Annotated in this window: 105 protein-coding genes, 1 tRNA gene, 15 pseudogenes and 1 riboswitch (2 of these 122 only partly in view); of the genes and pseudogenes, 73 read left to right on the plus strand and 48 right to left on the minus strand. The window is 66.3% G+C overall.

Annotated features, from left to right (window positions below; genetic code table 11):
• Window positions 1–1,151 carry the 3' portion of a dihydrolipoamide acetyltransferase family protein gene (locus OL239_RS01780; protein ID WP_268910478.1) on the plus strand. The gene continues 319 nt to the left of window position 1, outside the view, so the window shows 1,151 of its 1,470 coding nt (coding positions 320–1,470); its start codon lies beyond the left edge, outside the window; it ends in the stop codon at window positions 1,149–1,151.
• A gap of 114 nt (window positions 1,152–1,265) precedes the next feature.
• Entirely contained in the window at window positions 1,266–1,481 is a 216-nt protein-coding gene (locus OL239_RS01785) for a hypothetical protein (RefSeq protein ID WP_268910479.1), read from the plus strand.
• Between the two features lie 9 nt (window positions 1,482–1,490).
• On the opposite strand, the gene OL239_RS01790 is transcribed toward OL239_RS01785, so the two are convergent.
• The 10 genes from OL239_RS01790 to OL239_RS01835 all read right to left on the minus strand — a co-directional run bounded on the left by OL239_RS01790 (window position 1,491) and on the right by OL239_RS01835 (window position 11,581).
• A complete protein-coding gene (locus OL239_RS01790) occupies window positions 1,491–2,783 on the minus strand; it encodes an aminotransferase-like domain-containing protein (RefSeq protein WP_268910480.1) in 1,293 nt (430 codons plus the stop codon).
• A gap of 46 nt (window positions 2,784–2,829) precedes the next feature.
• Window positions 2,830–3,795 carry a helix-turn-helix transcriptional regulator gene (locus OL239_RS01795; RefSeq protein WP_268910481.1) on the minus strand — a complete coding sequence of 322 codons (966 nt, stop codon included), beginning with the start codon at window positions 3,793–3,795 and terminating at the stop codon, window positions 2,830–2,832.
• A 138-nt stretch (window positions 3,796–3,933) separates the two neighbouring features.
• Complete coding sequence (locus tag OL239_RS01800; protein WP_268910482.1) at window positions 3,934–4,401, minus strand: ribose-5-phosphate isomerase; 468 nt, start codon at window positions 4,399–4,401, stop codon at window positions 3,934–3,936.
• An 18-nt stretch (window positions 4,402–4,419) separates the two neighbouring features.
• Window positions 4,420–5,214 carry a triose-phosphate isomerase gene (locus tag OL239_RS01805; protein WP_268910483.1) on the minus strand — a complete coding sequence of 265 codons (795 nt, stop codon included), beginning with the start codon at window positions 5,212–5,214 and terminating at the stop codon, window positions 4,420–4,422.
• Window positions 5,211–6,959 carry a dihydroxyacetone kinase family protein gene (locus tag OL239_RS01810; protein ID WP_268910484.1) on the minus strand — a complete coding sequence of 583 codons (1,749 nt, stop codon included), beginning with the start codon at window positions 6,957–6,959 and terminating at the stop codon, window positions 5,211–5,213. The genes OL239_RS01805 and OL239_RS01810 overlap by 4 nt, the downstream gene beginning before the upstream one ends.
• 91 nt (window positions 6,960–7,050) lie before the next feature.
• On the minus strand, window positions 7,051–8,046 hold the full coding sequence (locus tag OL239_RS01815; protein WP_268910485.1) for a 3-hydroxyacyl-CoA dehydrogenase family protein: 996 nt from the start codon (window positions 8,044–8,046) through the stop codon (window positions 7,051–7,053).
• 389 nt (window positions 8,047–8,435) lie between these two features.
• Window positions 8,436–8,951 (minus strand): hypothetical protein, encoded by a 516-nt coding sequence (locus OL239_RS01820; RefSeq protein WP_268910486.1) that lies wholly within the window; start codon window positions 8,949–8,951, stop codon window positions 8,436–8,438.
• A gap of 52 nt (window positions 8,952–9,003) precedes the next feature.
• A complete protein-coding gene (locus tag OL239_RS01825; protein WP_268910487.1) occupies window positions 9,004–9,693 on the minus strand; it encodes a sortase domain-containing protein in 690 nt (229 codons plus the stop codon).
• A 24-nt stretch (window positions 9,694–9,717) separates the two neighbouring features.
• The gene (locus OL239_RS01830) at window positions 9,718–10,494 is read right to left on the minus strand and encodes a hypothetical protein (protein ID WP_268910488.1); all 777 of its coding nucleotides are present in this window, start codon (window positions 10,492–10,494) and stop codon (window positions 9,718–9,720) included.
• Between the two features lie 376 nt (window positions 10,495–10,870).
• Entirely contained in the window at window positions 10,871–11,581 is a 711-nt protein-coding gene (locus OL239_RS01835) for a GntR family transcriptional regulator (RefSeq protein ID WP_268910489.1), read from the minus strand.
• Between the two features lie 207 nt (window positions 11,582–11,788).
• Between OL239_RS01835 and OL239_RS01840 the strand changes: the two genes are divergently transcribed.
• The 6 genes from OL239_RS01840 (at window position 11,789) to OL239_RS01865 (ending at window position 16,641) form a co-directional block, all read left to right on the plus strand.
• Window positions 11,789–13,213, plus strand: a complete 1,425-nt coding sequence (locus tag OL239_RS01840; RefSeq protein WP_268910490.1) for a GntP family permease — start codon at window positions 11,789–11,791, stop codon at window positions 13,211–13,213.
• Between the two features lie 57 nt (window positions 13,214–13,270).
• Complete coding sequence (locus OL239_RS01845; RefSeq protein WP_268910491.1) at window positions 13,271–14,044, plus strand: SDR family NAD(P)-dependent oxidoreductase; 774 nt, start codon at window positions 13,271–13,273, stop codon at window positions 14,042–14,044.
• Between the two features lie 45 nt (window positions 14,045–14,089).
• Window positions 14,090–15,040, plus strand: a complete 951-nt coding sequence (locus tag OL239_RS01850; protein ID WP_268910492.1) for a sugar phosphate isomerase/epimerase family protein — start codon at window positions 14,090–14,092, stop codon at window positions 15,038–15,040.
• A 413-nt stretch (window positions 15,041–15,453) separates the two neighbouring features.
• The gene (locus tag OL239_RS01855) at window positions 15,454–15,795 is read left to right on the plus strand and encodes a lantibiotic dehydratase C-terminal domain-containing protein (RefSeq protein WP_268910493.1); all 342 of its coding nucleotides are present in this window, start codon (window positions 15,454–15,456) and stop codon (window positions 15,793–15,795) included.
• 32 nt (window positions 15,796–15,827) lie between these two features.
• On the plus strand, window positions 15,828–16,412 hold the full coding sequence (locus tag OL239_RS01860; protein WP_268910494.1) for a lantibiotic dehydratase C-terminal domain-containing protein: 585 nt from the start codon (window positions 15,828–15,830) through the stop codon (window positions 16,410–16,412).
• Between the two features lie 37 nt (window positions 16,413–16,449).
• On the plus strand, window positions 16,450–16,641 hold the full coding sequence (locus OL239_RS01865; RefSeq protein WP_268910495.1) for a hypothetical protein: 192 nt from the start codon (window positions 16,450–16,452) through the stop codon (window positions 16,639–16,641).
• An 81-nt stretch (window positions 16,642–16,722) separates the two neighbouring features.
• Here the strand turns inward: OL239_RS01865 and OL239_RS01870 are convergent, their stop codons facing one another.
• Window positions 16,723–17,283, minus strand: coding sequence for an NADPH-dependent FMN reductase (locus OL239_RS01870; RefSeq protein WP_268910496.1), 561 nt, complete (start codon window positions 17,281–17,283; stop codon window positions 16,723–16,725).
• 102 nt (window positions 17,284–17,385) lie between these two features.
• On the opposite strand from OL239_RS01870, the gene OL239_RS01875 reads away from it, so the two are divergent.
• From OL239_RS01875 to OL239_RS01885, 3 genes and pseudogenes are all read left to right on the plus strand, one after another.
• Window positions 17,386–17,724, plus strand: coding sequence for a TetR/AcrR family transcriptional regulator (locus OL239_RS01875; protein ID WP_268910497.1), 339 nt, complete (start codon window positions 17,386–17,388; stop codon window positions 17,722–17,724).
• Between the two features lie 124 nt (window positions 17,725–17,848).
• The gene (locus OL239_RS01880) at window positions 17,849–17,989 is read left to right on the plus strand and encodes a hypothetical protein (protein ID WP_268910498.1); all 141 of its coding nucleotides are present in this window, start codon (window positions 17,849–17,851) and stop codon (window positions 17,987–17,989) included.
• A 96-nt stretch (window positions 17,990–18,085) separates the two neighbouring features.
• A pseudogene (locus OL239_RS01885) lies at window positions 18,086–20,304 on the plus strand (catalase).
• 80 nt (window positions 20,305–20,384) lie between these two features.
• On the opposite strand, the gene OL239_RS01890 reads toward OL239_RS01885, so the two are convergent.
• The 3 genes and pseudogenes from OL239_RS01890 to OL239_RS01900 all read right to left on the minus strand — a co-directional run bounded on the left by OL239_RS01890 (window position 20,385) and on the right by OL239_RS01900 (window position 22,775).
• Window positions 20,385–20,801 (minus strand): hypothetical protein, encoded by a 417-nt coding sequence (locus tag OL239_RS01890; RefSeq protein WP_268910499.1) that lies wholly within the window; start codon window positions 20,799–20,801, stop codon window positions 20,385–20,387.
• Window positions 20,802–21,087: 286 nt separating this feature from the next.
• Window positions 21,088–22,204 (minus strand): annotated as a pseudogene (gene ald, locus OL239_RS01895) (alanine dehydrogenase).
• 91 nt (window positions 22,205–22,295) lie between these two features.
• Complete coding sequence (locus tag OL239_RS01900) at window positions 22,296–22,775, minus strand: helix-turn-helix domain-containing protein (protein ID WP_268910500.1); 480 nt, start codon at window positions 22,773–22,775, stop codon at window positions 22,296–22,298.
• Between the two features lie 155 nt (window positions 22,776–22,930).
• On the opposite strand from OL239_RS01900, the gene OL239_RS01905 reads away from it, so the two are divergent.
• Window positions 22,931–24,028, plus strand: a complete 1,098-nt coding sequence (locus OL239_RS01905; protein ID WP_268910501.1) for an alpha/beta hydrolase — start codon at window positions 22,931–22,933, stop codon at window positions 24,026–24,028.
• On the opposite strand, the gene aceB is transcribed toward OL239_RS01905, so the two are convergent.
• The 4 genes from aceB to OL239_RS01925 form a co-directional block, all read right to left on the minus strand.
• The gene (gene aceB / locus OL239_RS01910; protein ID WP_268910502.1) at window positions 24,018–25,616 is read right to left on the minus strand and encodes a malate synthase A; all 1,599 of its coding nucleotides are present in this window, start codon (window positions 25,614–25,616) and stop codon (window positions 24,018–24,020) included. The genes OL239_RS01905 and aceB overlap by 11 nt on opposite strands.
• A gap of 95 nt (window positions 25,617–25,711) precedes the next feature.
• Complete coding sequence (locus OL239_RS01915) at window positions 25,712–26,356, minus strand: hypothetical protein (RefSeq protein WP_268910503.1); 645 nt, start codon at window positions 26,354–26,356, stop codon at window positions 25,712–25,714.
• A 40-nt stretch (window positions 26,357–26,396) separates the two neighbouring features.
• Window positions 26,397–26,957: a hypothetical protein gene (locus tag OL239_RS01920; protein WP_268910504.1), complete on the minus strand. Its 561-nt coding sequence runs from the start codon at window positions 26,955–26,957 to the stop codon at window positions 26,397–26,399.
• Complete coding sequence (locus OL239_RS01925; protein WP_268910505.1) at window positions 26,948–27,583, minus strand: RNA polymerase sigma factor; 636 nt, start codon at window positions 27,581–27,583, stop codon at window positions 26,948–26,950. Before OL239_RS01925 ends, OL239_RS01920 begins: the two co-directional genes overlap by 10 nt.
• Window positions 27,584–27,979: 396 nt before the next feature.
• On the opposite strand from OL239_RS01925, the gene OL239_RS01930 reads away from it, so the two are divergent.
• The 5 genes from OL239_RS01930 to OL239_RS01950 all read left to right on the plus strand — a co-directional run bounded on the left by OL239_RS01930 (window position 27,980) and on the right by OL239_RS01950 (window position 30,198).
• On the plus strand, window positions 27,980–28,348 hold the full coding sequence (locus tag OL239_RS01930; protein ID WP_268910506.1) for an Asp23/Gls24 family envelope stress response protein: 369 nt from the start codon (window positions 27,980–27,982) through the stop codon (window positions 28,346–28,348).
• A 63-nt stretch (window positions 28,349–28,411) separates the two neighbouring features.
• On the plus strand, window positions 28,412–28,591 hold the full coding sequence (locus OL239_RS01935) for a hypothetical protein (protein WP_268910507.1): 180 nt from the start codon (window positions 28,412–28,414) through the stop codon (window positions 28,589–28,591).
• On the plus strand, window positions 28,588–29,007 hold the full coding sequence (locus OL239_RS01940) for an Asp23/Gls24 family envelope stress response protein (protein WP_268910508.1): 420 nt from the start codon (window positions 28,588–28,590) through the stop codon (window positions 29,005–29,007). The genes OL239_RS01935 and OL239_RS01940 overlap by 4 nt, the downstream gene beginning before the upstream one ends.
• Window positions 29,004–29,570 carry a DUF6286 domain-containing protein gene (locus tag OL239_RS01945; protein ID WP_268910509.1) on the plus strand — a complete coding sequence of 189 codons (567 nt, stop codon included), beginning with the start codon at window positions 29,004–29,006 and terminating at the stop codon, window positions 29,568–29,570. The genes OL239_RS01940 and OL239_RS01945 overlap by 4 nt, the downstream gene beginning before the upstream one ends.
• Window positions 29,571–29,598: 28 nt before the next feature.
• Window positions 29,599–30,198, plus strand: a complete 600-nt coding sequence (locus OL239_RS01950; protein WP_268910510.1) for a hypothetical protein — start codon at window positions 29,599–29,601, stop codon at window positions 30,196–30,198.
• 38 nt (window positions 30,199–30,236) lie between these two features.
• Here OL239_RS01950 and cycA read toward each other — a convergent pair whose 3' ends face one another.
• Window positions 30,237–31,751: a D-serine/D-alanine/glycine transporter gene (gene cycA / locus OL239_RS01955; protein ID WP_268910511.1), complete on the minus strand. Its 1,515-nt coding sequence runs from the start codon at window positions 31,749–31,751 to the stop codon at window positions 30,237–30,239.
• Between the two features lie 326 nt (window positions 31,752–32,077).
• Window positions 32,078–32,211: riboswitch (glycine riboswitch) on the plus strand.
• Window positions 32,212–32,360: 149 nt separating this feature from the next.
• On the opposite strand from cycA, the pseudogene gcvP reads away from it, so the two are divergent.
• From gcvP to OL239_RS01985, 6 genes and pseudogenes are all read left to right on the plus strand, one after another.
• Window positions 32,361–35,266: pseudogene (gene gcvP / locus OL239_RS01960) on the plus strand (aminomethyl-transferring glycine dehydrogenase).
• 18 nt (window positions 35,267–35,284) lie between these two features.
• A complete protein-coding gene (gcvT, locus tag OL239_RS01965; RefSeq protein WP_268910512.1) occupies window positions 35,285–36,406 on the plus strand; it encodes a glycine cleavage system aminomethyltransferase GcvT in 1,122 nt (373 codons plus the stop codon).
• A 96-nt stretch (window positions 36,407–36,502) separates the two neighbouring features.
• Window positions 36,503–36,880: a glycine cleavage system protein GcvH gene (gene gcvH, locus OL239_RS01970; RefSeq protein ID WP_268910513.1), complete on the plus strand. Its 378-nt coding sequence runs from the start codon at window positions 36,503–36,505 to the stop codon at window positions 36,878–36,880.
• Window positions 36,877–38,178 (plus strand): serine hydroxymethyltransferase, encoded by a 1,302-nt coding sequence (glyA, locus tag OL239_RS01975; protein WP_329609324.1) that lies wholly within the window; start codon window positions 36,877–36,879, stop codon window positions 38,176–38,178. Before gcvH ends, glyA begins: the two co-directional genes overlap by 4 nt.
• A gap of 9 nt (window positions 38,179–38,187) precedes the next feature.
• Entirely contained in the window at window positions 38,188–39,603 is a 1,416-nt protein-coding gene (locus OL239_RS01980) for an L-serine ammonia-lyase (protein WP_268910514.1), read from the plus strand.
• A gap of 106 nt (window positions 39,604–39,709) precedes the next feature.
• Window positions 39,710–40,132 carry a ChaB family protein gene (locus tag OL239_RS01985; RefSeq protein ID WP_268910515.1) on the plus strand — a complete coding sequence of 141 codons (423 nt, stop codon included), beginning with the start codon at window positions 39,710–39,712 and terminating at the stop codon, window positions 40,130–40,132.
• 22 nt (window positions 40,133–40,154) lie between these two features.
• On the opposite strand, the pseudogene OL239_RS01990 reads toward OL239_RS01985, so the two are convergent.
• The 4 genes and pseudogenes from OL239_RS01990 to OL239_RS02005 form a co-directional block, all read right to left on the minus strand.
• Window positions 40,155–41,031: pseudogene (locus tag OL239_RS01990) on the minus strand (carbohydrate ABC transporter permease).
• Between the two features lie 14 nt (window positions 41,032–41,045).
• The gene (locus OL239_RS01995) at window positions 41,046–41,990 is read right to left on the minus strand and encodes a carbohydrate ABC transporter permease (protein ID WP_268910516.1); all 945 of its coding nucleotides are present in this window, start codon (window positions 41,988–41,990) and stop codon (window positions 41,046–41,048) included.
• Window positions 41,987–43,345 carry an ABC transporter substrate-binding protein gene (locus OL239_RS02000; RefSeq protein ID WP_268910517.1) on the minus strand — a complete coding sequence of 453 codons (1,359 nt, stop codon included), beginning with the start codon at window positions 43,343–43,345 and terminating at the stop codon, window positions 41,987–41,989. The genes OL239_RS01995 and OL239_RS02000 overlap by 4 nt, the downstream gene beginning before the upstream one ends.
• Before the next feature lie 89 nt (window positions 43,346–43,434).
• Window positions 43,435–44,936: pseudogene (locus tag OL239_RS02005) on the minus strand (mannitol dehydrogenase family protein).
• A 178-nt stretch (window positions 44,937–45,114) separates the two neighbouring features.
• Here OL239_RS02005 and OL239_RS02010 point away from each other — a divergent pair.
• From OL239_RS02010 to OL239_RS02030, 5 genes are all read left to right on the plus strand, one after another.
• The gene (locus OL239_RS02010; RefSeq protein ID WP_268910518.1) at window positions 45,115–46,689 is read left to right on the plus strand and encodes an alanine/glycine:cation symporter family protein; all 1,575 of its coding nucleotides are present in this window, start codon (window positions 45,115–45,117) and stop codon (window positions 46,687–46,689) included.
• A gap of 264 nt (window positions 46,690–46,953) precedes the next feature.
• Window positions 46,954–48,801 carry an L-lactate permease gene (locus OL239_RS02015; protein WP_268911639.1) on the plus strand — a complete coding sequence of 616 codons (1,848 nt, stop codon included), beginning with the start codon at window positions 46,954–46,956 and terminating at the stop codon, window positions 48,799–48,801.
• Between the two features lie 2 nt (window positions 48,802–48,803).
• Window positions 48,804–50,201: an FAD-binding oxidoreductase gene (locus OL239_RS02020; RefSeq protein ID WP_268910519.1), complete on the plus strand. Its 1,398-nt coding sequence runs from the start codon at window positions 48,804–48,806 to the stop codon at window positions 50,199–50,201.
• A gap of 22 nt (window positions 50,202–50,223) precedes the next feature.
• The gene (locus OL239_RS02025; protein ID WP_268910520.1) at window positions 50,224–50,424 is read left to right on the plus strand and encodes a hypothetical protein; all 201 of its coding nucleotides are present in this window, start codon (window positions 50,224–50,226) and stop codon (window positions 50,422–50,424) included.
• 113 nt (window positions 50,425–50,537) lie between these two features.
• Window positions 50,538–51,383, plus strand: a complete 846-nt coding sequence (locus OL239_RS02030) for an HpcH/HpaI aldolase/citrate lyase family protein (RefSeq protein WP_268910521.1) — start codon at window positions 50,538–50,540, stop codon at window positions 51,381–51,383.
• Here the strand turns inward: OL239_RS02030 and OL239_RS02035 are convergent.
• From OL239_RS02035 to OL239_RS02045, 3 genes are all read right to left on the minus strand, one after another.
• Window positions 51,380–51,871 carry a dienelactone hydrolase family protein gene (locus OL239_RS02035; protein ID WP_268910522.1) on the minus strand — a complete coding sequence of 164 codons (492 nt, stop codon included), beginning with the start codon at window positions 51,869–51,871 and terminating at the stop codon, window positions 51,380–51,382. The two genes, OL239_RS02030 and OL239_RS02035, sit on opposite strands and share 4 nt — an antisense overlap.
• A gap of 99 nt (window positions 51,872–51,970) precedes the next feature.
• Window positions 51,971–52,438, minus strand: coding sequence for a ribonuclease E activity regulator RraA (gene rraA / locus OL239_RS02040; protein WP_268910523.1), 468 nt, complete (start codon window positions 52,436–52,438; stop codon window positions 51,971–51,973).
• A 59-nt stretch (window positions 52,439–52,497) separates the two neighbouring features.
• Window positions 52,498–53,070: a TetR/AcrR family transcriptional regulator gene (locus OL239_RS02045; protein WP_268910524.1), complete on the minus strand. Its 573-nt coding sequence runs from the start codon at window positions 53,068–53,070 to the stop codon at window positions 52,498–52,500.
• Window positions 53,071–53,217: 147 nt separating this feature from the next.
• On the opposite strand from OL239_RS02045, the pseudogene OL239_RS02050 reads away from it, so the two are divergent.
• Window positions 53,218–54,716 (plus strand): annotated as a pseudogene (locus OL239_RS02050) (MFS transporter).
• A gap of 111 nt (window positions 54,717–54,827) precedes the next feature.
• Here OL239_RS02050 and OL239_RS02055 read toward each other — a convergent pair.
• On the minus strand, window positions 54,828–55,283 hold the full coding sequence (locus OL239_RS02055; protein WP_268910525.1) for a universal stress protein: 456 nt from the start codon (window positions 55,281–55,283) through the stop codon (window positions 54,828–54,830).
• A 394-nt stretch (window positions 55,284–55,677) separates the two neighbouring features.
• Between OL239_RS02055 and OL239_RS02060 the strand changes: the two genes are divergently transcribed.
• Complete coding sequence (locus tag OL239_RS02060) at window positions 55,678–56,586, plus strand: SDR family oxidoreductase (RefSeq protein ID WP_268910526.1); 909 nt, start codon at window positions 55,678–55,680, stop codon at window positions 56,584–56,586.
• 109 nt (window positions 56,587–56,695) lie between these two features.
• On the opposite strand, the gene OL239_RS02065 is transcribed toward OL239_RS02060, so the two are convergent.
• Complete coding sequence (locus OL239_RS02065; RefSeq protein WP_268910527.1) at window positions 56,696–57,763, minus strand: hypothetical protein; 1,068 nt, start codon at window positions 57,761–57,763, stop codon at window positions 56,696–56,698.
• 173 nt (window positions 57,764–57,936) lie between these two features.
• Between OL239_RS02065 and OL239_RS19250 the strand changes: the two genes are divergently transcribed.
• Both OL239_RS19250 and OL239_RS02070 read left to right on the plus strand, forming a co-directional pair.
• Window positions 57,937–58,146, plus strand: a complete 210-nt coding sequence (locus OL239_RS19250) for a hypothetical protein (RefSeq protein WP_329609325.1) — start codon at window positions 57,937–57,939, stop codon at window positions 58,144–58,146.
• Window positions 58,053–58,436 (plus strand): DUF456 domain-containing protein, encoded by a 384-nt coding sequence (locus tag OL239_RS02070; protein ID WP_329609327.1) that lies wholly within the window; start codon window positions 58,053–58,055, stop codon window positions 58,434–58,436. The genes OL239_RS19250 and OL239_RS02070 overlap by 94 nt, the downstream gene beginning before the upstream one ends.
• A 6-nt stretch (window positions 58,437–58,442) precedes the next feature.
• Here OL239_RS02070 and OL239_RS02075 read toward each other — a convergent pair whose 3' ends face one another.
• Window positions 58,443–59,957 (minus strand): S10 family peptidase, encoded by a 1,515-nt coding sequence (locus OL239_RS02075; protein ID WP_268910528.1) that lies wholly within the window; start codon window positions 59,955–59,957, stop codon window positions 58,443–58,445.
• A 139-nt stretch (window positions 59,958–60,096) separates the two neighbouring features.
• On the opposite strand from OL239_RS02075, the gene OL239_RS02080 reads away from it, so the two are divergent.
• The 21 genes and pseudogenes from OL239_RS02080 (at window position 60,097) to OL239_RS02175 (ending at window position 80,083) form a co-directional block, all read left to right on the plus strand.
• Window positions 60,097–60,684 carry a TetR/AcrR family transcriptional regulator gene (locus OL239_RS02080; RefSeq protein WP_268910529.1) on the plus strand — a complete coding sequence of 196 codons (588 nt, stop codon included), beginning with the start codon at window positions 60,097–60,099 and terminating at the stop codon, window positions 60,682–60,684.
• Between the two features lie 240 nt (window positions 60,685–60,924).
• Complete coding sequence (locus OL239_RS02085) at window positions 60,925–62,235, plus strand: ABC transporter substrate-binding protein (protein ID WP_268910530.1); 1,311 nt, start codon at window positions 60,925–60,927, stop codon at window positions 62,233–62,235.
• A gap of 61 nt (window positions 62,236–62,296) precedes the next feature.
• Window positions 62,297–63,241, plus strand: coding sequence for a carbohydrate ABC transporter permease (locus tag OL239_RS02090; RefSeq protein ID WP_268910531.1), 945 nt, complete (start codon window positions 62,297–62,299; stop codon window positions 63,239–63,241).
• Window positions 63,238–64,071 carry a carbohydrate ABC transporter permease gene (locus OL239_RS02095; RefSeq protein ID WP_268910532.1) on the plus strand — a complete coding sequence of 278 codons (834 nt, stop codon included), beginning with the start codon at window positions 63,238–63,240 and terminating at the stop codon, window positions 64,069–64,071. The genes OL239_RS02090 and OL239_RS02095 overlap by 4 nt, the downstream gene beginning before the upstream one ends.
• Before the next feature lie 44 nt (window positions 64,072–64,115).
• Complete coding sequence (locus OL239_RS02100) at window positions 64,116–65,246, plus strand: alpha-L-rhamnosidase N-terminal domain-containing protein (protein WP_268910533.1); 1,131 nt, start codon at window positions 64,116–64,118, stop codon at window positions 65,244–65,246.
• 4 nt (window positions 65,247–65,250) lie between these two features.
• Window positions 65,251–66,777 carry a family 78 glycoside hydrolase catalytic domain gene (locus OL239_RS02105; RefSeq protein ID WP_268910534.1) on the plus strand — a complete coding sequence of 509 codons (1,527 nt, stop codon included), beginning with the start codon at window positions 65,251–65,253 and terminating at the stop codon, window positions 66,775–66,777.
• Window positions 66,778–66,839: 62 nt separating this feature from the next.
• Window positions 66,840–67,856 carry an aldo/keto reductase family protein gene (locus OL239_RS02110; RefSeq protein ID WP_268910535.1) on the plus strand — a complete coding sequence of 339 codons (1,017 nt, stop codon included), beginning with the start codon at window positions 66,840–66,842 and terminating at the stop codon, window positions 67,854–67,856.
• 135 nt (window positions 67,857–67,991) lie between these two features.
• Window positions 67,992–68,186 (plus strand): annotated as a pseudogene (locus OL239_RS02115) (GntR family transcriptional regulator); the annotation flags it as partial.
• Window positions 68,187–68,358: 172 nt separating this feature from the next.
• Window positions 68,359–68,688, plus strand: a complete 330-nt coding sequence (locus OL239_RS02120; RefSeq protein WP_268910536.1) for an FCD domain-containing protein — start codon at window positions 68,359–68,361, stop codon at window positions 68,686–68,688.
• 501 nt (window positions 68,689–69,189) lie between these two features.
• Complete coding sequence (locus OL239_RS02125) at window positions 69,190–70,140, plus strand: TAXI family TRAP transporter solute-binding subunit (RefSeq protein ID WP_268910537.1); 951 nt, start codon at window positions 69,190–69,192, stop codon at window positions 70,138–70,140.
• A 5-nt stretch (window positions 70,141–70,145) separates the two neighbouring features.
• Entirely contained in the window at window positions 70,146–70,664 is a 519-nt protein-coding gene (locus OL239_RS02130; RefSeq protein ID WP_268910538.1) for a hypothetical protein, read from the plus strand.
• A complete protein-coding gene (locus tag OL239_RS02135; protein ID WP_268910539.1) occupies window positions 70,661–72,883 on the plus strand; it encodes a TRAP transporter permease in 2,223 nt (740 codons plus the stop codon). The genes OL239_RS02130 and OL239_RS02135 overlap by 4 nt, the downstream gene beginning before the upstream one ends.
• 31 nt (window positions 72,884–72,914) lie before the next feature.
• Window positions 72,915–73,784 carry a dihydrodipicolinate synthase family protein gene (locus OL239_RS02140; RefSeq protein WP_268910540.1) on the plus strand — a complete coding sequence of 290 codons (870 nt, stop codon included), beginning with the start codon at window positions 72,915–72,917 and terminating at the stop codon, window positions 73,782–73,784.
• Window positions 73,784–74,557 (plus strand): SDR family oxidoreductase, encoded by a 774-nt coding sequence (locus OL239_RS02145; RefSeq protein ID WP_268910541.1) that lies wholly within the window; start codon window positions 73,784–73,786, stop codon window positions 74,555–74,557. Before OL239_RS02140 ends, OL239_RS02145 begins: the two co-directional genes overlap by 1 nt.
• 45 nt (window positions 74,558–74,602) lie before the next feature.
• On the plus strand, window positions 74,603–75,310 hold the full coding sequence (locus OL239_RS02150) for a fumarylacetoacetate hydrolase family protein (protein ID WP_268910542.1): 708 nt from the start codon (window positions 74,603–74,605) through the stop codon (window positions 75,308–75,310).
• Entirely contained in the window at window positions 75,280–75,486 is a 207-nt protein-coding gene (locus OL239_RS02155) for a fumarylacetoacetate hydrolase family protein (protein WP_268910543.1), read from the plus strand. Before OL239_RS02150 ends, OL239_RS02155 begins: the two co-directional genes overlap by 31 nt.
• A 126-nt stretch (window positions 75,487–75,612) precedes the next feature.
• Window positions 75,613–76,419, plus strand: a pseudogene (locus tag OL239_RS02160) (CaiB/BaiF CoA transferase family protein); the annotation flags it as partial.
• 20 nt (window positions 76,420–76,439) lie between these two features.
• Window positions 76,440–76,706, plus strand: a complete 267-nt coding sequence (locus OL239_RS19930) for a CoA transferase (protein WP_442864193.1) — start codon at window positions 76,440–76,442, stop codon at window positions 76,704–76,706.
• Window positions 76,707–76,711: 5 nt separating this feature from the next.
• Window positions 76,712–77,871: pseudogene (locus OL239_RS02165) on the plus strand (acyl-CoA dehydrogenase family protein).
• 4 nt (window positions 77,872–77,875) lie between these two features.
• Window positions 77,876–79,084: an L-2-hydroxyglutarate oxidase gene (lhgO, locus tag OL239_RS02170; RefSeq protein WP_268911640.1), complete on the plus strand. Its 1,209-nt coding sequence runs from the start codon at window positions 77,876–77,878 to the stop codon at window positions 79,082–79,084.
• Window positions 79,085–79,201: 117 nt separating this feature from the next.
• Window positions 79,202–80,083 carry a manganese catalase family protein gene (locus OL239_RS02175; RefSeq protein ID WP_268910544.1) on the plus strand — a complete coding sequence of 294 codons (882 nt, stop codon included), beginning with the start codon at window positions 79,202–79,204 and terminating at the stop codon, window positions 80,081–80,083.
• A 13-nt stretch (window positions 80,084–80,096) separates the two neighbouring features.
• On the opposite strand, the gene OL239_RS02180 is transcribed toward OL239_RS02175, so the two are convergent.
• Complete coding sequence (locus OL239_RS02180; protein WP_268910545.1) at window positions 80,097–80,345, minus strand: hypothetical protein; 249 nt, start codon at window positions 80,343–80,345, stop codon at window positions 80,097–80,099.
• Between the two features lie 332 nt (window positions 80,346–80,677).
• Here OL239_RS02180 and OL239_RS02185 point away from each other — a divergent pair, with 332 nt between their 5' ends.
• Together OL239_RS02185 and OL239_RS19935 are read left to right on the plus strand one after the other, a co-directional pair.
• On the plus strand, window positions 80,678–81,559 hold the full coding sequence (locus OL239_RS02185) for a manganese catalase family protein (RefSeq protein ID WP_268910546.1): 882 nt from the start codon (window positions 80,678–80,680) through the stop codon (window positions 81,557–81,559).
• A 229-nt stretch (window positions 81,560–81,788) separates the two neighbouring features.
• Window positions 81,789–82,061: pseudogene (locus OL239_RS19935) on the plus strand (glycosyltransferase); the annotation flags it as partial.
• 573 nt (window positions 82,062–82,634) lie between these two features.
• On the opposite strand, the pseudogene OL239_RS02195 reads toward OL239_RS19935, so the two are convergent.
• Window positions 82,635–84,129, minus strand: a pseudogene (locus OL239_RS02195) (DHA2 family efflux MFS transporter permease subunit).
• Between the two features lie 252 nt (window positions 84,130–84,381).
• On the opposite strand from OL239_RS02195, the gene OL239_RS02200 reads away from it, so the two are divergent.
• Together OL239_RS02200 and OL239_RS02205 are read left to right on the plus strand one after the other, a co-directional pair.
• Window positions 84,382–85,734 (plus strand): MFS transporter, encoded by a 1,353-nt coding sequence (locus tag OL239_RS02200; RefSeq protein WP_268910547.1) that lies wholly within the window; start codon window positions 84,382–84,384, stop codon window positions 85,732–85,734.
• A gap of 95 nt (window positions 85,735–85,829) precedes the next feature.
• A complete protein-coding gene (locus OL239_RS02205; RefSeq protein WP_268910548.1) occupies window positions 85,830–86,936 on the plus strand; it encodes an alcohol dehydrogenase catalytic domain-containing protein in 1,107 nt (368 codons plus the stop codon).
• Window positions 86,937–86,983: 47 nt separating this feature from the next.
• Here OL239_RS02205 and OL239_RS02210 read toward each other — a convergent pair whose 3' ends face one another.
• On the minus strand, window positions 86,984–87,385 hold the full coding sequence (locus tag OL239_RS02210; protein ID WP_268910549.1) for an META domain-containing protein: 402 nt from the start codon (window positions 87,383–87,385) through the stop codon (window positions 86,984–86,986).
• A gap of 98 nt (window positions 87,386–87,483) precedes the next feature.
• A complete protein-coding gene (gene corA, locus OL239_RS02215; RefSeq protein ID WP_268910550.1) occupies window positions 87,484–88,479 on the minus strand; it encodes a magnesium/cobalt transporter CorA in 996 nt (331 codons plus the stop codon).
• A gap of 177 nt (window positions 88,480–88,656) precedes the next feature.
• Here corA and OL239_RS02220 point away from each other — a divergent pair, with 177 nt between their 5' ends.
• The 6 genes from OL239_RS02220 to OL239_RS02245 all read left to right on the plus strand — a co-directional run bounded on the left by OL239_RS02220 (window position 88,657) and on the right by OL239_RS02245 (window position 92,401).
• Window positions 88,657–89,124: an acetamidase/formamidase family protein gene (locus tag OL239_RS02220; RefSeq protein ID WP_268910551.1), complete on the plus strand. Its 468-nt coding sequence runs from the start codon at window positions 88,657–88,659 to the stop codon at window positions 89,122–89,124.
• 56 nt (window positions 89,125–89,180) lie between these two features.
• On the plus strand, window positions 89,181–89,510 hold the full coding sequence (locus tag OL239_RS02225) for an acetamidase/formamidase family protein (RefSeq protein WP_268911641.1): 330 nt from the start codon (window positions 89,181–89,183) through the stop codon (window positions 89,508–89,510).
• Window positions 89,393–89,656: a hypothetical protein gene (locus OL239_RS02230; RefSeq protein ID WP_268911830.1), complete on the plus strand. Its 264-nt coding sequence runs from the start codon at window positions 89,393–89,395 to the stop codon at window positions 89,654–89,656. Before OL239_RS02225 ends, OL239_RS02230 begins: the two co-directional genes overlap by 118 nt.
• 41 nt (window positions 89,657–89,697) lie before the next feature.
• Complete coding sequence (locus OL239_RS02235) at window positions 89,698–90,459, plus strand: SDR family NAD(P)-dependent oxidoreductase (RefSeq protein WP_268910552.1); 762 nt, start codon at window positions 89,698–89,700, stop codon at window positions 90,457–90,459.
• A 563-nt stretch (window positions 90,460–91,022) separates the two neighbouring features.
• On the plus strand, window positions 91,023–91,568 hold the full coding sequence (locus tag OL239_RS02240; protein WP_268910553.1) for a hypothetical protein: 546 nt from the start codon (window positions 91,023–91,025) through the stop codon (window positions 91,566–91,568).
• Window positions 91,556–92,401 (plus strand): hypothetical protein, encoded by an 846-nt coding sequence (locus tag OL239_RS02245; protein WP_268910554.1) that lies wholly within the window; start codon window positions 91,556–91,558, stop codon window positions 92,399–92,401. Before OL239_RS02240 ends, OL239_RS02245 begins: the two co-directional genes overlap by 13 nt.
• 71 nt (window positions 92,402–92,472) lie before the next feature.
• On the opposite strand, the pseudogene OL239_RS02250 reads toward OL239_RS02245, so the two are convergent.
• The 3 genes and pseudogenes from OL239_RS02250 to OL239_RS02260 all read right to left on the minus strand — a co-directional run.
• Window positions 92,473–92,811, minus strand: a pseudogene (locus OL239_RS02250) (IS3 family transposase); the annotation flags it as partial.
• A gap of 145 nt (window positions 92,812–92,956) precedes the next feature.
• Window positions 92,957–94,841 (minus strand): annotated as a pseudogene (locus OL239_RS02255) (heavy metal translocating P-type ATPase).
• An 83-nt stretch (window positions 94,842–94,924) separates the two neighbouring features.
• On the minus strand, window positions 94,925–95,149 hold the full coding sequence (locus OL239_RS02260; protein ID WP_268910555.1) for a hypothetical protein: 225 nt from the start codon (window positions 95,147–95,149) through the stop codon (window positions 94,925–94,927).
• Between the two features lie 166 nt (window positions 95,150–95,315).
• On the opposite strand from OL239_RS02260, the gene OL239_RS02265 reads away from it, so the two are divergent.
• Complete coding sequence (locus tag OL239_RS02265) at window positions 95,316–95,831, plus strand: mycothiol transferase (protein WP_268910556.1); 516 nt, start codon at window positions 95,316–95,318, stop codon at window positions 95,829–95,831.
• An 82-nt stretch (window positions 95,832–95,913) separates the two neighbouring features.
• Here the strand turns inward: OL239_RS02265 and OL239_RS02270 are convergent, their stop codons facing one another.
• Window positions 95,914–96,333, minus strand: coding sequence for a four-helix bundle copper-binding protein (locus OL239_RS02270; RefSeq protein ID WP_268910557.1), 420 nt, complete (start codon window positions 96,331–96,333; stop codon window positions 95,914–95,916).
• Window positions 96,334–96,544: 211 nt separating this feature from the next.
• Here OL239_RS02270 and OL239_RS02275 point away from each other — a divergent pair.
• A tRNA-Ala gene (locus tag OL239_RS02275) sits at window positions 96,545–96,617 on the plus strand.
• Window positions 96,618–96,693: 76 nt separating this feature from the next.
• Here OL239_RS02275 and OL239_RS02280 read toward each other — a convergent pair.
• The 5 genes from OL239_RS02280 to OL239_RS02300 all read right to left on the minus strand — a co-directional run bounded on the left by OL239_RS02280 (window position 96,694) and on the right by OL239_RS02300 (window position 100,682).
• Window positions 96,694–97,839, minus strand: coding sequence for an amidase (locus OL239_RS02280; RefSeq protein ID WP_268910558.1), 1,146 nt, complete (start codon window positions 97,837–97,839; stop codon window positions 96,694–96,696).
• On the minus strand, window positions 97,773–98,129 hold the full coding sequence (locus OL239_RS02285; protein WP_268910559.1) for an amidase family protein: 357 nt from the start codon (window positions 98,127–98,129) through the stop codon (window positions 97,773–97,775). Before OL239_RS02285 ends, OL239_RS02280 begins: the two co-directional genes overlap by 67 nt.
• Before the next feature lie 361 nt (window positions 98,130–98,490).
• A complete protein-coding gene (gene arfB / locus OL239_RS02290) occupies window positions 98,491–98,913 on the minus strand; it encodes an alternative ribosome rescue aminoacyl-tRNA hydrolase ArfB (RefSeq protein WP_268910560.1) in 423 nt (140 codons plus the stop codon).
• A gap of 50 nt (window positions 98,914–98,963) precedes the next feature.
• On the minus strand, window positions 98,964–100,250 hold the full coding sequence (locus tag OL239_RS02295; RefSeq protein WP_268910561.1) for a Y-family DNA polymerase: 1,287 nt from the start codon (window positions 100,248–100,250) through the stop codon (window positions 98,964–98,966).
• A gap of 75 nt (window positions 100,251–100,325) precedes the next feature.
• The gene (locus OL239_RS02300; RefSeq protein WP_268911642.1) at window positions 100,326–100,682 is read right to left on the minus strand and encodes a LexA family protein; all 357 of its coding nucleotides are present in this window, start codon (window positions 100,680–100,682) and stop codon (window positions 100,326–100,328) included.
• Window positions 100,683–100,909: 227 nt separating this feature from the next.
• On the opposite strand from OL239_RS02300, the pseudogene OL239_RS02305 reads away from it, so the two are divergent.
• From OL239_RS02305 to OL239_RS02315, 3 genes and pseudogenes are all read left to right on the plus strand, one after another.
• Window positions 100,910–101,850, plus strand: a pseudogene (locus OL239_RS02305) (ATP-binding cassette domain-containing protein).
• Window positions 101,847–102,911 carry a hypothetical protein gene (locus OL239_RS02310; protein WP_268910562.1) on the plus strand — a complete coding sequence of 355 codons (1,065 nt, stop codon included), beginning with the start codon at window positions 101,847–101,849 and terminating at the stop codon, window positions 102,909–102,911. Before OL239_RS02305 ends, OL239_RS02310 begins: the two are co-directional and overlap by 4 nt.
• Complete coding sequence (locus tag OL239_RS02315; RefSeq protein ID WP_268910563.1) at window positions 102,893–103,489, plus strand: hypothetical protein; 597 nt, start codon at window positions 102,893–102,895, stop codon at window positions 103,487–103,489. Before OL239_RS02310 ends, OL239_RS02315 begins: the two co-directional genes overlap by 19 nt.
• Here the strand turns inward: OL239_RS02315 and OL239_RS02320 are convergent.
• The 3 genes and pseudogenes from OL239_RS02320 to OL239_RS02330 all read right to left on the minus strand — a co-directional run bounded on the left by OL239_RS02320 (window position 103,486) and on the right by OL239_RS02330 (window position 104,782).
• Window positions 103,486–103,755: a hypothetical protein gene (locus OL239_RS02320; RefSeq protein ID WP_268910564.1), complete on the minus strand. Its 270-nt coding sequence runs from the start codon at window positions 103,753–103,755 to the stop codon at window positions 103,486–103,488. The genes OL239_RS02315 and OL239_RS02320 overlap by 4 nt on opposite strands.
• 13 nt (window positions 103,756–103,768) lie before the next feature.
• A pseudogene (locus tag OL239_RS02325) lies at window positions 103,769–104,029 on the minus strand (PadR family transcriptional regulator); the annotation flags it as partial.
• Between the two features lie 72 nt (window positions 104,030–104,101).
• Entirely contained in the window at window positions 104,102–104,782 is a 681-nt protein-coding gene (locus OL239_RS02330; protein ID WP_268910565.1) for a DUF6308 family protein, read from the minus strand.
• Between the two features lie 79 nt (window positions 104,783–104,861).
• On the opposite strand from OL239_RS02330, the gene OL239_RS02335 reads away from it, so the two are divergent.
• The 3 genes from OL239_RS02335 to OL239_RS02345 all read left to right on the plus strand — a co-directional run bounded on the left by OL239_RS02335 (window position 104,862) and on the right by OL239_RS02345 (window position 107,283).
• Window positions 104,862–105,407, plus strand: coding sequence for a GNAT family N-acetyltransferase (locus tag OL239_RS02335; RefSeq protein ID WP_268910566.1), 546 nt, complete (start codon window positions 104,862–104,864; stop codon window positions 105,405–105,407).
• Between the two features lie 65 nt (window positions 105,408–105,472).
• The gene (locus tag OL239_RS02340; protein WP_268910567.1) at window positions 105,473–106,408 is read left to right on the plus strand and encodes an ABC transporter ATP-binding protein; all 936 of its coding nucleotides are present in this window, start codon (window positions 105,473–105,475) and stop codon (window positions 106,406–106,408) included.
• Window positions 106,405–107,283, plus strand: a complete 879-nt coding sequence (locus OL239_RS02345) for an ABC transporter permease (RefSeq protein ID WP_268910568.1) — start codon at window positions 106,405–106,407, stop codon at window positions 107,281–107,283. The genes OL239_RS02340 and OL239_RS02345 overlap by 4 nt, the downstream gene beginning before the upstream one ends.
• A 1-nt stretch (window position 107,284) precedes the next feature.
• On the opposite strand, the gene OL239_RS02350 is transcribed toward OL239_RS02345, so the two are convergent.
• Complete coding sequence (locus OL239_RS02350; protein WP_268910569.1) at window positions 107,285–107,869, minus strand: GNAT family N-acetyltransferase; 585 nt, start codon at window positions 107,867–107,869, stop codon at window positions 107,285–107,287.
• A gap of 18 nt (window positions 107,870–107,887) precedes the next feature.
• Window positions 107,888–108,376, minus strand: a complete 489-nt coding sequence (locus OL239_RS02355; RefSeq protein ID WP_268910570.1) for a GNAT family N-acetyltransferase — start codon at window positions 108,374–108,376, stop codon at window positions 107,888–107,890.
• Window positions 108,377–108,566: 190 nt separating this feature from the next.
• Between OL239_RS02355 and trxB the strand changes: the two genes are divergently transcribed.
• Window positions 108,567–109,544, plus strand: coding sequence for a thioredoxin-disulfide reductase (gene trxB, locus OL239_RS02360; RefSeq protein WP_268910571.1), 978 nt, complete (start codon window positions 108,567–108,569; stop codon window positions 109,542–109,544).
• A 33-nt stretch (window positions 109,545–109,577) separates the two neighbouring features.
• Here the strand turns inward: trxB and OL239_RS02365 are convergent, their stop codons facing one another.
• Entirely contained in the window at window positions 109,578–110,801 is a 1,224-nt protein-coding gene (locus tag OL239_RS02365) for an Nramp family divalent metal transporter (RefSeq protein WP_268910572.1), read from the minus strand.
• Between the two features lie 347 nt (window positions 110,802–111,148).
• On the opposite strand from OL239_RS02365, the gene OL239_RS02370 reads away from it, so the two are divergent.
• Window positions 111,149–111,349, plus strand: the 5' end (the start) of a protein-coding gene (locus OL239_RS02370; protein ID WP_268910573.1) for an HNH endonuclease signature motif containing protein. The gene runs 1,536 nt beyond the window's last position; the window shows 201 of its 1,737 coding nt (coding positions 1–201); its start codon is at window positions 111,149–111,151; its stop codon lies off the right edge, out of view.

A 111,349-nucleotide genomic window follows, 5' to 3' on the forward strand; every position in this document is an offset into this window, starting at 1 on the left:
AACAACCCAGTGCCTCGCTCACCGGCACCGGGCCCAAGGCTGATGCCGTAAAGCGGCGGCCGCGGGTGAACCGGCCGCCGGCCGCGCCGGTCCAGCCGCCGGCCGCGCCGGTCCAGCCGCCGACCGCGGCTCCTGCCCCGGTTGTTCCCGCCGCTCCGGCTATTCCGCCCGTGCCGCCCGCTCCGGCAGCCACCCCTGCCCCCGGCGATTCCCGCACCCAGGGCATGGCGGCCGCCGGCGCGGCGGTGCAGGACTCCCTCAACCGGCTGATCCAGCGGGTGCTGGCGAAGCCGCCCGTCCGCAAGGCCGCCAAGGACCTGGGCATCAATCTTGCCGATGTGCCGGCAACCGGCGCCAGCGGGGAAGTCACCAAGCAGGACCTGATCAGCTACCAGGCGCAGCGCGAATCCGAGCAGGACTCCGCCGACACCTTCTGGGCCGGCGCGAAGCAGCCCGGGGATGACCGGATCGAGCGGATCCCCGTCAAGGGCGTGCGCCGGGCCACCGCCAAAGCCATGGTGGACAGCGCGTTTACTGCTCCGCACGTCAGCATTTTCGTTGACGTGGACGCATCCCGCACCATGGAGTTCGTGAAGCGGCTCAAGGCCTCCCGCGACTTTGAGGGCATTAAGGTTTCTCCGCTGCTGATCCTGGCCAAGGCGGTCATATGGGCGGCGGCCCGCAACCCCTCGGTCAATGCGACGTGGGCCGGCGACGAGATCCTGGTCAAGCACTTCATGAACCTTGGCATTGCGGCGGCCACCCCGCGGGGGCTGATGGTGCCCAACATCAAGGATGCGCAGGACCTGTCCCTGAAGGAACTGGCCCTGGCGCTCAATAACCTGGCGGCCACGGCGCGTGCCGGCAAGACGCCGCCCGCCGACATGCGCGGCGGCACCCTGACGATCACCAACATCGGCGCCCTGGGCATCGACACCGGAACGCCGATCATTAATCCCGGGGAAGTCGCAATAGTGGCTTTCGGAACGATCAAGCAGAAGCCCTGGGTACTTGACGGGGAAGTTCTTCCGCGCTGGGTCACCACACTGGGCGGTTCGTTCGACCACCGGGTGGTGGACGGAGATCTCTCGGCCCGGTTCATGGCCGACGTTGCTGCCATCCTTGAGGAACCCGCACTGCTGCTGGACTGACCGGACGGCGGTGCCGGGACCTGAGCTTCGGGCGGCGCTAATTTACCGCGCCGGGGCTTCCGAGCGGCACCGGTACTGCGGTACACCGTACCGGGCAGATACGATCAGGTGACTATGACAAATCCTCAAGGTCCCCGCGGCCAGGGCGGCGGCGCCCCGCAGATCGACTGGAAACGCACCGTTATGCTGCTGGCGGTGGCGTTCATCGTATCCAGCCTGCTGATCATCCTCTTTCCGGGGCTGGGCACCATTTGGCGGCTGCTCATCATCATCGCCCTGTTCGCGGTCGTCTTTCCCTTCCTGGAGCGGCGCAGGCGCAACCGCCCCTAGCCCCAACCCCTAGCCCGCGGCAGCTGCCAGCGCCCGGCGCAGTACGGGGGCCAGCCGACGGACACCTTCGCGGATGTCATCCTCCGGTACGGCGCTGAACGCCAGGCGCAGTTTGTTGGAGGGCTCATCCGACGGGCTGAAGGCCGCCCCGGGTATGAACACCACGCCTGCCTCGATGGCTTCGTACAGCAGGGGATAGGTGTCCACTCCTTCAGGCAGGGTCAGCCACAGGAAGAACCCGCCGTCGGGTATCGTCCAGCTCACGCCGTCGGGCAGGTGCTCCGCCAGCGCCGACAACAGCGCGGCGCAGCGTGCCGCATACAGCACCCGGGAGTTCCGGATGTGCTGCATCCAGTCGTAATCCCGGAGATAAGCGGAGACCAGCATCTGCGTCAGCGGTGACGGGCAGAGGACCACGGCCTCGCAGGCCAGATAGAAGCGGCGGTGCAGGTGCCTGGGAACCAGTGCCCATCCCACGCGCACGCCTGGCGCAAAAATCTTGGAGAACGAACCCAGATACAGGACATCATGCGGGTTTCCGGCGCGCAGCGGAGCCAGCGGACGGCCGTCGAAACGCAGCATTCCGTACGGGTTGTCCTCCAGGACGAGGATGTTCGCGGCGGCGCAAATGTCAACGATCCGCTGCCGGCGCCCGGCTGCCAGTGTGACGCCGCTGGGATTGTTAAAGCTGGGGATCGTATAGAGCAGCTTCACGGCCCGGCCCTGCTTCCGCAGCGCCGCGATTTTCGCTTCCAGCGCCTCGGGAATCAGCCCGCCGGAGTCGGTGGGCACCGGCGCCAGATTCACTTCATAGGCCTCAAAGGCGTTCAGTGCCCCAACATAGGTGGGGTCCTCGCACAGCACCGTATCCCCGGGGTTGCAGAAAACCTTGGCGGCAACGTCCTGTGCGGACTGGGAACCGGTGGTAATTACGACGTCGGCGGGATCAGCTCCGAAGATCCCTTCGGCTGCCATGACCTCACAGGCCTGGCGCCGCAGCTCCGCCATGCCCTGCCCGGCGCCGTACTGCAGTGCTTCAAGGCCGTGGTCGGCGACGATGCTGCGGGCGGTTTCGCCCAGCTCCCGCAGGGGCAGCGACCGCAGGGAAGGGCTTCCGCCCGCCAGCGACACCAACCCCGGGCGGGTGGAGATGTCAAAAACGTCCCGCACTGCCGACTGCTTGATGTGGAACGCCCGATCGGAGAGCAGCCCCTCGTGCCGGTGTCCTGATGCAACGGCCCGCTCCAGTGCCGTCCGCGTCTCCGCGGACAGGCCCGGCGCAGCGGTCTCCTCGAACGTCATGCCACATCCTAGACCCGGCGGTGCACAGCGGAGCAACAATTGTTGCCTAAATCCACCCCGCCCGGTGCGCTTTGACGCCGGCCTGGAACCGGCTTTCCGCGCCGAGGTCTTCCAGCATTCTGGCAATATGGCGGCGGCAGGTCCGGACGCTGATTCCCAGCCGCCGGGCGACAACTTCGTCCGACTGGCCCGCGGCCAGGGCGCGGAGAATGGAACGCTGAATGCTGCTGAGCTGTCCCGGCTGCGGTTCCTCCGCCAGGAACGGGTCGCCAAGTTCCCAGGCGAACTCAAACATGCGCACGAGAATGTGGATCAGGTCCCGGTCACGGATGACCAGGCCCGCCCTGTCATCAGCGCAGCGCCCGCGCGGCACGACCGCCATTTTGCTGTCGAAGATCACGGCCCGCAGCGGCATGTGGGGCAGGGTGCGGAATTCACCGCCGGCTGCCGTCACCACTTCCACGGCACGGCGGGTCGGCATGTGGTCACGAATGCTGGAATGGTACAGGGTCCGGCGCCGTACGCCCTGCCGCAGCATGTCAACGTCTTTCTGGACGCTGTCCTCCTGAATGTCCGCCGTCGCACCCGGTCCGGGGCGTGCCATCAGGACGCACTCGGAGGCGGCTCGGGCATACTCGATCAGGACGCTCATGACCTGGCCCGGATCCTCCAGGACTTCGACGCCGGCGTCAGTTGACACCCGGCGGCTGGCCTCGGCAAAGACGGGCACCAGGCCGGCCAGCTCGCGGCGCTTAAGCCCGATCCTCGCCCGCAGGTCCAGGAGCGCACGCTCATCGGGGTCCACGAGTTCGGCCAGGGCAACGTCGGGGGACACCGCCGCGTAGCTGGGCTGCTCCGAGCTGACCTGGACCAGCAGACGATGCTCCCTCAGCTGCGCGATGGCCGACTCAATGGAACGCGTGGTGAATCCGAGTGCCTCGGAAGCCTGGTCAACGCTCCATCCCGGGCTGCTGACGGCATACCGGTACACGGCCAGGGATGTCTGGTCCACGGCGCCTGCTCCTCTCGACCCGTTGAGGCTACCTTATGCGTGGGCCGTCCGGGCAGCCGGGCCCCGGGCCGGATGCGTGCGCGGTGAACGGTACCGCGGACGGGACGGGACGAGCCGGCGGGCCGTCAGGAGGGGCGCCTAGCCGTTCTCATACCCGGTGATGGCGTCAACTTTCCCGGCCGATGCGCTGGACGGATCGAAAACATAACCCAGCCATTCCTTCGCAAGGCGGCGGGCCAGCTCCACACCGACCACCCGCTGGCCCATGCACAGCACCTGCGCATTGTTGCTGAGCACGGAACGCTCCACGGAGTAGGAATCATGGGCGGTCACGGCACGGATGCCGGACACTTTGTTTGCGGAAATGGCCACGCCCAGCCCGGTGCCGCAGATCAGCAGGGCGCGGTCCGCCTCGCCCGAGGCCACCTTGCGGGCCGCGTCCACGGCGACGTGGGGGTAAGCGGTGTTTTCCGTGTGGGACACTCCCACGTCGACGACGCTCTCGACCCGGTCGTCCGCTTCGAGGTCCCGCCGCAGGACCTCCTTGTAATCGAATCCGGCGTCATCTCCGCCGATGACAATTCGCAGTTTCCGGAGCTCACTCATTTTTCCCTCAATTCGTAGCTAACTGGTGGTGGTTGGGGCCGAACCGGCCCGGTGCCGGAGGGCCGCTGTGCGTGCCGCAGTTTCCAGCAGGCGAAGATAACCGTCCGCCTGCCATGCGGCCCGGCCAATGAACAGACCGTCGACGTGCGGAATCCCGAGCAGCGCAGCAGCGTTTTCCTCGTTAACGGAACCGCCGTACAGCAGTCCGGCCACCTGCTGCCCGTAGGCGCTTGCAAGGGCGGCGAACGGTCCGTGCAGCTCCTCCGGTGCGGCGGGACGGCCGGCAGCGCCGATAGCCCACACTGGCTCATAGGCAATCAGCACCCGGGACAGCTGGCCGGGGGTAAGTCCATGAAGTGCCCGGGCAGCCTGGTCCAAGATGAAGCCGGCGGATCCGCCCGCATCCCGAACGGCGGCCGGTTCTCCGATGCACAGCAGCGGAGTGAGCCCGTGCCGCAGGGCGGCGGCCACCTTCAGGCGCACTGTTTCGTCGGTTTCGCCGAAGTGTTCGCGGCGCTCGGAGTGGCCGAGTTCCACCAGCTGCGCCCCGGCGTCGGCCACCTGGGGAACCGAGACTTCCCCGGTCCAGGCGCCGTGGTCCTCCCAGTGGGCGTTCTGTGCGCCAAGCAGCACGCCGCTGCCGCTGCCCAGCACTTCGGCGACAGTGGAGAGTGCGGTGGCTGGGGGAATGATGAAGGGCCTGACCGCGCCGAGCTCCATTCCGCCGAGGCCCCGCAGCAGATCTTCGGCGTACCGTTCCGCCTCAGCGAGGCTCTTGTTCATTTTCCAGCTGGTGCCGACCCACACCGTCACAGCGTCTCCGGGGAGGACGCCTCAGGGGAGGAGGCCAGGAAATCGCCCAGGGCATCCATCAGGACGGAGAAGGAATGGGCGCCGGGATCCGGGGTGCCCAGGCTCTTCTCGCCGAGAATGCGCGAACGTCCGCGGCGGGAGGTGATGTCGGCCGTGGCGGCGGCGGCTTCCCGTGCGGCGGCGGCGGCTTTTTTCACCGATCCGGCCAGATCGGCGGTGGCAGCGAATTCCGCGACCAGGGAATCCCGGAAGGGCAGCGCGGCGTCGACCATGGTCTTGTCGCCCGGCTGCGCCCCGCCGAGACGTACGACGGCGTTAATTCCGGCTGCCAGTGCGTCGACAACGACGGCGGCGCCGACGGAGCGGGCATCATCAAAAACACCGCCGGCCGCGGTCAGGCCCGCACCCCACAAGGCTCCCGACGTACCGCCGGCTTCTTCGGCCCAGGCGTCTCCGGCATGTAGCAGGACGGTCCGTGCTCCGGCTCCTTTCGCTGCTGCTTCGCTGCCGGCCGCTGCCGCACCCCGGGTGCCGTAGGCCATGCCCTGTCCGTGGTCGCCGTCGCCGGCCACGGCGTCCAGCCGGCCGAAGTGCTCTTCATGCTCGGCGGCAGTGTCGCGGAGCATTTCCAGTGCCTGGACGATGCGGGCGGCAGAGTTCCGCGACTCTGCTGCCGCCTCCGGAATGGGATCCTCGCCGGGAGTGTGCACTCCCGTTCGGGGCGGGCCGGCCGGCAGGCCGGCGGAGGAGCGCCGGAATGCCGGGGCATCGGCAGGCGCCAGCCAGTACTCTTCAAGTTCATCGTCCAGGAACAGGATGCTCAGGGACAGTCCGGCCATGTTCAGGCTCGTGACGTGCTCCCCAACCTCGGGGGCGACGACGGTGAGGCCCTTTTCGGAAAGCCGTTCCGCCACCCGGGCGTAGACGACAAAGAGTTCTTCATACTTGACGGTGCCGAGGCCGTTGAGGACCACGGCCACCCTGCCGCTGTACTGGCCGCTCCGCTCCGGCTCTTCCTCAAGGACGCCGTCGAGCAGGAGGTCGGCAACCTCGGCTGCCGTGCCCATGGGAACCTCGCGGATACCGGGTTCACCGTGGATCCCCAGCCCGATTGCCATTTCTCCGTCGGGGACGTGGAAGAGGGCGTCATCCGCTCCGGGCAGGGTGCAGCCCTCAAAGGCGACGCCGAAGGAGCGGGTCGCGTCGTTGGCCTTCCACGCCACCCGCTCGGCCTCGTCCAAATCCGCCCCGGCGGCGATCGCAGCGCCGGCGATCTTGAAGACAATCAGGTCTCCGGCAATGCCGCGGCGGTCCCGGTGGGCCTCCGCGGGACCGGAGGCAATGTCATCCGAAACCCGGACAATCCGCACGTCCACGCCCTCGGCCCGCAGTTTTTCGGCTGCCTGGCCAAAGTGCAGGACGTCGCCCGCGTAGTTTCCGAACCCCAGCAGCACTCCGCCGCCGTTTTCGGCGGAACGGGCCACCGAATAGACCTGGGATGCGGACGGGGACGAGAAGATGTTGCCGCACGGCGCGCCGTGGGCCATGCCCGGGCCGATCCAGCCGGCGAAGGCCGGATAGTGTCCGGACCCGCCGCCGATCACCAGGGCGGGCTGGTTCACCGGTGTGTCGGTGGAGCGCACCACCCCGCCGTGGGCGAGCATCACGTGCCCGGGGTGGGCAGCGGCGTATCCGCGCAGGGCATCGACGGCGAAGTCTGCGGGATTGTTCAGGAGATAAGTCATGGATTCCAGCCTTGGTTGTCTGCGGTAACCGCCGGCAGCGTTATCCGGCGCCGCCCGCCCGGCGGTACGGGCCGTTCAGCAGGGGATCAGATCAGCGGATTTCCGGGGAAGCGGCGCCGTTGCCGCGGCCCGCATCCTCGGCCGGGCTGGGCCCGAGCTCCTTAAGCAGCCCGGACATGGCAACGTACGCCTTGTTCCGGTAGGCCACAAGGTCTCCGGTCTTGTCGGCGGGAATCTGCAGGAAGCCGGCGCCGGACTTGGTGCCGAGCTTTCCGGCGTCGACGAGGTCCTTCAGGATGCCGGGGGTCGCAAACCGTTCGGGGAAGGACGTCTGCAGCGATGCGTAGCAGAAGGAGTACACGTCCAGGCCCGCCATGTCGGCAATGGCGAACGGTCCGAAGAACGGCAACCGGAATCCGAAGGTGGTCCGAACCAGGGTGTCGACGTCCTCGGCCGACGCAATACCCTCCTCGACCACCTGCGCGGCCTCGTGGAACAGCGCGTACTGGAGCCGGTTGAGGACAAATCCGGTGACGTCCTTGACGACGGCTGCCTGCTTGCCCGCCATGGCGACGATTTCCCGGGCCGTTTCCACGGTTTCGGCGGTGGTGTCCGCGTGCGGGATGACCTCGACGCCGGGAATGAAGGGCGCGGGGTTGGAGAAGTGCACGCCGAGGAAGCGGCCGGGGTTCGAGACTGCTTCCGCCAGGGTGGCGATCAGGATCGTGGACGTGTTGGAGCCGATCACCGCGTCCTGCGGTGCAGCGTCGCTGATCCGGCGCAGCGTGGCGTGCTTGATATCGAGGATTTCGGGGACGGCCTCCTCGATGTAGGAGGCGTCCGCAACGGCTTCCTCGATGCTCGCCGCGGCCCACAGGTTCTCCTGCAGCCGCTGGACCGCATCCTTCGGGAACAGTCCGTCGGCGACGAACAGTTCAGCCTCGGCCAGCAGGCGCTCGAGGTTCTTTTCGGCCACTTCCTGTGAGACGTCGGACAGGGCAACCCGCGCTCCTCCGAGTGCGAGGACCTGGGCGATGCCTCCGCCCATGTATCCGGAACCGACTACGGCTACTGTTCGCTGGGTCACTGGCGAGTCCTCCGATGGGCTTGATCATTGAGCGTTCCGATGTCTCCGCCGGAACCATTTCATCTTTCCTATAGGATTACTGTGAATGTGTGTGATGTCAACCACAGCGAATTCACCATGATGCGGCGGTCCAAGTATGTCCCTCAGGGGATCCCTCTGCAGGCGCGTCTCCGTACGGGGCAACGGAGGGCGGTTGCGGGTCAGGGAGGATGCCCGTTCCATCATGCGGGCTCCGGGGTCGGTAGCTGCAGTCAGTGGGCGCCGTGCAGGAGTGTTTCAGTGGTGTTCAACCCAGCAGGCCAGGATGGTCGTGGAGAGCTGATAAGCCAGGGCATTCCTGGTGATGCCATCGGCCCCCAAAGTGTCGGGCAGTCCTGAGGCATCAACCTCTAGAACGAAGCTGTCTTTTGGAAAACTGCTGATCCGTCGGCAGTCTCATAGGCCGGGAAGCCGAGGTTGGCGAGGCCCTCGATGGGCTTGGCGTCGCGGGCAAGGGCCTGCATCGCTTCAAAATATGTCAACGCCATCTTCTGGTCGGGGGCTTCCTGGACGGAGATTTCCAGGGCCCCTTCCTGCAGATGGTAGGTGCAGGTGAAAGTGTCATCTACCCAGTCGTTGATGGTGTGCGGGTTCTGCTCCAGATCCAGTATGGAGGTGAGTCTTTCCATTGGCTGATCTCCGCAGACCATCAGCGCGGCGTCACTGGGGCCGTTGACTTTGGGGGCTTTCGGCGAGGGGGAGCCATGGTCGTGGCCGTTCCCGTGTTCCGGCTCGGCCGCAGCCGAGACGGTTTCCGAACCTGCGGCGGGGGCGTTTTGAACGTCAGGCCCGCCAGTCGCCGCACAGCCGAAGAGTAGCAGCGATGCAAAGGCCAGGGATGGCAGCGCTAGGGTCCGGTTGTTCATTTTCCTGTCCGTTCCTGCCTGCTTTGAGCGCTCCAACAGAGGCGTTCAATGGTCAGACTTTTAATTTGGCGTAGATGACGTAGTTATCGTCGAAGAGTCCGGTGGCGGGGTCATAGCCGTCACAGGTGACAAGCCGCAGCTCGGCTCCCGGAGTATTGCCGTAGACCTCGACGGTTGGGAATTCATTCTTGCTGTAGAGGGCACCGCGCTCCACGGTAAATACTGCGACGCTGCCGTCGTCTCGATAAACATTGATTTCTGCACCGGGCGTGAGCTTTCTGAGATCAGCAAAGACTCCCGTATTACCGCCGAGGGCATTCACATGACCCAGCATCACGGACGGGCCGCGCTCTCCAGGGGTTGGGGATCCGTTGTACCAGCTGGCAGGTGTGCCGCTGCCGGTGTCCTCCGGGACCTCCAGGGAACCGTTACCGCGGAGCCCAAGGTGGAGAAGCTCGGTCCTTACCCCGATCGAAGGAATGCTCAGAGTTACCGGATCGGATTCGTCCAGCACCGGAAGTTGTTCGTCCGCAGGAATGTTTGGAGCAGTAGGCGGCGGAGCGGAGGACGCCTGCGGTGGAGCAGTGATGCTGGCTTCCGCCGAAGCTGACGCGGAAGCGGAAGGTGAGGGGCCGACGTCGGCAATTTCGGAGGCGCATCCGGCCAGAGACAGCAGGAACAGAATTCCGGACGCCGCGGCTGCCGGAAGGCCTCCGCGGCGTCCGGGCTTCTGGGTGGTCATTGTATGGACCCAGCCAGTCCGGACCTAGGCTGCTGTTCCGGCGCTGCGCCGGCGGATGACATACGCTCCGCCTGCGAGGGCAACGAGGGCCAGTCCGCCGCCGAGCGCGAAGGCTCCGGCGTCGGCGCCCGTTTCCTGGGTGACGCCGGTGTCAGCGCCGCCTGAGGGCATCTCCATCTGTCCCGCTGCCAGCGTCCCGCACAGGGCCGGGGAAGTGGCGGCCAGCGGAAGCTCAGGAGCCAGATCGCTCATAGCTGCCTGCCCCGCTGGACTCAGAGTTGCCGGATCAAGCCCGTGGACCACCACAACAGCGGTGCCTGCCTCCAGGGAGGCCTTGGTTGCGTCGTCTATTTCGAACGTGCGGTCAACCGTGTAGGCACCGCCCTGCCCGCCGACCTTGAGGTCAAGTCCGGCAGCAGGACTGGTGTCACCGCTGGTGGACAAGGTGGTGAGGATGTCGCCGTAGAAGGGAGCACCCTCAGTGGTTGAGATGACGTCGTCACCGTCCTGGTCTGCCGAAGGTGCAGGGCACACGCCCTGTGACCCACCATGGATGTGCTGGACGTGGGGGTACGGGGCGTCCATAAAGGTCTCGGGCATCCCCGAAACATTCAAGACAACGTGGGCCTGGTTGCCCGTAACGTCAACAGTGATGTCGCCGGAGCCTGCGCTGCCATTGAGCTGACCCAAAGTGGACTGGTAATGGTCGGAACCGTCATGAGCCATGGCGGGGGAACCCGAAAGGGCGAGGGCAGCCAAAGCCAGGGTGGGAACCGCCATAAGCCGAAGTGACTTATTCATGGGAATCTCCTTATTCAGGGGCGTGTGATGCTTTGTGCCCCCGGAAAGGGGACATCCATACTTCGGAACCAACCTGGAAAAGGATGGGTGCAAATATGGCGCAGGACACAAAGCGCCTGAATGTGGTGCTCATTTTGGCAGCCCAAAGGGGCATAGGGACGCTATTCAAGCCTGATCAAGGACTGCCGCCATGTTTGGGCCTGGTCGTCGGAGCGTCCAATGAAGCATGCCGTTGGCCGGGCATGCTTCGTGCGGCCATGCTCCGGGACAGCCTCCGGCATAAAAGGCAGTCGGCGGCAATTGCGATGGCCACTGGAAAATTGCTGGAATCCGCGGCACGGCAGTTGATGGTTTGGTTGCCCGGGGTCAGACCGGGTCAGTCAGCCTCTCGGGCGGTCCGGCGGTCCGACTCATACTCACGGGCGGAACGGTCCCGCACTCCGCAAAGGTGGGCGGTCATGGCTGCCTCCGCCTCCGCCGCATTTCCCCGGCGCATGGCAGCCACCACCAGGCCGTGCTCCTCGATGGCGCTGCGGGCGTCGCGCACTCCGGTCCCGCCAAACAGGCGGAACCGGTGGACGTGTCCACCCAGGGAGTTGTAGGCCCCGAGCAGGAACCTGTTTCCGGTTTGTTCTGCGATCAGCCGGTGAAAACGCTCGTCAGCTTCCCAGTAGGAACGGTAGTCGGAGAAATGCGGCCCGTTGGGTGCCTGTCGGAGGTCTTCAATGGAGTACTCCAGTTCCGAGAGGAAGGCCTCATTTGCATGCAGGCAGGCCAGCTCGGCGTTGCGCGGTTCAATCAGCAGCCGGGCCTCCATCAGGTCCAGCAGCTCGGCGTGGCTGAGCATGGGCGCCACGCGGTACCCCCGCAGTGCGGCGCGCACCACCATACCGGTGGCCTCCAGACGGGCGAGCGCTTCGCGGACGGGCGTTGGCGACACTCCAAGGTCCCTCGCCGTGCCGTCAATGCTGAGCGGATCGCCTGATTCCAGCTTGCCATCCATGAGGCGCGCAAGAATTTCCGTGTAAACCTGGTCGGCGAGGACACTGCGACGTACCCATGTTCCGTTTGCTGTGTCCGCACCCATGCTGCTCCTCTTGCTTGCTTTGGTTCGCACTAGATTCTCCCACAGGCCCGTTGGCACGCCCATGAAAGCCGTGGGCTGAACCGGTCTCGATGGTTACCCCGCTGCTGGACAGCACGCCAATATCCTATAGGGTATAGCCGAAGCCCGGATTTGTGACCGGTGTCACCACGACTGAAGGTATTCCTCGCGACCAAAGGTGTTCCTGCTATGCACATTCTCCCTGCCGCCGTCCCGGCGGAAACGCTGGTCCTGGCCGAGCGGCCGTCCTGGGCCCTCATTGCCATCGCCGCGGCGGCCATCGCCGTCCTGCTGTTCATGATCATCAAGCTTCGGGTGCACGCGTTCTTCGCCCTGATCATCATTAGTGTGCTCACGGCGCTAGCGGCCGGCATCGGCATCGGGGATGTCGTCACCGTCGTCGTTGCCGGCTTCAGCACCACAGTGGGGACGGTGGCCCTGCTCGTGGGGTTCGGCGCGGTCCTCGGCCGCTTGGTTGAGGTCTCCGGAGGGGCCCAGGTCCTCGCGGACGCCATGCTCCGCCGCTTCGGCGAGAAGCGGGCCCCGCTGGCCCTCGCCGTGGCCTCGCTGTTCTACGCCTTCCCGATCTTCCTTGACGCCGGCTTCATCGTGATGCTTCCGATCATTTACACGGTTGCCCGCCGCCTTGGCGGTTCCTTCATGCTTTATGTGCTTCCTTCCATTGGCTCCTTCCTGATGATGCACGCGCTGACGCCGCCCCATCCCGGCCCCACAGCCGCGGCAACAGTCATGGGCGCCGACGTCGGCACCGTCATCCTGGTCGCGCTGTTGGTTGGCCTGCCCGCCTGGTACCTCGGCGGGTACCGGCTGGCCCTCATTATCGCCAAGCGCTACCCCAACATGCCCGTGCCGAACCTGCTGGGCGAGGCTGACCTGGACGAAGACACTCCGCGGCCCGGCTTCTGGACCATCATCTTCGTGCTGCTGCTGCCGCTGTTCCTGATTTTCTTCAACACGCTCTTCAGTACCCTCGAGGCCAGTGGTGCCGTAGGTGAGGGAAACGTCCTCTTCCAGCTCTCCCGGCTGATCGGCAGCACCCCAATCGCCCTGCTCATCGCCACGCTGGCCGCCATGTACCTGCTCTACATGCGCCCGCGCCGCGGCCGGGGCACCATCGGCAGCGCCCTCGAAGACCTCGTGGACAACGCCCTGGCGCCGGTTTGTTCCATCATTCTCATCACCGGCGCCGGCGGCGCCTTCGGCCGCGTCCTGACTGAGACCGGGATTGGCGGCACCATCGCCTCTGGCCTGGATGCCATGGGCCTGCCGGTCATCCTCGCCGGATTCCTGGTGGCCATTGCCTTCCGCGTGGCACAGGGGTCCGCCACAGTTGCGGCGACCACCGCCGGGTCCATCATGGCCCCGGCGGTCATGGAACTCGGTGTTTCCGGAGTGGGCCTCGCCGCCGTCGTCGTAGCCATCGCTGCCGGTTCCATCACCTTCTCCCACGTCAACGACTCCGGCTTCTGGCTGATCGGCAAGTTCTGCGGTTTCGACACGCTGACCACCCTGAAGACCTGGACGGTTGTGGGCACGGCCATCGGGTTCCTGGCCTTCGGGCTGGCCTGGGTGGTCTATGCCATCGCCGGCTAGCCCGCGGCATCCCGGTCCACCGGCCAGCAAAATTTCCAATATCAGGCAGGAGCAGCAATGACCACCACGTTTCCGGAACAGCGAACGGCAGTCATCACCGGCACAGGCAGCGAACGGGGGATCGGCCGGCACGTCGCCCGCCGCCTTGCCCGGGAGGGCTGGGCGCTGGCCGTGCTGGACCTGAAGGCGGACGCCGTGCTCGCCTTTGCCGATGAACTCCGTACCGAGACCGGGCAGCCGGTCCTGGGTATCGCGGCCGACGTCGCGGATCCCGCCTCGGTGGAGGCAGCCTTCGCCCGTATGGATGCCGAACTGCCGCCGGTCACGGCGCTGGTAAACCTTGCCGGGATCGCCAGCCCGCACACCCTCTTCGACCTCACGAAGGAGATCTGGACCGGCGTCATGGACGTCAGCGCCACGGGCACGCTGCTGATGATGCAGGCAGCAGCCCGGCGGATGATCGACGGCGGACATGGCGGACGCATCGTGAACACCTCGTCCATCACCGCCTACGACGGCGGGGGAACCTTTTCCAAAACCGGGTACGCCGGTGCAAAGGCCGCCGTTCTGGGCCTTACCCGCGGTGCGGCACGGGAGCTGGGTCCGCACGGCATTACCTGCAACGCGGTCGTTCCCGGTCCGATCGATACGGACATCATGGGCGGGCCGCTCAGCGACGGGCGCAAGGCCTCCCTGTCCGGCGGCATCCCGGTGCAGCGGGTCGGGCAGCCGTCCGAAGTCGCCGCCCTGGTCAGCTTTCTCGTCGGAGAAGAAGCGGGTTTCATCAACGGCGGTTCCTATTTCATCGACGGCGGCAAGCACATGGTCTGATCCCGCCGGACCACCAGTATTTTCGTAAAACGCAAGGAGAAAAATATGTCCTACACACCAGAGGCATGGCCGATTGGTGCTGCCCTGCTTAACTTCACCGGCACGACCCCGGACGGCCGGGACCGGACTGCCGCCGGACCGCAGGCCTGGAAGCAGACCTTGCGCGAGGTGAGCCTCGCCGGTTTCGACCACGTGGACCTGACGGACTCATGGGTCCGCGCGGCGGACCTCGATGCCGCGGGCCGCCGGCAGCTGCTGGAAACGGCCCGGTCCTACGGACTGTCCTTCAGTGATCTCGCGGTCACCCGCAAGAGCGTGATCACCCCGGATGAGGAGCAGGCGCAGCGGAACATCGCCTATACCAAGCGTACGATTGACGCCGCCGCCGACCTCGAAGCGCCGATGGTATGCCTGGGCCTGCACGATCCCTTCACCCCGGAGCAGAAAGACGCCACATGGTTCTGGCTCGCCCCCGGGGCGGAAGACGAGGAGAGCCCTGAGAACCGGGAAAAAGCTGCAGTCCGCTTCCGGGAGCTGGGCGAGTACGCCGCGGAGCGCGGGGTGAGCCTGTCCCTGGAAATGTATGAAGGCACCTTCCTGGGGACGGCGGACAGCTCCGTCCAGCTCGTGGAAGCGGTGGACCTGCCCAACGTGGGACTATGCCCCGACATTGGCAACATCGTCCGGCTTCACCGTCCGGTTGAGGACTGGCGCGAGATGCTGGTGAAGATGCTTCCGCACACCAACTACTGGCAGCTGAAGAACTACTTCCGGGACTATGACCCCGCCACCGGGGCCTACGCCTCCGCGCCCGCACCGCTGGCCCTGGGGTTCATCAACTACCGGGAGGCTCTTGGCATGGCCCTGGAAGCCGGCTTCGACGGCCCGATGTGCGTCGAGCACTACGGGGGAGACGGCCTGACCGTGGCCGCAATGAACCGGGACTACATCAGGGACATCCTGCGCGCCAAGCTGCCGGAGGAGCAGGCGGACTGAGCCGGCTGTGACCCGCCGCGGAAGAAAGACTGACATGACCGCTTAATGCCATAAGCGGCCATCCTGTTAACGACCGCCCGCTGAACCCGCTTACCTCCGCCAGTTCGCGGGTTTTCGGCCCGGGCGGCGGGCGCAGCGGAGTCCGGCCAGGGTGAATCGGGCCATGACAGGAACCGGGCACCGGAAGGGGTAGACGGAGCCTTGCGGGCCGGGGGAAGCTTTCGGAGTCAATCAACCGCACAGGCTGGGACCAGCCGCAGCACAGGAGGGGAATGAAGATGACCAGCAAGGTTTGGGACTGGATCTAACAACCGCCCCTCACGGGGGAAGACACCAAGCAATTGGAATCAGAGATACAGCAAGTCCCGCCCAGCGGCGGTAACCACGGAACACCCCCGGAAGGGATGTACGCCATGAGTCAGCTGACAGCGGTTCGAAACGCCTCGCGAACCCGCTCGACCGCGAAGTGGTGGACGCTATCCTTTTACACCGGCGGCTTCGATGTAGCGGACGGCATCATTGGAGAACTGGTTACCCCGCTGGCGGCCCAGGCACAGGCCCAGGGCGGCCGGCGCTGGTACTACACCCGGTGCCTGGAACCGGCCAATGCGCATGTCCGGCTGCGGGTGCTGGCTGAACCGGAGCTCCTGGACAAGCTGCAGTGCCTGCTTGGAGCGCTGCGGGACCAGGCCCCGGGGTTATTGGACACCTGGACGTGGTCCAGCAGTTTTCCGAACCGCTGGCCGACCGCATGAGCCCGGGCGGAACAGAGCCGCAGAATTTGCGGATGGAAGCCGACTTGGCGAAATACGGCGGTGTGGAAGGACTCGCACTTGCCGAAGAGGTTTTTGAGCTGTCCTCCGAACTGGGGGCGTGGGCCGCGGTGCGATTTCCCAAGGTCCAGAACCGGTGGGCCCTTGGCTCGCTGCTGCTTTTTGATTCGGCCCGCAGCATGATGAAGGGGCCGCGCTCCGCCAGCTGGCAGGACCGCCGGCGGATCTCCTGGGACTACTACTGGGACAGCCACCTGCGCAGCTGTACGGCTGCCTTTGGCCCGCGTGCGGCAAGCGTGCGGCAGGCAATGACAGTGCAGGTCGCCGCGAAGATCATGCCCACTCAGCACCTTATGGCCGCAACCGCGGCGGAATCCGCCGTCGAGAACTGGCGCCGGCGCTGGTTCCGCGCCGTCGATACATATTTGTACCGCGCCGACAAGGTGCGGCTGAGCCGCAGCGCCCAGCACCTGACGGTCTACCAGGCGCACATGCTCCTCAACCGGCTCGGGTTGTCGCTCCGGGAAGAAGCGGTTTTGGGATTGTACGCCCGGAACTGGAGCACTGAACGCGAAGCAGCACTCTCGGACCGGCGCTAGGCCGGCCCGTGGGGCCGCTCAAGGAAGGGAATCTGCAGTGACACATCGTGACGAGCTGGTAGTGGCGGCGGATTCCAGGGATCTGTCGGAAGTCCTGGGGTGCTCGGAGGATGTCGTGGACGTCCTCCGGGACCAGGGTATGGTCGAGTCCCACGGGGAAGTGTGGAACGTCGGCCCCGCCAGGGACTACCTGCGGGACGCGGCATGGGCCGGCGGCTTCTGGGATTAGGCGCCCGCCCCGGGGGGTCCACAGGCAAGGGAACGGCTTCACCGGGTGAAGCCGTTCCCTTCTGATTGCCCCGTGCGGAAATCAGGCTGCAGAGGGCGCAGCTTCCGCCGTGAGGGTCGAAATGACGCCGCGGAGCTGCTCCACAACTTCAGCATCATCTTTCGGATGGATTTCGGCGAAGCGCGTCACGGAGCCGCCGATGGAAAGTCGGACATCCTCGACGACGCGGGCGCCGGCAACGCCCAGGGACTTCCGGGCGTCGTCGTGCGCCCATACTCCGCCGTACTGGCCAAAGGCAGAACCGATGACTGCGGCAGGGGTGCCCGAAATGGCGCTGACGCCGAAGGGGCGGGAGAGCCAGTCGATCGCGTTCTTCAATACGGCAGGCATGGTGCCGTTGTATTCCGGGCAGACCAGCAGTACGGCGTCGGCCGCAGCTGCCGCGCTCCGGAGCGCAGCGGCGGCCTCTGGGACGGAACCCTCGACGTCGATGTCCTCGTTGTAGAACGGAATCTGGCCGATGCGGTCAAAGATCACAATCTCGGCGACGTCGCCCGCGGCCGCGGCGGCGGTTTCGGCGAGCTGCCGGTTTACCGAGCCGGTGCGGAGGCTGCCGACCAGCGTAAGTACTGTAGTGCTCAAGAAAACTCCTCTATGGGACGCGCCCGGTACGGACACGGATTGTCTTACCTGCAGTAAACGGACCACGGTCCGGATAAATTCCCCGGCGGGTTAGACTGGCGCATGCACGTGAGCCCACTGGACGGCCGGGACGGCGGCGAGGAGCGCCTCGACGCTGCCCGCAACCGCCGTCTGCTGCTGGGCACAGCACTCGGAATCGTGGCCGAACACGGCGCGGACGCCCTGACCATGGATGACCTGGCGCGGCGTGCGGGAGTGGGGAAGGGCACAATCTTCCGGCGCTTTGGCAGCCGGTCCGGACTGATGCAGGCACTCCTTGACCATGCCCAGCGCGATTTCCAGGAAAGTTACCTGAGGGGGCCCGCCCCGCTGGGGCCGGTGCGCCGCCGCTGGAGCGGCTGCGGGCCTTCGGCGAAGCCCGGATCCGGGCGCTGGAGGTGACCGGTGAGCTGCGGCGTGCCGCAGACGTGGGGGATTCACGCATCACCGCCACCCCGCACGGCGCCTCGAACTCGCACACCTCACGATGCTCCTGTCCGCCGTTCCGGCGGTGGAAGACCCTGAGGTGACGGCCTACCAGTTGGAAGCGTTCCTCGACGCCGGACTGCTGCTGCATCTGCACCGGACGGCGGGAATGTCCCTGGAGAGAATCATCAGGGGATGGGAAGGTTTGGTGACTGCCGTGACGGGCCCGGGTGAGAGATAAGCGCCCGAAGTGTCAGTAGGCTTACTAATTTAGTAGGGTAGGGGAATGGCCGCTGCAGTCCGGCGGCCCCCTGGTCCCGAAAACGTTGGAGGCTACATGTCTGAGAAGAACGCATCCGTACCCGCCCTGTCCATCCCGGGAGTGCCGGCCCCGGCAACGCCGGAGCTCGCCGAGCCCACTGAGCCGCGCGAACCGTTGCCACCCAAACCGGACCAGGACGGACCCGAAACAGTCTCCCCGACAGGTGTTCCCACCGGAGCGCCGAAGTCGTCCAACGCCCAGAGCGGGCGGTACCTGACCACTGCGCAGGGCGTCCGGCTGCAGGACACGGATCATTCCCTTAAAGCGGGCCCCGGGGACCGGTACTGCTGCAGGATCACCACCTTCGGGAAAAGATCACCCATTTCGATCACGAGCGCATTCCGGAGCGCGTCGTCCACGCCCGCGGCGCGGCGGCCCACGGCGTGTTTGTCGCCAACGGCGCCGCGGAGGGCGTCACCCGTGCCGGGTTCCTGGCCAAGGGCACCGAAACCCCGGTGTTTGTCCGGTTCTCCACTGTCCTGGGCTCCCGCGGTTCCGCCGACACCGTCCGTGACACCCGCGGTTTCAGCACGAAGTTCTACACGGACGAGGGCAACTACGACCTGGTCGCCAACAACATTCCGGTCTTCTTCATCCAGGATGCGATCAAATTCCCCGACGTGATCCACGCCGGCAAGCCGCACCCGGACCGGGAAATCCCGCAGGCCCAGAGCGCCCACGACACCTTTTGGGACTTCGTTTCGCTGCACACCGAAGCGCAGCACCACACCATGTGGAACATGTCCGACCGCGGCATCCCGCGCTCCTACCGCACCATGGAAGGCTTTGGCGTCCATACCTTCCGCCTGGTCAATGCCAAGGGTGAGACCACACTGGTGAAGTTCCACTGGAAGCCGCGGCAGGGCGTGCACTCCCTGGTCTGGGAAGAAGCGCAGATCATCAACGGCATGGACCCGGATTTCCACCGCCGCGATCTCGCCGATGCCATCGAGGCCGGTGCGTTCCCGCAGTGGGACCTGGGCATTCAGGTCTTCCCGGACACCGAGGACGAGATGTTCGAGGGCATCGACCTGCTCGATCCCACCAAGCTGGTGCCGGAAGAGCTGGCCCCGGTGCAGATCATCGGCACCATGACGCTGAACGCCAACCCCACCAACTACTTCGCCGAGACCGAGCAGGTGGCCTTCCATCCCGGCCACCTCGTGCCCGGCATCGACGTCACCAACGATCCGCTGCTGCAGGGCCGGCTGTTCTCCTACATCGATACCCAGCTGACCCGTCTGGGCGGACCGAACTTCAGCCAGATTCCGATCAACCGGCCGCACGCTCCGGTGAACGACATGCTTCGCGACGGGTTCCACCAGGACGCCGACCACTCCGGTGCTGCTCCCTACCAGCCCAACTCGCTCGACGGCGGCTGCCCGTTCATGGCGGGTGCGGACATGGGGGCGTTTATCGATGTGCCCGCCGAGGTTCCCGCGGCCCGCAAGGTGCGCGAGAACCCGGCCACCTTTGATGACCATTTCAGTCAGGTCCGGATGTTCTTCCGCTCCCTGACGCCGGTTGAGCAGGATCATGTGGTGCAGGCCTACACGTTCGAACTGGGCAAGTGCTATGAGGAGAACATCCGGCTGCGCCAGCTGCAGTCCCTGGCCAATATCGACGAGCGGCTTGCCGCAGAGGTGGCAACGGGCCTGGGCCTGGAAGCACCGGCCCCCACTGTCGCCGTCGAAGACACCGAACCGAGCCCGGCGCTGAGCCAGCTCGGCGGTGCCTGGCCGGTAGCTGGCCGTATCGTCGGCGTGGTGGCCGACGAAGCCACCGACCTGGCGGCGCTCACCGGGGTCCTGTCCGCGATCGACGCCGAGGGCATGGTGCCGCTGGTTGTGGCACCGCACGGAGGCAAGCTGGGCGGCCAGGTAACCATCCAGCGGACCTATCTCACGGCCCGCTCCACCGAGTTCGACGCGGTGGTCGTGGCCGCCTCCGGCGCTGCGGCTACGGATGCCGTCGACAGCCTCGACGCCAAGGCAGGCAACCCCGAGGGGCACCCCTCGCTCGACCCGCGCGTCACGCTCCTGCTCGCCGAGGCCTTCCGCCACGCCAAGGCGATCGGCGCCTGGGGCGACGGCGCCGCTGTCCTGCAGGCAGCCGGCCTGCCGGCCGACGCGCCGGGCGTAGTCGTGGGAAGTGCCGCGGACGTGACGGCCGGCGTCACCGGCCTGCTGGCCGCACACCGTGTCTGGGAACGTTTCCCGACGGCTGCCGCCTAATACGCAGGCGGTGACGAAGCAGGGGAGGCCCGGTGGTAAATTCCACCGGGCCTCCCCTGATTGCACCCGGCTGGAAACGCCTAGGCGGCCCCGGCTTCACCGGGCGTCAGCGCCCGGATCAGGGCGGAAAGCTCCCGGCGCAGGCCGTCGTCGGTTGCGCCGGCCAGCAGGCGGGCTTCTGCCTGTTCGACCTGTCCGCGGATCCGGGTGCCGGCGGCGGTGATGGCCCACCGGCCTTTGGGCCCGCGGGCGGCGTACCCGCAGCATTGCAGGGCCTGCACGCACTCGTGGACGCAGCCGGGCGCCAGCCCGGACATTTCTGCCAGCGCCGCTTCATCAGCAGACCCGGAAGCGAGGACACCCAGTACCGTGCTGCGCTCCTGGGTGAGCCGGAGCTCGGTCAGGGATTCCTCGGTGGCCCGTTGGGTGACGAAAGCTGCGGCGGCCAACAGCCGCGGAGCGTAGCCGGGGCTGTCGGGTTCCTGCTCAGGACTCATGGTGCCAGCCCGGCGGGGTCCAGCCGGAGGGAACCTCGTGGCCGGCGAAGGAATCACACGCGGAACAGGTGTAGCTTACGGTGCCGGGCGCGCCGTTCAGCGCCGGGGTAAAAAACTCGAAAATAAGATAATCGTCAACGCCGCATTGATGGCAGACGGGGCGGTGTACTGCGGGATCCATGGTTGTCCTCTGCTTGTGCTTCGCAGTGCCATGGCCGCGTCTTGACCGTGAGTTCCTATCCTATGATCGAACGGCTGTCCGGACAATTTGGCGCCGGCGCGGATCCTATGCGGGCACCAGCTCCGTCCAGTCCCCGGTCAGTTCCAGCCCGTGGGCCTGGGACACGGAGGGGTGCGCAACTTTGCCGCCGGCGATGTTCAGGCCGCGCGCCAGCGCTGCCGACGACGAAAGGGCGGCGTGGACCCCCGGTCCGCCAGTGCGGCGGCGTACGGAAGGGTAACGTTCGTCAGCGCATACGTGGAGGTGTTCGGGACCGCGCCGGGCATGTTGGCCACGCAGTAGAACAGAGACCCGTGGACCCGGAAGGTTGGGTCCTGGTGCGTGGTGGGGCGGGTGTCTTCGAAGCATCCGCCCTGGTCGACGGCGATATCCACCAGGACGCTGCCGTGCTTCATCCGGGACACCATTTCGTTGCTGACCAGTTTGGGTGCGCGGGCGCCGGGGACCAGCACCGAGCCGATCACCAGATCCGCATCGAGCAGGGCTCGCTCGATCTCGAAAGCATTCGAGGCCACCGTACGAATGCGGCCGGCGTATTGGGCATCCAGTTGGCGCAGCCGGTCGATGTTGATGTCGAGGACGGCAACATCTGCATGCGATCCGACTGCCCCCGCCACCGCATTGGTGCCGGCCACTCCTGCCCCGAGTACCACGACCTTTGCCGGGCGAACACCGGGGACACCGCCAAGCAGCAGCCCGGGGCCTCCGGCAGGGAGGTCATGCACTGGGCACCCACCTGCACGGACAGCCTGCCGGCGACCTCCGACATGGGCGCCAACAGCGGCAGCGTGCGCCCCTCCTGCACTGTTTCGTAGGCGATGGCCGTCATGCCGGAGTCCATTAGGGCCCTGGTAAGCTCCGGCGCTGCAGCCAGATGCAGGTAGGTGAAGAGCACCAGGTCCGGCCGGAAGAAACGGTATTCGGAAGGGACGGGTTCCTTGACCTTCAGGATGAGCGTGGCCTCGGTCCAGACGTCTTCGGCGGACCCGAGGATACGGGCACCCGCGGCAGCATATTCGGCATCGCTGATACCGGATCCGATGCCGGCGCCGGACTCAATGAGCACGGTGTGCCCGCGGGTCGTGAACTCATGGACTCCGGAAGCGGTGATGGCAACGCGAAATTCGTTGTTCTTGATTTCCTTGGGGATACCGATGATCACAGCTGGCTCCAAAACAATCGCAGGTACGGCGGGGTCTCCGCCGGGGTCCCCCAGCATAGGGGAGTGGCGGCGGTCACTGCCGCCCGGCCGGTTACCCCTGCTGCCGGGCGGACTTGGCCTGCTGCTCTTCCAGCCACGCCTCCACATCGGAAAGGCGGATACGGCGGTGCGTGCCCCGGTATTCGACGGGAATGACGCCGGCATCGGTCAGGTTCCGCAGGTAGGTGTGGGAAATCCCGGCAGCGGCTGCGGCCTGTGACGTAGTCAGCAGGGGAACGTTCGAGCCGTTTCGGGCGGTTGGTTCGCGGTTAGCCGGTGGGACGCCGGCGGAGGAGCCAACTCCGGAGGAGGCACCGGCGCCGGACGGGGAGCCGGTGCCCGAGGACACCGAGACGGACTCGCCGCGGCCCAGGCGGGCCAGCACATCGAGCACGGCGTCGCGTGCAGCGGACGGCAGGCGGAGCGCGGTTCCGTCCACGAAAACAGTGACATCCCCGGCGGAGAGGGCACGGGCAAGGGCCCGGACTTCCTGGGCCGGAAGAGCAGGGGTGTGGCGGGGGCTCTGGGTCATGCTGCCATCTTGCCAAAGATCCGCGGATCCGGATGCATGCGGCGGCGGCAGTGCGTCCCGCAGCCGCCGCGTTGACCGGGCATCCGCCGCACGGAAGCATGGACGGTAGCGTCCGGAGTGTCCGGGCTCAGCAGTCCGCCCCGAAGGGAACTCCCGTGCCAGATGCAGGTCTGCCCTCCGGCGGGCGTTCCGGTTCCTGGCGGCCGGACATCCTGGGAGCGGGATACCAGCAGCTGACCCTCGACCTCCATGGAGGTGCCCCGGCCACGCTGGTCCGTTACACCCCTTCGGCCGGACCGGGCGACACCACGGCGGACGTGCTCTATGTGCACGGCTGGTCGGATTATTTCTTTCAGCGGGAACTCGCCGAGTACTGGGCGGGCCGCGGCGCCCGGTTTTACGCCCTGGACCTGCACAACTACGGACGCAGCCTGCGGCCGGGGCAAAGCCCGGGTTACGTCACGGATCTTGCGGAATACGACGACGACATAGCCTCGGCGCTCGCCGCCATGGGGCAGCCGGATCCCGTGCCGGGCCTGCAGCCGGGCGCCGCTTCGGCGGAGTCCGGGCCGCCGGGCGGTTCCGGGCCTGTCCCGGCCGGGCGGAACCTGGTTCTTCTGGGCCACTCCACGGGCGGACTGACGCTGAGCCTGTGGGCCGCCCGGCATCCCGCTGCTGCCTCCGCACTGGTGCTCAACAGCCCCTGGCTCGAATTCCAGGCCACCGGGCTGGGCCGCCGGGTCATCTCGCCGCTGATCGGGCTGGAAGCGCAGCGCCGGCCGCTGGCGCCGCTGCCCCCGGTGGATGTGGGCAACTACTCCCGTGCCGTTTTCTCAGCCTTCGGCGGGGAATGGAGTTATAACCTGCAGTGGCGCCCGCTGCGGGGATTTCCCGTGACCCTTGCTTTTCTGAACGCGGTTTTCCGCGCCCAGGGCATAGTGGCGGACGGGCTTGGCCTGCGGATCCCCGTACTGGTGCTGCTCTCGGATAAGAGTTACCTGCAGCCGCGCTGGTCGGCGGATGCGGGACGGTCCGACGTCGCGCTGGATGTGAACGTGGTGGCGCACCGGGCGCTGTCCCTGGGGGACACCGTGACAGTCGCCCGAATTACCGACGCCCTGCACGATGTCTTCCTCTCCGCCGCCCCTGTCCGCCGCCGCGCCTACGAAGCGGTCGCCCGGTGGAGCGCGGGATACCTGCCTGCCGCCGCTCGGCTGCAGGGCGGGGACGGAACGGCGGCACTCAGTCGATGAGGTCGTAGGCCGGAAGGGTGAGGAAATCGGCGTACTCTTCGGCCAGGCTGATGTCAGCGATCAGCCGGCCCGCGGGAGCGTAATAGCGGGTGAAGGTGTCTTCGGGCACCTCGCCGCGCAGGCGTTCGGTTTCTTCCGCAAGGAGCCGCTCAACCAGTTCCTTCGTTACCGTTGCCCCGGTGTCTTCCAGGACCACGGCATTGCGGACCTGCTGCCACACCTGGGAGCGGGAGATCTCGGCGGTGGCGGCGTCCTCCATCAGATTATGGATGGCGACTGCGCCGTTGCCCGAGAGCCACACCGCGGTGTAGGCCACTGCCACGTAGAGGTTCGACCGCAGGCCGGCTTCGGTGATGGAACCGCCGGCCGTGCTGACGTCCAGCAAATCCGGGGCCGTCACCGTGACGTCGCCGCGCCGGCGGTCCACTTGGTTGGGCTTATCCCCGAGGACCGAATCGAAGACCGCGCGGCAGGTATCCACCATGTCCGGGTGGGCCACCCAGGAGCCGTCGAAGCCGTCCCTGGCCTCGCGGGTCTTGTCCTCCGTGACCTTTTCGAACGCCCTGGCGGTGGCCTCGGGTTCCCTGCGGTTCGGAATGAAGGCTGCCATCCCGCCCATGGCAAACGCCCCGCGCCGGTGGCAGGTCTTTACCAGCAGCTCGGTGTAGGCCCGCATGAACGGTGCCGTCATGGCAACGTCGGCCCGGTCGGGGAGCAGGTAATCCTTGCCGGCGTCGCGGAAGACCTTGATCATGCTGAACAGGTAGTCCCAGCGTCCGGCGTTCAAGCCCGAAGCGCGGCCGCGCAGCTCGTAGAGTATTTCGTCCATTTCAAAGGCGGCAGGAATGGTCTCGATCAGCACAGTGGCGCGGACGCTGCCCTGCGGTACACCGGTGTACTCCTCGGCGAAGGCAAAGATGTCGTTCCACAGCCGGGCCTCGAGGTGGCTCTCCAGCTTGGGCAGGTAATAGTACGGGCCGGCTCCGTTCTCCAGCAGGACCCGTGCGTTGGAGAAAAAGTGGAGGCCGAAATCCACCAGCGCGCCGACGGCGGGTGCGCCGCCGACGTTCACGTGCTTTTCCGGCAGGTGCCAGCCCCTGGGCCGGACCACCGTTACTGCCAGCGGGGCGTCGCCGCGGAGCGCATAGTCCTTACCGTCCCCGCTCGTGAAGGACAGGTTGCCGCGCGCCGCCCGGTAGAGGTTGACCTGCGCGTCCACGACGTTGTGCCAGGTGGGAGTCAGAGCGTCCTCCAGGTCCGCCAGCCACACTTTGGCGCCGGAATTCAACGCGTTGATGGCCATTTTCGCCGGTGCCGCAGGACCGGTCATTTCGACTCTGCGGTCTGTCAGGGCAGGCGGGGCGGGCGCCACGGTCCACTCGCCCGCGCGAATATGGGCCGTTGCGGGCAGGAAATCCAGGGTTTCACCGCCTGCAATGCGGCGGCGGCGTTCAGCACGTTCCGCCAGGAGCCCGTCGCGGGTTCCACGGAAGCGGCGGTGCAGTTCGTCAACGAACGCCAGCGCCTCCGGGGTGAGGATTTCCGCGGCCCCCGCCGCCGGGGACATGTCGCTTACTGTTACGGCCATCGTGCATCTCCCTGCAGAACGTGATTTGACGGTACCGGCTGCTCAGCCGAGTGGGAGGCAGTGTACACCGGCGGTGCGCGCAGCGCAGGGCGAAGTCAGGCGTCGGCGGCCCGCATGAAGGTCAGGACGTCCGCCGTCGCGCTCCAGCCCTGCCTGCTGTACCAGGGCACGGACTTGGGCAGTGCCGGCATGAGGATCAGGGGCACTTCCGTTGCCGCAGCTTCACCGGCCAGCGCGGTGATTACTGCCGATTCCATGGTGTGGTCGGGATCTGCCCGGCGAATATCGAGGCCCCCGAAGACGGCGAACCCGGGCGCCGCGGCCATCCGTGCCCCTGCCACCGTCTCCCCGAAGGCCGTAATGCCGACCACCGTGCCGCCCCCGGCCGCAGCCGCCGATAGTTCCGCTCCATCGGGAAGCTGGGGTACCTGGGGCAGGTCTGAGGGATACGCGGTCAGCAGTGCAAGCCGGGACAGGGGCGCCAGGCCCTGTCCCGCGGCAAATTCCTGTGCGGTTTCGGCGTCATCAGTAACGAGTGTCAGGCGCGAACCGCGGCGGCCGGACACCTCGGCAGCTGCCCGCGGAGTGTCCCGGCCCGGCCAGGTCACGACGTACTGGGGAGGGTCCGTGGTGCGGGCGGGCGCCATTTTCACGGCGTCGCCGTCACGGATGCTGGACAGCCCGCGCACCGCCGCCCACGCCGGAACCCAGTGGGAAAAGCCGCTCTGCCAGGATCCCACTGCTCACCGTCCCCGCCGGGGCGGCACGGGCGGACGCAGGTCAGTCATCGTACAGGTCCTCCACAGTGAGATGGACGGTGTGCGGGATGATTCCTACGGACGCAACCACCGCGGCGCGGATGTTCCGGCGCAGGAAGTCCATGGTGCGGCGGATGTCCACGCCCGGTGCCACAGCGGTTCGCAGATGGATCCGCAGCCCGAAACCGGCGTCGGGGACCAGATCCACGCGGCAGCGGCGGGCACGGACGCCGCCCACGCCGTCGGCGGCGCGGCGGACGACGGCGGTGAGCGCATCTTCGGTGATTTCCACACCCCCGTTCCGGGCGCCTGCAGGTGCCAGCTGTACCCCGCCCCGGGCGTGCGCGCCGGCCACCGCCAGAACGGCCGGTTTGAGGCCGGGCGGGGGGCGGAAGGCCGGGTGCCTCAAATCGTGTTCCCGCAGTGTTTCGGTAACGGCGTCCAGCCGCATCAAGCTGTTTCGGGCCCGGCGGCAGTCCGCACACGTGAGGGTATGCCGGTCCGGCGGGCGGTCTATGTCCTGCCACACCCGGGCGAGCGTGCGTCCGCAGGCCGGAGGGGACAGCTCGGGCTTTAGTGCCATTGGATCATCGCCTCCGCCAGATTCTCCCGGGCGCGTGCCAGCCGGCCCCGGACCGTGACCGTGCTGATGCCCAGCGCGGTGCCGATCTCCGCATAACTTCGGCCGTGCAGTTCACGCAGCAGCCAGCATGCACGCTGACCCGGCGGCAGCGCCGCCAGAGCGCGGGACAGGCACTCGAGCTCCGCCGCGAGCTCCGCCGCGCGGTGCGGATCCGCGGACGGCACCGCCAGTACCGGCCACAGCCCGGCCGGATCCATGCTGGCCTCCGGATGGGCCGAACGGCGGCGCAGAACGTCCAGGCAGCGGTTTGTGGCCGTCCGGTACACCCAGGCTCCAAAGGCAGCGGAGCAGTCAAGGGAGGGAAGGGCGCGCCAACCGGCAGTCAGCGTCTCCTGCACAACATCTTCGGCGTCCCCCCGGTCATCGAGCATCCGGTATGCAAGCCGGAAAAGCCGCCCCTGATACCGCTCCACCAGCTGCTCGAAGGCGGAGAGGTCCCCGTCCTGGGCGCGGGCCACAATAGTGGCCTCATCCAGCCTGGCCGGCGCGGAAGCTGCGCCGGGCCGGACCGGGATCTGGAACTGCGGAAGGAAGCCGGACTCTTCCGGCGATTCGGCCGTGGCCATGGGCGCCCCTGTCCGGTCCGGCGGGCGCCGGCCCGTTCCCAATATTGCAGACGCCCCCGGCCCGATGGAACTCCCGCATGCCAAGCCCGCCCGGAGAATATGAAGTTTGCACTCCAGCGTGACGTTTGGGTGCGGGGAGCGTCCTTAACGCCGTACGCAACCTTCACACGCGGCCCCGCAGGGCCCGTTCCGAGCAGGAGATGAGTGACATGGCAGATGCCCAGAAACCCTCAGGACCGCCCCCGGTTCAGTGTCGGCTCAGCAGGGCAGCTCAGCCGGCGGAAACACCGGGAGCGTGGCTGCAAGCACGGTAGCCGGCTCCGGCAGCACGGAGCCGGTCCGCAAGTCCGGGCCCTGCACACCCCGCACGGTGACACCACGATCGAGGAAACGGTGGTGCAGAAACTCGCGGGAATGGCCACGCGGGAGGTGCCGGGGGTCTATGCCATGGGCAACGCGGCGCGCCGGGCCTTTAGTTCAATGACCGAGCGCATTCCCGGTTCGCAAACGAACGTCAGCAACGGTGTCAGCGTGGAAAAAGGGGAGCGCCAGGCAGCGGTGGATGTGAGCATCATCGTCGAGTACGGCTTTTCGATCGTCGAAGTCAGCCAGAGCATCCGCCGCAACGTCATCCGCTCGGTGGAGAACGCCACCGGGCTGGAGGTGCTGGAGGTCAACGTGAACGTCACCGACGTGCACTTGCCGGACGACGACTCCGGCGAGGACGGGGACCAGGGACACAAGCCGTCCGACCGGCTGGATTAGGGCCGCGGGGAGTAAGCAAACTGCCGGAAAAGCGCCGGCGGCGACCGACTAAAGGAGGACTCCATGTCCGCAACAAAATGGTGCTTGGGCGTAGGCCTGGTCCTGGGAATCGTGCTGGCCTTCGGCGGCTGGTATGCCTTCCTGCTGGCTGTGCTGTTCGGCCTGATCGGAATGCTGGTGGGGCTGGTTGCCGACGGCAGGCTCGACCTGGCGTCCATGTTCGGCAGAGCGTCGAGCAGATGAGCGCACCCGGGATCGAAGAGACCCGCCCGCCGGGCCCGCGGCGTTCCCGTACCGAGGTCGGGGAGAGGGGCGCGACGGTCCTGTCCCGGAAAGTCCTCGAGAAGATCGCCGGGCAGGTGGTGAAGGATGAAACGTTCGCCGGCGGCAGTTCCGGCGGGTTCCTGGGGATAGGGGCGCGCGGGGACCTCTCGGCCCGGCCCCGGACCGAAGTGGAGCTGGCGGGAAATGTCGCGTCGCTGAAGGTCCAGGTGGGCCTGCCGTATCCGGTGCCGCTCCGTCAGGCGGCGGATGCGCTGCGGGGGCGGATGTCGGACCGGATCACGGAACTGACGGGAGTGGAGGTGCGGCAAGTCGACGTTACCGTTTCCTGGCTGATGCCCGACAGGTCTGACGACGGCCGGCGGAGGCTGCAATGAACGGCGGCCCGCCCGTTGCCCTGCGTCCGCGGCCCAGCCGTGCCGTTCCGGCGGTCATCTGCGGTCTGGTCCTGCTGGCCGTGGGGGTGCTGCTGGTGTGGGCGGCGGTCGCGCGGCTGACCCAGGGGCAGTGGCCGGCGTTCTTCACCGCAGTGTCCACCTGGCTTTCCACACTGAGCTGGAACAGCGCCGGCAGCTGGACCGCGGGCATCATCCTTGCCGCGGCCGGGCTGGTGCTGCTGCTGGCCGCACTGGTTCCGGGCGGGTTCCGTGCGCTGACCCTGCATATGGACCCCACCCGGGAAGTCACCGGCGAGAGCCAGGCCGTCATGTCCCGGCGGGCTGCAGCCCGCCTGGCCGCAGCAACGTGCGAACACATTGACGGGGTGTCCTCCGCTTCGGCCACGGCGTCGGACCGGGAGATCCGGGTGACGGTCAACACCCCGCTCCGGGACACGGCGGACCTGCAGCACTGGGTGACGGACGGTGTCCGGTCCCGGCTGCAGGCGTCGGGGCTGGATCCGCTTCCGGCCGTTTCCGTCTTCATCCGGTCCGGCAGCTAACCAACTGTCTTCAGCGAAAGGGATCACCATGCGGCAACATCCCGGCACCGCAAACCGTGTTTGGCTGGCCATCCTCGGCCTGGTGTGTTTGGCGGCGGGGATTTGGGCCCTGCTGCTGGCCAGCGGAACCCTGGGGCCGGCGGAGGACCCTGTCCTGAGCGGTCCTCCGGAAGCAGTCACCGGACCGGACTACGCTCCGGTTGCCGCACTGGCCGCGGGCCTGCTGCTGGGGCTGCTGGGCCTGTGGTGGATCCTGGCGCAAATTCCGCGCAGCCTCACCGCGGGACCGTTCCGGCTGCAGGAGGATGCCGCACGGGGGATCACGGTCTGTGATCCGTCCGTCCTTGCCGCTGCCGTGCAGCACGAGACGGAGCACATTCCCGGGGTAGTGGGAGCAACGGCGCTGCTCCGCGGATCCGCCGACGAACCGGACCTGACCGTAAAGGTGACGGTGAACGCGCGGGCCGACATTAGGGCCGTGGTGGACCAGATCCAGGGAACGGTGGCCCCGCATCTCGCGTCGGCCCTCGAAACCCCGCTCCACAGCCTGGGAATCCAGATTGAAGCCAGCAACAAGCCGGGTTTGGCCGGCAGCACTGTCAGCTCCACCGGAACCGTGGTTTATTAGCCCCCATGCCTCATGACCCCCATGGCCCCTTCCGGCCGTTAGCGGACCTGCGCCGCACGCTGCGCAGCCACGGTGGCCCGATGCTCGGCGACCCGCGCCTGGTGCAGGGGCGTCCGGCGCAGGACGGCGTAGACCGCGCCCAGCAGGGCGAACCAGACGGGGGTGACCACCAGCGCCTGCAGGGTGTCGGGCTGCGTGGTCAGCGCCCAGAGCAGGAACCCAAAGAACGCCAGTACCACGTAGGCCATCACCACGCCCCCGGGCATCTTGAAGGCGGACTGTTCGTGGAGCTGCGGACGGCGGCGCCGGTACACCAGGTAGCTCACCAGGATGATGGTCCAGACGAACATGAAGCACAGCGCCGAAATGGTGCTGACGAGGGTGAAAGCGGCACTGACGGATTCGCCGGCGTACAGCAGCACCACGCCGGCCAGCAGGAAGGTGCAGGAGAAGAACAGGGCGTTCTGCGGCACCCTGCGGCGGGACAGGCGGCCAAACGCCTTGGGGGCGTCGCCGTCGTGCGCCAAACCGAAAACCATGCGTGACGTGGAATAAATCCCGGAATTCGCGGACGAGGCAGCGGAAGTGAGGACCACGAAGTTCACGACGGCGGCTGCGGCACCCAGCCCGGCGAGGGTGAACATGCCCACGAACGGGCTCTCGTCAGCACTGAACCTGTCCCAGGGAACCACGGAAATCAGCACCACCAGTGCGCCTACGTAGAAGAGCATGATGCGCAGCGGAATGGAGTTGATGGCCCGGGGGAGGTTCTTTTCCGGATCCTTCGTTTCGGCGGCCGCGGTTCCCACAAGTTCAATGCCCACGAACGCGAAAACGGCGATCTGGAAACCGGCGACAAAGCCCATCGGGCCGGTGGGGAACAGCCCGCCGTGCGCCCACAGGTTGTCGAATCCGGCAACATTGCCTCCGGATTCAAAGCGGGTGAAGATCATGACCAGGCCCACCACGATGAGGGTCACGATGGCCAGGATCTTGATCAGGGCAAACCAGAACTCGGTCTCGCCGAAGGCCTTCACGCTGGGCAGGTTCAGGACCAGGAGCACCAGGATGCAGGCCAGCGCCGGTATCCAGAGCGGAGCGTCGGCCCACCAGAACGTGACGTAGTGGGATATGGCCACCACATCCGCTATGCCGGTGACCACCCAGCAGAACCAATATGTCCATCCGGTGAAGAATCCCGCCCACGGGCCGAGCAGGTCCGCGGAGAAGTCGGTGAAGGACTTGTACTTCAGGTTCGAGAGCAGGAGTTCGCCCATCGCCCGCATGACGAAGAACAGCATGAAGCCGATGATCATGTAGACGAAGATCACCGACGGCCCCGCCACGGAAATGGTTTTTCCCGAACCCATGAACAGGCCGGTGCCGATCGCGCCGCCAATCGCCAGGAGCTGGATGTGGCGGTTGGAGAGTGAGCGGGAGAGCTCCGGCTCGGAGGAACTCGGGGACCCCGGGGACGGCGCCTCTCCGGGGGAAGAACCGGAGGATGGCACGGGGGACGGTGCGGGGGAGGGGCTGGTCAATCGGTCGGACATTGGGCTCTTTCTCAGTAGGCACCAGCCGGCGCACGTGACGCCGCGCGCAGACGGAACGGGCATCTCTGCGAGAGTTCACCTGAGGTGTGGGCGCCACCGCCGACAATCAAGTTTGGAAGCGGGGCGAGGATGATGTCAATTTGGCGGCCTGCGCGGAAATCCGGTACTGCGGGCAGATTCCGGCCTGCTGCGCGCAGGCTCCGTTCCCGGCGAAGAAGACGTCAAAGGAAGACGTCAAAGAAGGAGCGGCCACCGTCATTCTCTTGATGGGGCCCCTGCCGCAGGGTAGGGTTCCAGGTGGAAATACACAACTGAATATGCCTTTATCAGCCGTGGCGGGAGAGTCCCGCGAACAGCAGCCGGAGACGGCTGCACCTGCAGCAACACCGCTGCACCGGCGGGCGCCGTAGGAGCAAACCCTCCCCGGGAATCTCTCAGGCCCCTGTACCGCCACAGCGAGGCAACTCTGGAAAGCAGCTGGCGCACTTTGTGCGCCTCTCACCGACGGTGCAAGCGGAGCCATCTCCGCGGAATCTCTCAGGTCCAATACAGAGCGGGGAGGACCCAACGTTTGTTGGCGTACCCCGTCTGCCTTTCCAGGAGCCCAGAATGACTGCTGATCTGTCCACTGCCGAAACCCCCGCCACGTCCGCCGCGAACTCCCTTGGTTCCGCCGCAGCTGCGCCGCTCGCCGAGGGTTTTGTTGACCGCCACATTGGTGCCCGCGCCGGCTCCGCCGCAGCGATGCTCAGGGCCGTGGGATATGACTCCCTGGACGCGCTGGCGGACATGGCCGTTCCTGCCGCCATCCGGCAGAACTTCCCGCTGATCCTGGACCCCGCCCGCTCCGAAGAGGAAACCCTCGCCCAGCTGCGCGCCATCGCCGGCAGGAACAAGACGGCCGTGCAGATGATCGGCCAGGGCTACTACGGCACGCACACTCCGCCGGTGATCCTCCGCAACGTCGTCGAGGACCCCGCCTGGTACACCGCATACACCCCGTACCAGCCCGAAATTTCCCAGGGCCGCCTCGAAGCCCTCCTGAACTTCCAGACCATGGTCCAGGACCTCACCGCCCTGCCCATCGCCAACGCCTCCCTCCTCGATGAAGCCACCGCAGTGGCCGAAGCCGTGCTGCTCATGCGCCGCTCGAACAAGTCCAAGGCCAACGGCGCCGTTGTGCTGGACTCGGAAACCCTGCCGCAGACCATCGCCGTGGTGAAGGGCCGCGCCAAGGCCCTGGGCTTTGATGTGGTCGTTGCCGACCTGGCCAACGGCCTGCCCGACGGCGACATCACCGGCCTGGTCCTGCAGCAGCCGGGCGTCTCCGGCGCAGTCCGCAACTTTGCCGCCCTGATTGCCGAAGCCAGGGAACGCGGAGCCCTCGTCACCGTGGCTGCGGACCTGCTGGCCCTGACCCTCATCACGCCTCCCGGCGAGCAGGGTGCCGACATCGCCGTCGGCTCCGTGCAGCGCTTCGGCGTTCCGCTCTTTTTCGGCGGCCCGCACGCCGCGTACATGGCCGTCCGCAAGGGCTTGGAGCGTTCACTGCCCGGCCGCCTGGTGGGCGTCTCCAAGGACTCCGCCGGCACCCCCGCCTACCGGCTGGCACTGCAGACCCGCGAGCAGCACATCCGCCGGGAGAAGGCCACTTCCAACATCTGCACCGCGCAGGCGCTGCTGGCCATCGTTGCCTCCATGTACGCCGTGTACCACGGCCCCGGGGGCCTGAAGCGGATTGCCCGCCGCGCCCACGACTCCGCCCGCACCCTGGCCGCCGCCCTGCAGGCCGCCGGAATTGAACTGCTCCACACGAGCTTCTTCGACACCGTCACCGCCCGTGTCCCGGGCCGCGCCGCCGAAATCGTTGCCGCCGCCGAAGCCCGCGGCATCAACCTGCGCAGCATCGACGCCGACACCGTGGGCATCTCCTGTGATGAGACGACGACGCCGGCTGTTCTCGCCGACGTCGCCGCCGCCTTTGGCGCCTCCGTTGATGAAGCCGCCGAGCCGGAAGGCTTCGAACTGCCGGAGGACATCCGGCGCACCTCGGAGTTCATGACGCACCCGGTGTTCTCCTCCTACCGCTCCGAAACCCAGATGCTGCGCTACCTGCGCCGCCTCTCGGACCGCGACCTGGCCCTGGACCGCACCATGATCCCGCTGGGCTCCTGCACCATGAAGCTCAACGCCACCGCCGAAATGCAGGCCATGACCTGGCCCGAGTTCGCCACCATCCACCCCTTCGCCCCGGATTCCCAGACCGAGGGCTGGCGCGAACTGATCGCGGATCTCGAAGAAAAGCTCGCGGTCATCACCGGCTACGACAAGGTGTCCATCCAGCCCAACGCCGGCTCACAGGGCGAACTCGCCGGCCTGCTGGCCATCCGCGGCTACCACTCCTCCCGCGGTGACGATCAGCGCACCGTCTGCCTCATCCCGGCATCGGCGCACGGCACCAACGCCGCCTCCGCCGTCCTGGCGGGCATGAAGGTGGTGGTGGTGGCGACCGCCTCCGACGGCGCCATCGACCACGCGGACCTGCGCGCCAAGATCGACGCGCACCGCGAGAACCTCGCGGCCATCATGATCACCTACCCCTCCACCCACGGCGTGTTCGACGACGACGTCCGCGACGTCTGCGACGCCGTTCACGAAGCCGGCGGCCAGGTCTACATTGACGGCGCCAACCTCAACGCGCTCGTCGGGCTGGCCCAGCCGGGCGACTTCGGCGGCGACGTATCGCACCTGAACCTGCACAAGACCTTCTGCATCCCGCACGGCGGCGGCGGCCTCGGCGTCGGCCCGGTGGCCGTGAAATCCCACCTGGCACCGTTCCTGCCCGGCGACGCCGCCACCTGGACCGAAGGCGAGGACATCCCCGTGTCCGCGTCGCGCTTCGGTTCCGCCGGCGTGCTGCCGATCTCCTGGGCCTATGTGAACCTCATGGGCGGGGAAGGCCTGACCGAAGCCACCAAGAGCGCCCTGCTGGCCGCCAACTATGTGGCGGCACGGCTCAACGACTACTTCCCGGTGCTCTACACGGGCAAGGGCGGACTTGTGGCGCACGAGTGCATCCTGGACCTGCGCGACCTGACCGCGAAGACCGGGGTGACCGCCGAAGATGTGGCCAAGCGCCTGGTGGACTACGGCTTCCACGCGCCCACCCTGTCCTTCCCGGTGGCCGGCACCCTGATGGTGGAGCCCACCGAGTCCGAGGACCTGGGCGAAATTGACCGCTTTATCGACGCCATGATCGCCATCCGCGCCGAAATCGACCAGGTGGCCGCCGGAGACTTTCCCTCGAGGGCAGCCCGCTGCGCAACGCGCCGCACACCGCCGTCGTCCTGGCCGGCAACGAATGGGACCGCGCCTACCCGCGGGAGCAGGCTGCCTTCCCGATGCGCAGCCAGCGGATGGACAAGTACTTCCCGCCGGTGGGCCGGATCGACGGCGCCGCGGGGGACCGCAACCTCATCTGCTCCTGCCCGCCCATCGAAGACTTCGAAAACTAGAGCGCAAAGGCTGAAACAATGACTGAGAAATACACTGCGCTCTACGAAGAGCACAAACGCCTCGGTGCCTCCTTCACCGACTTCGGCGGCTGGCAGATGCCGCTCAAATACAGCTCCGAGCTGGCCGAACACCACGCCGTCCGCAAGGCAGCGGGCCTGTTCGACCTCTCCCACATGGGCGAAGTGAAAGTCACCGGACCGGACGCCGGTGCCTTCCTGGACTACGCGCTGGTGGGCAAGCTGTCCGCTGTGAAGGTGGGCAGGGCCAAGTACTCGCTGATCACGGGCGTCGACGGCGGGATCATCGATGACCTGATCAGCTACCGGCTCGACGACGACACTTACCTGGTGGTGCCCAACGCCGGCAACGCGCCGGTGGTGGCCGCCGAACTGGCAGCGCGCGCCGAGGGTTTTGACGTCACCGTTCGCAACATCTCCGACGACACGTCCCTGGTGGCCGTGCAGGGCCCCAACGCCGAGGCCATCCTGCTGGCCCTGGTTCCCGCCGAACACCGGGACGCGGTGACGGGAATGAAGTACTACGCCGCGGCCAAGGTGCCGATGGCGCTGGGTGCCTGGAGCGCCGACCTGCTGGTGGCCCGCACCGGCTACACGGGCGAGGACGGCTTCGAGATCTATGTGCCCAACGACGCCGCGGCCATCCTGTGGGCGGCACTGCTGGACGCCGGCGCGGACCGGGGCCTGATTCCCGCCGGCCTGGCCTGCCGTGACTCGCTGCGCCTGGAAGCGGGCATGCCCCTGTACGGCAATGAACTGTCGCTGGAGCTGGATCCCTACGCTGCCGGCCTCGGCCCCGTCGTCGCTCTGTCCAAGGAGGGCGACTTTGTGGGCCGAGCCGCCCTGGAGGCCAAGAAGCAGCAGGCCCCGGCCCGCCGCCTCGTGGGGCTGAAGGGCGCCGGGCGCCGCGCCGGCCGCTCGCACTACCCGGTCCTCTCCGACGGCAGCGTCATCGGTGAAGTCACCTCCGGCGCGCCCAGCCCCACCCTGGGCCATCCGATCGCTCTGGCCTATGTGGACGCCGCCTTCGCGGAGCCCGGCACTGAAGTGCAGGTGGACCTCCGCGGCAAGCCCGAACCGTTCGAGGTTGTCCAGCTCCCGTTCTACAAGCGCGGACAGTGACCTTCCCGGCAGCACGGCGGAATGCCGTGCTGCCGGAGTACCGACCTAGACTTTGAACTAACCCGCAGAACTCCAGATGCACCGAAAGGCAACCCCATGAGCAAAGTGAACGCAGGACTCCGCTACTCCGCTGAACACGAGTGGGTGGACGGCTCCAGCCCCGTGAAGGTTGGCATCTCAGCGGTTGCCGCCGACGCCCTGGGCGATGTGGTCTACGTTGACCTGCCCGAGGTCGGCACCGTGATCACCGCCGGCGAAACGTGCGGCGAAGTGGAATCCACCAAGTCCGTATCCGACCTGTATGCCCCGGTGTCGGGTGAGATTGTGGAGATCAACTCCGAAGCCATCGAGAACCCGGCCCTGCTGAATGAAGACCCGTACGGTGCCGGCTGGCTCTTCACCGTCAACACCACCTCCGAAGGTGAACTGCTGAGCGCCGAGGAGTACGCGGAAAAGAACGGCGGCGAGCTGTGACCGATTACCTGAACTCCTCCCTCGCGCAGATTGATCCGGAGGTGGCGGAGCAGATCGACAACGAGCGCCGCCGCCAGCAGTCCGGCCTGGAAATGATCGCTTCGGAGAACCACACCTCCGTGGCCATTATGGAAGCCCAGGGCTCGGTCCTGACCAACAAGTACGCCGAGGGCTACCCGGGCCGCCGCTATTACGGCGGCTGCGAATACGTGGACGTCATTGAGCAGCTGGCCATCGACCGGGCCAAGGACCTCTTCGGCGCCAGCTTCGCCAACGTGCAGCCGCACTCCGGCGCACAGGCCAATGCCTCGGTGATGCACGCCCTGATCCGCCCGGGCGACACCATCCTGGGCCTGTCGCTGGCACACGGCGGCCACCTGACGCACGGCATGAAGATCAACTTCTCCGGCCGGCTCTACAACGTGGTGCCGTACGACGTCGCAGAAGACACCCACCGGGTGGACATGGCCGAGGTGGAGCGCCTGGCCCGCGAGCACCAGCCCAAGCTGATCGTGGCCGGCTGGTCCGCGTACGCCCGCCAGCTGGACTTCGCCGAATTCCGCCGCATCGCCGATGAGGTGGACGCCTACCTGATGGTTGACATGGCCCACTTCGCCGGCCTGGTGGCCGCCGGACTGCACCCCAGCCCGGTCCCGCACGCCCACGTGGTCACCTCCACCACGCACAAGACCCTCGCGGGTCCGCGCGGCGGCATCATCCTCTCCAACGACGCCGACATTGCGAAGAAGATCAATTCGGCGGTGTTCCCCGGTCAGCAGGGCGGCCCGCTGGAGCATGTGATTGCCGGCAAGGCCACCGCCCTGAAGATCGCCGGCACACCGGAGTTCAAGGAACGCCAGGAGCGCACGCTGGCCGGCGCCCGGATCCTCGCGGAGCGGCTGCTGGCCGAGGACGTCGCCGCCAAGGGCATCTCCGTGGTCTCCGGCGGCACCGACGTGCACCTGGTGCTCGTTGACCTGCGCGACGCCGAGCTCAACGGCCAGGAAGCCGAAGACCGGCTGGCGCAGATCGACATCACCGTGAACCGCAACGCGGTCCCGTTTGATCCGCGGCCGCCGATGGTGACCTCCGGCCTGCGGATCGGCACCCCGGCCCTGGCCACGCGCGGCTTCGATGAAGACGCCTTCCGGGAAGTCGCCGACATCATTGCCCTGGCCCTCATTGCCGGCGCGGACGAGGACCTCTCGCCGCTGAAGACACGCGTCACCGCGCTGGCCGAGGCGCATCCGCTGTACACCGGGGTAGCCAACCTGGCCTCCGACCCGGCGCACGTGTAAGGAATCCTGATGGCTGTTGGCGTTTTTGACCTGTTCTCCGTGGGCATCGGCCCGTCGAGCTCACACACCGTGGGGCCGATGCGCGCCGCTGCCGTTTTTGCGGCGGAACTGGTCGACGCCGGCATCCTGGGCTCCGTGGCCGGTCTCCGCGTGGACCTGTACGGGTCGCTCGCGGCGACCGGCCGCGGCCACGGCACCATGACCGCGGTGCTGCTGGGCCTGGAGGGCTTCGCTCCGGAAAAGATCCTGCCCGAGGAAGTCGAGGAACGCCTCGCCGCCATCGAAGCGACCCGGAAACTGCAGCTGTGCTCGCAGGTGCCGGGCGCCGATCCCTGTGTGCTGGAATACGGGGAAGCGGACATCGTCCTGCATCCGCTCACCGTCCTGCCCCGGCACACCAACGGCATGAAGTTTGCCGCCAGCGCTGCCGACGGATCCGTGCTGCATGCGGCCACCTTCTTCTCCGTGGGCGGCGGCTTCATTGTGCGCGAGGGCGAAGAAGACGCCGCCCGCGAGGAGCTGGAGTCCACCAAGGCGCAGCTGCCCTTCCCGTTCCGCACCGCCGTCGGGCTCCTGGAGCACTGCACCGGCAACGGACTGGGCATCTCCGGCGTCATGCTCGCCAACGAAAAGTCGTCCCGCACGGAGGAAGAAATCCGTGCGGGCCTGCTGCACATCCGCGACGTGATGGAGGAGTGCAAGAACTCGGCCATCCGACGCACCGGCCTGCTCCCGGGCGGGCTGAAGGTCCGCCGCCGCGCGCCGGCCTGGCACACCCGGCTGCGCGCCGAAGACCCGGACCGGGACCCGAAGTTCTGGCAGGAATGGGTGAACCTGGTGGCGCTGGCGGTCAACGAGGAGAATGCCTCCGGCGGCCGGGTGGTCACCGCGCCCACCAACGGTGCTGCCGGCATTATCCCCGCCGTCATGTTCTATGCCACCCACTACGGTCCCGGGATGGAAAACGCCACGCAGGAAGAGAAGGACGACGTCGTCGTGCGGTTCCTGCTCGCTGCCGGCGCCGTGGGTGTCCTGTACAAGGAACAGGCCTCCATCTCCGGCGCCGAGGTGGGCTGCCAGGGCGAGGTCGGCTCGGCGTCGTCCATGGCGGCCGCCGGTCTGGCCGAAATCCTGGGCGGAACCCCCGAACAGGTGGAAAACGCCGCCGAAATCGCCATGGAACACAATCTGGGCCTGACCTGTGATCCGATCGGCGGGCTGGTGCAGGTCCCGTGCATTGAACGCAACGCCATCGGCGCCGCGAAGGCCGTCAACGCCGCAAAGATGGCGCTCTGGGGCGACGGCGACCACCGCGTATCTCTGGACGAAGTCATTGTCACCATGCGCGAAACCGGCCGGGACATGAGCTCCAAATACAAGGAAACCGCGCTCGGCGGCCTCGCCGTGAACGTGGTGGAATGCTGAATTCAGCCGCTGCGGCAGGTTGAGCCGATGCTGTTCCTTTGGTAGACAATAAGTACGCTTACCGTTTGCCGGGGAAGGAACCCGTCATGGCTGGAAAGGACGCATCATGCCGAAGACCGGAAAGAACGGCCACGCCATCGGAGACGAGATCCCGTCCACGCTGCAGCGCTCGGATAAGAAGGCCCAGGACACCTTCGCCAAGACATACGACTCGGCGGTTGAGGAATACGGCGACGGGGAGCGGGCCGCCCGCACCGCGTATGCCGCCCTGAAGCACACTCATGAAAAAGTCGGCGACCACTGGGAAGCCAAAGACGAATCCGGCCCCTCCGACGCCAAGGCTGCCGGCGGCCGCGGGTCCGGCGGTGACACTGCCGGCGGGGTCAACGCCAACGCCACCAAGGAGCACCTGTACGGGGTGGCTTCAGAGCTGGATATCTCCGGCCGCTCGAAAATGACCAAGGAAGAACTGGTGGACGCCATCCAAAAGGCCAATGAGAAGGAAACCCGCCGGGCCCGCGAACGCTAGCGCTGCCGGCTCCGGGTTTCCGTTACTTCACGGCGCCCATCGACAGGCCGCGGACCAGCTGCTTCTGGGCTACCCATCCGGCCAGCACCACCGGCAGCGAGGCGAGGACCGAAGCCGCCGACAGCTGCGCCAGGTACAGGCCCTCACTGGTCATCTGTGACACCAGGAACACCGGGACCGTTGCGGATCTGGCGGCTGTGAGGTTCAGGGCAAAGAAGAACTCGTTCCAGGCGAAAATGACGCAGATCAGCGCCGTGGCGGCCAGGCCGGGGGCCACCATGGGCATCAGGACCCGCCACAGGGTCTTGAGCAGCCCGGCTCCGTCCATTTGCGCGGCCTCGAGCACCTCGGTGGGCACCTCCTGGAAAAGGAGCGCATCATCCACACCGCGATGGGCAGATTCATCGAGGTGTAAAGGACAACCAGGGTCCAGATGTTGTCCAGCACCTTCAGTTGGCCCGCAATGACGTAGATCGGCATGATGACGGCGACGACAGGCAGCATCCGGGTGGAGATGAAGAAGAACAGCACGTCCTGAGTCTTCTTGACCGGCCGGATGCTGAGGGCATAGGACGCCGGCACCGCCATGATCACCACGAGGATTGTCGATACTCCGGTGGCGATCATCGAATTGACGAAATAGGAACCCGCTCCGGCATCGAGGACGGCCCGGTACTGGTCCAGGGTGGGAGTGAAAAGAACGTCGGAGGATTGGAAGCCGCCGCGGACTCCTGCTTGAACGAGGTAAGCACCATCCACAGCACCGGGGAGAAGAACCCGATGGCGATGACCCACGTCAGCGCGGTCAGGAGCGAGGCACCCGTGCGGGGCCGTCCGCGGCGGACCGCCGGCTGCGGCCGGCTTTCCGGCGGGGTGCTTCCGGTGGAAGCCGGTTCTATCTGCGTGGCCACGGCTAGTCCTTTACGTCGAAGCTGCGGAAGATCAGGCGGAGGGCGAAGGTGGCAATAATGATCGTGGCGATGACCACCACTACGCCCATCGCGGCGGCCTGCCCAATATCGAAGCCCAGGAAGGCCCGCTGATAGATGTAGAACGGCAGGTTGGCGCTGGCTGTGCCGGGCCCGCCCGCCGTCATGAGATAAATCTGGTCGAAGGTGTTCACCACGTAGATCGCGCCGAGCAGGATGCCCAGTTCAATGTAGCGGCGGAGCTGGGGAAGGGTCACGGAGATAAAGGTCCGCCACCAGCCGGCACCGTCCACCTGCGCCGCTTCCAGCACATCCTTGGGCTGCGCCTGCAGCCCGGCCAGGACCAGCAGCATCATGAACGGCGTCCACTGCCACACCAGGGACATCAGGATCGAGGCAATCGGATGGGTGGAGGTCCAGTCCACCGGGGAAATGCCCACCAGGCCGATCAGCCAGTTCAGCAGGCCGTAGCTGGGATTGAGGATGGAGACGGACCAGAGCAGGGATCCGGCCACCGGCATGATCAGGAACGGCGTGATGAGCAGGGTCCGGACCACGCCGCGGCCGGCAAAGGAGCGGTCCAGCAGCAGGGCAAAGATAATCCCCAGGAGCATCGCGAAAAACACGCAGCCCAAGGTGAAGATCACGCTGTTTAGGGCGGCCTGCCGGAAGGTGGAATCGGCGAAGATTTCCACGTAGTTGGACAGTCCCACGAACCGGTCGCCTTCGGGATTGAGCAGGTTCCAGTTCTGCAGGGAATACCAAATGGTGAACAGGAAGGGCACCTGGGTCACGATCAGCGTGAAGACCAGGGCGGGCAGCAGCGGCCCCCGGCGCCGCCATCCCTCGGCGCGCGACATGCCGCGGGTTTGCCGCTCCTCCGCGTCGCGGCGGACCTTCTGATGGTGCCGGTCTACCAGGCTGGTCATTGGTTCTCTCCTGACTGGTAGCTTTCAGCCACAGTTTGCGCGTAGCGCTGGGACTGCTCCAGCGCCTCGGACACTGACTTTTGGCCGGCGATGGCAGCCGAAATCTGCTGCGCTACCCGGGTGCCCAGGTCCTGGAACTCGGGAATTCCCACGAACTGCAGGCCGGGGTAGGGAACGCCGGAGACCATGCTGGTGTCCTGCGATGCTCCGGCCATGGCCGAGAGCGTGGGGTCGGCGTAGTTCTCCGCCACGGCGGCATATTCGGGGATTTCGTAGGTGGACAGGCGGCTTCCCGGCGGCACCCGTTCCCAGCTGATCTCTTCGCCCACCAGCTGGATGTATTCCTTATTGGTCATCCAGGAAATGAAGTCCCAGGCGGCATCCTTCTTTTGGCTCGTTTCGGGAATTGCCAGCGACCAGCTGTACAGCCAGCCGGAGGATTCCGTTTCCTCCACCGGGGCCTGCGCGTAGGCGGTTTTTCCAACGACCAGGGAGGATGCCGGATCCTCCACCGAAGAGACCATGGACGTCGCGTCGTACCACATGGCCGCGGTGCCCTGGCTGTACTGGGTCAGGCAGTCCCCGAATCCGCTGGTGGCCGCGCCGGGCTGGCCGGAGGTGCGCACCAGGTCCACGTAGTCGGTCACGGCGGCTTCCACCTCCGGGGAATCCAGGGTGGCGTTCCAGTCCTCGTCGAACCAGCCTCCGCCGTAGGTGTTCATCATGGTGCTCAGCGGCGCCATGACCTCTCCCCAGCCGGCCAGCCCCCGAAGGCAGATGCCGGAGAAACCGTTGTCCGGATCATGGAGCCGTTCGGCGAAGCCGGTGACGTCCTCCCAGGTGGGCCGCTCCGGCATCACCAGGCCTTCGGCTTCGAAAATGTCCTCCCGGTAGGCCAGGAACGAGGACTCGCCGTAAAACGGGACGGAATACAGGTCCCCCTCGTAGCTCAGTGCTTCCCGGATATTCGGAACGAAATCATCCGGATCGTAGCCCCCGGTGGTGTCGGCGTACTCCTGCAGGTTGGTGATCCACCCGTTCTCAGCCCACATGGGGGTCTCGTAATTGGAGATCATGACGACGTCGAACTCCCCGCCGCCCGTGGCCACCGACGCGGTGATTTTGGCTCTGGCCTCGTTTTCCGGCAGCGAGACAAACCGGGCATCGACGTCGGGGTACTGTTCGCGGAAGTCCTCCTCGAGGGAAATCGCATCCGTCATCTGCGGATTAGAGACGATCGCCACCACGATCTCCTCCGGCCCGGCGGAACTGTCGGCGCCGCAACCGGTAAGCGTGAGGGCAGCCGCGGCTGCCCAGGCTGCCGCGGCCCGGCGGCTGCTGCGTGGTGATCTCATACGTCTTCCTTGTCATGTGAGAGTTGCCCTGCCCGCGTGTGTGGAGTCACTCTAGGCAGGCGGACTCAAATGGGCAACTGGTGCGGCACCTAAATTCCTTCTCCCGGATCGCCGGACCGGTCCGGAACCAGCCCGCGGACCGTGGCCCGGGCGCCGGCGGCGTGCAGCGAGGCCAGCGCGCCGGTGTAGGCGCGCACAAACCGTTCATCCGAGGGCAGGTCTCCGAACAGCTCCCGGTTGGAAATGAAAGCGAGCGGATCCTCGCGGTTGCGGGCGGCGGCAGCCATGAGCGGTTCGCGCAGCCGGTCCACCACCTCCAGCGGCGTACCCTCTTCGTCGGTGCCCTCCGCGTACCGCGCCCAGCTGGCGACGACGGCGGCCGAGCGGTGGATCTCCCCGCCGGCGGCGAGGTTCTCCCGGATGACCGGGAGCAGCCATTTGGGAATCCGGTCCGAGCTTTCGGCACACAGCCGCGCCAGGGTGTCACGGACGTATTCATTGGAAAAGCGTTCGATCAGCCTGTGCTTGTACGCGGCGAGGTCCACGCCCGGCAGCGCCTTGAGCGTGGGCGTGGCCTCCCGGTCCATGTAATCGAGCAGGAACCGCGCGAAAAGCGGGTCCTGGCAGACTTCGTGCGCGTAGCGGTAGCCGGCCAGCCGGCCGAAATAGCACAGCCCCTGGTGGCTGGCGTTAAGCAGGCGCAGTTTCATGAGTTCGTAGGGTTCGACGTCGTCGACCATTTGGACGCCGGCGTCCTCGAAGGCCGGGCGGCCGAGCGGAAAGCTGTCCTCGAGCACCCACTGTTCAAAGTCCTCGCTGACCACCGGCCAGGCATCCTCCACACCGAAGTCCTGCGCCACCATGGCCCGGTCCTCATCGGTGGTGACGGGCGTGATGCGGTCCACCATGGAATTGGGAAAAGCGACGTTCTCCTGTATCCAGCGGGCCAGCCCGGGACTGCGAAGGCGCGCGAATGCGGTGAACATCTTGGCGGCGACATCGCCGTTGCCCTGGATGTTGTCGCAGGACATCACCGTGAACGGCGGCAGTCCGCGGTCCCGGCGCCGCTGCAGCGCCTCGGTGACCAGCCCAAAACCGTGGAGGGCACCGCTCCCGGCGCCAGGTCCGCCGCCACGGCGGGGTTGGCGGCGTCGAACTCGCCGGTGACGTGGTGGAAGTTGTATCCGCCCTCGGTAATGGTCAGCGAAACAATCCTGGTGCCTGGCGCCGCCATTTTTTCAATGACGGCCTCCGGGTCTTCCGGCGCCAGCAGGTACTCGATGATGGAGCCGACGACGCGCGCCTCCCGGGTTCCGTCCGGATTCTTGAGCACCAGCGTGTACAGGCAGTCCTGGTTTTCCATCACGGTTTTCATGGCCGCGTCGGAGGGCAGGACACCCACTCCGCAGATGGCCCAGTCGCCGGCAGCACCTGCGGACAACAGGCGGTCCACGTACATGGCCTGATGGGCGCGGTGGAAGCCGCCCACACCGAAGTGGACAATCCCCACGGTGAGTTGAGAGCGGTCATAGGACGGCACCGGCAGCGTGGCGGAGAGGGCGGGCAACATGGACGTGCTGAGTTTTCTCATGGTCACACCTGGGGACGGGACGGATGGGTGCCGATCAATCTAGCATGCGGGCGGACGGGGCCCGGCCGGGCGGGAAGTCTTATTCCAAACCTCTTGTGATTTGTAATACGCCCGGGGTTTAAGCAAGGCTGGGTCCACTCATTCGACAGCAGGCTTAGCGAGACCAGAGGTTTAAGCGATGAACGCACCCCGATCCCTTCCGATGGCACCGGCATCCGAGGAGGTCGGGTGGCTGGGGTCCGTGGACGCGGCCATCAATTCGTTCTTCGAACCGATCACCGCGGTCTTTTCGGCGATCGTGTTCTTTCCGATCACCATCGGCGAGCTCAGTTTTCCGGCGGTTGTCGCGTGGCTGATCATTGCCGGCATTGTTTTCACCGTTTATTTCGGGTTCATCCAGTTCCGCGGCCTGAAAGTGTCCGCCCAGGTGGTCCGCGGCAAGTACTCCTCCAAGGATGATCCGGGGGAGGTGCCGCACTTCCAGGCGCTGACGTCCGCGCTGTCGGGCACCGTGGGGCTGGGCAACATTGCCGGCGTCGGCGCCGCCATGGCGCTGGGCGGTCCCGGGGCGACCTTCTGGATGATCCTGGCCGGATTGCTGGGCATGGCGTCCAAGTTTGCCGAATGTACTCTCGGCGTGAAATACCGTGAAGTCCACGCCGACGGCTCCGTCAGCGGCGGTCCCTTTAAGTACCTACCCGTGGCGTTCAAGCGCTTCGGGCGGTGGCCGGCCAAGATCCTGACCGGAATTTTCGCCGTTGCCATCCTGCTCTTTGGTGTGGCCGGCGGCAACATGTTCCAGGCCAACCAGACCTTCGCGCAGATCCAGAACGTCACCGGCGGTGAGGACGGCCTGCTCGGCAGCGCCGGAGCGGCCCTGGTGTTCGGCGTCATCCTGGCCGTGCTTGTGGCCGTGGTGATCCTGGGCGGCATCAAATCAATCGGTGCCACCACCTCGAAACTGGTGCCGGCAATGGCTGCCGTGTACATCCTGGCCTGCCTGTTTGTGATCGTTGTGAACTTCGAGAACGTGCCGGCCGCCTTCGGTGCGATCATCGACGGCGCCTTCCGCCCCGAGGGCTTCGCGGGCGGCGTCATCGGTGTCATGATTGTCGGCTTCCAGCGTGCATCCTTCTCCAACGAAGCCGGTGTGGGCTCGGCCGCCATCGCACACTCCGCCGTCAAGACCCGCCGGCCGGTCAGCGAAGGGTTTGTCGCCCTCTTCGAACCGCTCGTGGACACCGTGCTGGTCTGCACCATGACCGCCCTGGCCATCATCCTGGCCGGCGCGCCCAGCCTGCAGGCTGGGATCGACCAGGTGCAGGGCGGGGGAGACGCGCCCGACGGCGTAATCCTCACCTCCGACGCCTTTGCCACCGTCCTGCCGTGGTTCCCCCTGGTGCTGTCCATCGCCGTCGCGCTTTTTGCCTACTCGACGCTCATCACCTGGAGCTACTACGGCCTCAAGTCGTGGGAGTACCTCTTCGGGCGCGGCCGGCGCCGCGAGATCGCTTACAAGGTCATCTTCCTGACCTTCACGGTGGCCGGCTGCGTGCTGTCCTTCAGCCAGGTCATCAGCTTCACCGATGCGGCCCTGTTTGTGTGCGCCTTCGTGAACCTGCTCGGCGTGTACCTGCTCCTGCCGGTCGTCAAACGCGAAATGAAGGAATACCTGGCGGACCGGAAGAGCGGCAAGCTGGAAATGCTCGGCATCGAGGACGAGGACGTCGAAGAGGCCGCACCGCAACGGTAGATTCCGGCAGCGGACGGTCACAACGCGGGTGCGCTGCGTCACGATGACTGCCCTGGCCGTGCCGGCCCCGGGCCGGGACCGCAAAACCCGGACGGCGGACTAACGGGTTTTCTGCCCGGGCGGGCTTCTTGGCGCCGCCCCGTTGACCCCCGGCTCCTGCGGGCCTAGGGTCAACGCTACGTTCACCGCGGCGGGGATGTTCCTGCCCGGAAGGAGCGGCGGCCACGGCGGAACAAAGGGGTTTTCGTGGACATCCATGCGCAGGTGTTTGAGCAAATTCTCGATCCGGCCGGCGGGTCTTTAGCGCTTTCGGCGGCTCTGGCGGCCCTGCCGCTGGTCCTGCTGTTTATCCTGCTGGGAGTCTTCCGGATGAAGGCCTGGCAGGCCGGAACCATCAGCCTGGTGCTCTCCATCCTGCTGGCCGCGGTGGTGTGGCGCATGCCGGTGGACCAGGTGACTGCCGCCACGGGGCTCGGGGCGTTTTACGCCCTCTTTCCCATCCTGTGGATCCTGATCAACGCGCTGTGGATCTACAAACTGACGGTGGCAACACCGTGGTTTGAAGTGCTGGGCCAAACCATCCGCTCCATTTCGGATGACCTGCGGATTCTCTCCATCCTCATCGCTTTTTGCTTCGGGGCGCTGCTGGAGTCCCTGGCGGGGTTCGGGGCGCCGGTGGCGATTGCGGCGGCCATGCTGATGGCGGCCGGGATGAAGCCCCTGAAATCCGCTGTCGTTGCCCTGCTGGCGAACACGGCGCCGGTCGCGTTCGGCGCCATGGCCGCACCCATCATCGCCCTGAACGGGGTCACCGGGATTCCCCTGCAGGAATTGTCCTCCATGACCGGCCGGCAGACCCCGTTCATAGCCCTGGTCGTGCCGCTGATCCTGGTCTTCCTGGTGGACGGGAAACGGGGCCTGCGGCAAACGTGGCCGGTGGCACTGGTCTCGGGCGCTGTCTTCGGGCTGGCCCAGTTCGTGGCCTCGAACTACTTCGTGGTGGAGCTGACCGACGTCGTCGCCGCCGTAGCCACGGTTATTGCCGTGCTGCTCATGCTCCGGGTCTGGCAGCCGGCGGAACTGATTGGCATGTCCGGGCAGGTGGAAAATGCCGCCCCGCAGGATGCTTCGCCGGGTCTTCCGCCAGCGCCTCCGCCAGATCTTCCGCAGGGCGGAGGCCAGGGTGTTGGCCAGGGCGGGGGCCGCCGCGGGCGCCGGTCTGCGGCTGCGCCGGTCGGCGGCGCTTCCGCCTACGCCTCACCCGTCAGCGCGGGCAGCACTCCCGCGCCTTCACCGCAGGGCAGCACCGGGGGCGCACCCGAAAGCGCCGGGGCGGCATCCGTTCCGGCCGGCGGCACGGTGCGGCCCGATGCCCGCAGTGTCTGGATGGCCACCGCCCCGTACCTGATCATCATCGCGGTGTTCTCCCTGGCCCAGGTGCCCGCCGTCAAGGCCTGGCTGACCGAGATCGGCAGCGTGACCTTCCGCTGGCCCGGGCTGGACGTGGTGGACTCGAACGGCCAGGCGATCAGTGCGCAGACGCTCCGGTTTGACCATGTCCGCGCCACCGGAACCCTGTTGCTGCTGGCCGGAATCCTGACGATGCTGCTGTACCGGATCCGCCCGGCGCAGGGGCTGAAGGTTTACGGGGAGACCCTGAAACAGCTGCGCTGGACGATTGTGACGGTGTGCGCCGTGCTGGCACTGTCCTTCGTCATGAACCTGTCCGGCCAGACCACCACGCTGGGGGTGGCGCTTGCATCGGCCGGCGGTTTCTTTGCCCTGCTGTCACCGCTGCTGGGCTGGATCGGGGTGGCGCTGACCGGGTCGGACACCTCCTCCAACTCCCTCTTCGGCCAGCTGCAGGTGGCCGCCGCCAATGAAACCGGGCTGTCCGCAACGTTGATGGCGGCTTCGAACTCATCCGCGGGCGTACTCGGCAAAATGCTGTCGCTGCAGAACCTGGCCATAGCCGCCGCCGCGGTTGGGCTGGAAGGGGCGGAAAGCACGCTGCTGCGCAAACTTATCGGCTGGAGCCTGGGACTGCTGGTGTTGATGACCCTGCTGATTTGGCTGCAGTCGACGTCGGTCCTGGGCTGGATGGTGCCCTAGACATGAGTCTTTTCTCCGATTCCGGGCCCGCACTTGATCCGTCGGGGTCGGGGGCCAGCGACACCCTGCTCGATGGGGCGCCGCATGCCTCCCGGGATGCCGGGCACCGTGAAGCTGCCAGCACCGACCGCTCCGGCTTCGTGGCACGCTCGCATCCGGACGGCGTGGTGTTTGCTGAATCCGCGGAAGATGTTGCTGCCACCCTGAAGCTGGCAACGGCCCACCGCGTGCCGGTGGTGCCGCGCGGGGCGGGCACCGGCCTGGCGGGGGGATCGTCGGCGCAGTCCGGTGAAGTGGTGCTGGATGTGTCGCGGATGAACCGGATCCTGCACATCGATCCGGTGGAACAGCTCGCGGTGGTCCAGCCCGGGGTGCTGAACGCCGAACTCAATGCCGCCGCGGCCGAATACGGATTGTTCTATGCTCCGGATCCGGCAAGCACCGCCATCTGCTCCATTGGCGGAAACATCGCCACCAACGCCGGCGGGATGCGGTGTGCCAAGTACGGTGTCACCCGCGAATCGGTGCTGGCGCTGCGGGTCATCCTGGCCGACGGGCGCGAACTGCACACCGGCCGGCAAACCATCAAAGGCGTCACCGGATACGACCTGAATGCGCTGATCATCGGCTCCGAAGGGACGCTCGGCGTCGTCGTCGAAGCCACCCTGCGGCTGCGCCCGCTGCCGGTGGCCACGGCCACGGTGGCCGCGTTTTTTCGCGACGTCGAAAGCGCCGCCCGGGCCGCATCGGCCGTGGTCGCCGCGCGCATCCAGCCCTCGATGATGGAACTGATCGACGGGCCCACCCTGCAGGCCGTCGACGCGGCGCTCGGCACCAGCTACCGTTCCCGCGGCGCCTCCTTTCTCCTCGTGCAGACCGACGGCTACGGTGCGTATCTGGAACAGGACGTGGCCCTGGAAGCCATCCGTCCCCATGCCGCCTCCTGCGGAAGCGCAGCCGACGACGACGAAGCCGCGGCCTTTCTCCGGGCACGCCGCGAGGCCATCCCCTCCCTGGAGAAGCTCGGGCGGGTCTCCATCGGAGACATAGGAGTGCCGCGCGGACGGCTGGCGGAAGCGGTCGCCGGACTTGAGCATATTGCTGCAGAGACGGGCACCCGGATTTTTACCATCGCCCACGCCTCGGACGGGAACCTGCATCCGATGATCGTGATGGACCCGCAGGATCCGGTGGATGACGGGCCGGCCAAAGACGCGTTGGGCCGGATGTTCTTCCTCGCGAACCGGCTCGGTGGAACCCTGACCGGAGAACACGGTGTGGGCCTGCTCAAGCGGGACTGGGTGGGCGCGGAACTGGGGGACGTGTCGCTCGGTGTGCAGCACGCCATCCGCCGGGCCCTCGATCCGCTCGGTATCCTGAATCCCGGCAAAGCCATCTGAGCCGCGTGTAGGATCGGAGAACTTGTCCGATATAAGTGGGGGAATGATGATGGCTGCTTCCGGTGTTGGGCTGATTTTTGTCCTGCTCTATTTCTTGGTTATTGCCGCGGTGGCGGTCCTGGTGGTTTGGGCGCTGGTGCTGGCAATTATGTTTTTGCGGCTGCGGATCGCTGAAATGCGCGCCGCTGCGGGACCGGCCGGCGGTTCGGAGATGGGCCCCTAGTTCCAGGACGCCGGAGTTCGGGGACTCCGGCGCACTGCGGGGATGAAGTGACGGTCCGCACATATTCGCGCACGCATTTTAGGAACTGCCCCCGGATAAGTAGTGTCTTATTCATGGCACCCTTCCGAAACAGCCGCGCCGCGTCGCTGCCCGCAAAACTGTCCCGTTCCTGGCTGCTGGCATCTGCTGCAGATGAGGCGAACTTTGCGCCGGCGCTGGCGTCCGAAGCGGACTCCGTGGTGTTTGACATGGAGGACGCCGTTCCGGCGGCAGGCAAAGCCGAAGCGCGCGAACGCGTGGTCGAGGCCCTTTCCACCGGCATGACGGCGTGGGTGCGCGTCAACGGCATCGAAACCGACTACTGGGCCGATGACTTGGCTGCCCTATCCAAGGCCCCCGGCCTGCGCGGCGTCATGCTGGCAATGACTGAAAAGCCCGAGCAGGTCACCCATACGGCCATGCGCCTGCAGGCCGGAACCCCGGTGCTCGCGCTGGTGGAATCCGCCCTGGGCATCGAAAATGCGACGGCGATTGCTTCCGCCCCCGGCACCTTCCGCCTGGCTTTCGGAGTGGGTGACTTCCGCCGTGACACCGGGGCTTCCGATGATCCGATGGCGCTGGCCTATGCGCGGTCCAAGCTTGTGGTTGCGTCCCGTGTGGGACAGCTGCCCGGGCCGATTGACGGCCCCACTGTCGGCGCGCTGGGCGAGAAGCTCCTGGACGCCTGCAAGGTCACCCAGTCCATGGGCATGACCGGCAAGCTGTGCCTGCTGCCCGATGCCGCGGACACGATCAACCACGGGCTGTCCCCGAGTGAGTCGGAGGTCCTTTGGGCGCACGAGCTGCTCGAAGCCCATGCGGCCGGCGCCGTGGTGGGCGACGGCTCCTACCTGCCGCGGCTGGCCCGCGCCCAGAAGATTTCCTCGCTGGCGGACTCCTACGGACTGTGGAACGCCTAAGCGTCGGTTAGGGCCAGGAATTCCAGCACCCGCGCCGTGAGCGCGGGTGCTGCCGTTTCGTCGTAGTCCTCCAGGCTGATGTCCGCAAACAGGTGAGAGCTGCCCGGATAGAGAAACAACTCCGCGTCGGCGCTGGTTTCCACCAGGTTTTCCGCTGCGCTGAGGTCCCCCTCGTCCACGAAGATGGGATCGGCGTCCATCCCGTGGATCTGGACCGGAACTCCCGCGGGCCAGGTGTCGGCATACACGCCCAGCGGGACGCAGCCGCTGACCAGCACCGCGCCCCGGGCGCCGGGCCGGGTCTGGGCCAGCCGCTGGGCGGGCATGACGCCGAGCGAGAATCCGATGTAGACCAGGTTCGGCGGAAACCGCCCGGCGATCCGGACTCCGGCGTCCTCCAGTTCCTGGAACCCGGTCTCTTCCGCATACGCCGTGCCGTCGCCGATGTGCATGAAGGTGTGCCCGTCATAGAGGTCGGGGACCGTCACGGTGTGCCCGGCCTCCCGCAGCACGTCGGCAAAGGCATCCAGGCCGGGGTTAGCCCCTGGGCATGATGGAACAGCAGGACATTGGCCATGGGAATACGCCTAGCGTTCGACCAGGATGCCGTCGTCGTCGGCGTAGAGGACCGCACCCGGGCGGAACGTCACGCCCCCGAACTCCACGGGAACGTCCACCTCGCCCACGGAGTCCTTCGCGCTCTTGCGCGGGTTCGAGCCCAGCGCCTTCACGCCCATCGGCAGCTTTGCGACGGCGGCGCGGTCCCGGATGGGGCCATTAATGACGACGCCGGCCCAGCCGTTCGCCACGGCTGCCTCGGCGATCATATCCCCCATCAGCGCACTGTTCAGGGAGCCGCCGCCGTCGACCACCAACACCGCGCCGTTGCCGGGGGAATTGAGGACCGACTTCACCAGGCCGTTGTCCTCCAGGCAGCGAACGGTGCGCACCGGACCCGTAAAACGGACCTTTCCGCCGAGGTCCTGAAACTGCAGGGACACGGAGGCAAGGGTCTCGCCGTGTTCGTCATAGAGGTCTGCTGTGCTGATGTCCATGGTTCCACTGTGGCACATGGTGCACTCCGGGCCGTGACACCGGTGCTGTTCGGGCCGGGCTAGTGCGGCTGCGGAATGCCGGCGGCGTGGGCCTTCAGGACGTTCACGACCTCCAGCAGTTCAGCCACGGACTCCTTGGTGGAAGAGTCCTCTTCCCGGGGCCAGCCGCCGGGCAGCCCCTCGTTGTAATACAGGCCGTCGCCCAGCAGGAGGATGGCGCGGGCAATACCGGGGTGGCCCATCTCATCGAGGATTAAATCCATCCAACTGCGGTGAATCCGTTCCAGGACCGCCGACGCCTCCGGGTCCGATGCCTGGGCCAGGCGGACGACGCCGATCAGCGCGCGGTCCAGGGGGCTTCCAACATAGACCGATTCCCGGACCAGGTACCGCGACGGGCCTTCGGGATCGGCGGCCATGGCCCGCATGTCCGCCGCGGCCAGGTCCTCGAGGCGGGCGATGAGGGCCGCAGCCAGGGCTTCCTTGTTTTTGAAGTGGTAGAGGAGCCCGCCCTTCGAGACGCCGGCCAGTGTCACCACGGCATCCAAGGTGGCGCCGCGGGGACCTTCATTGATCAGCAGTTCCTCATAGGCGGAGAGGATGCGGTCCCGGGTGGAAGGGTGTTCAGGCATACGTTTACGCTACGCCATCCTGTGCTGTACAGTCTAGACGGTACAGTACGTGGTTCGGATGTGAGGATTCCGTCCTGCCGCTGCTGCCATACCCCTGCGACTACTACGAAGGAGACAGCTGTGCCTGCCGTACAGGAAACGCCCCGGATGCACCGAGCCGGACGGCGCGAATGGCTCGGACTTGCCGTCCTGATGCTGCCGGTGCTCCTGATTTCAGTGGACAACACCGTCCTCAGCTTCGCTATTCCATCCCTGTCCCGCGCGCTGGCGCCGTCCGGGACGGAACTGCTCTGGATCGTGGACATCTACGCCCTGGTCCTGGCCGGTTTGCTGGTCCCCATGGGTGCCCTGGGTGACCGGATTGGGCGGCGCCGCCTGCTGCTGACCGGCAGTGCCGGGTTCGGCCTGGTCTCAGCCGCGGCCGCCTTCTCGCCCTCCCCGGAGGCGCTGATCGGTGCCCGTGCCCTGCTCGGCTTCTTCGGTGCAATGCTGATGCCGGCCACGCTGTCGCTGATCCGGAATATTTTCACCGTTCCGTCGCAGCGGAGGATCGCCATTGCCGTGTGGGCCGCCGGCTTCTCCGGCGGTGCCGCACTCGGACCCATTGTCGGCGGATTGCTGCTGGAGCACTTCTGGTGGGGCTCGGTGTTCCTGCTGTCCGTTCCGGTGCTCATTCCGCTGCTGGTCTTTGGGCCGATGCTGCTGCCCGAATCGCGCGACCCGAATCCGGGGCCGGTGGACCTGTGGAGCATCCTGCTGGTCATGGCTGCCATGTTCCCGGTCGTGTACGGAATCAAGGCCATTGCGACGTCGGGAGTCGGCAGCGAATCCCTGGTGCCCATCGCCGCCGGGCTGGTTTTCGGTGTGCTCTTTGTCCGCCGCCAGCTCCGGCGCCTGCATCCGATGCTGGACGTCCGGCTGTTCCGCAACCCCACTTTCAGCGGGTCCATCGGTGCGAACCTGCTGAGTGTCTTCTCCCTGGTTGGATTCATCTTCTTCCTGTCCCAGCACCTGCAGCTGGTGCTGGAGAAGTCACCCGGGAAGCGGGGCTGATCATGCTGCCGGGGCTGCTGCTGACCATCATTGCCGGACTGGCCGTGGTGCGCGTGGTCCGGTATGTGCGCCCGGGCTACATCATTGCCGGCGGCCTGCTGCTCAATGCCGTGGGTTACACCATCATCCTGGCCACCGGAGCGGACGGTGGCTTTGGTGGATTGCTGGTCGCCTTCATGGTGCTGGGCCTTGGCGTCGGCGCAGCGGAAACCATCTCCAATGACCTGATCCTGTCCTCCGTACCGCCCACGAAGGCCGGCGCAGCCTCGGCAATTTCCGAGACCGCCTACGAAGTGGGGGCCGTCCTGGGTACTGCGGTGCTCGGCAGCATCCTGACGGCCGGTTACCGGAACGGCGTCGTGCTGCCGGCGGGGCTCGCTCCCGCCGATGCCGAAGCCGCCTCCGAAACCCTCGGCGGCGCCGTCGAGGCAGCCCGGGGGCTGCCGGAGGGTGCCGCCCACGAGCTGCTGGAATCGGCCCGGGCGGCTTTCGATTCCGGTGTCGTCACCACCTCGCTGATCGGCGTGGTCCTGATGCTGGTGGCCGCCGCAGGCGCCGTCATTATCCTGCGCCGGGCGGCTGCGGACCACTAACCGCGGCCGCAGCGGGTGCGGGCCCGCAGGTACCGCCGGCCAGTACCCGCCAGCGGCGCCCGCACGGTTGTGCCCGCACGGTTGTGCCCGCACGGAACACCGCTGGTGTGGCTAGGCGGATTCTCCGGTTTCCCCGAGGTGAACGATCAGCACGGGGCAGCGCGCGTGCGCGGCGAGCAGTGAACTGACGGATCCGAGCAGAAGCCCGGCGAAACCGCCCAGGCCACGGTTGCCGACCACCAACATTTCGGCGCCGCGGCTGGCCTCGATGAGCAGCTCCACCGGCTGGCCCACCAAGGCAATGCGCGTCAGGTCCGCCGGAAGATCACTGCCGAACGCTTCCTCCAGCACTTCGTCCAGCGTGTGCTCTGCCTCCACGTGCGGAGACCACACGGCCGAGGGCACGGGGGGCGTCAGCGAGATGGCCTGCTCCCACACCGTGACCACCTGCAGGGAGCAGCCGAGCACCTTGGCAAGGCGGTGGGCTTTGCGCAGTGCTTCGACGGAGAGCCTGGATCCGTCCACGCCCACGACGATCCGTTTGCTGCCCTTATCACCAGTGTTCATCGCGACCCCGTTCCTTTCGGTGTTTCCGGCCGTGAGCGAATCCTGCCCGCCGTATCCCATCATCCTCCCCCGTGGCAGGGCAGCAGGGGAGGGGGTTGCGGCATCATGCGCCCGTTTCGCGCCCTTCGCCGGCCGGCTGGGTAGACTCGTCTGACTATGCGAACCATGAACAAGTATCGAACCGTCATCGTCTGGCTTCTGATTATTGCGCTGGTCGCCAGTGTCAGCGTGGGGTTCCTCAGCATGCTGTTTTAACCCAGCCAGCTGAACTTGAGGCGGACGGGGCGGCGGGTCTAGGGTAGTAAGCATACTTACGCTTTTCCGGTGCGGGAATCCACCCGCCCCGGACCGGGCGTACCGCATGCGCAATGACCTACCGAAAGTGGGAAACTCCATGACAAACGGCAGTACGAATGACCAGTACACCTTCCAGAACCCGGTAGACCGCTTCCCCGTGATTACCCCGCCGAAGCAGGACCAGCCCGAGCCGGGCCTGGATGCAGACCTGGAACCGAAGACGGACCGCGGCGAGGAGTCCTACCGCGGCACCGGTCGGCTGGAGGGCCGTAAGGCACTCATTACCGGTGCCGACTCCGGCATTGGTGCGGCGGTGGCCATCGCCTACGCCCGGGAGGGCGCCGACGTCGCTCTGGCCTACCTGCCCGAGGAAGAAGAGGATGCGCAGGAAATTGTCCGCCTGATCGAGGCCGCCGGCCGCAAGGCAGTGGCGCTTCCGGGCGATGTCCGCGACGCCGCGTACTGCGCGCAGCTGGTGTCCGACGCCGTTGGAGCCCTGGGCGGGCTCGACATCCTGGTGAACAACGCGGGCAAGCAGGTTGCCGTGGAAAACCTGGAGGATCTGTCCGACGAACAGCTGGATGACACCTTCAAGACCAACATCTACGCGTTCTTCCGCATCACCAAAGCCGCGCTTCCGCACCTGCCCGCCGGCTCGAGCATCATTAACACCACGTCGATCCAGGCCTACAACCCGTCCCCGTTCCTGCTGGATTACGCCAGCACCAAGGCGGCGATCAACAACTTCACCAAGGGCCTGGCCCAGCAGCTGGCCCCCAAGGGTATCCGCGTCAACGCCGTGGCTCCGGGTCCGTTCTGGACGCCGCTGCAGGTTTCCGACGGGCAGCCCAAGGAAGCCCTCCCCGAGTTCGGCAAGGACACCCCGCTGGGCCGCGCCGGCCAGCCCACCGAGCTTGCCCCCGCGTACGTCTTCCTGGCCTCCCCCGAGTCCAGCTATGTCGTCGGCGAAACCTTGAACGTCAACGGCGGCACGCCCTCGCCGTAACCGGTCACCGTCCCGTGAACAGCGGGAACCGGCTTCCGGCCCACAGCAACCGGCCCGCACCTTCTCGAATGTGCGGGCCGGTTGTTTGTGTGTGCAGCAGTCGGTCCGGCTATGCGCGGGCGCCGGTTTCACTGAAGTCCGCCCGGTCAATGCGCCGGTGGTAACGCATCCCGCCGAGGCCGCCGAGCAAGGCGCCGACAAGCGTCGCGGCCAGTGTGGCGGCGACGGCAATCCAGGTAACCGCCGTGGCCCCGTCGAGATCCCCGGGCAGCGGTGCCACCGTGTTCAGCTGCGTGATGCTGCGGATGTCGTCACCGAAGATCAGACCCAGCACCACCACGGCCACACCGGCGGCCAGGGCCCAGAGCCAGACCGCCAGTCCCTGCTTGAGCCCGTTGAACCGGGCCATCCGGCCGGCTACGTAGCCACCGGCGTAGTAGGCAAGCAGGAGAATCACCAGCAGAATGACTGTGCCGATAATGCCCGCGCTCTGGTTCGCCATCGCCTGGTCCAGGGACTGGCCCAGGTCGCTGTCAGTGGAGAAGCCGACGGCGGCACCAATGGCCGCGGCCAGCGCCGACAGGAGCACCACCATTCCGGTGGCGGTCAGCCAGCCGAAGAAGGCCGCGCCGACCTTCATGCCGCCGAACCGCTCCTTCTCCATGGCCAGCAGGGCCTCGCGGTTGGCCTTGCCGGGCAGGGCCGTGCCGTTCCCGGCATCAGCTGCTGTGCCATCATCCGTGCGGCTGCCGGCGCGGGAGGCCCCGGCCTCCGGGTGGTAGCCGCCGTCGTCGTAATCCGTGCCGGGATCCTTAGTGGCGCTGAGCGGCAGGGCGCGGGTGCGGCCGCCCTCGTCATGTGGTCCCGCGGGCCCGGCGCCGGCTCGGGCGGAAGTCCGGCCGGGAGCTCCCGAAGGGGCACCGGCCGCGGTCGCTCCGGCCGGGGGTGCGGTTTCCGGGTTCCCGCCTCCGGCGGGCAGGACCTGCGTGTCGTCCGCTGAAGCGAGCCGGTCGGACCGGTCCCGCAGGCGTCCGCCGTCCGGGCCCGGGGTATTCCCGGAGCCGCCGTCCGGGCCCGGGGTATTCCCGGAGCCGCCGTCCGGGCCCGGAGTGCTCCCGGAGCCGCCGGTGGGGCCGCCGGTTCCGGGGCTGCCGTTGTTGCCTGATTCCGTGCTCATGTGGTTCTCCTGTTGCAATCCGGTTCATCGGGCTGTAACTGCAACCTTATAAGCAACCTTACTAATTTCTCCACACGTAGCGGGTTTCCTGTGGCCGGCTGCAGCACCGTCCTGGGAAGAACCGACCAAATGGCCGAAAAACAGTGCCGGCCGGCCAATGGAAGACTGGGGGAATGGATCCCGACATTGTCATCACCGTCATTGCTGCCCTGGCCATCGCCGTGGGCATGACGGGCATCATCATTCCGGTCCTGCCGGGCAGCATCCTGATCATTGCTGCGCTGCTGGGATGGGCTTTGGCCTGCAGAGCACCGCTGCCTGGTGGGCCTTCGGCGTCGGTGCCGTCCTGGCCCTGGCGGGTTTGCTCTCCAGTGCGGTGCTGACCGGCCGCCGGCTGAAGCAGCGCAAGGTCCCCAACAGCTCCGTACTCGCCGGGGTGGTGGTGGGTGTGGTGGGGATGTTCGTTATTCCCGTGGTGGGTCTGATCGTCGGGTTTGCAGTGGGTCTGCTGCTGAGCGAGTTTCTTCGCCGGCGCAGCCTGCCGGCGGCCTGGGCGGCCAGCTATGCGGCGCTGAAGGCGATGGGCCTGGGCATCCTGCTGGAGCTCGGCTTTGCCTTTGCCGCGGGCACGGTCTTTGTCGGTGGGATCTGGTGGCACTTCGCCGCCCGGTAGTCCCGCTCAGCGGGCGCTTACAAACTCCCGCAGCGCCGCCAGCTGTTCCACCCGGCAGCCCGGGTTGACGTACATCATGTGCCCGGCCTCGTAATAGTGGTGCGAAAACCGTGCCCGCGCCGCATCCTCGAGCCGCATATGTGCCCAGACGTATTCCGCCGCGAAATGGGGCGTGGCGCCGTCGTAGTAGCCGTAGTCCACGTGCACGCGCAGGAACGGATTGCGGGCCAGGAGCCGCTCCAGCGTGTCCGTGACATCCACCGGAACCCCTTCAAAGGTCTTATAGCTCCAGGGCTGTACCCGGCCGGTGAGGATTTCGTAGGGTAGGTCGTTCTCGTAGCCCAGTTCCGCCCGCACGTAATGATTAACCGCAGCCGAGTACGGCCCGTTGATGGCGGCCAGGCTGGGGTCATCCCAGTTGATGGAATCCTGCTGGTGCGCCGCCGGGGCAGTGAACCGGCCGTCAACCCGCCCCACCACCAGGTTTTCATTCCGCAGCAGCTCCGCGGAAAACTGAGCGTAGTCCCAGCGCAGATTGGTGCGCCGGATGAACCCCGGGTCAAGGGTGGTGATTTCGGCCAGCCGGCCCACGGCGGCGTCGTACTCGTCCGCGCTCAGCCGCGCTCCCCGGGTTAGGGCGTAACCGAACTCCCGCTCGGCGTACTCCTCCGCTTCCCGCACCACATCCGCCAGTTCACGGTCTCCGTGCCGGCCGTGGAAATGTGCGATGGCCGCATACGTGGGCAGGTGCAGCGCGTAGGGCGTATCCCGGCCCGGTGCGAAGTTCAGCGTGGCCATGTTCAGCACGGTGGAGATTAGTCCGAGTCCGTTGACCGCCATGCCGTAGGCATCGAAAAGCCGCCCGGCCACGGCGACGGCGCGCAGTGTTCCGTAGGATTCGCCCACCAGGTACTTCGGGCTCAACCAGCGGTTGTTGCGGGTGGTCCAGAGCCGGATAACCTCCGCCACCAGGTCCCGGTCCGCTTCGAAGCCGTGGAATTCGCCGGATTCGGTGCCGTCCACCACGCGGGAGAAACCAGTGTTAACGGGGTCGATCATCACCAGGTCCGCATGCTGCAAAAGGGTTCCAGGGTTGTCCGTCAGCCCAAACGGGGGAGGCGTCAGTGTCCCGGCATCTCCGGAATCGACCATGCGCGGTCCCAGCAGGCCCATGTGCAGCCAGACCGAAGAGGATCCCGGCCCGCCATTGAAGGCAAAGACCACGGGCCTGCGGTTGGCGGGCGTTGCTGCGCCGCGTGTGGTGCCGGCGGCATCTGCCGCCGCGGGGGTGGAATCCTCGTCCTCCGCGGTATAGGCCACGAGGAAAATCTCCGCCTTGGGCCGGAAGCCGTCCGCCTTGCCGTCCTTGGTTTCTTCACTCCTCAGCACCATGCGTCCGGCTGTGGTGGTGTAGCCAAGCCCGGACGGCAGAGTGTGGCGGCGGACTGCGAAGTCGTCGGTTACTTCTTCCAGGGGCGCGGGCTGGGTTCCGGGATCCCGGGGCTGGTCGTCATGGGGCATTGGAGCAGTCTAACCAGTTCCGAAGCTGCTGCCGCGGCTGTGACTGCCGGTGGGGTCTCAGGGGCATGGGAAAACTTGCATCCAACCGGTCGGAGCACTATTTCCTCGTTGCATGGAACCCGTGGCATAGCATTGGCGCATGTCAATGAGAGGGCCGTACGCCAAAGGTCTGGCCAAGCGGGACGAGATTTTGGAGACCGCGCTGGAACTGTTTGCCGAGCGCGGGTATGACAGGACCTCCATGCGGGAAATTGCAAAGCAAGCAGGGCTCAGTCAGGCCGGGCTGCTCCACTACTTCAGCACCAAGGGGGAACTGTTCCTGGAGGTGCTGCGGCGGCGTGATGACAGGATCACCGATCCCGGTGACGAGGAGCACCGGCATTCCGTGGACCGGTTGATCCGTGCGGTGGACCGCAATTCCACCGAGCCGGGGTTGGTGCGGCTCTTCGTGGCCATGTCCGCGGAAAGCGCCGAAGAGCACAGCGACGCCCACAGCTTCTTCGCGGACCGCTATCGATGGCTGCGTGACCAGATCGCTGATGACATCCGGGCGCACCAAGGCGCCGGAGACATCACCCCGGCCATCGCTGCGGACAATCTTGCCTCTTTGCTCGTTGCTGCGGCCGACGGTCTCCAGGTGCAGTGGCTCCTTGACCGTGAGGGGTGTGGACATGGCCAGCCTGCTGCGCATGCTGTGGCAGGCACTGCAGGGCGCCTCCAGCCGTGAGCCAAACAGCACCTCGAGCGGCACCGGAGGCGCGGCCACGTAGCGCTGCCGGGCTTCTGCCCGACTCTTCCATCGGGAGTCGTGTGGTACTGCCACTGCTTTCTTGCGTCGCGCCAAACAAAATCGTTGACAGGGTTTCACTTGTGCAGCTAGCGTATGCCGAAAGCCGTTCAATGAATCGTTTCATATTTACTGGGCGGGCCTGCGGCGCATATGTGCGGTCACTACAAGGAGGTAATGATGTCTCAGCGATTTAGGACTCGGCCATTTACGGCAGCGCTTGCGATCGGCGCCCTCGCCCTCGCCGGATGTTCCGGCGGTGGCGGAGGTGAGGATGACGGTCCCGTTACCCTCACCTGGTACATGGGAGCCGGTGTCCCCGACGACATTGCCACAGCCGAACAGCTTGCCGCCGATTTCAGTGCTGCCAATCCGGACGTCGAGGTTGTCGTTGATGCCTCCGGCCCGGCAGGCGTGGAGATCGACGCGCAGATCCGCACCAAACTGGGCACGGGTGATATGGCCGACCTGTTCTGGTACAACAGCGGCGCACTCATGAAGCAGTTGAACCCGGACCAGCAGTTGCTCAACGTTGGTGACGGGGCCTGGGTTGAGGACCTCAGCGAGGATTACCGCGGTACGGTCTCCACCGAGAACGGCACGTACGGGGCGCCGGTCGGCGCGGCCATGGGTGGTGGATTCTTCTACAACGTCCCCGTGTACGAAGAGCTCGGGCTGGAGGTGCCCAAGACGTGGGACGACTTCATGGCCAACAACGAAGCGATCAAGGCGGCCGGCGTGGATCCGGTAATCCAGTCATACGGTGACACCTGGACGTCGCAGATGATCTTCCTGGCCGACTACTTCAACATCCAGGCCGCCGAGCCCGATTTCGCCGATGACCTAACGGCGAACGAAACCACCTTCGCGGAGACCCCGGCCGCACTGGCCAGTTTCCAGAAGGTGGAAGCGCTCGCGGAAGCCGACCATTTCAATGTCGACTTTCAGAACCTGGTCCTTGACCAGGCGATCGCGAAGCTCGTCAACGGCGAGGGCGCCCACTACCCCATCCTGACCTTCGCTCAGGCCACCGTGCAGCAGAACTTCCCGGACGACGCCGATGACATCGGGTTTTTCCCCGTCCCCGGAGGCTCTGCCGAGGACCATGGCCTTACGACATGGATGCCCTCTTCGGTCTACGCGCCGGCCACCACCGAGCACCCGGAGGAAGTCAAGCGATTCATGGCCTTTGTAGCCAGCCCGGACGGCTGCGATTCCATCACCGAGGCGCGCGGCGTCACCGGGCCCTATGTGGTCGCCGGCTGTGAGATCGAGGGCGATGTATCCCGCATCGTCGAGGACATGCTCCCGTACTTCGAGGACGGTGCGACGTCCCCCGCGCTCGAATTCCTCTCCCAGGTGAAGGGCCCGAACCTTCAGGCTTTCACCGTGGAAGTTGGCACCGGCATTAGCACCGCTGAGGACGCCGCGCGCGCCTATGACGCCGATAACGCAGTACAGGCCCAGCAGCTGGGCCTCGAAGGCTGGTAAGGCCCCACAAGCATGAAGCGGCGGGGCTGCTGTCGGCCCGCCACGAGGACCTGGAGAAAGTATGTCGCTCGCCCCATCCCAGCCCATCCGTCCCCCGATCCCACCGTCGACGGGGCCAGCTATCCGCACGCGCAGGAAACTCGGAAACCGTGTCAACAAGCCCTATCCGGGGTGGTTCTACGCTCCGGCCGCCGTCATTTACGGCGTACTGTTCATCGCTCCCACCCTGGCGTCGTTCTATTTCGCGTTCACCCGCTGGTCCTTCGCTGAGACTGAGTTTGTCGGCTTTGACAATTTTGTCACCTTCTTCACGGAGCCGCGCCTCTTTAAGGGCTTCACCAACACCTTCATCTACGCAGTTCTCACCTCCGGAGCCAAAGTCGTCCTTGGACTGTTGCTGGCCATCGTGCTGACTTCGGGGATCTTCGCGCGGGGTTACCTGCGCGCGGTGATCTTCTTTCCGGTCCTGGTCTCCACTGTCGGCGTCGGCATCACCTTCAAAATTCTCCTGGATCCGTTCGACGGGCTGGTCAATAAAGCCCTTGCCGTCATCGGAATCCAAGGTCCGGGCTGGCTGACGGACCCATCCCTCGCCCTGCTTTCCATCGCGGCGGTGGACGTTTGGAAGGGTATCGGACTGGCTACGCTCATATACATCGCTGGGATCGTCGCTATCCCCAACGAGTACTTTGAGGCGGCGAAGGTCGACGGCGCCTCGGCATGGGCAGTGTTCCGGCACATCACCGTTCCCATGGTGCGTCCGGCCATGATTACGGTCATCATTCTCTCGCTTATCGGCGGACTGCGCACCTTCGACCTGATCTGGGCCATGACGGGTGGCGGTCCCGGCTTCGCCAGTGACGTCATCGCCTCGACCATCTACAAGCAGTACGCCGCGGGCTTCTACGGCTTATCCACAGCCGGCAACGTGGTGCTGTTCCTGGTGGTTACCGCAGCAGTGCTTCCGCTGTACCTCTTCCTAAACCGAAAGTCGAAAGACCTGTGAAAGCAGAACGCACCCGAAATCTGATCTGGGGAATCGTCGCGATTATCGGATCGGTCGTCATCTTCCTCATCCCTTTCGCCTTTATCCTCACGACCGCCTTCAAGACCCAACAGGAATCCTCGCTGCTCGAGTTTTCCTGGCCCACTGAATTCGCGTTCCTGGATAATCTGGTCACAGTCCTGCAGACCCGCGATTATGTCGTGGTGCGGGCCTTCATCAACAGCACCGTCGTAACCGTGGTGTCAGTCACAATCATGGTCGTGCTGGCTGCCATGGTGGGGTGGGTCCTGCAGCGCCGCCAGTCGCGTTGGAACGGGTTGATCAACTTTGCCGTACTAGCCGGTCTTATTGTGCCGCCGGCCGTGGTGCCCACTATTTTCGTGATGCAGGAATTAGGGATCTTCCGCACGCTGCACGGGTTGATTCTGATCGAGGTCGCCTTCGGGCTCTCCTTCTGCATCCTGCTGTTCCGGGCCTTCGCTGCCAGTGTTCCCCGTGAGCTGGACGAAGCGGCGCTCATCGACGGAGCCGGCCCGCTGAGGTTGTTCTTTCAGGTTGCGTTTCCGTTGCTGCGCAGCGTAATCGTCACCGTCATCGTGGTGCAGTCCGTCGCTGTCTTCAACGACTTTGCCAACCCTCTGTACTTCGCTCCGGGCGACGAGAACGTCACCGTCCAACTGACGCTATACAACTTCCAAAGCCAGTTCCAGACATCCTGGAATCTTCTGTTCACTGACATCCTGCTGATCACGATTCCGCCGCTCATCATGTACATCTTCTTCAACCGGCAAATCGTGGCCGGCATGACCTCCGGTGCGGTGAAGGGCTGATGATGCAGGGTTACACCCAGGATAACGAGTCGGGAGGCAGCAAAATGAGTTCGACCACACCATCCGCCCCCAACAGCACCGGCGCTGACCCGTTTGGTCCCGCCCGCTGGATTGCCCGCCCCGTGGAACGCTCGCAGCGCGTCACCCGCCACATCACATCCTCGCGGGTCGACTGGGCCGAGCCCGGGCATACCCTGGGACAGCGGTTCCACGCCGAGGGACCAGTGGAAGCGGTCAGTATCAGCCTGTCCGAACCCCGCGGTGTGGAGGACCCCTTCCAGTCGCCGGTGAAATTCACCATCAGCCTTCGGACTGAGGCCGGCGTGCCCGTAATGCAGCGGGTTTATGACGGGCCGCAGCTCGTCTGGGATTATTTTGGCATCGTCCTGGACGTAAATCCGCCGGCACCGCCGGGAGAGTACATCGTCGAATTGGCCGCTCACCAAGGCACCATCGGCTGGTTGGGCGCTGATGCCGCGCCGGCGGTTGAGGACGACGGGGTGTCACCGCTGCCGGTTCGGGGAACCGCGTTGATCGATGACGAACCGACGGGCGGCGTCCGGCTGTTGGGCGTCGACACCCACCCTGCACCCAACCCCCTGTTCCGGCGTAGTTTTGAGCTTGCCACGCTTCCGGTAGCCGCTGAACTCGCCGCCACGGTCCTTGGCATCGGCAACGTCCTGATCAATGGCCGTCGCGTGGGCGGGGAGGCTCTGGAACCCGCGGTTACCAACTATGACAGGACGGTGCTTTACCGGACCTGGGACGTGCGGCACCTGTTGGTGCCAGGTATCAACGAAATCCTTATTCAAGCTGGACGGGAACGCTATGGGGCGCGTGGAGGGGACGTTTGGGGATGGAACCTCGCGCCCTGGCACCGGGAACCGGTGGCCCTGCTGAACCTGCGGCTCACCGGCATCGACGGTCGCGTGCAGTCCGTTACCACCGATGCCAGCTGGCAGGCCGCCGCAGGGCCGGTGCAGGCGGAGCGCCTCTTCCGGGGCGAGGACTGGGTGCTCGAAGTGATGGCGCCGTCTGGCATCCGGCTGCCGTTGTCGAGCCGCCCGGCGGCGAACTCCGCCGCGCGGCACATGAACCGGTCCACCCCGCCGCCCCCGGGCTCCGAGGGTTACAACGATCCTGAATCCGACCGTAACGGTTCACGATTTCGGTGACGTCATGGTGGGCCGGATCCGCTGCCGTATCACCGGTGAAGCAGGGGCGACCGTCCGGGTGCGCTCAGGCGAGCAGCGCGACGATGGCGGACAAGTCATTTGCCGAAACATGCTGGTGGCAGGCGAAGCCCAGCTGGACACCCTGCGGCTGGAGACGGGTGCCGTTGACTACGTCTTCGAACCGCAGTTTGGCTACCGCGGCTTCCGCTGGATCCAGGTCGAAACGGACGGCACCGTCGTCGTGGATGACGTCCGTGCCGTTCCGCTGTACACGGAGCTGGAGCCGATGGGCCAGCTGGCCACCGATGAGCCGGTCGTGGAGTGGATCAACAATGCGACAGCTCTCACCTTCCACAACAACCTGCACGGCATTCCCACGGACACTCCAATCTATGAAAAGAATGGGTGGACCGCAGACGCGCACCTCTCGACCGAGGCCCTGCTCCACCACTTCGATTTGCGGAAATCATTCGATAAATGGATCGAAGACCATAAGGACGCACAGGCAGCCGACGGTTCCGTGCCCCAGATTATTCCGACACCGGGCTGGGGCCGCGCGGCCGATCCCACCTGGTCTTCCTCCGCTGTCCTCATCCCCTGGTATCTATACCGGGAGTACGGCGACACGGATATCCTGCACCACTCCGCCGATATGATCCGGCGCCTGGCCGACCACATCCACGGCCGGCTCGACGGCGAAGGCACCTGGCGGCACCGGACCTGGGGCGACTGGCTGGCCCCAGGCCACGCCGTCGGCCCGGAAGGAATGGCGCCGGTGGGTACCATCATGTCCGCCATGGTGCTCGGGCAGACGGCCGCGGTGCTTGGCGAACTCGGTCATCCTGACGCCGGCACTTACCGGGAGCAGGCAGCTGCGGTTGGCGCCGCGTACCACCGCGCTTACTTCGCCCCGGCGTCAGGAAACTACGAGGTGCCGGGGGTGCCCTACCGGCAGGTCCTGAACATCCTCCCACTGGCGTTCGGCACCGTTCCCGCCGACTGTATCCCCTCCGTCCGCGCCGGCCTTATCGAGGATCTCGAAGTCCGGTCCGCGGGGCATTTGGACTGTGGCGCCGTGGGTGTCCGCCATCTCCTGCCTGTTCTGTCCAGCGCCGGACGGGACGATCTGGCCCTCACCGTTCTCACCCATCGCTCCCGGCCCGGCTGGGGTGCCTGGTACGAGGCCGGGGAGTCCACTTTGCTGGAATCGTGGGACGTAGACGCCAGATCCCGCAACCACTACTTCCTGGGCTCGGTGGCATCCTGGATCCAGCAAAAAGTAGGCGGGCTGCGACTCCTGGAACCAGGCTGGCGCCGCTTCGAGGTGGCCCCGGTCGAAGATCCGCGCGTCTCGCGCGGGACGATCAGCCATCGGACACCGCTCGGTACTGCGGCGGTGCGCTGGGAACGGGGGCCGGCAAACTGGAAGGTAGCAGTGACCGTGCCGCAGAACGCCACCGCCGAACTGCGTATTGCCCACCATGAGCACATGCTGCCCGCCGGACACCATGTGCTCCACCTCGACGGCTGACAACACGCCCTGCCCCTTATCGGCAGGGCGTCGGCCCGCCACACCTCCAGATAGGAACCACCATGAAGTACCGCCGCCTCGGCAATTCCGGCATGCTCATTTCGGAAATCACTTACGGCAACTGGCTAACGCACGGCTCCCAGGTTGAGCGGGACGCCGCCGTTGCCTGCGTCCATGCGGCTCTGGACGCCGGCATCACGACCTTCGATACCGCCGATGTCTATGCGAACACGGCTGCGGAGAGCGTCTTGGGCGCCGCGCTCAGCGGCCAGCGCCGGGAATCACTGGAGATCTTCACGAAGGTCTACTACCCGACCGGCCCTATGGGGCCCAACGACGCCGGTCTGTCCCGCAAGCACATTATGGAGTCGATCGACGCTTCACTGCGCCGTCTCGGCACCGAGTATGTGGACCTTTACCAGGCGCACCGGTGGGATCACGAGACGCCGCTGGAGGAAACGATGCTCGCGTTCGCCGACATCGTCCGCTCCGGAAAGGCGCTGTACATCGGCGTCAGCGAATGGACCGCCGACCAGCTGAAGCGCGGCGCCGCCTTGGCCCGGGAGCTGCGGATACCGTTTATTTCCAACCAGCCGCAGTACTCGGCGCTGTGGCGGATCATTGAAGCGGACGTCGTGCCGACGTCCGAAGAGCTGGGCATCTCCCAGATCGTATGGTCGCCGGTGGCCCAGGGGGTGCTCACCGGCAAGTATCTTCCGGGTCAGGCTCCGCCGGCCGGCTCCCGCGCCACCGACACCAAGGGCGGCGCGGAGATGATTGGCCGCCACATGCGAGACGACGTGCTGCAGCGGGTGCAGGGCCTGCGGCCGATCGCCGACGAACTGTCGCTGACCATGGCGCAGCTCGCGGTCGCGTGGGTGCTCCAGAACCGGAACGTTTCCGCCGCGCTCATCGGCGCATCCCGCCCGGAGCAGGTCCTTGAGAATACCCGGGCCTCCGGCGTCGTCATTCCACAAGAACTGCTGGCCCGGATTGACGAGGTGCTCGGTGACGTCGTTGAACGCGACCCGGCCAAGACCGCGCTTGAATCTCCAGCTAAGCGCCCCGCGCAGGCGTAGGGCAACTCCGCGGAAAGCCGCCGCCAGCTCCCCGGAACGCCGGCCCGGCCCGGGACTGGCCTGGTCGGGGCTGCGGCGGGAGGCACCCGCCGCAGCGGCTAGGCTTTGCGGGGTGAGCGCTTATCCAGTGCGGGAATGCCCGTGAGCGGCAGTTCGGATGATCCTGCGGGCCCCGACAATGGGCTGTCGCGTCCGCCAACGGCCCAGGCTTTTGTCCTGACCCAGCTTCGCCGGGCCATCAGCGCGGGTGAGTTTGTTCCGGGACAGGCCCTGCGTCAGGATGCCCTGGCTAAACGGTTCGGAGTCAGCCGGGTGCCGCTGCGTGAAGCCTTCAAGGTGCTCGAAAGCGAAGGCCAGGTAGTTTACGAGCCGCACCGCGGGCATAAGGTTGCCACGCTTTCGCTGGATGACCTGCTGGAGGTGTACCGGCTGCGTCAGCTGCTGGAGGCCGAAGCCGCACGGGCGGCGCTTCGGGCGGGCCCCTGTCTCCGTCCTGCAGACTTTGCACGGTGCTGCTGCCGAGGTGGAAGCGGCCAGTGCCGCGGGGGACCTGCTGGGCATGACCGAAGCGAACCGCCGTTTTCACTTCGTGCTGGTGGAGGCGGCCGGGATGCCCCGGCTGGACCGCATCCTGCAGGTGCTGTGGGACGCGACGGAAGCTTACCGCTTTGTCTACTACGGAGTGGACAGCAACCGGGAGCGGGTGGAGCGCGAGCACCTGCTGATTATCGACGCCTTCGAGCAGCGGGACACGCCCCGCCTCATCCGGCTCCTGGACGAGCACCGGGAGCATGCGGTGGAGGCCCTGCGCGCCTTTCTTGAGGCCCGCTAAGTCCCGTTCTCCCCGCGGGTGAAGCGGACTTCGCGCAGCTGAATCCCGGGGTTTCCGCGCGCCCCCGGACGGGGAGCAGGGTCCCAGAAAAACACGTATGTGATCTGGGTTACATTATGGTTTTATATTGGATACAGTCTCCAAATGATTCCGGAATTCCAGCAGCGTAGCTGGACCCCGGTGCCGCCCGGCACCCCGCACTCCGGCAGGCGATCTTCGTGCCCCGGTGCGCAGTGTGCGAACGGCAGCACGCCCGGCCCGAACCGCGGCACGCTTGACGTGCCCGGGTCTCCGGCGTTGGGTCATTACGTGCCACCCCGCGCAGCGGCGGCCGTTTCCCGGTTCCGTCCAAGCGCCCGGCGGCGAGGCTTCCCGGCAGCAAGCACCCGCACGGCAGCACCCTGTACGGCTTCACCCGCACACGCACCCATGTGACCAACCAAGGGAGAAACCCATGAGTTCCATCAACCGGAACCGGCTGCGCGCAGGTGCCGCAGCCCTTTGGCACCAGCGCTCCTCCTTTCCGCCTGCGGCAGCCCCGATACGTCCGGAGACTCCGGCGCGGGAGCCGACGGCAGCGGCGGCACCCTGTCCATCGCCACCGGCGGCACCGGCGGCGTGTATTATCCCCTCGGCGGCGGCTTTGCCACGGTAATCCGCGAGAACATCGACGGTTATGACGCCACGGTCCAGGAAACGAATGCCTCGGTGGACAACGTCCTGCTGATCGCCAACGGATCCGCCCAAATCGCCTTCTCGGTGGGCGACGTTGTTTCCGACGCCGTGGAAGGCGTCGGTGAATTCGAGGGCCAGCCGCAGGAAATTTGCTCGCTGGGCAACATCTACAACAACTACCTGCAGGCCGTCACCGTGGACGGAACGGGCATCACCACCGCGGAACAGCTGGCCGGGAAAGTCGTCTCGGTGGGAGCTCCGGGTTCCGCCACGGAAGTCGGCGCCCTGCGCATCCTCGAAGCCGCCGGCGTCGACCCGGAGACCGTGGAACGCCGCCAGCTCGGCGTCGCGGAAACGGTCGCCGCCCTGCGCGACGGAACCATCGACGCCGGATTCTGGTCCGGCGGCCTGCCCACCGGCGCGCTGATCGACCTGGCCAGCGACGGTGACATGGTCCTGCTGCCTATCGGCCAGTACGCCGAAAGCATGGCCGATGCCTACGGCGAGTACTACCTGGCCGAAGAAATTCCGGCCAACACCTACGAGGGACAGACCGAAGCAGTCCAGGCCATCGCCTCACCGAACCTGCTGATTGCCAGCCCGAACATGGACGAACAGCTGCAACAGGACATTGCGGCCTCCCTCTTCGACAACGTGGAACAGCTTGAGCAGGTCCATCCCTCCGCGCAGGAAATGGATGCAGCCACTGCCGGGGACGTTTCCTACGTGGAGACCTGCCCGGGAGCAAAGACCTACTTCGACCAGGCCGGAAGCTAGGATCCATGCGCCGGCCGGCCGCCGTCGTCCTGGTGCTGGGAGCCCTTGCCGGGGGTGCCGCGGGTGCCGCGGGGGTTGCCGCTGCGGGGCAGGGCGGCAACCCGGCAGCGTGGACGCTTTCCATCAGCAACGACGGCGGCGTGCTGGCCGCGGTGCCCGTTGACGGCGGATCCTTCGCCGTCAGCTACCGGAACTCCCTCTACGGCAGCACCGCCGAAGAACGCTATGAGATCCGCCCCGACGGCAGCTACCTGCTGGTGCAGCTGGCTGCCGATGATCTGGCGGTGCTGGAGGAGTACTACGCCGTTCCCGGCGCACCGGACCCCGCGGAGCCCGGGGACAGAAGGAATTGGGTCGCCGCACCGGACCCGTCCCGCCCCGCCGCTTTCACCAGCCTCTCAGTTGCTGCCACCGACCTCGGACAGCGGACGGTCCATACGGCCGGCGCGCCGCCGTTGGATCTGTGGACGCTGGTCGACGACGGCGATCCCTTCGTGACTCTGGAACTCAAGGAGAACCAATGATCAAGCGAGAACGCGGCAACGGTGCCGTCAAGGTCCCGGCAGGCGCCGCCCGGCGGACCACCGACGACCCGCTCCTCCGGTCGGAGCAGCTCGGTCAGGCAGGGGACGACGTCGTCAATCCTCTCCAACGCGCCAGCGTCGTCGACGAAGAGGCCCTGATCGCCGAATTCGAGGCCGAAAAGCCTGCCCGCCGGCTCAGCGGCCTTCCCGCCACCATCATCAAGACGCTGGGCGTGGGGCTGTCCCTGTTCGCCCTGTACTGGGTCTTCCGGCCCATGCCCACCCAGTTCTACCTGCCGATGTTCCTCGGGCTCGGCCTGGCCATGACCTTCCTGGTGTACCGCGGGTGGGGCCGTTCGGAAAAGGCCCGGGAACAGGGCCGCTCGGACAACCCGCATGCGGCGGACTGGCTGCTGGCTGCCATAGCCATGGTCCCGTTCGTCTACATTGCCTCGGACTGGGACGGATTCTTCCGGCGGGCGATCACGCCCACCTACCTGGACCTTTTCATGGGAATCATTGCCATTCTGGTCACTCTGGAAGCCTCCCGCCGAACGGTCGGGATCCTGGTTCCGCTGGTTGTGCTGGGCTTCTTCGCCTACGCCTCCTTCGGCACGCTCGTTCCGCCGCCCTTTAACACATCGGACTTCAGCTGGATCCGGCTGGTGGGCCACAACGTGATGGGAACCCAGGGACTCTTTGGGGTGCCCACCGACGTGGCGGCGTCGTACATCATTCTCTTCACGATCTACGGGGCCGTGCTGGCTGCCTCCGGCGCCACCAAATTCTTCATCGACCTGTCCTTCTCGGCGTTCGGGCAGTCCAAGTCCGGCCCCGGCCGGACGGTGACCCTTGCCGGTTTCCTCCTGGGCACGGTGTCCGGGTCCGGCGTGGCCACCACCGTCACGCTCGGCGGCATCTCCTGGCCGCTGCTGCGCAAGGCCGGGTATCCCAAGGAGCACGGAGGCGCCATCCTGGCCGCGGCGGGCATCGGTGCCATCATGTCCCCGCCCACCCTGGGTGCGGCGGCGTTCATCATTGCCGCACTGCTGGGGGTGTCCTACCTGCAGGTCCTCATCTGGGCGACCATCCCCACGCTGCTGTATTACTTCGGCATTATCCTGGCCATCGAAATGGACGCCCGGCGGTTCAAGACCCGCGCCGTGGACTTCGAGGTCAAGCCCATCGGACGGCTCCTGCTGCGCTTCGGTTACCACTTCAGCTCGCTGGCGGCAATCGTGGTGTTCATGATGATGGGGATGACGCCGTTTCGGGCCGTTGTTTACGCCACCGGGCTGGCCTTTGTCCTGAGTTTCCTGGACAGGCAGTCGTGGATGACTCCGCGGCGCATCTGGGACGCCCTCGCCGCCGGCGCCACCGGTGCGCTGTCCGTCATCCCGGTCATGGCCGCGGCGGGACTGATCGTGGGCGTCATGACGCTCACCGGACTGGGCCTGAAACTGGCGAACATCATCGTGGACTTCGCCGGGGGCAGCCTGCTGCTGACCGCGGTCTTCTCGGCAATCTCGGTGACCCTGCTGGGGCTGGCCGTCCCGGTGACCGCCAGCTTCATCATCTCGTGGGTCATCATCGGCCCGGCGCTGCAGGACGTGGGCGTTCCCGCCTTCGCCGCCGCCATGTTTATCTTCTACTACTCCGTCCTGAGCGAAGTTTCCCCGCCCACCGCGCTCTCCCCGTTCGCGGCATCCGCCATCACCGGCGGCAAGCCCATCCAGACCATGTGGCTGACCTGGCGCTACACGCTCTCCGCTTTCCTGGTGCCGTTCATCTTTGTTATGTCCGGTCCCGGCGTCGGTCTCCTGATGCAGGGCGGGCCGGGAACGGTCCTGCTGGCGCTCACCGTTTCCCTCGCGGCCGTTGCCGCGCTGGCGGTCGCTACGGGCGGGTGGCTGGTTGGGCCGGCCCGCTGGCCCGAACGTGTCCTGCTGGGGCTGGGCTCGCTGCCGATGCTGGTCATGGAACCGATGTACATCGGAATCGGGCTGGGCGTCATCGGGGTCGGTGTGCTGGTGCACCTGATCGGATTGAGGTCCCGTGCCAAAGACCCGCAGGAGCCGCAGCCGGAACGGACGGGCGGAAAACCTGCTGCCGTGGTCCGCCGCGGCAGCCACAAGGTGGCGGCTCCGCTTCCCCGCCCGCCGCCGACGTCTGACACGGCACCGCCGACCAGACCCGCCGAAAGGAATTTTTGCTCATGACCGACCTGCTTCCGCCGCTCTCATCCGGACTGTGGGGCGTGCTGGCCACGCCCTTCACCGGCAGCGCCTGCGCCGTGGACACCGGCTCCTGCGCCGCGAGGTGCAGCTCTACACGGGGCTCGGCGCCGCCGGCATGGTGGTGCTGGGCGTCTTCGGCGAGGGTGCCGCACTCAGTTCCGAGGAACAGGCGCTGACCGTCCGCACCGCCGCCGAGGCCGCCGGCAGCACTGCACTGGTGGTGGGTTTGTCCGCCCGCAGCACGGCGCCGGCACTGGAGCAGGCCGCCGTGGCCTGCCGGGCAGCCGGGGCCAGCCTGGCCGCCCTGATGGTGCAGGCCAACAGTCCCAAGCCCGAGGTGCTGGCCGCACACCTGACCGCCATCCACGACGCCACCGGAGCGGGAATTGTCCTGCAGGACTATCCGGTTGCCTCCGGAGTGGCCGTGAGCGCTGACCAAATTCTCGCCGTCGTCGAGCAGTGCCCCTTCATCACGGCGGTGAAGTCCGAAGCTCCGCCGACGGCGGTTGCCGTCGCCAGGCTCACGCGAAGAACAGCGGTGCCGGTGTTCGGCGGGCTGGGCGGAGTGGGACTGCTGGACGAACTTGCGGCCGGAGCCGCGGGCGCCATGACAGGCTTCTCCCATCCCGAAGGGCTCCTGGCGGCGCTGGAAGCGTTCGCTGACGGCGGCTTCGAGCAGGCCCGTGCAGCCTTCGCACCCTGGCTTCCGCTGGCAAACTTTGAGGCCCAGCCCGGCGTGGGCCTTGCCGTGCGCAAGGAAGTGCTGCGCCGGCGCGGAATTATCGACGAGGCGCTGGTGCGGCCCCCGGCGCCGGGCCTGCCGCCGGAACTGGCAGCACTTATCGACGGCCACCTGGCCGCAGTCCGAACGGAGAGAGTCTGATGGATCTGGGGATAAAGGGAAAGAACGCTCTGGTCCCGGGATCCAGCTCCGGAATTGGGCTGGCGGTTGCCCGTGCCCTCAGCGCGGAGGGTGCCAACGTGGTGCTTGCCGCCCGGCGTGCAGAAACGGTCAAAGCCGAAGCCGCCCGGCTGGCGTCAGCCGTGGGCATCACCGCGGACCTGACCGCCGACGGCGCCCCGGAGGACCTGGTCCGCCGCGCCGAAGAGGCCTTTGGCCCTGTGGACGTGCTTGTCCTGAACAGCGGCGGTCCGCCGCCCGGCGGCGCCGCGGACATGGCCGAGGAACAGGCGGCCGCAGCGGTGAACCAGCTGCTGCTGCAGCACATCCGGCTAACCTCCCTGGTGCTGCCGGGCATGCGCCGCCGCGGCTGGGGGCGGATCATCGCCGTCGGCTCCTCCGGAGTGCAACAGCCGCTGCCCAACCTGGCGTTGTCCAACATGGCCCGCGCCGGGCTCGCCGGTTACCTGAAGACGCTGGCAGCCGAGGTGGCGCCGGACGGCGTGACAGTGAACATGGTGCTTCCCGGACGGATCGACACGGACCGGGTGGTGTCCCTGGACGCCGCTGCCGCCCGCCGCTCCGGCCAACAGCCCGACGACGTCAGGGCAGCATCCGTTGCCTCGATTCCCGCCGGGCGGTACGGACGGCCGGAGGAGTTTGCCGCCGTCGTCGCTTTTCTTGCGGGCATTCCGGCCTCCTACGTCACCGGTGAACAAATCCGCGTTGACGGCGGGCTCGTCCGGTCCTACTGACGAAACCCCGGCAGAAAACTCCGCCCCGATGAAAGGACACCTTCAGTGAATTCCCGCATCCTGCACCTGTGTTCCCTCCACGAGGACACCTCCACCTTCGAACACCCGCAGGAGGCCGCCGCCGTGGTGCATCCGCAGCGCGGAGCCGCGCTGGTCCGCGACCTGCTGCCGGGGTTCACCGGCGATCTGCTGGACGTTCTCACCGGAGAGCTCCTCGATGATTTGGAGGACGCCGCCGACAAGGCCGGCGACGGCATCTTCAGAGATCCCGGGTCGGTTTCCTACGGGGCGCCCTACCGGCATCCCCGGATGCTCTGGGGGATCGGGCTGAACTACGTGGAGCACGCCTCGGACCTGTCGGAAGCCGTGCCCGATGAGCCGGCCTCCTTCATCAAAGGCGACCACACGGTGATCGGGCCCGGCGAAGCCATTCCCATCCCGGAACAGAGCAACCGCACCACGGCCGAGGCGGAGGTGGGCGTGGTGATCGGCCGCTACTGCCGCAACGTGGAACCGGACGACGCACTGTCCTACGCGGCGGGTTTGGTTCCGGTGCTGGACCAGACGGCGGAGGACATCCTGGAACGCAATCCGCGCTTCCTGACCCGGTCCAAGAACTTCCCGGGCTTCTTTTCGTTTGGCCCGCGCATTGTTCCCCTGGAATCCGCAGTGGGGGAGGGGGTCTGGCGGATCTGCAGGTCTCCACCGTCATCAACGGGGAGGTGCTGCGCACCAACACGGTTTCGCACATGAGATACGACCCGGCGTTCCTAATCAGCTTCCACAGCAAGGTGATGCCCCTGTATCCCGGGGACATCATTTCCACCGGCACCCCGGGCGCCATCCGGATCAAGCCCGGTGACACCGCCGAGTGCCGGGTGGGCGGGCTGGATCCGCTGTCCAACCCGGTCACCGGCCCCGCCCAGTAGTCCGCCGCCGAGGAGATCCCGTTGACCACGAACCGCAAAACCCGGGCCGGCGCTGGCTCCGGACCGCTGCATGGCCTAAAGATCGCCGATTTTTCCCGCGTTCTCGCGGGTCCGTACGCCTCCATGATGCTCGCTGACTTCGGCGCCGACGTCATCAAGGTGGAAAGCCCCGCCGGAGACGACACCCGGTCCTGGGTGCCGCCGGTGGACGGGCATGGCATGGGAACGTACTTCTCCAGCGTCAACCGCAACAAGCGCTCAACCGTGTGCGACCTGCGCACGGCAGAAGGATTGGCCTCCGCCCGGGCCACCGCGCTCGCGGCCGACGTCGTGCTGGAGAACTTCCGGCCCGGCGTCATGGAACGGTTCGGCTTGGACTACGAGTCGCTGCGGCACCACCGGCCGGACCTCATTTACTGCTCGGTCACCGGATTCGGCGGCACGGGCGGGGCGCACCTGCCCGGCTACGACCTCCTGGTCCAGGCCGTCGGCGGGCTGATGAGCGTGACCGGAACGCGCGACGCCGAGCCCAGCAAGGTGGGTGTGGCGCTGGTGGATGTGATCACCGGACAAAACGCCGTGGTTGGCATTCTGGCGGCCCTGCGTTCGCGGGAGGAAACCGGCAGCGGCCAGCTGGTGGAGGTCAATCTGTTGTCCTCGCTCCTGTCGGCGCTGGTCAACCAGGCCGCCAGCACCCTGGCCACCGGAGAACCGCCGCAGCGGATGGGCAACGCGCATCCCAGCATCGCCCCCTACGAGACGCTGGAAACCGGTGACGGCCCGCTGGCCGTCGCGGTCGGCACCGACCGCCAATTCGAGGCCCTGGTCCGGCTGATCGGAGTCCCCGAACTGGCCGCGGACGGCCGCTTCCGGACCAACGCGGCCCGGGTGGCCCACCGGGCCGACCTCAAGGACCTCCTAGAGGACCGGCTGCGCCGGAAACCCGCTGCCGAGTGGGCCCCCCTGCTGAACGGCCAGGAGTTCCCGCCGGGAAGGTCAACACCATTTCCGAGGCGCTGCAGCTCGCCGGAGACCTGGGGCTGGCACCCGTTGTCACCATCGGCCACCCGGCCGGAGAAAGGACCAGCCGGCAAGTCGCCAACCCGATCAGGCTCTCGGGCACGCCCGCCGGCTACCGCCTCCCGCCGCCGGAACTCGGCGAGCACCCCCACGCACGCTTTGACAGTGCGGCCCGGGCCGCCGCCCCAACCCGAAAGTGAAGACCATGACGGACAACACCGATCTTCTGGACATCGATTCCCTCTTGTCGGCCGGGAACTGGCCCTGCGGGCCCGGGTGCGGGCCTTCGTGGACGCCGAGATCAAGCCCAATATTTCCCGCTGGTACGACAGCGCACATTTTCCGCTGGAAATCGTGCCGCAAATGGCCAGCCTGGGGCTGCTCGGCATGCATTTGGAGGGTTACGGCTGCCCCGGACGGAGCTCGGTCGAATACGGCCTGGCCGCCCTGGAACTGGAGGCAGGGGACTCGGGGCTGCGCACCTTTGTTTCCGTGCAGGGTTCCCTGGCGATGAGCGCGATCCACAAGCACGGGTCGGAGGAACAGAAAAACGAATGGCTGCCGCGCATGGCAGCCGGAACCGCCATCGGGTGCTTCGCGCTCACCGAGCCCACTGCCGGCTCCGACCCGGGCAACATGCTCACTCATGCGCGGCGCGACGGGGAGGACTGGGTCATCAACGGGTCCAAGCGCTGGATCGGATTGGCGTCAGCGGCGCAGGTGGCAGTGGTGTGGGCCATGACCGAGGACGGCGTCCGCGGGTTTGTGGTCCCAACCGACACTCCCGGATTCAAAGCCACCCCCATTGCGCACAAACTGTCGATGCGGGCTTCCATCCAGTGCGATGTCGAGATCACCGAGCTTCGCCTGCCCGGAAGCGCGATGCTGCCCAAGGCTAAGGGTCTCCGCGGCCCCTTCGAATGCCTCAACGAAGCGCGGTACGGGATTATCTGGGGTGCCATGGGCGCTGCCCGCGACAGCTATGAGGCTGCACTGGCCTATGCGGGGGAGCGGCTGCAGTTCGAAAAGCCGCTGGCCGGATACCAGCTCACTCAGGAAAAACTGGTGAACATGGCGCTGGAGATCAACAAGGGAATCCTGCTGGCCCTGCAGATCGGACGGTTGAAGGATGCGGGCCGTCTGCAGAAGCACCAGATCTCCGTCGGCAAGCTGAACAACTGCCGGGAAGCCATTGCCATCTGCCGGGAAGCGCGCACCATCCTGGGCGGCAACGGCATCACATTGGACTACTCGCCCCTGCGGCACGCGAACAATCTGGAATCCGTGCGGACCTACGAGGGCACCGACGAGGTCCATTTGCTCATTCTGGGCCAGCACCTCACGGGCATCTCGGCGTTCCGGTGACGTGATGGTTGCCCCCGCCTCGAGCAACAGCGTCATCGTCGCCGGCGCCGGCATTGTCGGGTTGGCTGCGGCCTATGAACTTGGCCGGCGCGGTCACCGCGTGACGGTGCTGGATAAGGAAGCTTCGGAAGCCGTCCACCAAACCGGCAACAACTCCGGCGTGATCCATTCCGGCCTTTACTATGCCCCGGGCAGCCTCAAAGCCACGCTGGGCACTGCCGGCGCCGCTTCGATGAAGGCTTTCGCACAGGCCCACGGCGTCGACGTCGAAATCACCGGCAAGCTGGTGGTTGCCACCACGGAAAGCCAGCTGCCCGCGCTGAAGGAGCTGCTCCGCCGGGGGATGGAAAACGGTGTTCCCTGCCGTCTCATTGGACCCGGCGGGGCCCGCGGCTATGAGCCCTACGTTCAGTGCGTGGCCGCCCTGCGGGTGGAGAGCACCGGAATCGTTGATTACCGCGGCATTTGCGCCGTCCTGGTGCGGCTGATCCGGGAGGGCGGCGGAGAGATCCACTTTCACAGCGAAATTACGGCGGTGCGCTCGGATTCCAGGGGAGTGACGGTGGAGACGGTCTCCGGAACGCACCGGGCCGACGGCTTCGTCAACTGTGCCGGCCTGCACAGCGACCGCGTTGCCCGGCTGGCCGGGCTGCGGCCCGAGGTGCGGATCATTCCGTTCCGGGGCGAATACTACGAGCTGGCGCCGGAACTGGCGCATTTGGTGAATGGCCTCATCTACCCGGTGCCGGATCCCGCCTTTCCCTTCCTGGGCGTCCATCTCACCAAGATGACCACCGGAGCCGTACACGCAGGGCCGAACGCCGTCTTTGCCTTTGCCCGGGAAGGCTACAGCTGGTTGAACGTCAACCCACGGGACCTGATGGACAGCGCCGCATGGCCCGGGCTCTGGAAGCTTGGGGCCAAATTTTGGCGGGTGGGCGTGGGTGAGGCAGCGCGCTCGCTGTCCCGGAAACGCTTCCTCTCCGGGCTGCGGCAACTGGTCCCGTCACTGCCTGACGACTGCCTCGTGCCGGCCCATGCCGGGGTTCGTGCCCAGGCCATGAGGCGCAATGGAGCCCTTGTGGATGACTTCCTGTATGAACGGGCGCCCCGGCAAATCCATGTGCTCAACTCGCCGTCGCCGGCAGCCACCGCAGGGCTGGAAATCGGCCGTTTGATAGCCGACGAGCTGGAAAGGGAAAGTGATAAGTAGGCTGGCTACTCTTCCGTCGGTGCGGGTTCCCGGACTACGTTGACCACACGTGCACCGGCTCGCCGGCCCCTCACGGAGGTGCGGAACCGGGTGCTCCAACCCCTCCCGGAGGTACTTATGTTTTTTCACAAGCAGGAGCTTCAATTCAAGTCCACACCGGACCAGCCTGATGCCGTCTATGCCCGCAAGCTCCAGGAAGTCCTGGGCGGGCAGTACGGTGAAATCTCGGTGGCCATGCAGTACGAATTCCAGGCCTGGAACACTCATATCCCCGGGAAATACCGGGACCTGTTGTTCGGCATCGGCGCGGAGGAAATGGGCCATGTGGAGATGCTGGCCATCATGATCGCCCAGCTGCTGGAAAAGGCCCCGCTGGGCATCACCGAGGACGCGGTCCAAAACGATCCCACGGTGGCCGCCGTGGTGGGGGGCATGGACGTGCAGCACGCCATCGTGGCCGGCGCCGGCGCACGCCCGGTGGACTCCAACGGCAACCCCTGGCAGGGCAGCTACATCACCGCCAGCGGTAACCTGCTGGCGGATTTCACGGCCAATGCCAACGCGGAAATGCAGGGCCGGCTGCAGGTGGCCCGACTCTATCACATGACCGATGACCATGGCGTGCGGGACCTGCTCTCGTTCCTGCTGGCGCGGGACACCATGCACCAAAATCAATGGACCACTGCCGCTCTGGAACTGCAGGCAAACGACATGGAGCAGCTGCCGGTGCCGTCCAACTTCCCGCTGAACAAGGAATACCGTGAAGTTTCCTACCAGTACCTGAACTTCTCGGACGGCAAGACGGCGTCCGAAGGTACCTGGGCGTCGGGTCCGGCGCCGGACGGGCACGGTGAGTTCACGTACCATGACGGCCCAACCACTTCGGCGCCCATGCCGCCGCCCACCCATCCCGATTCCCGCTACTACGGCACCACGGAGCTGCCCAATGTCGTGGAAAAAACGGCCGGAGCAGTTCAGGACAAGCTGAACAGGGAATAGTCGGGCGGTGCGTTCAGGCGGGGCGGTCCAGGGCGTCCCGCCTGTCTGCGCGCGTGCTAAGCGCCTCCCCCAGGGCGTTGTACCAGTCCGCAGCTTCCAGTGACGGGTAGTCGGCATCCAGCTGCTCATAGACGCGGTCCGCCAGGCTCTGCAGCGTCGTCGTTGGAAGAGCCGCCAGCCCCGGGGTATCGCTGGGGTCAGTTGGAAGCCCCAGGGAATGCAGCTGGTCGGGAACGAAAGGCTTCAGGTATCTGGTTCTCACCAGCCGGACCTCCCGGCGCGGCGGTCAGCAGTCTCCATGCCAGCCGGATCAACATCCGGGCGGATCAGTGCGTTCAATGTGTGTCCCATAGTTTCCCCGGGCCATTAAATAATGGCGGAAATCATGGCGCGCTTCTGGGCCGTACGGGGATCATATCCCCTCGGCGTCCGGGGCCGCAATCCCCGGCGGTTTCGATGCTGCGCGCAGTTGGGTTTCCCGTCGCCGGAAGAATAGAAAGCTTGCTTATAAGTTTACTTCTGAGCTAATTTTCTAGCATCAGACCGCGGGCCCGGGAACAGGGCCGTAAGCCGGAACACCATCGGAGGTGCAGATTGTTTTTTCACAAACAGGAACTCCAATTCAAGGCCACACCCGAAAAACCTGATGCCGTCTATGCGCGCAAGCTCCAGGAGGTCCTGGGCGGGCAGTACGGTGAGATTACCGTTGCCATGCAGTACGGGTTCCAGGCCTGGAACTCCCACATCCCCGGCAAATACCGCGACCTGCTGTATGGCATCGGGGCCGAGGAGATGGGCCACGTGGAGATGCTGGCCATCATGATCGCCCAGCTGCTGGAAAAGGCCCCGCTGGGCATCACCGAGGACGCGGTCCAGAACGACCCGACAGTAGCGGCCGTGGTGGGCGGTATGGATGTGCAGCAGGCCATTGTGGCCGGCGCCGGCGCACGTCCGGTGGACTCCAACGGCAACCCCTGGCAGGGCAGCTACATCACCGCCAGCGGTAACCTGCTGGCGGATTTCACGGCCAATGCGAATGCGGAAATGCAGGGCCGGCTGCAGGTGGCCCGGCTGTACCACATGACCGATGACCACGGCGTGCGGGACATGCTCTCCTTCCTGCTGGCCCGTGACACCATGCACCAGAACCAGTGGCTTGCCGCGGCGAAGGAACTGCAGGCTGAGGGTGCCGAGTCGCTGCCCGTGCCGTCCAACTTCCCGATCAAGAAGGAGGAGCGGACGGTTTCCTACCAGTACCTGAACTTCTCCGACGGCAACACGGCGTCCGAGGGATCCTGGGCCTCCGGCCCCACCCCGGACGGGCTGGGCGAGTTCAGCTACCACGACGGTCCGACGACGTCGGCCCCCATGCCGCCGCCCACCCGGGTGGACGCCCGTTACTACGGCACCACCGACCTGCCCAACGCCGTCGAAAAGATGGCGGGCAGCGTCCAGGACAAGCTGCACAAGGAATAAGAGGGCCGGAGTTCCGCGGTCTCCTCCCCAGGCGGCCGCGGAACTCTGCCACCGCCTGGGAGGAGGCGACGTGAGCGGGACCGCGGTGGCGGCGGGGGCTCCGGCGGGCGCAGCGCCGCAGCTGGCCGACGCCGGATACATCCTGCCGCTCAAATGGAGCAATGACGCGGAACTGGAGCCGTTGTGCGCCTACCTCGGGCAATTGAGCCGCTGGATTAAAGTCCTGGTCGTGGACGGATCGCCGGATGACCTGTTTGAAGCCCACGCGCGGGCCTTTCCCGGTGCGGTGCACCATGTCAGGCCTGACCATCCGGGCTGCGCCAACGGAAAGGTGGCCGGGGTGCTCACCGGAGTGCGGCTTGCCGGGCGGGAATACCTGGTGATCGCCGACGACGACGTGAGGTACACCCGCGCGGCGCTGGAGCGGGCGGTTGCGCTTCTGGCCGGGGCCGACGTCGTGCGCCCCCAAAACTACTACCCGGCCCCGCTGCCATGGCATGCCCGGTGGGACACGGCCAGGACCCTGGTCAACCGGGCGTTCGGATCGGACTACCCCGGCACGCTGGTCCTCCGGAAGTCCACGCTGGAGGCTGCCGGCGGTTACAGCGGGAATGTATTGTTCGAAAACCTGGAACTGATACGCACCGTCCGCGCGGCGGGAGGCCGGGAGGTGCGCGCCGATGACCTGTTTGTTCCCCGGATTCCGTGCCCGGTTCAGCACTTCCGCCGCCAGCGGGTGCGGCAGGCCTATGACGACTTTGCCCAGCCGCCGCGGCTGGCTGCCGAGCTGGTGCTGCTGCCGGCGGCGCTGCTGTGCCTGCGGAAACCGGCCGGCCCGGCCTTATATGCCGCCGCCGCGGTCCTCGTGGCCGAAGCAGGCCGCCGGCGTGCCCGGGGAACAGAGGTGTTCAGCCCCGCCGCCGCGCTCTGGGCTCCGCTGTGGATGCTGGAGCGCGCTGTCTGTGTTTGGCTTGCGGTGGGCTGGCGTCTGTGCGGCGGGATTCCCTACCGCGGAAGGCGGCTGCGTATTGCCGGACATTCCCTGCGCCGGCTCCGCAGGATGCAGCAGCCGCGGTTACCGGCTGCGGGCAGTCTTCGCGGAGCCTTCCGCCCCGGCGGACGGGGCCGGGGAAGGGCTCCAGGGCTGGGGGCGGGCATAAAAGAGGGCCGCAGCCAGGCCGATCAGGATGACAACCGCGGGCAGGTACAGGGACTGTCCCATCGCGGCGGCGTAGCCGGCGGCCAGCGGCTCGGGCAGGGTCCGCCGGAGGACTGCTCTCCGGCCGCACCGGCTCCTAACTGGGCCGTGAGCCGGGACTGCATGATGGCGGCAATGGCGCTGCTGCCGATGACGGCCCCGAACTGGCGGGTGGTGTTGTAAACACCGGAGCCCGCCCCGGCGACGGCGGGGGCAAGGTTCCGGGTGGCGGTCAGGGACACCGGGGACCAAATGCAGGAATTGGCCAGGCCCATGAGCGCGATGGGCAGCATCAGCTGCCAGTACGGCGTGTCCGGAGTCAGGATGCTTCCGAGCCAGAACAGGGATACGGACAGGGCGGCAAAGCCTGCGGCAGCCATGTACTTGGGGTTGCCCCGCTGGGCCAGCTTGCCCGCCAGCGGCGCCAGGACACCGGACAGTACGGCCATGGGTGTGAGCAGCAGCGCTGCCTGCGTCGGGCTGAGCCCCCGGACGGTCTGTGCATAAAGGAACAGCGGGAGGGAGAACGCCGTGATGGCGAATCCCATCGCCGTGATGGAGGTGTTCGCGAGCGAGAAGTTCCGGTCCCGGAACAGGCCCAGGGGCAGGAGCGGTTCCCGGGGTTAATCCGCTGCCACAGGATGAACAGGCCCAGCAGGACAAGGCCCGCAATGATCAGCGACCACACTGACAGCGGACCGGCGATGGTGCCCCAGTTGTAGGACTCGCCCTCCTGGATGCCGAAGACCAGGCAGAACAATCCGGCCGCACTGAGGAACACGCCCGGCATGTCGAAGCGGTGCACGGCAGTGGGCAGTTTCGGTACCAGCCGGAAGGCCATGATGAACCCCACAATTCCCACCGGGACGTTGATGAAGAAGATCCATTCCCAGCCAAGGCTGTCCACGAGGACCCCGCCCAGGATCGGACCCACCAGGGTGGCAACCCCGGCTGTGGCGCCCCACAGGCCCAGTGCCGTGCCACGGTTCTCCGGCGGGAAAATGCGGGTGATCACCGACATTGTCTGCGGCGTCATGAGTGCCGCGCCCAAACCCTGGACCACGCGTGCCAGGATCAGCATGTCCGCCGTATCGGCGAAACCGCACCAGGCGCTGGATGCCGTGAAGACCACCAGCCCCGCAAGGTAGACACGCCTGGGCCCGAAGCGGTCACCGAGCCTGCCGGTGACCAGCAGTGGAACGGCATAGGCCAGGAGATACGCGCTAATGACCCAAATGACCTTGTCAATGTCGGCGTCCAGGTCAGCCATGATGGCCGGGGTGGCCACGTTCACGATGGTGGAATCGACCAGGATCATGAAGAAGCCGATCACGAGTGACCAGAGTGCCGGCCAGGGCTTGATGTTATCCAAAGGAAGGTGCCGTTCAGTGCGGGAAAGGGGGAACAGGGAGGAGCGGAAACCGAAGACCATTCTGGACTTCTTTTTCCGCCCTTCCAACCCCCGCGGACGCCTGCCGGTCCGCCGCCTGCTGCGGCGGGCATTCTTCCCTGCGCCACATGCTGTGTGCTGCGTCACATCGGGTGTAATTTGGTGGTCGACGGCATGACCGGCCGTTCAGTTATTGCCGCGCAGGTTCACATGCCAGATAACAACGGAGTTTTCATGAGCAACTACACTGCAGCGCAGCCCCACAGCCGCATGACGCAGGAGGAACGCAAAGTCCTCGCCGGAACGCTGGTTGGCACCACGATCGAATGGTACGACTTCTTTATCTATGCCCAGGCTGCCGGGCTTGTCCTGGCGACCCTGTATTTCGGCCCGGTCAGCGAGGGGCCGCTGGGGCAGGTGGTGTCCTTCGCGACCATCGGCATCAGTTTTCTCTTCCGCCCGCTGGGCGCCGTCGTCGCCGGCCACCTCGGAGACAAACTGGGCCGCAAGAAGATGCTGGTCTTCACCCTGCTCATGATGGGTGCCTCAACAGCCTTGATCGGCCTGGTCCCCACCTACGCCCAAATCGGCGTCGCAGCCCCGATCCTGCTGGTGCTGCTGCGCATCCTGCAGGGGTTCTCGGCCGGCGGCGAATGGGGCGGTGCCGCCCTGCTGTCGGTGGAACACGCACCCGCCAACAAACGGGGCCTCTTCGGGGCCTACCCGCAGATCGGCGTCCCCATCGGCATGATCCTGGCGACCTTCGTCATGTATCTACTGAGCACCAGCCTCAGCGAAGAGCAGTTCCTCTCCTGGGGCTGGCGGATTCCGTTCCTGTTCTCCGTGGTGCTGATCGGCGTCGGATACTTCATCCGCCGCTCCGTGGCGGAAAGCCCGGTCTTCAAGGAAATCCAGGAACGCAAGAGGGAATCATCGGCGCCGCTGGCCCAGCTGTTCAAGCACAACAGCCGGGAAGTCGTCCTGAGCGCGCTGATCTTTGTTGCCAACAATGCCGCCGGCTATCTGGTCATCGCGTTCTTCGCGTCCTACGCCACGGGCAAGGCCGAAGCCGGGGGACTGGGCATGGACCGCCCCGCCGTCCTGCTCGCCACCACGCTGGGTTCCTTCGGCTGGCTGATCTTTACGCTCTACGGCGGGATACTCTCCGACCGGATCGGCCGCATCCGGACGTTCCAGATCGGCTACGCGTGGGTCTTCCTGTGGTCGGTGCCAATGTTCCTGCTCATCGACACGGCCAACATCGTGCTGTTTGCCGTGTCCATCTTCGTGCTGACCATCGGGCTGGGGCTCTCCTACGGTCCGCAGTCGGCCCTGTACGCGGAGATGTTTCCGGCCCGGGTGCGGTACTCCGGCGTCTCCATCGGGTACGCGCTCGGCGCGATTCTCGGCGGCGCGTTTGCCCCGGCCATCGCGCAGATGCTGCTCAACGAAACGGGCTGGTCCCCGTCCATCGGCATCTACATCATGGTGCTGTGCGTCATCTCCTTTGGTGCCGTGACCCTGGTTCGGGAAACGAAGGGGGTCGACCTGCACGTTGAGGCTGCACAACCGCAGGCCCGCTCCTGATCCCGAGTCCTGAGGAATGGCGGGCAGGGTTTCGGGAGGAACCGGTAGATTGCAGGAAAGAAACCAGCTAGTGGTCAACAGATGAGGCGGAGCGCATGAAAATCCGGGGTGCAGTTCTGGAGCAGGTGGGTAAATCCGCAAAGTATGCCGACTCGCTGCCGCTTACGGTTTGCGATGTGGAGCTTGATGCCCCGGAGCGCGGTGAAATCCTTATCCGGATAGAGTGCGCAGGAATCTGCCATTCGGATCTGTCCGTGGTGAACGGGGACCGGGTGCGGCCCGTGCCCATGCTGCTGGGCCACGAAGCCTCCGGCATCGTGGAAAGCGTGGGCGGTGACGTGCTGGACCTGGTCCCCGGGGACCGCGTGGTGATGACGTTCCTCCCACGGTGCGGGTCCTGCCGGGGCTGCCAATCCAATGGCCTGCTGCCGTGCAGCGAAGGTACTGCGGCGAACACCGCGGGGACCCTGCTCTCCGGAGGAGTCCGGCTTCACCGGGGAGACGCCCAGGTGCTGCACCATCTGGGCGTCTCAGGTTTCGCCACCCACGCCGTCGTTGACCAGCGGTCGGTGGTGAAGGTGGACGCGGATGTTCCCCCCGAGGTCGCTGCCCTCCTGGGGTGTGCTGTCCTGACCGGCGGAGGTGCCGTACTGAACCTGGCCAGACCGGTGACAGGAGACACGCTGATCGTGGTGGGCCTGGGCGGCGTCGGCATGGCGGCCCTGCTCACAGCCCGCGCACTGGGGGCGGAAGTCATAGGAATCGATGCGAATCCGGACAAGCTGGACCAGGCCGTGGCGCTGGGTGCTGCAGCTGCCTACCGTCCGGCGGATGCGCAGTCCGGAGCAATTACGGCGCCCGTGGTGGTGGAAGCGGCCGGGAACGCCCGGGCCTTCGAGACCGCCGTCGCCCTGACGGGGCCGGGCGGTACCACGATTACCGTGGGGCTGCCGGCACCGGACGCCATGGCCCGGGTTTCGCCGCTCACACTGGTTGCGGAGGCCCGGACGATCATCGGCAGCTATTTGGGCTCTGCCGTGCCGTCCCGGGATATCCCCGTCTTTGCCGATTTGTGGCGTCAGGGCCGGCTGCCGGTGGAGAAACTGGTCTCTGCCCGGATCGGGCTCGGGGATATCAACCGGGCCATGGATGATTTGGCTGAAGGGCGCGCCCTGCGGCAGATCATCCACTTCGACGGGTAGGGCGGGAGTGGACCGCGAAGCCGGCGCTGACGGTGCCGGTGCCGAGTCTAGCGCTGGAGGGTGCCGATCGGCTCGCCGTCCCCGTCGAACAACTCCAGCGTGTCGCCGTTCACTTCAGCTGTGGCTGCAGCGGAAAGCCAGGTATCGACGTCCATGCAGGCGACCAGCGTGGTGGCCATGTCGCTGAGGACGACGGAGCTGCCGTCCTGTGTCCAGCTGCCCATCATGTGATTGCAGCCGTCCGTTCCGTTGACGCGTCCGTCGGAGGCAAAGTCCAGTGAGGGAGCGCTGGAATTACTGGTGTCACCCCAGGAGCCTTCGACCGATGGTGTTCCGGAGCCCGGACTGTCTGCGCAGGACGCCAGGGCGCCCGTGGCCAGCAGCGCCGCTGCCACCATGAGGGCGGCATGCTGCGGCCGGCGGAAAATGAAGGGTGCCCTGGAACGCATACACACCGTCCTGTTCTTAGTGCCGGGAGAATACCCGGATCATATGCCGCACGGAAGGCGAAGCGAAACCACAGCTCCGGCTCATCCGAACGGATGATTCAAAGCCATTTGTTTCGCTTAAACGTGGCGTACAGGATGACGGCCATCACTCCCATGGCCACTACGGCCAGCGGATATCCCCATTCCCAGGACAGTTCAGGCATGTGTTCGAAGTTCATGCCGTAAATGGTTCCCACCAGGGTCGGGGCAAAGAGGATGGCGGCCCAGGACGAGATGCGTTTGACCTGTTCATTCTGTTCGATGCTGGTTTCCGCCAACCGGTTCGAAGCCAGCGTGGAGGCCAGATTCAGGGCGTTTTCCAGCAGGGCGCGGTACGCGTTGACCCGGTCAATCAGGCGCAGGACATGGTCCAGCACGTCGCCGAGGTTGTCCCGCAGCTCCGCGGGGACCCCCAGCTCTTCGGGTTTGCGCTGCAGGGCTCCCACGACGTCCTCCAGCGGAGAGAGCGCCCGCTGGAACTGGATCACCTCGCGGGAGAGTTCGTAGATGCGGCGTGATACCTCCACATCGCCGCCGAAGAGCTGGTCCTCGATTTCGTCGATGTCATTCTCCAGCCCGGCTGCCACCGGTGCGTATTCATCCACGACCTGGTCCAGGACGGCATAGAGGACGGCGTGCGGGCCAAGCGCCAGCAGGTCCGGTTCCTGTTCCAGCCGTTTGCGCACCCGGCCAAGATCCGGAGACTCGGCGTGCCGGACCGTAACCACGAAGTTGGGACCGACAAATACATGCAGCTCGCCAAACTCCACCCGCTCGAGGTCGTCGAGATAGCGGGCCGGGCGGAGCACTGCGAACAGCGTGTCGCCGTAGTGCTCCAGCTTGGCCCGCTGGTGCCCGGCCAGGGCATCTTCCACGCTCAGCAGGTTCAGTCCGAATTCTTCGGCGACGGCCAGCAGTTCGACGTCGTCGGGCCGGTACAGGCCAATCCACGCCATCCCGCCGGAGGAGCGCGTCAACTCGAAGGTCTCGTCGAGGTTGTCCGGAGTGTGTTGCCGCTTGCCGTCCACATACACGCCGTTGTCGATCAAGGTCATGGACGTCCCCTAGCTGGTTGAACTGTGATCCGGCCGCGGCTGTATCCGGACCGTTGTCCATTATCCCTCCCGCCGGCAGTCCGGTGGATGGTCAGGGGTTCGAAGGCTGCCGGCGGAGCTCTTTCCGTGGCTTTGGGAGCTGTTGTCTGTCAAAAGCGGTGCCTATAGTATCCGGGCATGGAGACCGTCGAATACAGGCCCAGTCGTGATCAACTTGTCTATACTTTCGGGGGAGCAGCCCCGGTGCTGCGGATAAAACCGGGAACAGCGCTGAATTTGTGGTCCGAGGATGCCTTCAACAATGCCTTGACGTCGGTTGAGGATCTGTCCAGTGAAAAAGTCGATTTGAATTTTGTGAATCCGCAGACCGGACCCTTTTATGTTGAAGGGGCAGAGCCCGGGGACACGCTTGTCCTGCATATCGTGGACCTATCTCCCGCCCGGAGTTACGGCGCGTCAGCCACCATTCCATTTTTCGGCGGCCTGACGAGTACCGACCGGACGGCTTTTTGCAGGATCCGCTGCCCGACACCACCTGGATTTACCACGTTGACTCCGTACGGCAGACGGTGGGATTCCAGGCCCGCTTCGGAGACTTCGACATTGCGCTTCCTCTTGAACCGATGCTCGGCACCGTGGGCGTAGCGCCGCCGGGCGGGGAGGTGCGCTCCTCGCTGGTGCCGGAGCGCTTTGGCGGCAACATGGATTCCCCGGAGGTAAAGGCTGGAACGACGGTCTACCTCGGGGTCAACCAGGAGGGTGCCTTGTTTTCCGTCGGCGACGGACACTACCGGCAGGGGGAGGGCGAAGCCTGCGGCACCGCTGTTGAGGGAGCGATGAACTCCACGATCATCGTGGAACTGATTAAGGGCGGAGCCCGGCCTGGCCGCGGCTGGAGACCGACACGGAGTGGATGGCGGTTGGCTCCTCGCGTCCCATGGAGGACTCCTGGCGGATTGGGCAGGTGGAGATGGTTCGCTGGTTTGGTGAGCTTTTCGGGCTCCATCAGATGGACGCATACCAGTTGCTGACCCAGACCGCGCTTGCCCCCATTGCCAACGCTGTGGACGCCAACTACAGCGTGGTGGTCAAGGCACGGAAGGCACTGTTTCCGCCCGCTGACGCCTATGAGGGTATCCACGCGGATCTCCGCCGCCGCAGTGCCGAACTCGTCTAAGCAGTACCGAACTCGTTTAACACGCACCCGGAAGGATCATCATGGATCTGCAGCTGACCGGAAAGACTGCGCTGGTGACCGGAGGAACGCGGGGGATCGGCCGGGCCATCGTGGAAACGTTCCTGGCGGAAGGCGCCAACGTGGCCTTCTGCGCCCGCAACGCCTCCCAAGTGGCGGAGACGGAGGAGGTTCTGGCTGCCGTGGGACCGCTGGTGGAGGGCACGGCTGTGGACATGGGGGATGCTGCGGCGGTGGGACGCTGGGTTGAGGGCGCGGCCGAACGCTTTAGCGGAATCGACGCGGTGGTCAGCAACGTCAGCGCCCTCGCCATCGACGATTCCGACGCAGGGTGGCAGGCCTCCCTCGATGTGGATCTGCTGGGCACCGTACGCCTCATGAAGGCAGCGATTCCGCACGTTCGGGGCAGTTCCGCTCCCTCCCTCGTTGCCATCTCCAGTGTCTCCGGGCGGGAAGTGGACTTCACCTCCGGACCCTACGGAACGGTGAAGTCCGCGCTCATTGCGTACATGGCCGGCCTGGCTTTCCAGCTGGTCGACGAGGGGATCCGGGCCAACACTGTCTCGCCCGGAAACACGTATCACGACGGCGGAGTGTGGCAGAGCATCGAGGCAAACAACCCGGAACTCTTCGCCGCATCGATGGCACTCAACCCCACCGGGCGGATGGGGGTCCCGCAGGAAGTAGCCGACGCCGTCGTCTTCCTCTCCAGCCCCGTCTCCAGCCGAACAACCGGCGCAAACCTCCTCGTGGACGGCGGGCTCTCGCGCGGTATCCAGTTTTAGCCGCTGGTTTCCTAGGTGCCGGGTTCTTATGAACGGAACTCGCAACGGTAGTACGAAACGTTCAGGAGTATTTCGTGCACCCCAGCCGAAGCGTTCGGGCCACTTGTACCGGACATTTTTATGCGCGGGGTTTATGCAAATCCTCGGCGCCAGTTTCGACATTGCAAGGCTCCTGGGGAGGGGAAGCGGTGGCAGCGCGTCACACTGGGGGACCGGCTTACGGGCTGGCGTGGCTGCCGCTGCCGCTGCTGCGGCTAAGGCTCGGCCGGGCGACGTCGTTGTGCGCCCTGTGGCGGCCTACCCCACGTACGGCATGGGGACCGGGTTGCGGACGCTAATACTGCTCGGTTTCGCGGAACGCGGCCATATTCGGCGCGCAGTGAACGCCGACCCACGTCATTGACATGCCGTGGAATTCTGCTCCGAGTCGGTCCAGGCCGCTGCGGAGGAAGTATCTCGTGCGTGCCGGCATTCGCGGGGATGTGAATAGTCCCCGGGGACCGCGATTAGGATAGCGACACCCGGTAAGTCGAATTATCCGGTCTCGTGTACCACCAGGGGGAATGAATTTGATTAGGCACGCCGTTGCACCCGTTCTCGCAGTGCTGCTGCTCGCGACCGGTTGCGCTCCGTCGTCGCCGGACCCGGCTGACGCCACCGCAACAGGTGACCTGACTCCCTCCCGCAGCTCCGCCTCGAGTGCAGTGGACCCGGCCCAAACGTCAACTCCCACCGCCTCGGAACGGCCAACCTTGGGCAAGCCGGCCTCGTACCAGGAAGGTTTCCCCTACGCGAGCGGTGCCCTTCCGGCACAATGGTTGAGCCAGGCCGGATGGTACGCACCGAAGGGTGCGGGCGCGGAGGTCATCGGCGACCTGGCGGCGTTCGTGGATCAGGATCTGCAGACCCGGGACCAGACCCTGGTAGTGACCAACAGCGCCGGTGAGATCCTGTATCGGTCCCCGTCCCTTGCCCTGGACCCGGAGCAGCGCGTCGAGCCGACCCTGGACCGGGTCCGGCAGAACGGGAAAGAGTTCTTCACGTTCTATCAAATCGGCGTGCCGCTCCAGTCCGGCACCGCTCAGGGGCAGCACCTGTGGCACAGCTGATCGTCGTCGACGAGTCGGGGAAAGCCAAAGTGCTTGAAGATCAGGTGACGGGCCTCCGGCCCACCTCCACCCATGCCGGCAACGGCGCCCTCGCCTTTACGGCCACCGACGGCGGACTCGGCATGCACAGCGGCGTCACGGCCGGCCCGGAGGCTCCCAACTTCGTTCGAGTGCTCAATGCCGAGACAGGAACACTGGAGCAGATTCCGGAAATCGAGGGCCAGTCCTGGCTGGCCCGCATCGATGGGGTGGATGTATACCGCTCGCCCCGGGCAGCCGGCCCGCAGCAGGGCCTGCCGGAGGCGACGCTTAGCGTCGGTGACTGGTCGACGACGTTCGCGGACCAGGCGTCCGGGTCCATCGTCTTCGGGTCCTCGTTCGTTTCCGTCCGGAAGGTTGACGACACCTGCGAGACAGTTGACGTGCACACCGGGAAACCGGTGTCCTTCGAAGGCGCGGCCCAGGGATGCGCTTACCCGACGGCTCGGCTGCCCAAATACGCAGCAGCTGCGAGTCCTAATGGTGAGCTGTACCTGATGCACTGGCAGGATGAGCAGGGCGTTGACGCTCAGTGGGCGGTGAATCTGAAGACCGGAGAGCAAAAGCGGATTGACCCGGCGTCGGACTTCTACCCGGCTGTGATTTCCAACGCAGGCGACGTCTATGGCCGGAACTCCGCCGGCGATGCGACTGGATACCTGAAGTTCCCGGAGCAGATGGAACCGCAGTTCGCCGCGCTGCAGCAGGACCTGCCGACGGCGGTCACGGATCAGGGTCTCGGGATGTTCAAGTACGAGGATCTGCCGACTTACTTCGCCGTGCCGGTCCAATAGACCGGAATGATCTGAGCCTGGTTTTGGTGCTGGAAAGACGGGACTGCCCCGACTTTTTGTTGACTCGGGTATTAGGCCGCTAAGAGCGGCGTTCGGTTGATTGTTTCATATTCAATGGGCGTGAGTTTTCCCAGCCGTCTTTGCCGTCGCCGGCGGTGGTAAGTCCTTTCGATCCAGGTCGTGATGGCCAGCCGGAGTTCTTGTCGGGTGCCCCAGCGCTGACGATCCAGGACGTTCTTTTGCAGCAGCGAGAAGAACGATTCCATCGCGGCGTCCTTGACCGCGCAGAGGTAGAGCTTGCCCTCAGGGGTGGGGTGCTCGGTGATGTCGGTGAGCCAGAGCTCGTTCGGTGCCGCGGCGGTGAAGTTCCGCTCCGCCAGGTCGTCGTGGACCGGTGGTCCGGGTGTTTTGTAAGCAGAGCATCGGCGTGGCCTACAATTTCGGCTGTCTTTTGGCGGCGAAATTCGATCCACGCCTCGGTCGTTTCTCCGTCAGCATTGGAGCTGGTCCGGATGCAGGGTTTGCCCCGGGCTGCGAAGCGGACACCATTCTTCCCTAGGCCCGCACTTCACGCACTGTCCGGGGCTCCGGCGGAACGGCAGGCGCCGGTGCCGCCGATCTTCCGGCGCCCAGCGCGCGCAGCGCATTTAGGATGGCGGCCAGATCCACCAGTTCCTGGGTCAGGGCCCCGGCGACGGCGGGGATGAACCCAAAGGCGGCGGTAAGCATCAGCCCCACGCTGAGGCTGATGCCCAGCCAGATGCTGCCCAGCGCCACACGCATCGTCCGCCGGCCGATGTCGACGGCGTCGGCCACTTTGGAGATGTCGTCGGTGACAATCACGGCATCGGCGGACTCCCCGGCGGCCGTGGACCCGCGGGCGCCCATGGCAATCCCGACGTCGGCGGCGGCCAGCACCGGCGCGTCATTCACGCCGTCACCAACCATGATCACCGGCCGCTGTGGCAGGGCCGCGACCAGGCGGACCTTGTCCTCGGGCAGCAGCTCGGCGTGAACAGTCGATATGCCCAGCGCGGCAGCGGTGGTTTCCGCCGAGATCCGGCCGTCTCCGGTAAGCATCACCGGTGCTTCCAGCCCGAGCGCCGCCAGCCGGTCCAGAGTGGCGCGCGCGTTGTCCCGCGGAGTATCACTGAGGGCCAGCGTGCCCGCGAACCGGCCGTCAATTCCGACGTAGACCATGAGCCGGCCCGAGGCGGGTGTCGTAACCGTGCCGGTGACCGCAGCCGCCACAAACCGGTGCTTGCCCACCAGTACGGTGCGCCCGCCAATGAGCGCCTGCACTCCGTTGGTGGCCACTTCCGATGCCGAGAGTGCCGGGCGAAGGGCCAGTCCGCGGTCCAGGGCAGCAGTTTGCACGGCGGCAGCCAGCACATGGGAGGAGTACTGCTCGGCGGAGGCAGCGAGCTGCAGCACCTCATCGGCGGTGAACGGCGGCTCGGGGTGAACGGACACCAGGCGCGGCCTGCCGTAGGTCAGGGTGCCGGTCTTGTCGAACGCAATGCTCCGGGCCCGGGCCAGCTGCTGCAGCGTGGCTCCGCCTTTGACGATGATGCCGCTGCGGGCGGAGCGGCTCATCCCGCCCAGGAAGGCCACCGGGGCAGCGATCAGCAGCGGGCATGGAGTGGCCAGCACCAATACCTCGGCGAAGCGCACCGGATCTCCGCTGAGCAGCCAGGCAGCACCGGCGATGGCCAGGGAAACCGCAGTAAACGGCACTGCGAACCGGTCCGCGAGCCGCACCACCGGTGCTTTGGATTCCGAGGCTTCCCGGACCAGCGCCACGATCCGCTGGTACTGGCTGTTCTCCGTCGTCGCGGTGGCCCGGATCCGCACGGCATGGGATCCGTTCACGGATCCACTCATCACGCTCTCCCGCGGTGCGGGTGACCGGCAGGGACTCTCCGGTCAGTGACGACTCGTCAAAGGATGCTTCGGCACTGAGCAGTACGCCGTCCACGGGAACCAGCTCTGCGGGCTTGACCAGCAGGACGTCTCCGATAACGACGTCGGCGGCAGGGACATCGGTTGGTGTCCCGCTCCCGGCGTCCAACCGGTGCGCTGTCTGGGGTGCCCGTTCCAGCAGCGCATCGAGCTCGCTGCGGGCCCGGCTGGCGGCATAGTCTTCCAGGGCCTGGCCGCCCGAGAGCATCAGCACAATGATCAGGGCGGCAACGTATTCGCCCACTGCTACCGTGGCGAGGATGGCGAGCACCGCCAGGACATCGAGTCCCCAGTGGCCGCGGCGCAGGTCGCGGATCATTTGGGCGCCGGTCACTGCGGCGACCAGCAGGGCATACCCGGAAGCGAGCCAGGCGGCGGCATCGCGCCACCCGGTTCCGAGCAGCAGCAGGACCGCCAGCCCGACGACGGCCGTTGCCGCCACCACCGGATATTTCCGGATCACTGAAAGCCTTTTCATGGTTTCGTTATAGGCCCGCCGGAATAGCTTTTCCAGCAAGAGAAAGCTTGCCTAACCCGCTTTATAGCCGGGAAAGAGGCCGGTCACGGCATGCGGCGGCGGCTCAGCAGCCCGGACATGAGGAACGCCAGGCCGATGGCCAGCGGCCACCACGTGTACATGCTCAGCGTTTCACCCAGGAAAGCGACGACGAGGATGCCGAGCATGACGGTAATGACCAGGGTCATGCCCACGACAATCCGGACTCTCCCGCGGTTTGCGGACGGCAGGGGTGGAAGCCAGGGAGGACGCTCATCAGTCCAGCTCATATGGCAATGTTATGGCTGCGGCGGGCAGAAAGAACCCGGGTCCGCACTGATTTTTGAAGCACAACGGTTCTGCGCTTCCGCCCTTTCCCGGCCGTCCCGCGCATGAAAGGATGGCGGCGATCCTGCCGCAGGCCGGCGCCGAAACGGACCCTTGGAGCTCACCGCCATGGAACAGAGCGATTTACTCATTGATGCCTTCGGCCGCCTGCCCCAGGCAGTGCGCGGAGCGGTGCACGGACTGGACGCGGCAGCCCTAAACTACCGTCCGTATCCGGCGGGGAACTCCATCTCCTGGCTGATCTGGCATTTGGCGCGGAGCGAGGATGCCCAGGTTGCTCCCCTGGCCGGACACGAACAGGCCTGGACCGCCGAAGGCTGGTACAGCCGGATGGGCCTGCCGCTGACGGTGGACGATACCGGTTACGGGCATGATTCCGGGCAGGTCGGCCTCGTCCGGGTGCAGTCGGCGGATGTCCTGCTGAACTACTACGGGGCGGTGCATTCGCGCACAGCCGCCTTTGTCTCGGGTGTGTCCGGCGGGGACCTGGACCAGGTGGTGGACACCGCCTGGGATCCACCGGTCACCCTGGGCGTCCGGCTGGTCAGCGTTCTGGGGGACGGACTCGAACACGCGGGACAGGCGGCCTACCTGCGCGGCATGGTGCTGGCCACGGGAACCTAGACCAGCCGGCGCCGTCGTCCCGGGTGCTTGTTCCTGTCCCAGGTGCTTGTTTCTGTGGAGGCGCGTTTGCTTTCGAAAACAGTCAGCCCCGTTCCATGATCACCAGCAGCTGTCCGCACATTTCCGCGCACCGGCGGCAGGTCTCGGCGCAGATCCGGCAGTGTCCGTGCTCAGCGGCATGCTGCTCGCACTCTTCGGCGCACTGATGGCAGGCGGACGCACAGGCACGCAGCAGGGCGGCGGTGCTTCCGTCGTATCCGCCGTACCGGGTTCCGGTGCGGGCCACGGTGGCCCCGGTGGCGGCGCAGATGTCGGCGCAGTTCAGGTCCGTCCGGATGCACTCCACCATGTCGCCCAGCATGTCTTCGCTCAGGCACGCATCGGCGCAGGCGTTGCAGACCTGGACGCAGTCAAAGCACGCGATGACACAGCTGGTAACAGCCAGCAGGTCGGTTCCGGCGCCGTCGGGCCGTTCGCTAAGCACATCTTCGATGAGGGACATGGCACTGCTCCTTTGCGTTTCTGCGTTTCGCTGAGTACAGGTGCGGATCCGGCGCTGTCAGGATAGCCCGGGGTTCGGCGTCGGAGGCAGGGCCAGCGCCGGTTCAGGCCCCGGGCGCACTCGTTTGGCAGCTGCGATTTGCGCGGGGGTACGGGCGCGGGTCTAGAATCGGGGTTAGCTCTCCGGAGCCGCCCGGCTGGTGCCCGGGGACGGGGCTTTAGCTCAGTTGGTAGAGCGTTTCGTTCGCAATGAAAAGGTCAGGGGTTCGATTCCCCTAAGCTCCACCGTTTGAAGAGGTCTGCTTCCTTACAGATAAAGGGAAGCAGGCCTCTTTTTGCGTTTGCGGCCGGCACCCGCCGGTCACCAACCCTGGTAGCCGGTGGCGACCCGCTGCCACGGCGCCGCCGCCTCAAGCTGGCCGGCCAACCGCAGTAACAGGTCCTCGCGCGCGAGGTCGGCCATCAGCTGTACGCCCACGGGCATTCCGTTGTCATCGGTACCAATCGGAAGTGAGATGGCCGGCTGCCCCGAGAGGTTGAACATGTTGGTGCAGACCGCGAAGCGCGAGGTCCGCGGCCCCATTGTCTCCGGATCCCTCACGTCCAGATAACCCAGCTTCGGCGTGGTCTGGGCCCGGGTAGGCAGCAGAATCACGTCCACTCCGTCGGGTCCGAACTGCTCGGCGACGCGCCAGCCGGTGCGCTGCGCGGTCTGCAGCGCCTTGGCGAGGTCGGAGGCGGCGTTGTTCCTGGCGCTGTCCAGGGTGGCCCGGCTCCACGGCTCGATGTCGTCGTCGGCCAGTTCCCGTCCCAGCGCGGCGAGGCGGTCGTTGATCTGCGCCTGCGTTTCCGCCGCCATGATGGTCCCGCCGGCGGCGAGCACCTCCATCATGTCCAGGCCCAGCTCGATCTCGCGCACCTCGTGACCCAGGTCGGTCAGCAGAGCGGCAGCACGGTCGACGGCGGCCGTGCAGGCGGCGTCGGTGGGGAACGGGCCCGGTGCGATCCGGATCAGCCCAATACGCAGGCGGCCGGCGTCGGCGCCCACCTCCTCGAGGAACGGGCGCGGCGGGGTGGGGGCGCCGAAGGAATCGCCCGGATGGTGGCCGGCGACCGCGTCGAGCAGGGCGGCACTGTCACGAACCGTGGTCGTCAGCGCGTGGTGGTATGTGACGGGCGAGGCAAGCGCGATGGGATTTGGCCACGCGGGCACCCGGCCACGGCTCGGCTTGAGGCCGACCAACCCGCACATGGCGGCCGGAATCCGGATCGAGCCGCCGCCGTCGGTGCCGTGCGCCACCGGGACCATGCCCGACGCCACGGACGCCGCCGAACCGCCGCTGGATCCGCCCGTGGAGTATTCGGTGTTCCAGGGGTTGTGGCACGCGCCGTACAGGAGCGGTTCGGTGGTGGTGGTCTTGCCGAACTCCGGCGCGTTGGTCATCCCCAGAACCACCATGCCCGCGGCCTTGTAACGCTGCACGACGGTGCTGTCGACGGTCGCCACCACGTCCGCGAACAGCCGCGACCCGTCCGTGGCGGGCAGCCCTTGACGTCGGTGCCGAGGTTCTTGATGAGGATCGGCACTCCCCGCAGCGGCCCGTCGGGCAGGCCTGCCTCGACCTCGGCGCGGGCCTCGTCGAAGCGGGTCGCGACCACGGAGTTGAGCTGAGGGTTGAGCTCCTTGATACGGCTGATCGCCTGTTCCAGGACCTCGGCGGCGTTGGTGGCCCCGGAGCGGATGTCGGCAGCGATCGCGAGTGCGTCGCGCGGGGACTGAGCAGGGGAGTCGGTCATGGCGGTTCCTTTCGGCGGGAGAGCCGTACTCGGGGTGTCGTGTCCCCGGGGCAGCACCGGTGAAGCCGGAAATGCGGGACTGCCACGGATGAGATTCGCCGCCCGCACCTGCGCCAAGGGTAGGCCGGGCTCGCCCCGGCGGGCTAGGTTGGCTACCCGCCGGGGGCGCCAAGAGCGTGAAGTCATGCTGTGAAAGAACTGCGCGGACGGCGCCGTTCACCGGGGCCTGCGGCTCACACCGACTGATGGCGTCGTGGTCAAAAGGCAGGCCTTTCGCTTCCGCCTCCGGCACTGGACGGGCTCCGGAGCCGGGTTCATGGTGCAGGAGGAACGGAGAACACGCCTGCTTCCGCTGCAGAGGCTAGTCGGACGGCGGACGCCTCCGCTGCTGTTTTGTAGCAGCCCGCTGCTTCTTGGCATCGAGCCGCCGGTAATTTGAGCCCCGAGTAGCCTTGGTCTTTCTTCGGCGGGCCGGCTCGGGGGCCAGACCATCCGCCACTAACTCAGCCAGCTTGGTCAGGGCTATCTCCCGGTTGCGCAGCTGTGAGCGTTGTTCGGAGGCGGTCACCGTGACCACGCCGTTGATCAGGCGACGCTGCAGGCGGTTGAGCAGCAGCTCCCGCTGGCCGTCGGACAACACCGCCGACTCGGCGATGTTCCAGGATACGGAGGCGCGGCTGTCCGAGGTGTTCACGTGCTGGCCGCCCGGCCCGGAGGAGCGGGAAAAGCGCCAGTTCAACTCCGATGCCGGGATCGTGAGCGCGGACGAGACCAACAAATCCATGTTCCCAGCGTCCCACGGCTCGGGCTGCGAGCCCTTCCGCTGGAAGAATATTAGACCGCCTTCACCACGGGCAGGTCCGACCACTCGGTGGTGTAGCGCGGCGAGGCAAAATTCCGCGCCATGGTCCAGTCCGGCTTCTTCGATGCCATCCCGGCCAGCCCCAGGCCGATGCTGGCGGCGCCGTACTTGTCGGTGACCTTCGCCAGCAGCGGGCCGATGTCTTTCTGCTCCGGTCCGGCATCGAAGAGGTCAAACACCGGCTCGGCACCGGCAGGGGAGAGGCCGGTGAGCATGATTCCGGCCTTGGCATACCGGGCACCCTCAACTGCCTGGGAATCCATGGCCGTTATTGCGGCCCGGGTGAGCACCAGCGGATCAGCAGTGGGCCGCTGGAGCCGGACGGTGGCGGAGGGGGAGGAGGCTTCAGTGCCGCTGAACCGCGATGTGGAAGCGAAAACGGTCATCACGGTGGCGAGCTGCCCTTCCTTCGCCAACCGGATGGCGGCCTTCTGCGCGTACAGGCTCATGACCTGGCGCATCGACTCCCGCGTTCTCACCGGCGTCGCGAAGCTGCGTGAAAAGAGCACCTGCTGTTTGTCGGCGGATTCGGTTTCCATCGGAATGCAGGCGGTGCCGTTCAGTTCCAGCACCGTCCGCTGCAGCACCACCGAGAACTTGCTGCGGATGACGGCGGGATCCGCGTCGCGCAGGTCCGCCACAGTGTGGATGCCCAGCGCGTTCAGCCGTGTGCCGTTGCGCGCGCCCACGCCCCACAGGCCGGTGACCGGAACCCGGGACATGATGGTGTCGACGACGGCGCCACCCAGGGCGTCGAGGTTGCACACCCCGCCCAGGTGGGGATTTTGCTTGGCGATCCGGTTGGCGAACTTGGCCAGGGTTTTCGTGCTGCCGATCCCCACGCAGACCGGCAGGCCGATGTTCCGCGCCACTGCCGCCCTAATCTCGGTTCCCCGGCTGCGCAGCTCCTCGTCGGTGCCTTGCAGGTGCAGGAAGCACTCATCGATGGAGTAGATTTCCTGCTCGGACGAAAAGCGCGCCAGCAGCTGCATCACGCGCGAGCTCAGGTCTCCGTACAGCTCGTAGTTGCTCGAGCGCTGCACCAGGCCGAGTTTCGGAGCGGCCTCGGCCAGCTTGAACCACGGCTCTCCGGTCTTGATGCCCAGAGCCTTGGCCTCATCGGAGCGGGCCACCACGCAGCCGTCGTTGTTGGACAGCACCACCACGGGAATGCCGGCGAGCGACGGATCAAAGACGCGCTCGCAGGAGACGTAGAAACTATTCACGTCCACCAGGGCGAACCGCTGCTGCTCAGCCACGGCGAACCCCTTGGCTGCGGGCGCGTCGGTCGGTGGCACGCCGCCTGGCGTCGCCCCGACCAGCGATGCGAATGGTCAGACGTGGTGCAGGCACCGGGTCACCACGCCCCACACGGACAGCTCGGCCGGATCCGGCACCGGAATATCCGTTGATCCGGGGCTGTCGGCATGGAGGAAGATTCCGTGCCCGGTGAGCAGCAGCCGCCGGATGGTCAGTTCACCGTTCAGGACGGCGACGACGACGGATCCGTCCTTGGGGGTCAGGGACCGGTCCACGATAATCTCGTCGCCGTCGCTGATACCGGCGCCGTGCATGGCATCACCGGAAACCCGCATGATAAACGTGGACGTTGCATCCCGGATCAGGTGCCGGTTCAGGTCGATGCCGGCGTCGTAATAGTCCTGGGCCGGGGAAGCAAAACCGGCCGGCAGAGTCGGGGAGCGGCTCGCTCCTACGGCTTCCCCGCCGCCCGGGCGCGGGGAAGGGTTTGAGGAAAAGACTGCCACGACCCCGCCTCTCTAGAACACACTTTCGAATGTCTTCAGGTTAGCACCGCAGTGAGGAAACAGAAGGGCATGTACCCGGTGAGGCCACCTGCCTACCATGGGTACACCCGCGCTGTCCCTCAACTTCCACCGGATCCCACCCGGAGCTCCCCATGAACCGGCCCGCCATCGAAACCGCCAAGCTCGTGAAAACGTTCGGCCCCACCCGGGCCCTGGACGGCTTCTCCCTCACCGTCGAGGCTGGCCAGGTGGCCGGTTTCCTGGGACCGAACGGTGCGGGCAAGTCCACCGCCATCCGCGTGCTGCTCGGCGTCCTGCGCGCTGACGCGGGCACGGCACGGGTCCTCGGTGCCGATCCGTGGCGCGACGCCGTCAATGTCCACCGGCGCATCGCCTACGTTCCCGGGGACACCAGCCTCTGGCCCAACCTCACCGGCGGCGAAGCGATCGACATTTTCACCCGGCTGCACAACGGCGGCCGGCACGGCAGCAAGGGGAAGGGAACGCCAACACTCAGCGGCGGCAGGAACTGCTGGAGCGCTTCGAACTGGACCCCACCAAAAAGGCGCGCACCTATTCCAAAGGCAACCGGCAAAAAGTTGCCCTGGTCGCAGCGCTGGCGTCCGATGCCGAACTGTTTCTCCTCGACGAGCCCACCTCCGGCCTGGACCCGCTCATGGAAGCCGTGTTCACCGACGAGATCCGATCCCTGCGGAACCAGGGCCGCACCGTCCTGCTGTCGAGCCACATCCTCGCCGAGGTGGAAAAACTCTGTGACACGGTGACCATCATCCGGGCCGGACGCGACGTCGAAACGGGCACCCTTTCGCAGCTGCGCCACCTGACCCGTTCCGCCGTAACTGCGACGACGACGGCGGATCCCGCCGCCCTCTCGGCCGCGGAGGGCGTGCACAACCTCAGTGTCGGGGACGGCTACCTGCGCTTCGACGTCGACAACGCCCGCGTCAACGAGGTGCTGCTGCTCTTGGCGGAGGCCGGCGTCGAGAACCTGACCATCACCCCGCCGTCGCTGGAGGAACTGTTCCTGCGCCACTACGGTGATGCGGGAGCGGTGGAAGAGGCAGCAAAGTGAGCACCGCCGTCGCGCCCCGCGGCACCGCCGAGCAAAATGCCTCCGCCCCCTGGGCTGCCACCGGCGGGCTGCTGCGCCTGAACCTGCGCCTGGACCGGATCCGAATCCTGGTCTGGACCGCTGCCGTGGGCCTCGGCGTCGCCGGTTCGATGGCGACCTTCGAGACCACCTACACCACGCCGGAATCGCTGCAGGCCCGGGCCAACCTGCTGGCCAATCCGGCAACCGTCATGATGACCGGACCGGCTTTCGGGCTCCAGGATTACACTTTTGGCGCGATGGTGGCCAACGAGCTTTCGCTGTACCTCTACCTTGCCGCGGCCATCATGAGCATTCTCCTCGTGGTGCGGCATACCCGCGGCGAGGAGGAATCCGGGCGGATGGAAATGCTGCGCGCCCAGCGGGTGGGACGCTTCGCCCCGGCCGCTGCCGCGCTCCTGACCGTCGCCATCGCCAATGCCGCCGTGGGAGCAGCCACCGCAGCGGCCCTTGCGGGTTCAGGGCTGGAGGGTGCCAGCTCGCTGGCCATCGGTGCGGGCACAGCGCTTACCGGCCTGGTGTTCGCCGGTGTTGCCGCCGTGGCGGCGCAGCTGACCGAACACGCCCGCGGGGCGGTTGGGATGGCCATGGCGGTGCTGGCCGCGGCCTTCCTGATCCGCGGGATCGGGGATGTCATCAACAACCAGGGCTCCTGGCTGTCCTGGTTCTCACCCTTGCCTGGGCCCAGCAGACGCGCCTGTATGTGGACCTGCGCTGGTGGCCGCTCGTGGTGTCAGTCCTGGTGGCCGCCGGGCTTCTGCTGCTGGCTGTGCTGCTGGCCGGACAGCGCGATCTGGGTGCCGGACTGCGTGCGCCGCAGCCCGGCCCCGCTGCAGCTCCGCAATCTCTGCTGTCCCCGGCCGGACTGGCGGACCGGCTGCTGCGCGGTTCCTTCACCGTCTGGACGGCCTCGGCGTTTCTGTTCGCCGCGGCCTTCGGCACGCTGGCCAACTCACTGGAAGATTCCTTTGCCGACATCCCTGAACTCACGGAGTGGATCGCCGTGGATCTTGCGAACCTGACCACCAGCTTCGCCTCCGCCATTCTCTCGTTCCTGATGGTGGCTCCGCTGGTTTTCAGCGTCACCGCGGTGCTTCGCCTGCGCGCCGAAGAGGACGCCGGACGCACGGAACAGATGCTGGTCACCGGCAGCTCGCGGGCCGGGCTGTTGGCCGGATGGCTGGCCGTGGTTGCACTGCAGTCCGTCGTCATGACGGCGGTGGTCGGGCTGGGCGCCGGGCTGGGCGTCGCTGCCGGCACCGGCGACGCCGGCTGGGCCGGAGAACTGACGCTGGCCGCGCTCGCCTATCTTCCGGCGATCGCCCTGGTGGCAGCCATTGCTGCCGCGCTCTTTGGCCTCGCCCCGCGGATCACTGCGCTGGCGTGGGCGGTGGTCGTCTGGGCGGCAACCGTGCTGTTCCTCGGATCGCTGCTCGGCCTGCCCGAGTGGGCCATGGACCTTTCCCCGCTGACGCACGTACCGCAGGTGCCCGGCGCCGAACCGGAGGCGGCGCCGCTGCTGATCATGAGCGGATTTGCCGCAGTGCTGGTGGCGGCCGGATTTGCGGGGTTCCGCAGCCGGGACGTCGGCTCCGCCTAGGGCTGGCCCGCGGGAGGCGAGGCGGGCACCGACGTAACTGCAGGGTTGGGCGAACCTGGCACGGAGATGGACTCGCCGGTCATCGAGAACAGCGCCAGCGTGGCCAGGATTCCGATGATCAGGACGACCACCAGCAGGACGCCGCTGATAACAGTCACCACCCAGGCGCTGCGGGGGCGGGGACGGCGCCGGACCAGGGCAACAACGCCCAGTACGAAGGCCAGGCCGGCCAGCGGGAAAAACAGGGGCGGCAGACCGGAAAACATTCAGTGCTTCCTCGCCGGCGGGGGTGACGCTGTAGTACCGGCGGGGCGGTCCGGTTGCCGACTCCTGCCACGTCGTTTCGACCAACCCGCGTTTCCGCAGCCGGACCAGCAGCGGATACAGGGTTCCCTCGCTGGTGAAGAGCGAGGGGTATGCGGCCAGATCGGAGGCAAGTTTCAGGCCGTATGAGGGCTCGCGGCGCAACTGGGACAGCACGCAGTACTCAAGGACACCCTTGCGCAGCTGCACCAGCACGTTCTCGCGGCCCGACTCCATGGTGAGGAGGGCTAGCACCGACTACCTTGCATCGATAGGTACCGGGTGAACTATTCCCCGAACGGGAACCGTTCAGGTTTCCAGGTCCTCGGCCTGCGGCTCGAAACCCTGCCGCTTGCCGTGCATCCAGAGCACGATGTCCAGCTCCCGCAGATCCGTAATCGGCTCGGTGATCCCGGACTTGGCCCGGATCTCGGCCAGCCGCTCGGCCAGCACGCCGTCAGCGTAGGACGTGTGCCAGTAAAGCCACTGGTCCTTGGGACCGGGCAGCGCGGTCACCCGGCGGATGATGGAGTCGTAGACCGGGATGAGCCGCGGCCGTTTCCGGGCCATGATCTTGCTGGTGGTGCTCGGACCGGCACCCCAGCCGGCGTCGTCAGCTTTGCCGCGGAGGAGGTTCCACAGCTGGCGGGCGGGGCTGGCGGTCCCCAGATCCCGCACCGGATCGGCGTCGGGCAGGTCCACGTCTGCGGGAATCTGCGCCAGGAGATCGGAGATTTCCTCCGCCCGCGTCTCCAAAACGGCTATTGCGGTCCTCGGCGGAATCTTCACCGACCGGAAGGACGCTGCTATGAGGTCATCTGCGGTAATCCGGTTCACGGTCCCGGGGGCATCGCCGCCGCCGGACCAGGAATCAAACCGGGAGCTGCTGCGAACCTTTCCTGTCCGCGGCATAAGCTCGGTGAAGAAATCCCGCAGATTCTGCGCTGCCGTATCAACGGTGATTTCGCCCGTCGAAATAACGCGTTTCATGGTTCCCCCGTCGGTGGGTTGGAAAGTTCCAAAGCAGGTGTTGTTTCCACACCCTACTGTCGTTCTATAGAGTCCCACCATGCCCATTACCTTCAGCCCCATGGCCAAATCCGAGCAGGAGGCCGGCGATCTGGTCCGGTTCCTGACGACCAACCGGTTTCCCTTCCATGTGCGGCCCCGCCATTCGGAGGAATCAGCGCGTGAAGCCGTGGCCGGCGGCCGCTTCTGGTCGGAGGAATCTCAGGGCTACTGGATAAACGACGGCGGCTCCCGGATTGGCCTGGTGGTCCTGGACGATCTCGACGAAGACACCCCCATGTTTGATTTACGCCTGGCCGAGGAGTTTCGCGGCAAAGGGCTGGGACCGAAGGTGCTCACCGCGCTGTGTACCAAAGTGTTCGAGCAGTTTCCGGAACCGGTGCGGTTCGAGGGCCAGACGCGGGAGGACAACATTGCCATGCGCAAAACCTTCCTCCGTGCCGGATTCCTGAAGGAAGCCCACTACCGTCTGGGCTGGCCCACTGCTGAAGGTCCCCGGGTAGCCTCTGTCGCCTACGCCATCCTGCGTCAGGACTGGGAAAGCAAGGACACCACATGGTTTGAATGGGATGACCTGCCAGCCTGAACCGGCGCTTCCCGTAGACTCTGGCGCAATACCAACCGGCCGCCGGCCGAGAAATTCGGGGAATTTTGGCTGCGAGCACGGAGACAGCAATATCTGTCCGCGGACTGACCAAGAAATACGGTGCCACCACCGCCGTCGACGACTTGTCCTTCGAGGTGCAGGCCGGCAGCGTCTTCGCTTTCCTGGGCACCAACGGCGCCGGCAAATCCACCACCATTTCCTGCCTGACCACCGTCATTCCGTTTAACGCCGGGGAAGCATCGGTCGACGGCGACGACGTTCGGACCGCCGGCGGTGCCGTCCGGAAGAACATCGGCGTGGTTTTTCAGGATTCCGTCCTTGACCCGCTGCTCACCGGCCGGGAGAACCTGAAGACGCGGGCCAGATTCTATTCCGGCGACGCCGCAGCCAATGAGGCCCGGATTCAGGAACTGAGCGTGCTGATCGGTCTCGACGAGTTTGTGGACCGGCCCTACGGGACCTATTCCGGCGGCCAGCGCCGGCGGGTGGATATTGCCCGCGCACTGCTGCATTCGCCGTCGATCCTTTTTCTTGACGAGCCCACCGCCGGCCTGGATCCGGCCAGCCGTGCGGTGGTCTGGTCCACCATCCGCGAGCTGCGGGACCGGCACGGCCTGACCGTTTTCCTCACCACGCACTACATGGAGGAGACCGAGGAGGCGGACCGGGTCTGCATCATTGACCGCGGCAGGATCATTGCCGACGGCACTCCCGCGCAGCTGCGCGCCCGGCACAGCAGTTCGGTCCTGAGCATCACCACGGACGACCGCCGTGCGCTGCTGGCGCTGGCGGCTGAGGAGGGGGCGGGACTCCGCGCGGAGGACGACGGCGGAGTGGTTCGGCTGGTGACCTCCGACGCCGCCGCTGCCCGCCGGATCCTGAACCGGCACGGAGACCACGTTCTGGACTTCGAGTTCCGGCACGGCACCATGGACGATGTGTTCCTGGCTCTCACCGGCCGTGAGGGGGAAGCAGCATGAGCGTTGTCCTCACCCTGATGTCCCGTAACCTCCGCCTGTTTTTCCGCGACCGGCTGGGAGTCTTCTTCTCGCTGCTGTCCGCGCTGATCCTGTTCCTGCTGTACACCCTGTTCCTCGGCAGCGGGCAGGTGGATGACCTGCAGCAGTCCTTTCCCGGCGCCACCGAAGCCGAGGTGAAGGCCTTCGTGGACACCTGGATGTTCGCCGGAATTGTCGGCATTACCGCCATCACCACCGGTTTGGGTGCCATGAACGTCTTTGTGGAGGATTCGGCGTCGGGCCGGTTCCGGGACTTCCTCGTCTCACCCATCCGGCGCGAAAAGCTGATCCTCGGCTATCTGCTCTCCGCCGGCGTCGTTGCCCTGATCATGACCACGGTGGTGCTGATCATCAGCCTCGCCTACCTGTACCTGGTGGACGGAGTCAGCTTCGGTGCCGGCCAAATCGCTACGGTGTACGGTTTCCTGGCGCTGAGCTGTCTGGCGTTTGCCTCGCTGAGCGCCTTTGTGGTCTCGTTTGTCCGCACCGCCGGAGCCTATTCCGCGCTCTCCACCATTGTGGGAACGATCCTGGGCTTCCTGGCCGGCGCGTATATTCCGGTGGGCGCCCTGCCCGACGGCGTGCGGACCGTCATCAACGCGCTGCCCTTCATGCAGGCGTCCATTCCGGTTCGGCAGGAAATGACGGCGGATTCACTGCAGGCCATGGCCGGTGACCAGCCCGGTGCCGTGGTCGAACTGCAGGAAATCTTCGGCATCACCGCGTCCATGGGGGACTGGACGATCACCAACAGCTATGTCGTGCTGGTCCTGAGCGTTATGACTGTCGTGTTTACCCTGCTCGCTGCCGTGCAAATCCGCCGCCGCATCGCCTGAGTTACTGAGCAGAGGCGGGCCGCGGATCGCCGGCGAGCATTGCCATGGTGATGGCATCCACCCACTCACCCTCCCAGTACAGGGCCTCGCGCTGGCGGCCCTCCACCGCGAAGCCTGCCTTCTCATAGGCGCGCTGCGCCCGCGGATTGAACGCAAAGACTTCCAACGCCACCCGGTGCAGGCCCAGGTCATCAAAAGCGTGTCCGACGACGGCGCGGGTCGCCTCGGTGCCGTACCCCTGCCCCCGGACGTCGGCGGGGGACAGGGCAATCCGGAATCCCACCGACTCGTTGTCGGCATCGAGATCGTTCAGCACCACCTCGCCCAAATACCGTTCCTTTGGGTGCTGTTCGTCGGTGCAGCGAATGACGGCCCAGTCTGCGCGGTCATGCTGTCCGGCGAGCCCGGCTAACCATGCCCGGATCTGTTCGGGGGTGAAATCCGCGTGGGTTCCGGTCAAGCGTGTGGCTTCCGTATCCTGCAAGGCAACCCATGCGCCGTCAAAGTGTTCCGGTCCCATCGGTTCCAGCCGGAGCCGGGCGGTGGTTAGGGTGGCCTGCTGGGCGAAAAGGTTTTCCTGGAGCATCCGGTCAGCCTACTGGGGTTAAGCGGCGTGGTTTCCCGCTGCCACTTCGAAAATGGTCTCCAGTCCGTCATCCTCATCCCACTGGGAACCGTTCTCCTCGAACCCGTACTGCAGCACCAGGTTCCGGGACGCTGCGTTGTCCGGACTGACGGTAGCCCGCACAGTGCGGCAAGCCAGGTCACGTGCGGCCCGGGCCAGCAACAGCTCCAGGGCGGCGCGGGCATAACCGCTGCGGCGGAACAACGGGTCCACGGAATAACCCACTTCCACCATGCCGTCCGGATCCGGCGGTCCGTGGAAACCTGCGCAGCCCACAGCCTGCCCCGATACTTGGTCGACGATCGCCCCGGTGATCCAGCAGGCGTCGTCGGGTGCTGCCGCAAGCTGGGCGCTGCGCATTTTCCACAGCGATTGGCGGTCCGAGGAAAAATGCCGGGTGAGGGGAACGGGGGAGTGCCGGTTGGCGGTTTCCAAGTCTCCTGCTGCCAGCGCGTCAATGGCAGCCACGGGCAATTGCACCAGGTGTACGGCAGGCCGCCGGGATGCGGGGTGCTGCCGTGCGGGATTCGTTGAAGGAGAGGGCATCGCTCCATTATGGCGGCGCTGGCCCGGAACTTCTTCCCGGCCGAAGCCGGGGCGGTCACACTGGGATCAGTGCGTTTGCTGTTCCCGCCAGACCGCACGCCAAGGAGCGCAGATGAGCACAGACCAGGTCATCATTCTTGGCTCCGGTCCGGCCGGTTACACGGCGGCCATCTACGCCGCGCGCGCCGGGCTCAAGCCGCGGGTGCTGGCCGGGTCCGTGACGGCCGGCGGCGCCCTCATGAACACCACCGAGGTGGAGAACTTTCCCGGTTTCCCGGACGGCATCCAGGGTCCGGAGCTGATCGAGAACCTGCGCCGGCAGGCGGAGAAGTTTGGCGCTGTTGTGCAGTACGACGACGTCGTATCCGTGGAGCTGGCCGGGCACGTCAAGCGGGTGGAGGCCGGCGGCGGCGAAAAGTACAAGGCGCGCACCGTCATTCTGGCCACGGGCTCCGCCTACCGGGAGCTTGGGCTGGATGAGGAGAAGCAGCTCAACGGCCGGGGCATTTCCTGGTGCGCCACCTGCGATGGATTCTTCTTCCGAAACCGGGACGTCCTGGTGGTCGGCGGCGGGGATTCGGCCATGGAGGAGGCACTGTTCCTGAGCCGGTTCGGCCGGACCGTCACGGTGGTTGTGCGGCGCGGTGAGCTGCGGGCCTCGCGCATCATGGCGATGCGGGCGAAGAGCCACGAGAAGATTCGGTTTGAGTGGAACAGCGAGGTGACCGCCGTCCACGGCACGGACAAAGTCACCGGAGTGACCCTGACCGATACGGTGACGGGCGACAAGCGCGAGCTGTCCACTGACGGAGTGTTTGTCGCCATCGGCCATGTGCCGCGCACCGAGCTGCTCCACGGACAGGTGGACCTGAACCCGGAGGGCTACATCTGCGTTTCGGCTCCCACCACTGCCACCTCCGCCGACGGCGTCTTTGCCTGCGGCGACGCGGTCGATCACCGCTACCGCCAGGCCATCACGGCTGCCGGCACCGGCTGCGCTGCAGCCCTCGACGCCGAACGGTACCTGGCGGCAGTGCAGGACGCCGACAGCATTGCCACGGCGCTGGTGGAGGGAACGCCCAGCGAGTGAGGCCGGCATGTGGGTTCACCGGGAACAGCGGTGCTAGGCCGCGCCGCTGAAGGTCAGCACGAGCAGGGTGATGTTCAGGCCCACCAGCAGAACCGCGACCACCACGCCCAGCACCGTCGTCCACCAGCGGTTGCAGTGCAGCCCCATCAGTTCCCTGCGGGAGGTAAGCCAGACCAGCGGTATCAGGGCAAACGGAATACCGAACGAGAGGATGACCTGGCTGAGGATCAGCGCCCAGGTGGGATCGATTCCCGCGGCCAGGATCAGCAGTGCGGGAATCAGCGTAATGAGGCGGCGCAGGAGCATCGGAATGCGGATTTTCAGCAGCCCCTGCATGATTTCGGCCCCGGCATAGGCGCCCACCGATGTTGACGCCAGCCCGGAGGCGAGGAGCCCGACCGCGAAGAGGGTCGCGACGGCGCCGCCCAGCGACGCGGCGATTGCGGCGTGGGCGCCTTCCAGCGTGTCAGTGCCGTCCACTCCCTGCAGTGCGCTCGCCGCCAGCAGCAGGATGGCCAGGTTGACGGTTCCGGCCACGGCCAGCGCGATCGTGACATCCCAGCGTGTGGCACGGATCAGCAGGGGAGTGGTGAGGTTGGCGCTGCGCGTGGGGAAACGGTCGCGGGTCAGTGCCGAGTGTGCATAAATAGCGTGCGGCATGACGGTGGCGCCGAGGATGGAGGCGGCCAGCAGCACGGATTCGCTGCCGTCGAACCGGGGAACCAGGCCGCCTGCGAGCGCACCGGCGTCGGGCGGGGAAATGACGACGCCGGCCGTGAAGCCGACGGCGATGATCACCATCATGGACACGATCACGTACTCGAAACTCCGGTGCCGTCCGCTGCCCTGCAGGCCCAGCAGTGCCATGGAAACCACTCCGGTGATTATTCCGCCGAGGAGCAGCGGCAGATCGAACAACAGCCAAAGCGCCACCGCACCGCCGATGACTTCGGCGACGTCGGTGGCCATGGCCACGAGTTCCGCCTGGAGCCAGTAGAGCCGGCGTGTGGATTTACGTCCGATCCGCTGCCCCAAAAGTTCGGGCAGCGACTTGCCCGTGACCAGGCCCAGCTTCGCGGAGAGATACTGAATGAGCCAGGCCATGATGTTGGCGGCAACCACGACCCAGACCAGCAGGTAGCCGAAGCGGGCACCGGCAGTCATGTTGCTGGCAACGTTGCCCGGATCCAAGTAAGCAACGCCGGCAACCAGTGCCGGGCCGAGCATCCAGAGGATGCGTTTTGGCGCGGCGGGCACGGGCGAAGCGGTTTTGGTGCCTCCGGCGCCGTTTGGTCCGGTGGGGTCAGGCGCCCGTCCGGCTGGTGAAGGGCGTGTTGTCATCCGGCTCATGACAGCAAGGTAGCACGTAAGTTCGGGGCCCCGAAGATACGCTGGAGGTCTCTCGAAATTCTTCCGCAACTCTTGTGCTGACTGGTTTTGAGGGATGCGGAACCGGTTTTCCGGGAGGGACGGACAGAGGCAGGTATCCGCGGCGCAGGACGCGTAGTTCTGCCGGAAAGACGGGTATTTCCGTAACGCTGGAAGGGGCCGTTTGGGGTTCGTTTGGACCCCAAAATGTCAGAGCCGGATGAAAGCCTTAAGCCATGGATCAGCACCGATCTTTTCCCGATACCGGCACCGGTGGTTCCCACAGTGCGGGTGCTTCTGCCGCCGGCTTCGGTGGTTCTCCGGCTGCCGGACATTCCGCCGGTCACGCTGCCGGCCCCCGTGCCGGAGCGGCTGCCGTGCCCCGTGCCGGAGCGGCTGCCGTGCCCAGCCGGGCGGTCTATGCGCCCAGCCTGGCG

The sequence above is a fragment of the Arthrobacter sp. ATA002 genome (assembly GCF_026898095.1).
Classification (GTDB): Bacteria; Actinomycetota; Actinomycetes; order Actinomycetales; family Micrococcaceae; genus Arthrobacter_B.

What these genes read in the sequence shown, in the direction of transcription:
- OL239_RS01785 (WP_268910479.1), top strand. Translation starts at nt 1,266, where the DNA reads ATGACAAATCCTCAAGGTCCCCGCGGCCAGGGCGGCGGCGCCCCGCAG.
- OL239_RS01790 (WP_268910480.1), bottom strand. Translation starts at nt 2,783, where the DNA reads ATGACGTTCGAGGAGACCGCTGCGCCGGGCCTGTCCGCGGAGACGCGG.
- OL239_RS01800 (WP_268910482.1), bottom strand. Translation starts at nt 4,401, where the DNA reads ATGAGTGAGCTCCGGAAACTGCGAATTGTCATCGGCGGAGATGACGCC.
- OL239_RS01810 (WP_268910484.1), bottom strand. Translation starts at nt 6,959, where the DNA reads ATGACTTATCTCCTGAACAATCCCGCAGACTTCGCCGTCGATGCCCTG.
- OL239_RS01820 (WP_268910486.1), bottom strand. Translation starts at nt 8,951, where the DNA reads ATGAACAACCGGACCCTAGCGCTGCCATCCCTGGCCTTTGCATCGCTG.
- OL239_RS01825 (WP_268910487.1), bottom strand. Translation starts at nt 9,693, where the DNA reads ATGACCACCCAGAAGCCCGGACGCCGCGGAGGCCTTCCGGCAGCCGCG.
- OL239_RS01830 (WP_268910488.1), bottom strand. Translation starts at nt 10,494, where the DNA reads ATGAATAAGTCACTTCGGCTTATGGCGGTTCCCACCCTGGCTTTGGCT.
- OL239_RS01835 (WP_268910489.1), bottom strand. Translation starts at nt 11,581, where the DNA reads ATGGGTGCGGACACAGCAAACGGAACATGGGTACGTCGCAGTGTCCTC.
- OL239_RS01840 (WP_268910490.1), top strand. Translation starts at nt 11,789, where the DNA reads ATGCACATTCTCCCTGCCGCCGTCCCGGCGGAAACGCTGGTCCTGGCC.
- OL239_RS01845 (WP_268910491.1), top strand. Translation starts at nt 13,271, where the DNA reads ATGACCACCACGTTTCCGGAACAGCGAACGGCAGTCATCACCGGCACA.
- OL239_RS01850 (WP_268910492.1), top strand. Translation starts at nt 14,090, where the DNA reads ATGTCCTACACACCAGAGGCATGGCCGATTGGTGCTGCCCTGCTTAAC.
- OL239_RS01855 (WP_268910493.1), top strand. Translation starts at nt 15,454, where the DNA reads ATGAGTCAGCTGACAGCGGTTCGAAACGCCTCGCGAACCCGCTCGACC.
- OL239_RS01860 (WP_268910494.1), top strand. Translation starts at nt 15,828, where the DNA reads ATGGAAGCCGACTTGGCGAAATACGGCGGTGTGGAAGGACTCGCACTT.
- OL239_RS01875 (WP_268910497.1), top strand. Translation starts at nt 17,386, where the DNA reads ATGCACGTGAGCCCACTGGACGGCCGGGACGGCGGCGAGGAGCGCCTC.
- OL239_RS01890 (WP_268910499.1), bottom strand. Translation starts at nt 20,801, where the DNA reads ATGAGTCCTGAGCAGGAACCCGACAGCCCCGGCTACGCTCCGCGGCTG.
- OL239_RS01900 (WP_268910500.1), bottom strand. Translation starts at nt 22,775, where the DNA reads ATGACCCAGAGCCCCCGCCACACCCCTGCTCTTCCGGCCCAGGAAGTC.
- aceB (WP_268910502.1), bottom strand. Translation starts at nt 25,616, where the DNA reads ATGGCCGTAACAGTAAGCGACATGTCCCCGGCGGCGGGGGCCGCGGAA.
- OL239_RS01920 (WP_268910504.1), bottom strand. Translation starts at nt 26,957, where the DNA reads ATGGCACTAAAGCCCGAGCTGTCCCCTCCGGCCTGCGGACGCACGCTC.
- OL239_RS01925 (WP_268910505.1), bottom strand. Translation starts at nt 27,583, where the DNA reads ATGGCCACGGCCGAATCGCCGGAAGAGTCCGGCTTCCTTCCGCAGTTC.
- OL239_RS01935 (WP_268910507.1), top strand. Translation starts at nt 28,412, where the DNA reads ATGTCCGCAACAAAATGGTGCTTGGGCGTAGGCCTGGTCCTGGGAATC.
- OL239_RS01940 (WP_268910508.1), top strand. Translation starts at nt 28,588, where the DNA reads ATGAGCGCACCCGGGATCGAAGAGACCCGCCCGCCGGGCCCGCGGCGT.
- OL239_RS01945 (WP_268910509.1), top strand. Translation starts at nt 29,004, where the DNA reads ATGAACGGCGGCCCGCCCGTTGCCCTGCGTCCGCGGCCCAGCCGTGCC.
- OL239_RS01950 (WP_268910510.1), top strand. Translation starts at nt 29,599, where the DNA reads ATGCGGCAACATCCCGGCACCGCAAACCGTGTTTGGCTGGCCATCCTC.
- cycA (WP_268910511.1), bottom strand. Translation starts at nt 31,751, where the DNA reads ATGTCCGACCGATTGACCAGCCCCTCCCCCGCACCGTCCCCCGTGCCA.
- gcvT (WP_268910512.1), top strand. Translation starts at nt 35,285, where the DNA reads ATGACTGAGAAATACACTGCGCTCTACGAAGAGCACAAACGCCTCGGT.
- gcvH (WP_268910513.1), top strand. Translation starts at nt 36,503, where the DNA reads ATGAGCAAAGTGAACGCAGGACTCCGCTACTCCGCTGAACACGAGTGG.
- OL239_RS01980 (WP_268910514.1), top strand. Translation starts at nt 38,188, where the DNA reads ATGGCTGTTGGCGTTTTTGACCTGTTCTCCGTGGGCATCGGCCCGTCG.
- OL239_RS01985 (WP_268910515.1), top strand. Translation starts at nt 39,710, where the DNA reads ATGCCGAAGACCGGAAAGAACGGCCACGCCATCGGAGACGAGATCCCG.
- OL239_RS01995 (WP_268910516.1), bottom strand. Translation starts at nt 41,990, where the DNA reads ATGACCAGCCTGGTAGACCGGCACCATCAGAAGGTCCGCCGCGACGCG.
- OL239_RS02000 (WP_268910517.1), bottom strand. Translation starts at nt 43,345, where the DNA reads ATGAGATCACCACGCAGCAGCCGCCGGGCCGCGGCAGCCTGGGCAGCC.
- OL239_RS02010 (WP_268910518.1), top strand. Translation starts at nt 45,115, where the DNA reads ATGAACGCACCCCGATCCCTTCCGATGGCACCGGCATCCGAGGAGGTC.
- OL239_RS02020 (WP_268910519.1), top strand. Translation starts at nt 48,804, where the DNA reads ATGAGTCTTTTCTCCGATTCCGGGCCCGCACTTGATCCGTCGGGGTCG.
- OL239_RS02030 (WP_268910521.1), top strand. Translation starts at nt 50,538, where the DNA reads ATGGCACCCTTCCGAAACAGCCGCGCCGCGTCGCTGCCCGCAAAACTG.
- rraA (WP_268910523.1), bottom strand. Translation starts at nt 52,438, where the DNA reads ATGGACATCAGCACAGCAGACCTCTATGACGAACACGGCGAGACCCTT.
- OL239_RS02045 (WP_268910524.1), bottom strand. Translation starts at nt 53,070, where the DNA reads ATGCCTGAACACCCTTCCACCCGGGACCGCATCCTCTCCGCCTATGAG.
- OL239_RS02055 (WP_268910525.1), bottom strand. Translation starts at nt 55,283, where the DNA reads ATGAACACTGGTGATAAGGGCAGCAAACGGATCGTCGTGGGCGTGGAC.
- OL239_RS02060 (WP_268910526.1), top strand. Translation starts at nt 55,678, where the DNA reads ATGACAAACGGCAGTACGAATGACCAGTACACCTTCCAGAACCCGGTA.
- OL239_RS02065 (WP_268910527.1), bottom strand. Translation starts at nt 57,763, where the DNA reads ATGAGCACGGAATCAGGCAACAACGGCAGCCCCGGAACCGGCGGCCCC.
- OL239_RS19250 (WP_329609325.1), top strand. Translation starts at nt 57,937, where the DNA reads ATGGATCCCGACATTGTCATCACCGTCATTGCTGCCCTGGCCATCGCC.
- OL239_RS02070 (WP_329609327.1), top strand. Translation starts at nt 58,053, where the DNA reads ATGGGCTTTGGCCTGCAGAGCACCGCTGCCTGGTGGGCCTTCGGCGTC.
- OL239_RS02075 (WP_268910528.1), bottom strand. Translation starts at nt 59,957, where the DNA reads ATGCCCCATGACGACCAGCCCCGGGATCCCGGAACCCAGCCCGCGCCC.
- OL239_RS02080 (WP_268910529.1), top strand. Translation starts at nt 60,097, where the DNA reads ATGTCAATGAGAGGGCCGTACGCCAAAGGTCTGGCCAAGCGGGACGAG.
- OL239_RS02085 (WP_268910530.1), top strand. Translation starts at nt 60,925, where the DNA reads ATGTCTCAGCGATTTAGGACTCGGCCATTTACGGCAGCGCTTGCGATC.
- OL239_RS02090 (WP_268910531.1), top strand. Translation starts at nt 62,297, where the DNA reads ATGTCGCTCGCCCCATCCCAGCCCATCCGTCCCCCGATCCCACCGTCG.
- OL239_RS02100 (WP_268910533.1), top strand. Translation starts at nt 64,116, where the DNA reads ATGAGTTCGACCACACCATCCGCCCCCAACAGCACCGGCGCTGACCCG.
- OL239_RS02105 (WP_268910534.1), top strand. Translation starts at nt 65,251, where the DNA reads ATGGTGGGCCGGATCCGCTGCCGTATCACCGGTGAAGCAGGGGCGACC.
- OL239_RS02110 (WP_268910535.1), top strand. Translation starts at nt 66,840, where the DNA reads ATGAAGTACCGCCGCCTCGGCAATTCCGGCATGCTCATTTCGGAAATC.
- OL239_RS02130 (WP_268910538.1), top strand. Translation starts at nt 70,146, where the DNA reads ATGCGCCGGCCGGCCGCCGTCGTCCTGGTGCTGGGAGCCCTTGCCGGG.
- OL239_RS02135 (WP_268910539.1), top strand. Translation starts at nt 70,661, where the DNA reads ATGATCAAGCGAGAACGCGGCAACGGTGCCGTCAAGGTCCCGGCAGGC.
- OL239_RS02145 (WP_268910541.1), top strand. Translation starts at nt 73,784, where the DNA reads ATGGATCTGGGGATAAAGGGAAAGAACGCTCTGGTCCCGGGATCCAGC.
- lhgO (WP_268911640.1), top strand. Translation starts at nt 77,876, where the DNA reads ATGGTTGCCCCCGCCTCGAGCAACAGCGTCATCGTCGCCGGCGCCGGC.
- OL239_RS02175 (WP_268910544.1), top strand. Translation starts at nt 79,202, where the DNA reads ATGTTTTTTCACAAGCAGGAGCTTCAATTCAAGTCCACACCGGACCAG.
- OL239_RS02200 (WP_268910547.1), top strand. Translation starts at nt 84,382, where the DNA reads ATGAGCAACTACACTGCAGCGCAGCCCCACAGCCGCATGACGCAGGAG.
- OL239_RS02205 (WP_268910548.1), top strand. Translation starts at nt 85,830, where the DNA reads ATGAAAATCCGGGGTGCAGTTCTGGAGCAGGTGGGTAAATCCGCAAAG.
- OL239_RS02210 (WP_268910549.1), bottom strand. Translation starts at nt 87,385, where the DNA reads ATGCGTTCCAGGGCACCCTTCATTTTCCGCCGGCCGCAGCATGCCGCC.
- corA (WP_268910550.1), bottom strand. Translation starts at nt 88,479, where the DNA reads ATGACCTTGATCGACAACGGCGTGTATGTGGACGGCAAGCGGCAACAC.
- OL239_RS02220 (WP_268910551.1), top strand. Translation starts at nt 88,657, where the DNA reads ATGGAGACCGTCGAATACAGGCCCAGTCGTGATCAACTTGTCTATACT.
- OL239_RS02225 (WP_268911641.1), top strand. Translation starts at nt 89,181, where the DNA reads ATGGATTCCCCGGAGGTAAAGGCTGGAACGACGGTCTACCTCGGGGTC.
- OL239_RS02230 (WP_268911830.1), top strand. Translation starts at nt 89,393, where the DNA reads ATGGCGGTTGGCTCCTCGCGTCCCATGGAGGACTCCTGGCGGATTGGG.
- OL239_RS02235 (WP_268910552.1), top strand. Translation starts at nt 89,698, where the DNA reads ATGGATCTGCAGCTGACCGGAAAGACTGCGCTGGTGACCGGAGGAACG.
- OL239_RS02240 (WP_268910553.1), top strand. Translation starts at nt 91,023, where the DNA reads ATGAATTTGATTAGGCACGCCGTTGCACCCGTTCTCGCAGTGCTGCTG.
- OL239_RS02260 (WP_268910555.1), bottom strand. Translation starts at nt 95,149, where the DNA reads ATGAGCTGGACTGATGAGCGTCCTCCCTGGCTTCCACCCCTGCCGTCC.
- OL239_RS02265 (WP_268910556.1), top strand. Translation starts at nt 95,316, where the DNA reads ATGGAACAGAGCGATTTACTCATTGATGCCTTCGGCCGCCTGCCCCAG.
- OL239_RS02270 (WP_268910557.1), bottom strand. Translation starts at nt 96,333, where the DNA reads ATGTCCCTCATCGAAGATGTGCTTAGCGAACGGCCCGACGGCGCCGGA.
- OL239_RS02285 (WP_268910559.1), bottom strand. Translation starts at nt 98,129, where the DNA reads ATGACCGACTCCCCTGCTCAGTCCCCGCGCGACGCACTCGCGATCGCT.
- arfB (WP_268910560.1), bottom strand. Translation starts at nt 98,913, where the DNA reads ATGGATTTGTTGGTCTCGTCCGCGCTCACGATCCCGGCATCGGAGTTG.
- OL239_RS02320 (WP_268910564.1), bottom strand. Translation starts at nt 103,755, where the DNA reads ATGTTTTCCGGTCTGCCGCCCCTGTTTTTCCCGCTGGCCGGCCTGGCC.
- OL239_RS02330 (WP_268910565.1), bottom strand. Translation starts at nt 104,782, where the DNA reads ATGAAACGCGTTATTTCGACGGGCGAAATCACCGTTGATACGGCAGCG.
- OL239_RS02335 (WP_268910566.1), top strand. Translation starts at nt 104,862, where the DNA reads ATGCCCATTACCTTCAGCCCCATGGCCAAATCCGAGCAGGAGGCCGGC.
- OL239_RS02345 (WP_268910568.1), top strand. Translation starts at nt 106,405, where the DNA reads ATGAGCGTTGTCCTCACCCTGATGTCCCGTAACCTCCGCCTGTTTTTC.
- OL239_RS02350 (WP_268910569.1), bottom strand. Translation starts at nt 107,869, where the DNA reads ATGCTCCAGGAAAACCTTTTCGCCCAGCAGGCCACCCTAACCACCGCC.
- trxB (WP_268910571.1), top strand. Translation starts at nt 108,567, where the DNA reads ATGAGCACAGACCAGGTCATCATTCTTGGCTCCGGTCCGGCCGGTTAC.